Origin of the sequence: Streptomyces sp. NPDC127177, assembly GCF_042672475.1 — a bacterium.
GTDB lineage: Bacteria > Actinomycetota > Actinomycetes > Streptomycetales > Streptomycetaceae > Streptomyces.
The window spans coordinates 1-95,782 of the sequence record NZ_JBHXUW010000013.1; the positions used below are offsets into that span (position 1 = coordinate 1).

Below are 95,782 nucleotides of genomic sequence, written 5' to 3' on the forward strand. Positions count from 1 at the left end.
GCCGGGTGCCCGCCCCGGGGGGGGGGGGGGCGCCCCCCCCCCCCGGGCCGTGGCCGCTCAGAGCAGCCCGGTGACCGTGCCCGCGCCGATCGTGCGGCCGCCCTCACGGATGGCGAACCCGAGGCCGGTCTCCAGCGGTACGTCCCGTCCCAGCTCGACGGTCATGGTGACCGTCTCACCGGGGCGCGCCACCGCCGCCGCGCCGAGGTCGACGTCGCCGACGACGTCCGCGGTGCGGATGTAGAACTGCGGCCGGTAGCCGGTTGCGACCGGGGTGCTCCGGCCGCCCTCGCGCCCCGAGAGGACGTAGACCTGCGCGGTGAAGCGCCGGCTGGGTGTCACACTGCCCGGCGCCGCCACGACATGGCCGCGACGGACCCGGTCGCGCTCGACACCGCGCAGGAGCAGCGCGACGTTGTCGCCGGCCTCCGCGGACTCCATCGGCTTGCCGAAGGTCTCCAGACCGGTGACGACCGTCTCCATGCCCGCGCCCAGCACCGACACCCGGTCGCCGACGCGGACGGTGCCGCGCTCCACGGCGCCGGTGACGACCGTGCCCCGGCCGGTGATGGTCAGGACGTTCTCCACCGGCAGCAGGAACGGCGCGTCGGTGTAGCGCACGGGCATGGGCACGTACGTGTCGACCGCGTCGAGCAGCGCCTCGACCGTACCCGTCCAGTGCGGGTCGCCCTCCAGCGCCCGCAGGCCCGACACCCGCACCACGGGCACCGTGTCGCCGCCGTACCCGTGCGCGGACAGCAGCTCGCGCACCTCGAGCTCGACCAGGTCGGTCAGCTCGGGGTCGCCCGCGTCCGCCTTGTTCAGGGCGACGACGATGTGGTCGACGCCCACCTGGCGGGCGAGCAGCACGTGCTCCGCCGTCTGCGGCATGATCCCTTCGAGCGCGGAGACGACGAGGATCGCCCCGTCGAGCTGGGCGGCGCCGGTCACCATGTTCTTGATGTAGTCGGCGTGCCCGGGCATGTCGACGTGCGCGTAGTGCCGGGTGCCGGTCTCGTACTCGACGTGCGCGATGTTGATGGTGATGCCCCGCTGCGCCTCCTCCGGCGCCCGGTCGATGCGGTCGAACGGGACGAACGTGCCGGTGCCGCGGTCACTGAGGACCTTGGTGATGGCGGCGGTCAGGGTGGTCTTGCCGTGGTCGACGTGGCCCATGGTGCCGATGTTGAGGTGCGGCTTGGTGCGCACGTATGCCGTCTTGGGCATGGCTCATTCCTTGGAATTCGAAGCTGAGAAAAGAAGACCCCAGGGCCCCGCCGACCCTCCCCTCACGGGGTCCGCCGGACTGTCGGGGGAGGGTCAGCTTCGGGCGCCGCCGATGGGCGCTGCGGCAGCGGTGAACGCTGCTGCGACTGCAACTGCCGTTGCGGTGGTGGGCGCGACGTTCGCGGCAGCCTTCGGCGTGTCCGCGACTGCGGACTGCGCTGCGAGGAAGGCGTACCGGAACATGCTCCGATCATGTCCGACTGCCGCGCACCCGTCGAACTATTTACGGCGGACGGTACGGGAGTTGGGCCGCGGCTCCGCAGACGGTCTCGGGCGCCGCAGAGCTGCTTGGTGGCCTCGCCCACGGACGGGCCTACGGACAGGGGCGGGAGGCCGTCCCTGGCACCGTCGGCAACCTCCCGTACGGCCTGCGGACCGGTCTGGCGTACTCACGCAGGTACTCACGCAGGCACCGGCCGGTCGCCATGCGGACGAAGAACCCGGGATGGCCGGCGCGGCCCAGGCAGTGCGGGGTCGACGGCCGTCGGATGCAGCGCGGTGAGGTGCTCCACCACGGTGCCGGCCAGGGCACTGCGGGGGATGCGGGGGCCGGTGCGATGCCGTACCGGGCGGCTCCGACTCCGTCGCCCATAACGGTCACATTACGGCGATCACACATGCGGTCGGATATTCTCCCCGAATGTTCGACCCCCTCCCCGCCACCCGGCCCGCCAGTGGCCTCGCCGTGCGCTGCACGAGGGTGTTGCTCTCGCCCTGGTCCCGGCTCTCACTGCTGGTGGCGGTACTGCTCGCCGCCGCGACGACGATGCTGCTCCTCGAACCGCAGCGGCTGCTGGCCTCCGGCTGGCCGGCCCAGCTGAGCGGCGGGACCGTCGCCGTCCTGCTGTTCGGTCTCGCTTACGGCGTGTGCACGGTGGCATTCGTGCCCCGGCCACTGCTCAATCTCGCCGCGGGCGCACTGTTCGGCACGCAGGCCGGCCTGGCGGCGGCACTGGCGGGCACGGTGCTCGGCGCGGGCGTGTCGTTCTGGCTCGGCAGGGTGCTGGGGCAGGACGCGCTCCGAACGCTGCTGCGCGGACGCTGGATGCGTGCGGCGGACGGACAGCTGAGCCGGCACGGCTTCCGCTCGATGCTGGCCCTGCGGCTCTTCCCCGGTGTGCCCTTCGCCGCCGCCAACTACTGCGCCGCCGTTTCGCGCATGGGGTATCCCCCGTTCCTGGTGGCGACGGGTCTCGGCTCGATCCCCAACACGGCCGCGTACGTGGTGGCGGGGAGCGAGGCCTCGTCCCCGACGTCGCCCGCCTTCCTGGCCGCGATGGGCTTCATCGTGCTGACGGGGGCCGGAGCGGCGGTGGTCGCGTGGCGCAGGCGTCACCGGCTGGGGGCCGAGTGATGTGGCCGTGCGGCCGCCGGGGGTTGTCGTAACCGTGTTCACCTGAGGGCGATACGCTGCCCGCGACCGACAGACGATCTCCGGGCCCCGTGGCCCCGCCCTCACACGACCGCAATCCGCACGCTGCCGACGGCCCCAGGCCCGTCGGACGATGCATGATCACTTCAGGATGGCCCAAGCCCCATGAGCTGGTTCGAATCCTTCGTCCTCGGCCTCGTTCAGGGACTGACCGAGTTCCTGCCGATCTCCTCCAGCGCGCATCTGCGGCTCACCGCGGCGTTCGCGGGCTGGAACGATCCGGGGGCGGCGTTCACCGCCATCACCCAGATCGGCACGGAAGCCGCAGTCCTCATCTACTTCCGCAAGGACATCGTCCGGATCGTCGGGGCGTGGTTCAAGTCCCTTACGGACCGCTCGATGCGGAGCGACCACGACGCCCAGATGGGCTGGCTGGTCATCGTCGGCTCCATCCCCATCGGTGTGCTGGGCGTGACCTTCAAGGACCAGATCGAGGGCCCGTTCCGCGACCTGCGCCTCATCGCCACCACACTGATCGTGATGGGCATCGTCCTCGGCGTCGCCGACCGCCTGGCCGCCCGTGACGAGACCGGTGGCAAGCACCGGGCGATCAAGGAGCGCAAGTCCCTCAAGGAACTGGGCGTCAAGGACGGCCTGATCTTCGGCTTCTGCCAGGCGATGGCCCTGGTCCCGGGTGTCTCCCGGTCCGGCGCCACGATCAGCGGTGGGCTGCTGATGGGCTACACCCGCGAGGCGGCGGCACGTTACTCCTTCCTGCTCGCCGTCCCGGCCGTGCTCGCCTCCGGTGTCTTCGAACTCAAGGACGCGGGCGAGGGACATGTGGCCTGGGCGCCGACGATCTTCGCCACGTTCATCGCTTTCGGTGTGGGGTACGTCGTCATCGCGTGGTTCATGAAGTTCATTACGACGAAGAGCTTCATGCCGTTCGTGATCTACCGGATCGTGCTGGGGGTTGCGCTGTTCGCCCTGGTGGGGGCAGGTGCGCTGAGCCCGCACGCGGGCGAGTCCGCGGGCTGAACCAGGGCCGCACGGGTAGCGCCGTCCAAGACTTCCCAGCGACCGACCGCATCACCACGCCATGATCATCTCCCACTTGTCTCCCACCCAGGAGACCGGGAGACGATCAGTCAGACGTGCGCAGCTCTGAGGACCTGATCTTCCCGAAGGCACCCCGCACCGGTCCGCTGCTCGCCCACCGGGGGCCGTTCGCGACGCCGATGGACCCTCCTCGGTACCTGCACCTGTGGATGGCGCTCGACGACGTGCACGGGGAGAACGCCGGCCTCCACTTCTACCGCCGCAGCCACCGCCTCGGACCGGCACGCACGTGTACACCAAGGAGGGGGCGGGGCTTCCGTCCGTCGAGGAGTCCGTGCTGGACCGGCTCACGCCTACCGGGTGCAGCCGGACTTCCCGGCCGGGTCCGCTGCGCTCTTCGACGCATGACGGTCCGCTGGAGCAAGGCCAACGTCACCGACACGATGAGGATGGCGCTGGTCATCGCTGTGCGCGGCACGGCGACGAGGGTCTCCGACGACCAGCGGATCTTCGGCAGCATCGTGGCGCGGGTGCTCAAGCGGATCGAGACCGACTACCACGTCGGTCATGGGCGCCGAGAACTTCCGGGCGCACGACACCCCGCGCACGCCGGCGATGAAGCTGATCGACTCGAATGGGTGGGAGACGGTCGACTGCTGACCGCGGACCGAGGCCGTACACCCGCTGTGCGGGCGCCCCTGCCCCCCCGCACAGCGGGTGTGCCCACTGGCTCAGCGGTCGGCCCAGGCAGCCTGCAGCAGGCGACTGAGCCTCTGGTCGAGACCGCGGGTGAGCGAAGGGTAGGTGTGCCGGCCCAGGTGCCTGTGCTCGAACACCTGGCGGTAGTCGCGGGCGAACGCCGGCGCGGCCTCCCGGAACACCTCCGCCTCCCGCTCGCCCAGGGTCTGCAGCACGGGAACGTCGATCGGCCGGCTCTTCTCGAAGACCCCGGCCCGCTCGTGCGCGGGCGACCGCCACGCGGACATCGCGATGAAGAACCGCACGTCCCCCAGGCCCACGTCGTTCCCCAGTGCCTGCCGGTGCAGGGCCGCCGAGGCCATCGCGGCGCCCTCGCCGAATCCGGCGACGCCGACGATCGGCCCGTGCTCCTCCGCGATCGACCTGAGGTAGCGGAGGACCGTCTCCAAGCCCGCCGCGGGATCGGGACCCCCCGTGCCTGCCGGAGCGTCGTGGTACCGGTTCCACAGCTCCGGGAATCCGGCCTTCCACTCCCGGTAGGTGCCCGCGGGGTCGTACAGGCCCTCCTCGGCCAGGGCGTCCAGGCCCCTCATCTCCAGTTGCTCCGCTGTACTGAAGGCCGGCATCGCGTAGGGCGCGTCGGGAATGACGAACTCCAACTCCTCGCGCCTGGCCCAACCGGCCTTCTTCAGCATGGCCCGGGCAAGGCGCCCGTCGGTTCCCCGGCCCGGCAGGAACAGCACCCGGTGGCGGCGCGGCGCGTAGACGCTCACCGAGCCGAAGTCGCGGTCTCTGACGCGCCGCTCCACGGGAGCCGCGGGGTCGCGGCGGTGGAGCAGCGCCATGGTGGGGGGCATCATCGCCCACAGGCCCTCCGAGTGCTCCGCCGTTCCGCCCATCAGTTCGGAGTAGGCCCGCCACTCGGCTTCCCGCTCGCGCTGGAAGCGGTCGAACGGGCAGAGCTCCACGGTGCGCGAGGCGATGTTCCGCTTCGCCCGCTCGATGAAGTCCCACAGTTCCACGAGCAGCCGCTCGGTGGCCGACCTGCTCGAATCCCCGACGGATATCCTGCCGAACAGCGCTTCCAGTTCTTCCGGGTTGTCGCGGAAGTGCAGGTACGCCTCGGCGAAGGCCTGAAGGAAGAACACATAGCTGGAGCAGAGGAGGGACTTCGCCTTCCGGGGGATCTGCGCGCCGTCGTTGTAGGCGAGCAGGTTGGGGTCCCCGTCGATCCAGAGCCCCTCCACCGTGGCGCCCTCCCCGAAGATCCTCGTCAGCAGGGTCCGGTCGGTGGTCGATCCCAGGCACTTGACCAGGACGTCGGCCTCCACCTCCAGCCCGCTCGCGGTGACGACCGAGCGGGCCGTCACACGGTCGATCTCGCTCTCCACGACGGTCACCTTGCCGAGGGCCTGGGCCAGGAAGTACAGGTCCGAGGCGGCCGGAACCGTCGACTGGTCGAGCACGAAGCTGCCGTCCGCGTCCCGGGAGAGCGAGGGAAGGGACTCCACGTCCATGCCGCAGAGCTCGTAGAACGGCCGCATGATGTCGACCACGTCGCCGAGCGGTGTGGCTCCCTCGCTCGAATTGATCAGCCAGTTGCAGAAGGTGGACACCACCAGGTTGCGCCGCCGGCAGATGATCGTCACATGGCGGGCACCGTTCTCCAGGGCCGTTCGCATGTTCTCCAGGGCGAAGGCGCCGTGACCGACGACGACGGCCGACGCATCCGTGAACGCCTCGGGCGGCGTATCGTCGGCGACGCCCAGTCCGATGTGCCCGTTGAAGAGGTGCTCGTCACGGAAACGGTGATGCACGGGCTGGTGGAGCCCGCCAGTGAGCGCTGCCACGCCGGAGACGCGCACGGACCCGGTGACGCCGTCCTGGCGGTAGACGGCCTCGTACTCCCGGTCCCGGATCCTCCTGACGGAGACCACTTCGCAGTTGAAGCGGATCGGCTCCGCGAGCCCGCAGGACAGGGCGTCCGCGTCCTGGAGGACCTCGCCCCGGTCCGGGAACACCGATCGCCACCGGTGGTCCCCACCGGTCGTGGGCGAGGCGCTGTCGAAGCTGTACGCGGGCGAGTCGATCTGGACCCGGGAATCCTTGTTGGCCAGTGAGCTCCACACACCGCCGGCCCGGTCCCGCTTCTCCATCACGATCGCCGCTACGCCCATCTTCTCGAGGCGTCGCGCGAAGCCGATCCCGCCCAGCCCGGCCCCGATGACCAGGACCGGCAGGCGCGAAGGGGCGGGCTCGGGCGAAGCGGCGGCGGTGCGGTGCGCGGTGTCGCGCGCGGGCCCCTGCCGCCCCGGCGGCCGCCGCGAGGGCTCCCGCCTGGCGTGTACGCGCTCGTTCGACCTCTTCTGCATGTTCTCGAAGACGTAGTCCACCAGCGAGTGGACATCGGCCGACTCCACGGCGAATTCCATCGGAAGCACGACTTTCAGGTCGGACGCGATCCGGTTGCGCAGCAGCACGCCGCCCAGCGAGTCCAGGCCGGACTCCCCCAGGGTGGCGTGGTCGTCGGCCTTCCTTCCCAGGGCCGCCCCGGCCGCCGCGCGAACCACCTGCTCCACATGGCTCCGCACCGGCGGCGGCACGGGCACGTCGGCCGCCCGTCGGGGGGTGAAGCGTGAAACGAACCGGTTGCCCAGCGACACCGTGCCCCAGTCCAGCGGGGAGACGCAGGCCACGCCCCGCTCCTGTCCGGCGAGGAGCCGGTCCAGCGCCGCGACCCCGAGGTCGTCACCGATGACTCCCAGCCCCGCGCGGCGTGCACGCTCGGCCGCGCCGTGGCGCACCGCCATGCCCGCGTCCGACCACGCCCCCCACTGGATCGCGAGGGCGGCCTCGCCCCGCAGCGCCCAGGACTCGGCCAGCGCGTCCAGGGTGGCGTTGGCCGCCGCGTGGCTCGCCTGGCCGGCCGCGCCGAAGAGCGAGGACGCAGAGGAGAAGAGCACCAGGAAGTCCGGCGGAGCGAACACCGTCCGGAGGTTCTTCGCGCCCTCGACCCTGGCCCCGTACGCCTGGCTCAGCTTCGGCTCCGACTGGTTCGCCAGGACGCCGTCGGCCAGGACCCCCGCGGCGTGGATCACGCCCGCCACGGCCGGCATGCCGGCCTTCTCGATGGCCTCGCGCACCCGCCGGACGCTCCGCAGGTCGCTCACGTCGCACTCCAGGGACTCCACCCTCGCCGCTCCGCGCAGCCCCACGGCACCGAGCGGCACGGCGGATCCGGCGCCCGCCGACCGGGACAGCAGCACCACGTGCCGCGCACCCCGGTCGACCAGGAACCTGGCTGCCACCAGGCCCAAGGCTCCCGAACCGCCGCTGACCGCGTACGTCGCATCCGGTCGGGCGGCGAAGCCGCCACCGCCGACCGCCTGCCGCCGCAGGCGCGGCACCTGGAGGAGACCGGCGCCGGTGAAGCGGTACTCCTCCTCCAGCGATTCGGCGCGGCTCAGGGTCAGCGCCCGGAAGAGCTGCTCCCTCGACGCCTCGACGCAATGGACCGACAGACCGGTCCGCTCCATCCGGGCGGTGCGGCCCAGCCCCCGCAACCCGGCGTCGTCGACCGCGCCCGCGACCGGCAGGAACACGACCCTGCGCGGCGCGGGCGGCGTCGCGGCCAGGCAGGCCTGCAGCACCCGCAGCCCCGCCGCCACATCGGTCTCCCGCCCGTCGCTCAGCACCGCGACGCAGCCCCAGGAGCGCTCCCGAAGCACATCGCCGAGCGGATCCGAGGCGCGCACCACACGATGGACCCAGCCGTCCGGCAGCTCGGCGTCGACGGGTGAGGCGGACAGCAGCAGGTGGGGACCGGGCAGGGAGGCCCCCGAGGTCCCCTCGGCCTCGACCCAGACCGTCGAGTAGAAGCAGTCCGCGACTGCGGACGGTGGCACCGCTGCCGTCGGTACGCTCTTGGGCACACTGATCATGTCGGCACTACCTGTTCGTACGGTCGGCGAAGGCCTGCGGGTCCGGTCCGCGGCGGGCTACGGTGTCAGCCACGTTCGGTCTCGCTCCGCCCGAGGTCCCGGAATTTCTTGGTCGCGATGCTCACGCAGAGCGAGGGAGAGAGCCTGAACAGCCACCAGAACAGCTTCCAGACCTCGGGAACCACGACGATCCCCTTGTTCCTGGCGACCGCGTCGAGGGACTTCCTGGCGAACTCCTCCGCCGATATCGGCTTCTGCTCCTCCCACATCGCCCGGGTCATCTCGCGGGTCACTCCGGCGACGGTGCGGCCGTACACACCGCCCTCGATCAGGGGGGTCCGGATGACGCCCGGGCACAGCACGCTCACCCGGACTCCGAGCTGGGCCGCCTCGATGCGCAGGTTGTGCGAGAGGCCGACCACGGCGTGCTTGGTGGTCACGTAGGAGGTCGTTCCCGCACTCGGCACCAGGCCCGCTAGGGAGGCGGTGTTCACGATGTGGCCGAAACCCTGGTCGATCATGAGGTTGTAGGCGGCCTGGACGCCGTTGACGACCCCGCCGAGATTGACGTCGATCATGCGACGCCAGTCCTCGATGAGGTAGTGCCGGGCCCCCGCACCCATGCCGTGGCTGATGCCGGCGTTGTTGAAGAGGTAGTCCAGCCGCCCGGTCCGGGCGACGGTCTCCTTGACCAGCAGCTCGAACCTGGCGTGGTCGGTGACGTCGAGCAGCGCAGCGGTCGCCTTGCCGCCGGACTTCCGCAGGGCGGCGGCCACCTCCTCGGCCTGTTCGAGCTGGAGGTCGGCCAGGACGACCTCGCACCCCCGGGCCACCAGCTCCTCGGCCAACGCGCGCCCGATGCCCGAGGCGGCGCCCGTGATGATCGCGGTGGCGTCCCGGTAGATCCTGATTCCGCTCTGTGTCGGCATGACCGGATGTCCTTCCTGGATTCCGTGCCCTCAGGCACGTGGTTGGGCGGTCTGTTCCTGAAACTCGCGGAGCGATTTCAGGTCCTGCCCGAAACGGTTGATGGTGTGCGCCTGCGTGGAACCGCTGCCCGGCGGCAGGAGGTACTTCACGAAGTTCGCGAGTGTCCCGCTCGGTCCGAGGTCGATGAAGGTCGCGTCGCCGGCGGCGGCCAGCTTCTCGACGGTCAGCGCGAATTCCACCGGATGCCGCACGGCGGCCCAGATACCGTCTGCCGTCACCTCGGCGACCCGGTCCGCCGAGGCGGACGAGACGATCGGGATCCTCGGGGAAGCGAACGTCACGGTGTCGAGCATGCCGCGCACCTCGGCCTCGACGGGGTCGACGAGTTCCGTGTGCACGCCGTGGTTGACCGGGAGCCGCTGGCAGACGATGCCGGCTTCGCCCAGGGAGCGTTCGAGCCGTTCCACCGCCGCGACGCGGCCGCTGAACACGAAGTTGCCGTCGAAGTTGCGTCCGGTGACCCAACAGTCCTCGAACAGCCCGGCACGCTCGCGCACGAGCTCCTCGGTACCGAGGACCGCCAGCATCGCGGACGGCGGGGTCCGCTCGGCCAGCGTGCGTGCGAATTCCACGGCGAAGGAGATCCCGCGTTCCAGCGGGAACACCTCCGCGACCACGGCCGCGGTGATCTCCCCGAGGCTGTAGCCCACCAGGGCGTCAGGGCGGTACCCCATCTCCTGCACGAGCCGGGTGAGGCTGTACTCCACGCACAGCAGCGCGGCGTTGGAGTCCGCCATCGAGTCGAACGGATCGCTCTTCGTGCGGTCCTGGTCAAAGATCGTGTCCACCACCGACTTACCCAGGACAGGGAAGGCGATGTCGTCGCAGTACTCCAGCCACAGCCGGTAGCGCGGGTGGCTCTCGTAGAGTTCGCGGGTCATGTGGAAGTACTGGGAGCCCTGCCCCGAGTACATGAACACGGTCGACCTCGTCATCGCAGCCCCTCTTCCGGAGGTCTCGGCGCGGGACGGCGAGGCCGTCCCCATCAGCATTTCTCCAGGCAGACGGCCGCGCTGATCCCGCCGAAACCCATGCTCAGGCTCACTGCGGTCCGGACCTCGTGCTCCTCCGCCTTCTCGCGCACCCAGGGGAACGCCTCGTCCAACGGATCGGCCAGGTTGCGGGTGGGATGCAGCTTCCCCGCCCTCATCTGGAGAAGCGTGGCCACGATCTCCACCGCCCCCGCGGCCGTCAGCCCGTGCCCGGTGATCGACTTGGTGGCGTTGATCCGGGCGTGGGTCAGTCCGCAGCGCGCGAGCGCCTGGAGCTCGACCGCGTCCCCGGTCGGTGACCCGGTTCCGTGCGGGTTGACGTAGTCGATGTCCGACGCGGACAGGCCGGCCTCGCTCAGCGCCGCGCGGACGACGGCCGCCTCCCCCTCCACCGAAGGGTGCGGGTTGCGGGTGCCGTCCAGGGCCCTTCCGCCGCCGAGGAACCGCGCGTACGGCGCCGGTTGACGGCGTTCCCCCGCCCGCTCGACGACCACCGCGGCACATGCCTCGCCGAACACGAACCCGTCGTGACCCCGGTCGAAGGGGCGGCAGGCCGCGGCCGGGTCGTCGGCCCAGCGGGAGGAGCCCATGGCGCCCATCGACCGGAACGCGAGGCATTCCCAGTACGACAGGTCCATGAGCGCGCCCAGGGCGATGCAGACGTCGACCTCGCCGGACTGCACCGCCCGCACGGCCTGGAGGACCGCGAGCAGACCGCTGGCCGAAGCCCCACCGACCGTGTGGGCGAAGCCCCGGATCGGGAACTGCTCGGTGCAGAATCCGCACAGGTCGGTGTCCATGAAGCCCATGCCGTAGGTCGGGCGCAGGAATTCGGGGCGGTCCGCGTGGCGGGCGTGCAGCAGGGTCAGCTCCCGCTGCTGGACGTTGGATCCGCCGACCACGAGGCCGATCCGCGACGGGTCGGCCTCGTCCAGTCCCGCCTCGTCCCATGCCTCGGCCAGGGTGGCCAGGGCCGCCCTGGCCGAGAGCGACGCCGTGCGCACGGTGCGCGCGGAGATGCTCCCGGGCAGGGTCGGCTCGCTCATTTCCGCACCCGGGAAGGGCGTGGCCGCGCCGCCGGTGGCCGGGGGCGGAGGCACCCGGCCTGGACGCCGCATGAATCCGAAGGCGTGCCGCCCTTCGAGGAGTGCCGCGCGGAAGTCGTCCTTGCCCTGGCCCACCGCCGTGGTGATGCCGAGGCCGGTGACGACTACGTCGGGGCGGTCAGCTCGCGGACTTGGCATGGAGGAGGTCCGCCAGTTCGCTGATGTTCTTCGCGTCGGCCAGTTCGACCAGGGGGACGTTCAGCGACAGCGACTCCAGGGTCATCATGATGATCTCTGCGCGGTCTATGGAGTTGGCCCCCAGGTCGCGCAGCGAGTCGGAGGGGGTGAACCGGTGCCCTTCGAGCTCGGGGAGCACCTCGCGGGTGTGTTCCACGATCAGGTCGAAAACCTTTGTGTCCGGCATGTGGTCAGCCTCCTGCGTAGTGGGATGTGATGAGGGCCCGGACCTCGGGCTGGTGGAAGGTCTTGGCGTGCATGGCCACTTCGCGCTCGATGTAGCGCGGCAGCTCGGCGCGGAGCTCGGCCACCAGATGGCTCTTGAGCGTGACGAGCGAGACCCGGGGCTTCTCGGCCAGGGTCTCGGCCAGTTCGAGCGCGTGCCGCAGCACCTCGGCGCGCGGCAGGACCGGGAAGGGGACGCCCCGCTCCTTCAGCTCGTGGCCGTAGTAGGTGTTCGCCGAGAGCAGCATCTCCCCGGCCAGGCTCGCTCCGAGCTTTCTGGGCAGGATCAGGGTCGCCCCCATTCCCGGAGTGAACCCGTACTTCATGAAGTTCGTTGTGTAGATGCTCTCCTGGCTGAGAATCACGAAGTCGGCGAACATTCCCATGGCGAAGCCGCCGCCGATGCCGTGGCCCTGCATCGCCGCGATGACGGGCACGGGGCACTCCAGTGCGAGGCCGTAGATGTCGGCATCGGTGAAACTGATCCGGCGCTCCTGGATCAGCAGCAGACTCTCCTTAGTACCGCCGCTCGCAAAGTAGTTGCCGTAGCCGGTGAGGACGACGGCTTTGCACCGCTCGTCGGCGGCGACCTTCGCGAAGGCGTCCTGCAGACCCGTGATGAGCTCATCGGAGAAGGTGTTCTTGTGGAGCCGGTCCTGCATCGTGATCTGGACGACGGAGGGGGCGATCTCCCGGTACTCGACGGTCGGGCTCTGCATTCCTACTCTCCTTCCCAGGGGAACTGCCCTGTCTTCACGTAGCGCTCGATCTTGCGCAGGTTCTCCTCGTCGGAGAACACCTCCGCATTGGCCTCCACGGCCTTGTCCCGGGACGGGAGCAGGATGTCGTCGAGGTTCCGGAGGTACTTCTTGTAGCGAGCCACTCCCGTCTTCGGGAGGTAGCGCAGCCGCAGGAGGTGCCGGCGCAGCGGGTGGGCGCTGTTCTCCGCGCTGGCGTCGACGAGCCCCCAGTCCACCGCCTGCCGGGCGGTGAACGGCTGCGTCATCAGGGTGATGTAGTTGGACCGGGCCGGGCCCACCTTCCTGGTCAGGAAGGGCAGCACACAGGCCGGCATCAGCCCGAACAGCAGCTCGGACAGGCTGAAGGTCACCGTGTCGGCGCACACCACGATGTCGCAGGCGGCGACGAACCCCAGTCCTCCGGCGTTGACCTTGCCCTGGACGTGCGCCACGGACACGAAGGACCCGAGGGCCAGGGAGAGCCAGAGGTCGTAGAGGGCCGCCGCGGGTGACTCCCCGGTCCCGCCCGCGCCGTCGCCCGCGCCATCGCCCTCGGCGAGCTCCCCGAAGTCGGCGCCCCAGCAGAACACGTCCGGGAGCCCTTCCAGGACGAGGACGGTGGCGTGCTCCTCGGCGAGGCGCAGCACGTCGGCGCACTCCTGGACCAGCCGGTGGTTGATGGTGTTGCCCGCCTCGGGCCGGTGCATCTGGAGGAAGCAGATGCCGTTCTCGAAGCGGACCTTGACCGTCTCGTACTCCGCCGTGTTCAGGACACCCACTCGTACTCCCGGTGGAACTCGTCGATGCGCTTCAGGTAGAGCAGCTCCCGGCCGCTCCAGGTGCGGGCCCGCGGCAGGACATCGGAACTCAGGAGGGCGTTGCGGGTGCCGAACCGCACCGCGTGGTTGGCCTTGAGCAGCGAGTCGTACTCGGGCATCGACAGTTCGTACCGGCCGTCGAGGTGCTTGTCCATGCCGAGGGCGCGAGTGCGGTCCTGGCTCTCCTGGCGGGACACCCCGCTGAAGAACTCGGAGCAGCAGCCGGAGCCGTAGGAGAAGACGCCGATGCGCTGGGGCTCGGAGAGGTCCGCGTTGTCGATGGTGCTGGCCAGCGACAGCATCGTCGTGGCCCCCATGATGTTCCCGACGCGCTGGCAGTACGTCAGGCCCGGGTGCATGCGTCGCCGGAAGTCCTCCTCGATGGTCGCCGGGCGCGCCTTGGCGACCTTGCGCATCAGGTTGCGGTGGGCGCCCTTGATCATGCCCCCGAAGGGCGTGTGGAAGGCGAGGTAGCCGAAGGTGGAGACGAAGTCCACGTCGCCGACGCGGCGCTGGTACTCCAGGAAGGAGTTCTCGCAGCAGTCCAGGTAGGAGAGCAGGGACAAGTCCGCGTTGCCGGCTTCGCTGTCGGGCTGGGGGCGGCAGGTGTCCATCACCTCGTAGCCGTAGTAGCCGCTCGCGCCGACGTCGATCTGGAAGATGTGCGGGGTGTCGCTGATGACCATGGCCACGGCGCCGGCGCCGCCGCTGGGCTCGGCGAAGGACCAGTCCTCGGAGAGCGCGTCACCGCTCTCCGCGACCATGAAGCGGGTGATGTCGGTGGCGATGACCAGGGCCTTCGCGCCAGGCGAGGTGCCCGCCAGGATGAAGTTCGCGGCCGTCTGGAGCGCCGCGACCCCCGAGTAGCACGCGTTCTTGATCTCGAAGAGGCGGCAGTTCCGGTTCAGTCCCAGCAGGTCGTGGAAGTACGTGCTCATGGACTTGCCGAAGTCGAACGCCGACTCGGTGGCGGTGATGACCAGCTCTATGGAGTCCCGTTCCTCGGGCGACATCGCGTCGATGAGGGGCTTGGCCGCGTTGATGCCGAAGGTCACCGGGTCCTCGTACGGCAGTGCGACGGATTTCTCCTTCATGAGCAGGTTGTCGAACCTCGCGGTGTCGAGACTGCGGTGGATCGCCAGCTTCTCCACGTCGAGGTAGCAGGAGCCCGCGAAGAAGTTCATCGCTTCGATTCCGACGGCCGTCATGACTTCTCTCCCTGGGTTGTACGTTCGGTTTCGGTCCGATTCACTGTGCGGTCGGCACCGGATCCAGTTCCCGGAGATCGAAGTACCCTCGGTAGCCGCGCATGTAGACGGCCGCCCGGTGCCCGAAGAGTACGGTTGCCGCCGTGGCGGTCTCCAAGTCCCCGTAGTTTCCTGCGGTGGACCGGAACCGGGCCCCGACCGCATGGATTGCATTCCATTTCCGAACCATCTCTTCGGCGTTCTCGGGCGCCTTCACCACAGCCGGGGAAGGCACCTTTTCCGCATTTCTCGTCTCACGTCGAATCTTTTGCAGAAGCTTCGTCAGAACATTACCGTGCCCTATCTCATCGAATTCCATCCCAGGAATTTCGAGGAGGTGCTGCATCGAGTCGGACCAGCGCACCGCTTGCACCATCTGATCCGTCAGCCCCTCCTTGAGGAGGTGGTCTTCATAGGCCCTCGCCGTCACATTGGAGATCACCGGAATACGCGGCTTCGAAAAGGCGATCCCGGCCAGGAACTCCTCGAACTCGGCGCGAGCCGGTTCCATGTACCGTGAGTGGAACGCCCCGCTCGTCCGCAGCGCCATGAACAGGTGACTCCCGGTCTGGAACAGCGTCTTGGCCGCCTCGACGTCCTCGGCGCGCCCTGAAATCACGATCTGCGAGGGCGTGTTGAAATTCGCGAGATCGACGGAGTCGAGCCCGTTGTCTGCGAGGACCGTCCGGATCTCCGACTCCGAGGCGTTCAGGACGGCAGCCATCCCGCCACCCGAAGCGCGCCCCATCAGCTCTCCGCGCTTGCGCACCAGCCGCAGGCCGGTTTCGAAGTCGAACACCTCGGCGGCAAGCAGCGCGTTGTACTCACCAAGGCTGTGGCCTGCGACGAAGTCCGGAACCAGCCCGGTCTCGCGGATCCGCTGATAGTACGACAGGGCATTGACGACATACATCGCAGGCTGTGTGTACTGCGTCCGGTCAAGCAGCCCGTCGGGATCCTCCAGGCAGAGCTCCTGAATGGAGTAGCCGAGGACCGAATCGGCCGAGCGGGTCAGGTCCTTGAATTCGCCGAAGAGGGATGCACCCATTCCCTTGCGCTGCGCCCCCTGCCCGGGGAATACATAGGTCCTCATGAAAATTCCTCTCCTGCTGTGATCAAGTTCTACCCTCACCCTGCCAGAGAAGTTGCACCCACGGCTACCTCTATCTCGAGAGAATTGAGGACGCCGCGCACATCAACTCCTGTGCCATGCTCGCCGCATGACGGTTTCTCCACTTCTCCCACGGCGTACCGCGGGCCCATTGGTTGAACGCCCCGAGAGCCGGCCCCGTATGAATCTGAAGGTTGGCCGGATCGATATCGGTGTCCATGAAGGAGAGACGACTGCTGTAGCCGTAGTACCAGCGGAACATGAGGGCCATGCGCCGCTTCGGGGTGCGCTCGGCCCGCTCGATCTCCGAGGCTCGGCCCGTCCTCCGTAGATGCTCACAGGTCTCCAGCCAGACCTCGTCGGCGCTCTTCTTGAAGTAGGCGTCCTGGATCTGTCTGCGGGTCTCCTGCGGTATCTCCTCCCACGAGTTGTGGCTCTTGTACAGGGCATGCAGCCGGTTCGCCCTGGCGGGGAAAAGGACGCCCTTCCTCAGGACCTGGACCAGCGCGCCCATCTCGAACATGTCGCCCGCCGGGCAGTAGTCGGTGTCCTGCACGTCGATGGCCTGCAGGCGGTCCTTGACCGCGTCGCTGACGCCGGCCTCGACCGTGCACTGGTTGATGGATCCCGTCATGACGAAGTCGGCGCCCATGACGAAGGCCGCGGCGACCGCGGGCGGCGTTCCGATCCCGCCTGCGAGCCCCATGCGGATCTTTTCCCCGTACCCGAACTCCCGTGTCAGGCGATCCCGCAGGCTCTGCATCGACGGCAACAGCACGGTGGAGACCCCCCGGTCGGTATGGCCTCCCGAGTCCGCCTCGACGGTGAGGTCCTGCGCCACCGGCACCCGCCGGGCCAGTGCCGCCTGCTCGGGCGTGACCCGGCCCTCCGCCACCAGCCGCTCGACCATCAGCGTCGGCGCGGGCCGCATGAACTCGCGCGCCACCTCGGGCCTGGAGACCTTGGCGGTGATCCGCGTGCCGCGTTCGACGCCGCCCCCGGGCCCGTGCCGCAGCCCCGACACGTGGAACAGAACCAGGGCCGGAGTGACCTTGACGAACGCCGACGCCTCGATGATCCGCACCCCGTGGGCGAGGAGCCTCTCGACGTTGGCCATCTCCCGTTCCGGGTGCTGGAGGTCGCACAGCAGGTTGACCCCGAAGGGCCGGCCCGGCTCCAAGTGCCGCCGGATGTGCGCGATGTCGCTCGTCACCCGCTCGGGACTCAGGCCGGCGGCGCCCAAGAATCCCATGCAGCCCGCCCGCCCCATGGCGACCACCAGTTCCTTCGAGGCGATGCCCCGGTACATCGACCCCGCCAGATAGGCGTAGTCGATGCCGAAGTCCCGCCGGAAGGAGGCGCAGCCGAGCCGCCGAGCCGCGTCCTCACGGCGTTCCTCAGGCACGCTCACTTCGCCTCCCGCGCCTTCTGGTGGCGGGTGGCCCACGCCTTCGCCACGGGGAGGCGCCGACTCCGGCCGCCGGAGTAGAACAGCGAGCAGAAGGACCGCACCGTGGTGAGGGCCGCCGGGTCGCCCAGCATCACGAAGTGGTTCGCCGCGTCCACGTCGATCCGGTGGAAGTGCGGTAGCTGCCGCTGCCACTTCGTCCAGTAGACGGCGTGGTCCAGGACGACGCCCTCCTTCCCGGTGGAAAACAGCGGTTCCATCTCCCCGTAGAACAGGCCGCTGCCGTTGCGGAAGTAGAAGCAGGAGACCGAGTCGGGCCGGGGAAGCGGCGCGATGTCGTAGTCCAGCAGCCCGTAGGCGTCCTGGACCTCAAGATTGCGCAGCACAAGGGCGCGCAGCGGCTGCTCCTCCCCCTTCAGTCCCCGCTCCCGCGCGAGGGTGAGCATCTGGTCGAGCAGGCCGTCCTCGTCCTGGGTCCAGTCGATCTCGCCACCGGACACCAGGGTGGTGGCGAAGTCCTCCGGGGCGGGCTTGGAAGCCGCGAACAGCAGGGCGTTGACCTGCTGCAGCAGCATGTCGGTGCGCGACATGGTCACGTCCCCCACACTGTCGTCGTAGGTGTCCACCATGACGATGCTCCCGACCGTCATGCCCTGCTCCTGGAGCAGGCGCGTCACCTCGTAGGCCAGCAGGCCGCCGAAGGAGAAGCCACCGAGGTCGTACGGCCCTTCGGGCTGGACCGTGCGGATGATCTGCGCGTAGTGCGCCGCCAGGGCCGGGATGCCGTGCAGCGGCTCGCTGTCCGTCATCCAGCCGCGGGCCTGGATCCCGTAGAAGGGCCGCTCGATGCTGTCGGCCACCGAGGCGTACACCTCCACCCCGCCGAGCCCGCCGTGGAACCAGAACACCGGCCGGCCCTCCCGCCCGCCGTTGAGCGGAACGACCTCCGGGATGTGCACCGGAGCTGCGGACGCCGTACCGGCCCCGGCGGAACCGCCCGCCCCGGACCCGAAGCGGCGCAGCAAGTCCCGGGTCGACCGGCACTCGCCCAGCGCCCCGAGGTCGGCCTGGGGGTCGACCTCGGCCCGGAGCACCTGGAGCAGTTGGGTGGCCTGGATCGAGCTGAAGCCCAGGTCCTCCAGCGGCACGGAGAGGTCGAGTTCGTCCGCCCGCATCCCCAGCAGTTCGGCGACGGCGGTCGTGATCCGGTCCGCCGCGGCCGTGCCGGTCGGTCGAACCGCCGCGGGGGAAGCGGCCGGAGGCACCGCTGAAGGAGCGGCAGTCACGGCCGCGGCGTCCCGTCCGGGACGCGCGGGCACCCAGTGGCGCTTGCGGTCGAAGGGATAGCCCGGCAGGGACCGGAGGATCCGCGGGCTCCGGTCGCCGCGCCGCACCTGCTCCCAGGGCACCTTGCCGCCCCGCGTCCACACCAGCGCGAGCTTCTCCAGGTGGTTCTCGGCCAGCAGTTCGCGGACCAGGGCCTCCCCTGCCCGTCCGCCGAGCAGCAGGTCGAGGTCGGAACCGTCTCCACCGACATCGCCGGTGAACACGGGCACGGGGGCGGTGCCCCCCTCGTCGGCGAGGTAGTGGGTGACGCCCGCGACCAGCTCCCCGAGGTTCCCCGCCACCAGTGCCAGCCGGAACCGCATGGCCTCGCGCCCGTACCGGAGCGTGTGGGCGAGGTCCTCCAGGTCCAGGCCCTCCTGCGCGGGCAGGAACTCCAGCAGCCGGCCGGCGACGGCCCTCAACCGGTCCTCGGTGTGGGCGGAGAGGACCACGACCTGCGGCGCCGGCTCGGTGGCACCGGGGGCCGGCTCCGCGGCGTCATCGGCCGGGGGCCGCCCCGTGTACTCCTCCACGACCAGATGGGCGTTGGAACCGCCCGCCCCGAAGGAGTCGATGACCGCCCGCAGCGGGTACTCCCGGTCCTGCCCGTCGAGGTCCACGACGGGCCGGTGCCACGGCTCCGCCTCCTGCGGCAGGTAGAACGCGGTGCCCTCGAACTCCACCCCCGGATTCAGCGGGCCCTTCCCGGTGAAGGGAACCAGCCTGCGGTGCGTGAGCTGCAGGACCACCTTGCTCAGCTGGGCCACGCCCGAGGCCGCCTCCAGATTGCCCAGCGTGGACTTGACCGTGCCGACGGCACAGAACCGCTCGTCCCGGGTGTGCTCGGCGAAGGCCTCCCGCAGTGCCGCAAACTCGATGGCGTCGCCCATCTGGGAGCCGTTGGCCGACACCTCGGCGTAGCTGATCGTGCGCGGGTGGACCCCCGCCCTCCGTAGGTTCTCCGTGATCAGCTCCTTCTGACGGGCCGGACTGGGCACCATGGGGCCGCTGGTGCGGCCCTTGTGGTTGGTCGCGCTCGACCGGATGACGGCGAGGACCTCGTCCCCGTCGCGCACGGCGTCCGCCAGCGGCTTCAGCAGCACCGCGCCGACGCCCTCCGCGGGGATGAATCCGTCCCCGTCCAGCAGGGCCCGGCTCTCGGGGTCGCTCCCCGTGAGGCCGGTGAGGTCCAGCCCCGCGTACTTCTTGGGGTGCAGGGAGAGATTGACCCCGCCGGCGATCATCATGTCGCCGCCGCCGCGCCGCAGTTCCTCGCAGGCCATGTGGATGGCGACCAGGGACGAGGAGCAGGTGGTGTCGATCGCGAGACTCGGCCCCTGCAGGTCGAAGAAGTGCGAGACCCGGTTGGCGATGGCGCTGTGGCTCATCACCGAGGTGACGGACTCGTGCGCGGGGTCGGACGACAGCAGCTGGTAGTGCTGGTACATCGCGCCGACGTAGACGCCGACCCGGCCGCCGTGCGCGTCGCGCAGCCGGTCCCGGCTGTAGCCGGAGCTCTCCAGCAGGGTCCAGACACACTCCAGGAACAGGCGCGTCTGCGGATCCATGATCGCGGCCTCACGGGGTGAGACGTTGAAGAACGGTGCATCGAATCCGGCCACGTCGGAGAGGAACCCGCCCCACTGGGTGGGAGCCCCACCGGGCAGGTCCGGCGGAGTGCCGTCGGACGGCGCGTGCTCCCACCGGTCCCGGGGGACCTCAGTGACGCAGTCCCTTCCGGCGACCAGGTTCTCCCAGAACCCGGCCAGGTCCTCCGCACCGGGGTAGCGCCCGGCGAGTCCGATCACGGCGATCGCATCCTCGCGGGCCTCCGGCCGCTGCGCCGCGACCGGAGGCGGTGCCAGGGCCGCCGACGTCCGTACGACGGCGGCCGGGCACCCGCCCTCGGGCGCCGCGTACCCGGCGGGCTCCTCGCGGACCACGACGAGGCTCCGGACCACGTCCGGGTACGCCCGGAGGAGGTAGGAGCTCAGTTCGTGGAGGTTGCGGTACTCGAAGAAGAGCGTCTTCGACAGGGAGCCGAAGTCGGCCTCCAGCCGGTTGGTGACGGAGAGCGCGAGGACCGAGTCGATGCCGAACCCTTCGAAGGGCGCCTGCGCGTCGATCCGGTGGCCGGGCACCTGGATCACCTCGCTCAGGGTCTGCCGCAGCCGTGCGACCAGCGCGGTGCGGACCGGGTCGGCCGCATCGCCCGCGGCACGCGGGGGCCGGGCCTGCGCCGGGGCGGCCGGGGTCCGCGGCACGGGCCGGGGGGACGCCTCGGGCGCCACCGGCCGGCCGAGCACGGCCCGCCCGATCCGGTCGGCGTCGCCGGAGAGGACCAGGACCTGGCTGTGCGGCGCCGCCAGCGCGGCGTACAGGGCGGCGATGCCGTCGGCGGTCGGCAGCGGAGCCATACCCAGCCGCTCGTTCATCATCGCCTCGGTCCCGGAATCCACCCCCATCCCGCCCTCGGCCCACAGCGGCCAGTCGATCGACACGGAGGCGCCCGAGCGCTCCCCGCGGTCGACGAGCTCCCGCCGGTGGTGGGTGTAGGCATCCAGGAACGCGTTGGCCGCCGCGTAGTCGCTCTGCCCGGCGTTTCCGAACACCCCCGCCGCACCGGAGAACGACACCAGGAAGTCCAGCGGTACGTCCCTGGTGGCCTCGTCGAGGTTCACCAGGCCGGCCACCTTCGGGGCGAGGACCGCACGGCACTCCTGCGCGGTCTTGCCGCGGACGAGCCCGTCGCGGAGCACCCCGGCCGCGTGCACGATGCCGTGCAGCCGACCGTGCTCCCGCAGGATGTCGTCCACCAGGGAGCGCACCGCGCCGGGCCGGGCGACGTCGCCCCGGACATAGCGGACGTCGGCCCCCTGGCCGCGCAGGGCGGCCAGGACGGACTCCTGTTCAGGTCCGAGCGCCGAGCGGCCCGCCAGGACGATGCTCACATCGCTCGCGCCGGACGCCATGTCCTGGGCGACGAGCCTGCCGATGCCGCCCATTCCGCCCGTGACCAGGTAGACCCCGCCGTTGCGCCAGGGCACCGGAGCCGCGGCGGCCGGGTCGCCCGCGCGCCAGCCGAGGCTCTGCGCACGGCCGTCCCTGAACCGCAGGCAGGACGCCCCGGGATGCCGGAGGGCCTCGGAGAGCCGGGACGCCGTCTGCTCGGCGGTCCCACTCGGGTCGACGAGCACCACCTGCGGCAGCAGCCCCGGTTCCTCCGCCCGCGCCGACATGAGCAGCCCGCTCAGGCCACGGGTGGTGTCCAGGCCGGCCCCGTCGGGGACGACGAGTTGGACGCGGACCCCGTGCCGCACGCCCTCCGCCATCAGGGCCCGCAGGTGTTCCAGCGCCTGCACGGTGTAGTCGGTGAACCGCTCCGCCGGGCCGGCCTCGACCGAGGTCAGCCGCAGCAGGCGGGCCGCCGGATCCCGCTGCGCGAGGAGTGCTCCGAGGCCGGACAGACCTGGCAGGTCGGGCAGCTCGGGCACCAGCACGACGCGTTCCCGTGGTGCGGGGTCCGGGGCGCCGCCGGGTACGGCTTCCTGCCAGACCGGCAGGAAGCCGACGCAGGACACCGCGTCCGGCGCCGTCCCCCCGACCTCGCCGTCCAGGACGCGGTAGGACATGCCGCGGATCCGGACGCAGACCCGTCCCCGGTCGTCGCACAGGTCCATGTCGAGTTTGAAGACCGCCCCGTCCGCACGGGAGCCCTCGCTGAGGCGGATCCAGCCCCACAGCGACTCCGGGCCGGCGTCCAGCACTTCGAGTTCGTCCAGGGCGAAGGGCAGGGAGGGCTTCATGCCGGACACATCGAGCGCCACGGAGCCGCCGGTCGCGAGACCGATGCCGAGCGATGCCTGCAGGGTCGAGTCGAGCAGGCTCGGATGCAGGACGAACGCGTCGCGGCCCGCCCGGACCGACTCCGGGAGCACGAGCCGCGCCAGGACCTGGCCGCGGCCGACGTGCAGCCGCTCCAGACCCCGGTGGGAGGGGCCGTAGCGGAACCCGATCGCCTCGTACGCCCGGTACAGGTCCGCCGCGGTCAGCTCCGCCAGGTCGCAGGCCTCGCGGAGGGCGGACAGGTCGAGCACGGCCGGTGCCGCCGTCCTGCGCACCACCTGCCCCTGGCTGTGCACGACCGGTGCGGCGCCGGACGCGCCGGGCGGGCCGGCGATCTCGTAGTCGGCCTCGTCGGGGCCCCTGGGCGTGAGGGTCGTGACGAGGGTGACGGGCTCGGCGTCCACGGCCACCGGCCGCGCCCACACCACATTGCGCAGGGCGATGCCGTCGGTGCCGCTCACGGCCCCGGCTGTCCCCAGGGCGTGGGAGGCGGCGGCCCGCGCCATCTCCAGGCAGACGACGCCCGGCAGCACCTTCCGCCCCTTGACCACGTGGTCGGTGAGGAAGTGCTCCTCACCGGTGAACCGCGTGTGGTGCCGCCGCACGCCGAAGTCCGAGACGTCCTCGTGGAGCAGCGGGTGCGGCCCGGCCGCGCCGGGGCGGGCCGGGATGGGCGCCGGCTGCCCGGACGTCCAGTACCGGTCCCGGGCGAAGGGGTAAGTGGGCAGTGGCACGCGGGTGTGGTGACCGTCGGCGAAGAGGGCCGCGTAGTCCAGTTCGTACCCCTGGACGTACAGGTCCCGGACGGTGGCCAGCAGCTCCGCGCGGGCGGCCGGGTCGCCGCCCGCCTGCCTCAGGCAGTCGTTGCCGAGGCTGCGCAGCGCGGTGCGCTCCTCGATCCCCTGCGCGGGGACCTCGCCGATGCTGAGACGGGGGGCCTGCCCCGTGTCGAGCCAGATGCGCAGGGCCGCGGCCAGTTCGACGCCGTCCCGGACGACGCAGGCCAGCCGGTGCGCGAGGTGCCGGCGGCCGAGAAGGAGGGTGAAGGCGATGTCTCCGGCGTCCAGACCGGGCCGCCGCTCACAGTGCCCGATCAGGCGCTCGGCCTGCTCGGCGAGCTGTGCGGCGGTGGCCGCGGAGAGGGTGACCAGGTGCGTGGTGGGCGGGGTGCCGGAGGGGCGGGCGGCTTCGGGGCCCTCCTCGAACACGATGTGGGCATTGGTGCCGCTGACCCCGAAGGAGCTGACCGCGGCGCGTCGCGTGCCGTCCGTCCCGGCGTCCCAGGGCCGGCTCTCGGTGTTCACGTAGAAGGGGCTGTCCGTCATGTCGATGTGGACGTTCGGCCGCTCATAGTTGATCGAGGGAGGGATGGTCCGGTGCTCCAGCGAGAGCAGCACCTTGATGGCCCCGGCGACCCCGGCCGCGGTGATCGTGTGACCGAGGTTGGACTTGACGGACCCCAGCGCGCAGTACTCCGTGCGGTCGGTGTGGCGGCGGAAGGCGTTCTTCAGCGCCCGGTACTCGATCGGGTCGCCGAGCTTGGTGCCGGTGCCGTGCGCCTCCACCATCTGGATGCCGTCCGGGCGGATCCCGAAGGTGTCGTAGACCAAGGTCTCCAGACGCTCCTGGGACGCGGCGCTCGGCGCGGTGATCCCGTTCGACGCGCCGTCCTGGTTGATGCCTGAGCCGCGGATGACGCCGCGGATGTGGTCGCCGTCGGCGAGCGCGTCGGCGAGCCGCTTGAGGACGAGCACTCCGACGCCCTCTCCGGGGACGAAGCCGTCGGCGCGGTCGTCGAAGGTGTGGCACCGGCCGCTCGCCGAGAGCATGCCGGCACGGCCCGCCAGCACGTAGAACTGCGGGGTGCACTGCAGGGATACGCCGCCGGCCAGCGCCATCTCGGTCTCACCTCCCCACAACCCCTGACAGGCCAGGTGGACGGCGACGAGCGAACTGGAGCACGCCGTGTCGACCGCGATCGCCGGCCCCTGGAGGTCGAGGTGGTACGAGATACGCGCCGGCATCGCCGACAGTGCGTTGCCCCACATGGACTGCGGCGGCGCCTGGCCGCCGCAGAGCTGGGCGTAGCCGCTCTCCTGGCAGCCGACGTACACGCCCACGCGCCGCCCCCGGGTGCCGGAGCCGGCGTAGCCGGCGTCCTCCAGGGCCTTCCAGGACTCTTCGAGGAACAGCCGCTGCTGCGGGTCCATGTAGGTGGCCTCGACGCCCGAGATGTTGAAGAAGGCCGGGTCGAAGAGGTCGATCCCATCGATGAAGCTGCCGCGTTGGCCCGCGAGGTCCCACCGCGAGACGGGGTCCGTCAGGTCGTGTCCTTGGGCGAGGTGCTCCCAGAGCTCCTCGACGCCGGGTGAGCCGGCGAACCGGCCGCTCATGCCGACCACGGCGATGGGATCCCTGGACGTGCCGCCCGCAGTGGTCCGTTCCGCCTCCCGCCCTGCTCCGGTCCGGACGGCCCGTCGGGACGACGCGGTGGGCGGTGCCGGTGCGGCCTGCGTGGCAGGTGCGGGTGCGGACGGTGCCGGTGCGGACGGGAGGGCGTGGTCGACGATGTGCCGCGCCAGTCGGCTGACCGATCCGTGGTCGAAGAGGTCGGTCGTGGCGAGCTCGGTGCCGAGTGCGCGGTTGATCTCCTGGATCAGCCGCACGCCGATGATCGAGTCGACGCCGTAGTCCATGAAGGCGTCATCCGCGGCGATCTGGGACCGTTGGAGCTTCAGCGACCGCCGCAGCTGCTCGAAGATCGCGTCCCTGACCCGCGCTTCCTCCGCCTGCCCGGAGAGGGCGGCGGCCTCCCGGGCCTCGGGCCGGGCGGGGCCCTCTGCGGCCCGCTCCCCCGTCGGTGCCCCGGTCTCCCGGGCCTCCTGGCGGACGAGTCCGTCGCTCTCCGCGGCGATCACCTGGTAGCCCAACGCGTGCAGCCCCCGCGCCGGGAAGGACACCGAGCCGAACCCCTCGTCGTCGAGCACCTCCTCCCAGCCGTCCGGGGAGAGGCCGGGACCGCCCGGCATGCGCAGCGCGTCGTCCTCGTAGAGCCACCAGCCGTCGAGGAGGCCGAACGTCAGATGGGTGAAGAGCGGGTGCGTGGAGAGCTCGTTGGCGATGAGCACTCCGTGCCGCTTGAGCGCTCCCTTGGCGTTGCGCAGGGTCCGGCGGACGTCCTTCGTGGCGTGCAGCACGTTGGTCGCGAGGACGAGATCGTAGGAACCGAGGGCGATGCCCTGCGCCGCCAGCGGTTGCCCGACGTCGAACAACCGGTAGTCCAGATAGGGGTACCGCGGCCCGTACTGCTCCTCCGCGTGCATCAGGAAGGACTTCGACAGGTCGGTGTAGGCGTACGTCTCCACCTGCGCCGTGAAGGGCAGCAGCCCTTCGAGGACGGCGACGCTCCCGCCGCCGGTGCCCGCGCCGATCTCCAGGATGCGGACCCGGGCGGCCGGGTCGGCGCGCACGATCTCCCGCACCACGGCGACCGCGGCGTCCGCCAGGATCCCGTTGAAGCGGTCGGAGAGGGGGTTGTCCCGGTATATGGGCTCGACCAGTTCCATCGACGAGCCGGGGAACATCACGTCGGTGGCGAGCACCTCGCCGCGCAGGATTCCCGGCAGCGCGCGCAGGGTGGTGTCGAGGAGCGCCAGGCGGGCGCGCCGCGCCGCGTCCCCCTGTGCGGCGGCGACGTACTCCTCCCAACGCGACCACACCGCGGAGCCGTCCACCGGGACCGCAGGGACCGGGCCCGAGGCAGGGCCGCCGAGGAGGCCGCCTTCGCGCAGCCGCCGCACGGACTCGTCCAGCCAGCGCCGCAGCCCGCCCTCGGGGAGCGGCGGCGGGGTCGCCCCGGAGAACTGCCCCGCCTCGGTGAGTTGGAGCAGCAGCAGACGGCTCAGCAGCAGGTCCTCGTCCTGGGCGACGGCGTCGGCGGGCGAGGGGCCCGCCGCCGGGCCCCGCGCACCGTCCTGCTCCCGGCACAGGTGCCGCAGGGGGACCCGGGTGCCTTCGGGCACCATCGTGATGGCTTCGCGCCGAATGTTGTTCAGCATGTCAGGAATTACCCCCGTTGGCCTTGATCAGCCCGAGTTGGTCGAACTTGCCCGAAAGCAGGACGTCGAGAGCGGCCATACCGTCCGCGGGCTCGATCGAGCCCGCCCCTGCCCTCTGCATGCGCTCCCGGTACTCCGGTGCGGCGACGACGCCAACGGTGCCCCAGAAGCCCCAGTTCATGGTCTTGACGGGAATGTCCAGGTCGGCGCCGAGACGGTGGGCGTAGGCGTCCTCGAACACCGATCCCGCCACGTAGTTGGACTGTCCCGGACCCATCAGGAAGGAGTTCATCGACGAGAAGAAGAGGAGGAAGTCCAGGGGCTCGGCGCGGAACACCTGGGCCAGCCGGACGCTCACGTCGACCTTGGCCGCGACCGCGGCCCGGAAGCGCTGCTCGTCCATCCGCTCCAGGCTCCGGTCCAGTAGCACGATCGCCGAGTGGACCACCCCGTGGACCACCGGATGGATCTTCTTGATCTCCTCGTATGCCCTCTCCAGCGCCGCCCGGTCGGTGGCGTCGGCCCGCACGTAGCGCGGCCGGGGGCCGAGCTCGCCCAGGCGGTCGAGCTTCGCCCGGACCGTCTCGTCCTCCTCCCGCCGCCCGATCCACACGACCTGCGCCCCGCAGGTGCGGATCATCTGCTCGGTCCACGCCTCGCCGATGCCTCCGGCCCCTCCGATCACCACGTAGACGCCGTCCTGCCGGTACACCGTCCGCTGAGTACGCTCCGCGGCGGTGACCTGCACCGGTACGAGCGTCTGGCGGTACCAGCGGGATCGGCGGTACGCCCACACGCTGCCGGTCTCCGCCGCGGGCAGCGCGAACAGCTGCGCCGCCGGCCAGGCGTGGTCCGGGTCCAGGTCGGCGAGGCGCACCGTCCAGCCCGGGTACTCCTTCGCCACCGACCCGAGCAGTCCGTGCAGTCCGGCGTGGGCCGGGTGGACCACGTCGGTACGCCGGACCCGCAGGGCCCGCTCGGTGATGAGGGTGATATCGAGCGGGCGACGGTCGTACCCCAGCTCCAGCAGCGCCTTGAGCAGGCGGAAGCAGGCGTAGAGGCCGGTCTCCTGGGCGTCCACCAGCGCCTCGTCGTCGGCGGCCGTCTCCCGGGGGGCGATCCAGACCAGGTGCCCGAGGACGTCACCGGTGCCGTCCAGCTTCGCCGCGATGCTCTCGGCCGTGTCCGCCTGTTCCAGCAGCAGGTGTTCGGCACGGCCGTGGACGGCGCGGATCCGTTCGTGCTGTTGCGCGGTGCCGCCGATCACGACGGCCCGGCCGTGCGACACGGCGGGGTCCTGCGGCAGCCGCGCGGGGACGGCGTCCCAGACCGGTGCCAGCAGGATGCTCGTACCGCCCTGGTCCGCACCCTCGGGCGCGGCCGTCGGGTGCTCGCCCTCGGCCGCGGCGGGGGCGGAGGCCGGGACGTCCGCCACGGGCAGCCCGTCTCCCGGACCGTCGTCGAACCAGCAGCGCTCCCGCGCGAAGGGGTAGGTGGGCAGGGGGACCCGGCGGGGCCGTCCCGACCCGGTCAGCCGCGCCCAGTCGACAGGCGTTCCGCCGACCCAGGCCGCGGCGAGCCGCTCGGCCTCCGCGACGGTCGGCGGGCCGTCCGCGGCGTCGGGTCCGGCCGGCTCGCCGCGACCGGTCCGGCCCTTGCCGGCCAGCCCGGTGAGGACGCCCTCCGCCGCGCCGTCCTCGGCGTAGCCGGTCAGCTTCTCGCGCAGCTCCAACGGGGTGACGGCCACCACGGCCAGCCGTCGCGCCATGGCTTCCCGGCCCTGCTGCAGGGTATGGGCGACGTCCGCCAGGGCCACCGAGGGATGGGCGCGCAGGTGCTCGGCGAGACGGGCGGCCGAGGTCCTCAGCTGCTCCTCGCTCCTGGCCGACAGCACTATGACGTACGGCCCGTCGGCCGGCCGCTCGGCGTCGTGCCCGGTGAACTCCTCCACGACCAGGTGGGCGTTGGTGCCGCTGAAGCCGAAGCCGCTGACGGCCGCACGCCGCGGACGGTCCGCCTCGGCCTTCCACGGGGAGAGCTCGGTGTTGACGCGGAACGGCGAGCTCTCGAAGTCGAAGTGCTCGTTGGGCCGGTCGAAGTGCAGGGTCGGCACCAGCTGTTCGTTGCGCATGGACAGCAGCACCTTCTGGATGGAGGCGATGCCCGCGGCGGCGGAGGTGTGGCCGAGGTTGCTCTTGACCGAGCCGATGGCGCAGTACCCGGTCCGGTCCGTGTACTCCCGGTAGACCGAAGCCAGGGCGTCCAGCTCGATGGGGTCGCCCAGTTTGGTTCCCGTGCCGTGCAGTTCGGCGTAGCCGATCCCGGCCGGGTCGATGCCGTACCGCTCGTATACGTCGCGTTCCAGTTCCCGCTGGCTCACACCGCTCGGCGCGGTGATGCCGTTGGTCCTGCCGTCCTGGTTGATGCCCGATCCGATGACCACGCCGTGGATGTGGTCGCCGTCGCGGACGGCGTCGTCGAGGCGCTTGAGGACGAGCGCGCCCACACCCTCGGCCGGCACGAACCCGTTCGCACTGTTGTCGAAGGCCTTGCAGCGCCCGTCCGGGGACAGCATTCCCGCGCTGGACATGCCGAGGTACGCGTCGAGGCCCAGGTAGAGGGTGACGCCTCCGACGAGGGCCATGTCGATCTCGCCGCCGCGCAGGGCCTGCGTCGCCAGGTGGGTGGCCACCAGGGAGGAGGAGCAGGCCGTGTCCAGGGCGATGGCGGGGCCCTTGAGGTCCAGGAAGTAGGCGATGCGCGCGGCGGTGATGGCATTGCTGCCACTCGTGGCAGCCGCGCTCGTCCCCCGTCCCTGGCGCTGCATGAGCATGCCGTACTCGCTGCCCATGATCCCGAGGTAGACCCCGCACTTGCGGCCTCCCAGCGAACGCGGGTCGTAGCCCGCGTTCTCGAAGGCGTGGTACGCCTCCTGGAGGAACAGCCGCTGCTGCGGGTCCATCGACTCCGCTTCCGCGGGCGGGATGTTGAAGAACAGCGGGTCGAAGCTCTCGATGTCGTCGAGGTGCCCCATCCACTTGCAGTCGACCTTGCCGTCCTGGTGGGGGCGCGGGTCGTAGTGGTCGGCGACGCTCCACCGGGAAGCGGGGACCTCGCCCACGCAGTCACGGCCGTTCACCAGGTTGTCCCAGTACTCGTCCAGGGTCGTGGAACCGGGGTACCTGCCGGACATGCCCACCACGGCGATCGCTCCGGACGTCGGGGACCCGGCCGGCGGCTCGACCACGGACGGGGCCGGCGCCGGGGCGGCTGCCACCGACTCGGCCTCGGGCTCGGCCTCCGGCTCCGACTCGGCCTCGGCCTCGGGCTCGGCCTCCGGCTCCGGCTCGGACTCGGGCTCGGGCTCGGGCTCGGGCTCGGGCTCGGTCACTTCACGAAAGGGCCGCCCTTGAGGGGCGCCTCCTTTGGCCAGCTCCCGGACGATGTACGCCGACAGCTCCATGACGGTGGGGTGGTCGTAGAGCCGGGTCACCGGCAGATCCAGTCCGTACCGCTTGTTGATCGCGTTGATCCACTCGACGCCGACGATGGAGTCCAGGCCGAGGTCGATGAACTTCGTGTCCGGGTCGATCTCCTCGTCGTGCAGGTACAGGGCCTCGCCGAGGCTCGTCGACAACTCGGCCACCAGGACCTCCCGGTCAGGGGCGGCGGCTGCCGGTGGCGGCGTTTCCACCGGGGCCGGGCGCGGGGCGCTCACCGAGGTGGAGTCCTGACGGACGGGTCGTGCGGGAACCGGGCCGCCGCCGGCGCGGGGACCGGCACCGTCCAGGGGGACCAGACCGATGCCACGCGGCTTGGCGGTGCTCCGGGCTGCCGGCGCCTGGGCGGGGGCAGCCTTGGGCACAGCGGGCGCGGGGGCCGAGGCAGCCTTGGGCAGGGTGAGCGGCGCGGGGGCTGGCGTGCCGGCCGGTTCGGCCGGGGTGGCCGGGGTGGCCGGGGTGGCCGGGGTGGCCGCCTCGCGGGCGACCTGCCCGGTCACGGGCCGGGTGTCCTCGGCCGCCCAGAACCGCTTGCGGGCGAACGGGTAGGTCGGCAGCGAGATCCGGCGCGGCAGGCCGTCCGGGTAGTACCGGCGCCACGGCAGGTCCAGCCCGTTGGTCCACAGTTCGAGCAGCTTGCCGAACTTCCTCTTGTCCACCCAGGCCGCGATGGTGCGTTCCATGTCCTCGTCCTCGACCAGGACGGAGACGAGGTCCTGGGCGCGCCTGCCACGCCCCCGGTAGGCCTCGGTGTCGTCCTTGCCCGCGACATGGGCCTCCAGATGGGCCGTCAGCTCGGCCACCGAGCCGGCCGGGAACGCCAGCCGCTCGGCCATGTGCTCCCGGCCCACCTGGAGCGTGGCCGCGACGGCGGGCACGTCGGCGTCCCCGATCCGCTCCTCGCGGACCCAGTCCAGCAGGCGCCGGGCCTGCTCGCGCAGTTGGTCCTCGGTCCGCGCCGAGAGCACGATGAGCGAACCCAGCGGCCATTGCGTCGGACCGCCGGACGCCGCCGGCCCGTCCGGAACGTACTCGCCCACGATGACGTGGGCGTTCGACCCGCCCGCGCCGAATGACGAGATGCCGGCGAGGCGCGCGTACTCCCGCGGGCCCTCGGGCGTGTCGATCACCGGCCGCCGCCACTCCGCCGCCTCTTGCTGCACCCGGAAGGGGGTGTCGGCGAAGTCGATGTGGGGATTCAGCGTCTCCGAGTGGAGCGAGGGGACCAGATGGCCGTGCGCGAGCTGCAGCAGCACCTTGGTGAAGGCCGAGATGCCCGCGGCGCTCTCGGCGTGCCCGATGTTGCTCTTGACCGATCCGATCGCGCAGTACTGGCGGTCTGCGGTGTGGCGGGAGAACGCCTTGGCCAGGCCGGCGATCTCGATCGGGTCCCCGAGCGAGGTGCCCGTGCCGTGCGCCTCGACGTAGCTGATGGTGCGTGCGTCGACCCCGGCCCGGTCGAGGGCGCGGGTGATCACGTCGGCCTGGGCGTTCACGTTGGGGACGGTGTAGCCGTTCGTGCGACCGCCGTGGTTCACCGCCGTCGCCTTGATGACCCCGTAGATGCGGTCGTTGTCGGCGACGGCCCGGTCCAGGGGCTTGAGCATGACCGCGCCCACCCCTTCGGCGGGGACGTAGCCGTCGCCGCCCTCACCGAAGCTCTCGCAGCGGCCCTTGCTCGACGCGAAGCCGGCCTGGCCCAGCAGGAGGTACTTCGCGGGATGCAGGGAGAGGTTGACCCCGCCGGCGACCGCGACCTCGCAGTCGCCCGCCTGCAGGCTCAGGCAGGCGAGGTGGAGCGCCGACAGGGACGAGGAGCACATCGTCTTGACGGTGAGGCTCGGTCCCTGCCAGTCGCAGAAGTAGGAGACCCGGTTGGCGATGTTCGCGGCGTTGCCGGGAATCGCCCGGCCGGCCGCCAGCGCCTGCTCGGTGGCACCGTAGAGCTGGTACTCGTCGTACATCGAGCCCACGAACACCCCGACGTTGCCGCCGGCTCCGGCCGGAGAGGGCTCGGCCAGGTCCTGGCGCGTGTACCCGGCGTCCTGGAGCGTCTCGTAGACGCACTCCAGGAACAGGCGCTCCTGCGGATCGGTGAACTCGGCTTCGCGCGGGGACATGTTGAAGAACAACGGGTCGAACCGGTCGACGTCGTCGAGGAAGCCTCCCCACCGGGAGTTCGTCGTACCGGGTCGGGAGCGGTCCTCGTGGTAGTGGGCATCGGCGTCCCAGCGGTCCCGGGGGACCTCGGTGACGGAGTCCCGGCCCTCGGCGAGGTTGCGCCAGAAGGTCCGCAGGTCGGGTGCCTGCGGGTAGCGTCCGCCCATCCCGATGACGGCTATCTCCGTGACGCGCGGCGCGGACGGGTGCCCCTCCGGACGGCAGGCCGGCAGGGGGGCGGCGGGCGCGGCGGACGGCTCCGCCGCCTCCGGCACCGGGGGCGAGGGAACCGCGGCGGCCGGGACGGCCCCCCTCAGCTCCCGCAGCCGGTCCGCGTGGACCTCGATGAAGTAGCGGCTCAGCTCCGTGATGTCGCGGTGCTCGAAGAACAGCGTTTTCGGCAGGTTGCCGAACGAAGTCTCCAGCCGGGCGGTGAGGTTGACGGCCTGGATCGAGTCGATGCCGTAGCGCTCCAGGCGGCTGCCCGGATCGAGGCGCCGCGCGGGCACCTTCAGCACCTCCGCCAGGAGCGAGGTGATGTGCTCGACGGTCCACTCCCGCAGACCGTCGTCCCGGCCCGCCTCCACCGGCACGGCGGGGGTCCCGTTCGCGGGTTCTGCATGCGCTCTGGCCTGCTGCATCGTCAGCGTATTCCTGATCCGGTCCGTGTGCCCAGCGGCGACGAGTACCTGGTGGTGGTGGGTGTGGAGGCAGCGGGTGAACGCCTCGATTCCGGCGCCGCGCTCCAGCGGGGAGATCCCGAAGCGGTCGTGCAGCACCGTCCTGGTGTCGGCGTCGGTGCCCATGCCGCCCTCGGCCCACAGGGGCCAGTTGATCGAGAGCGTGCGGCCGGACCGCCGGCCGGAGGCGACGAGGCCCGCGCGGTACTCCGCGTACGCGTCCATGAACGCGTTCGCCGCCGCGTAGTCGGCCTGGCCGACGTTCCCGGTGACGGCGGCTCCGGACGAAAAGGCCACGAGGAAGTCCAGGTCCTGGTCCCCGATCGCCTCGTCGAGGTTCACCAGGCCGCTCACCTTGGGCGAGAGGACCCCGCGGAACTCCTGTGCGGACTTCCTCAGGATGAAGTCGTCCTCGATCACGCCGGCACTGTGGACGACCCCGTGGAGCGCCCCCGCCGTGCGGCGGATCCCGTCGACCAGCGCCTTGACCGCGGCCGGGTCGGCGATGTCCACCGTCTCGTACGACACCTCCGCGCCCGCGGCGCGGAGCCGGTCGAGGAACCCGCGCGACTCCCGTGTCACCGGGGAGCGTCCGACGAGGACGAGCCTGGCGTCCTTCACCTGCCGGGCGATCTCCATGGCGAAGACGCGCCCAAGGCCGCCCAGGCCGCCGGTGACGAGATAGACGCCCCCGGACCGCCACGGCACGCCGGGCGCCCCGGCCGGGAACTGCTCGGCCCAGGTGAGAACCTCGCGGCTGCCCCCGCGGTACCGCACGGTGGCGTCGACGGGGCCGCGCCGTTCCCGTTCGAGAAGGGCGAGCCGTGTCGCGACCGGTGTCCCGCCGTCCACGACGACGACCTGCCCGGTGATCCGCGGGTTCTCCAGGGCCGCCGTCCGCAGTAGCGCTCCCAGGCCGGTCAGCACGCCCGACTCCGGCCCGTCGGCCAGCAGCACCTGGAGGACGTACTTGGTCTGCGTGCCGTCCCGCAGCAGCCGCTGCGTCCTTTCGAGCACCTGGAGGGCGCAGTCCGTGTACCGGGCGTCGAGGGTGGAGGCCGCCGAATCGAACGTCACCACCTCGCAGTCCGGACCCTGGGCGGCACCGTCGCCGAGAGCGCCGCGCTCGGCGAACACCACGGCCCTCGTAGCGGCGGGGGCGGACGCGTCGGGCAGCGGGCTGGTCCGCCACCGCGGGGCGGCGAACACCTCGCCGTCGGAGGGCGCGTCGGCCGGCCCGGCCGACGTTCCCGGCTGGGCCCGGAACGTCAGGCCCCGGACCCGGACCAGGACGCGGCCGGTGTCGTCGCACAGATCGAGGTCGAAGGTGCGGGTGGTCCCGCCCACCGTGTCCCGGGCGACCCGCCGCCCCCAGACCCAGAGGGCTTCGCCCGGTGCGGCCAGCACCTCGACCCGGTCCACCCCGAACGGCACGAACGCCGTCCGCCCGGCGTCGGGCTCCCCGGCCATCACGCCCGCGCAGGTCTGGAAGGCCGCGTCCATCAGGCTCGGGGGCAGCCGAAGGCCCTCCGCGTCAGCGCGCGCCGCCTCGGGCAGCACCAGCCGGCCGAGCACCTCCGCATCCCCGAGGAGCAGGTGGTCGATGGCGCGGAACGTCACGCCGTACTCGAGTCCGGCGGCCCGGAACGCGGGGTAGATCTCGGCCGCGTCCCGGCGCCGCCCACCCCAGGCGGCCCGCAGCCGCGCGAGGTCGACGGATGCCGGTGCCGCCTCGCACGGCACCACCGAGCCCGTGCACAGGACGGCGGACCCGGCGTCCTCGCCGACGACAGACACCCGGAAGCCGACTGTGTCCGCGGAGTCCTGTCGGAGCGTCACCTCCAGCTCGCGCGGCCGGTCGTGGACCTGGAACGGCCGGATCCATACGACGTCCGCGAGGGCCACGCCGGCGCGGTGCCCCAGCGGCCCGCCGTCCGAGGCGGCTGCCGCCAGGGCCATCTCCAGGTACGCGGCGCCCGGCAGCGTCCGCACGCCGTGTACCAGGTGGTCCCGCAGGACCGGCTCGTCGCTGGCGAAGGCCGAACCGTGGCGGCTGCCCGACGGCCGGGCCGCGTCCGGGTGGGCCGGCGGGGGGAACCCGCCGGCCGGAGGGGGTACCGGAACGGGCTCGGGGCTCGCCGCCACCCAATAGCGCTCCTTGGCGAACGGATAGGTGGGAAGCGGAATGCGGAAGGGCTTGCGCGGGGCGTGGACCAGAGCCCAATCCACGGCACGGCCGCCGGCCCAGGCCGCCGCCACACCCGGCCAGGCACGGACGGAGATCAGGGACCGGACGAAGTCGCGGTCCTCCTCGCTCTGCTCGTCCCAGCTCGACGGCTCCGCGACCCGGCCGCGGAATATCTCGACGGTGCCGTCCTCTCCGAGATGGGTCCGCAGACCCCGGGCCACCGCGTCGAGGGAGTCAGCCGTGAAGGCCAGCCGGCACTCCAGCGCCGCCCGCCCCACCTGGAGCGAGAAGGACAGGTCGGACAGATCGAGGCGCGGCTGCTCCTCGACGAAGGCGAGCAGATCACGTGCCCGGGTGTCCAACTGCCCTTCCGACACGGCGGACAGGACGATCAGGACTGCCGATGATCCGGCGTGTTCGGTCGTGTCACGCATGGCGATATTCCTCCAGCACCACGTGGGCGTTCGTTCCGCTGAATCCGAAGGAGCTGACGGCTGCCCGCCTCAGCTCGTGGCCGTTCCCCGCTTCCCAGAACTGGAGGTCCCGGCTGATGGTCAGCGGGCAGTCATCGGAGTCGAGGAGCTCGTTGGGCGTCTCCACGTGGAGGGACGGGACGAGCAGGCCGTGGCCCAGGCCCAGCAGCACCTTGTGCACACCGGCGATGCCGGCGGCGGCGGAGGTGTGGCCGATGTTGCTCTTCACCGAGCCGATCGCGCACGCCCCGGGAGCGACGCCACGCTCACGGTAGACCGTGCTCAGTGCGTCGAGTTCGATCGCGTCCCCGAGGGTCGTGCCCGTGCCGTGCGTCTCGACGTAGCCGATGGACGCGGCATCGATGCCGTACCTGTCGTAGACCGAACGGAACAATTCCATTTGGCTGTTGGCACTGGGAGCGGTGATGCCGTTGGTCTTGCCGTCCTGGTTCGTACCCGAGGCCACGACCACTCCGCTGATGTGGTCGTGATCAGCCTCGGCGTCGCTCAGCCGCTTCAGCACGAGGGCACCGACGCCCTCGCCCGGCACGAACCCGTCGGCTCCCCGGTCGAACGACCGGCATCGGCCCTTGGCCGAGAGCATCCGCGCTCCCGACATCCTTACGTAGGTGCCCGGAAGCAGGTACAGCGAGACGCCTCCGACCAGTGCGATGTCGATCTCACCGCTGGCCAGTGCCTGTTGGGCGAGGTGCAGGGCGACGAGCGAGGACGCGCAGGCGGTGTCGAGGGCGATCGCCGGGCCCTTGAGGTTGAGGAAGTAGGCGATGCGCGCGGCGGCGATGGCATTGCTGCTGCTCGTCGCGACGGTGTCCTCGCCGCTGTCGTTCCCGGACACCAGGAAGCTGTACTCGTTGCCGCTGATACCCAGGTAGACACCGCACTTCATCCGGCTCAGCGATCCGGGGTCGTAGCCGGCGTCCTCGAACGCCCGGTACGCCTCCTGCAGGAACAGGCGGTGCTGCGGGTCGATTCCTTCCGCCTCGGCCGGCGAGATGTTGAAGAACAGCGGGTCGAAGCAGTCCGCGTCCTTCAGGTGGCCCATCGCGTTGCAGTAGGTCTTGCCCTTCTGGCCGGGGCGGGGGTCGTAGTAGCGGGACATGTCCCAGCGCTCCGCGGGCACTTCGCGCACGGAGTCACGGCCGTCGCGGAGATTTGCCCAGTACTCGCGGAGGTTCTCCGCGTCCGGATAGCGCCCGGACATCCCGACCACCGCCACGCGGTCGGTGCGGGGGGCGGCCGACGGGGTGTCCACGGGCACCGGCGGAGCACGCTCGGGCTCCGGCCCGATCACGAGGGCCGACTCGAATTCCGGCTCGGGCTCGGGCTCGGGCTCGGGCTCGGGTTCCGGTTCCGGTTCCGGTTCGGGTTCCGGTTCGGGTTCCGGTTCGGGTTCCGGCTCGGGTTCGGGTTCCGGCTGGGGCTCTGGTCCAGGATCCGGTTCGGGCTCCGACTCCCGCTCGGGGGCGGCCGCGTGGCCGGTCGGCAGCTGCTGCTCCACATGGGCCGCCAGCTCCACCACCGACGGGTAGTCGTACAGCCGCGTCGCCGTCAACGACGTGCCGTACGCCTTGTTGATCGCCTTCACCCACTCCACCCCGATGATGGAGTCAAGCCCCAACTCCACGAAATTGCGCCGCGGATCGACCTCACTCTCCGACAGAAACAGCACCGCCGCCAGCCCCGCCCGCAACTCCTCCCGCAGCACGCGCGAAGACCGGCCCGACGTGGCGGGAGGTACCGCGGAGGAACCCTCGCTCCGGGAAACAGCGGTCGGCTGCGGCACGACAGCGGGCTCCGGGACCGGCTCCCGTACCGGCACCGGCTCGGGGGCGGCCGCGTGGCCGGTCGGCAGCTGCTGCTCCACATGGGCCGCCAGCTCCACCACCGACGGATAGTCGTACAGCCGCGTCGCCGTCAACGACGTGCCGTACGCCTTGTTGATCGCCTTCACCCACTCCACCCCGATGATGGAGTCAAGCCCCAACTCCACGAAATTGCGCCGCGGATCGACCTCACTCTCCGACAGAAACAGCACCGCCGCCAGCCCCGCCCGCAACTCCTCCCGCAGCACGCGCGAAGACCGGCCCGGCCCGGTACCACGGGCCGGAGCGGGCGGCGGAGAGGACGGGGCAACCGGCCGCCCGGCCGCCTCGCCGGTGCCGGTGCCGGTCAGCACGATCTTGCGCGGCTTGCCCGCCGGAGCCGTCGTCCCGAGCGCAGGGGCGCCCGGGGCCGCGAGACGGATCCGGGGCTTTCCGGTGACGCTGCTCGGAGCCGCCGACACCGCGGGTTCCCGCACCGCGACGACCGGGGGTGCCGGGCGGAGCGAAGGAAGCGACGGAGCCGAAGGAACAGCGGGAGCCGGTGCGGAGGTACGCGCGGCCGGCCGTGCCGGGGCACCGCGCCCGTCGGTGACCCAGTGCGGCGGGCGCGCGAAGGGGTAGCCGGGGAGGGAGACGATGGCCGGAGTGTCGGGAGTGAACAGCGCCGGCCAGTCCGGCACGGCGCCCCGGCAGTAGAGCTCGCCCAGGGCGGCGCACACCTCCCGGTACCGCTCCGCCGTCACCCCGGGCACCCGGAGCACGTCCAGCAGCGCCCGTGCCTGGACGTCCGACAGCGAACGCTCCTGCTCGCAGGGGACCTCACCGCGCCCGACCATGGGGTGCTGCCGTCCGCTCCCGGCCGCGGACAGCGCGGCGAGGACGTCGTCGGGTCCACTGACGACGACGGAGCAGCGGTGGACGAAGTGCTGCCTGCCCTCCATGAGGGTGTAGGCGGTGTCCCGCAGCCGCCGGTGGTCCAGTTCGCCGTGCGCGAGCGCCGCCCGGAGGTCCTCGGCGCGGCGCCGCAGTGCCTCCGGAGTCTTGGCGGACAGCAGGAGCAGGACCGGGGTCTCGGCGGCCGGGGTCCGGCGGACGGGCTCGGGGACGCTCTCCACCACCATGTGGACGTTGGTCCCGCTCATGCCGAAGGAGCTGACCGCGCCGAGCCTTGTCCCCGTGGCGGGGTCGGCCGGCCACGGCTCGGTCGTCTTGTTGACGTAGAAGGGGCTGTCCTTCCAGCTGATGTAGTCGCTGTCCTGCTCACAGTGCAGGCTCGCCGGGACGACGCCGTGCCGGACCGACTGGACCAGCGCGATCAGGCTGACCAGCCCGGAGGCGGCCAGGCTGTGGCCGACACCGGATTTGGTAGAGGTCAGCGCACAGAAACCGGTCTTGCCCGTCCGCTCCCGGTACGCCTCGTTCAGGGCGTTCACCTCGACCGGGTCGCCGAGCCGGGTCCCCGTGCCGTGGGCCACCAGGTGTCCGATGCGCTCGGGGTCGATGGCGTGCCGCTCGTAGACCTGGCGGTAGAGCCGCGTCTGGGCCGCCCCGTTCGGAGCGGTGATGCCGTTGGAGCGGCCGTCGTAGTTCATTCCGCTGCCGCGGATGACCGCCAGGACGCGGTCGCCGTCGGCTTCCGCCCGGGACAGCCGCTTGAGGACGAGGGCGGGGACCGCCTCGCCTAGGACCATGCCGTCGGCCCGCTCGTCGAAGGCGCGGCAGACCCCGCTCTCCGAGAGCATCCCCGACCTGCCCATCTCGGCCAGGCCGCGCGCGGTGGTCGCCAGGTTGACGGCGGCGACCACCGCGGTGTCGCACTCGCCGGCGCGCAGGCTCGCGCACGCCTGGTGGGCGGCCGTCAGACCCGAGGAGCAGGCGGTGTTGACCGTCAGTACCGGGCCGGAGAAGTCGAGGAGGTAGGCCAGCCGTGCGGCCATGATCGCCTCGTGCTGGGCGGTTATGCCGCCCTCTCCCCCGGTCAGTTGGGCGTAGTCGCCCTGTTCGGCGCCGACGAACATGCCGATCGCTCCGGCGCGCAGCCTGCGTTCGCCGTAGCCCGCGTCCTCCAGGGCGCGCCAGGCCTCCTGGAGCAGCAGCCGCTGTCGGGGGTCCATGGTGCGCGCCTCGCGGGGCGATATCTCGAAGAACGCGGCGTCGAACTCCGCTACGCCCGGTACGAAGCCGCAGCGGACGGGGTCCGGCAGCCCGGCCTCGGGCCCCTCCCAGTCGGCCTGCCGGTCCGCGGGGACGGCTGTCAGCGCGTCCTTGCCCTGTGCGAGGTTCTCCCAGAACTCCTCGACGGTCCGGGCGGCGGGGAACCGGCCGCTCATGCCGATGACGGCGATGGGCTCCGGTTCGGTGTCGGCCGGGCGCCACGGCGCGGTATCCGGCGCGGCGCGGTCCTCGGGCGCGGTAAGGGGTACCGCTGCCTCCGGGCGGAGCCGCCGGCCCAATTCCGCTCCGTGGTCCGCGGTCAGACGGGCGACCAGTTTCTCCGGGGTGGGGTAGGAGAAGAAGATGGACGGCAGCACCTCGACCGCGAGGCTCTCGCCCAGGACCCCGGCCAGCTTGACCAGGCTCACCGAGTCGAACCCGAGCTCGGAGAGGTTCTCGTCGGCGTGGATCTGCTCGCGGGGCACCTTCAGGACGTCGACGATGGCCGTCCTGAGGGCCGAGAGGACCAGCGCCTCGACGTCCGCGGCACTGCTGCTGCCGGTGTCCTCGCTGGCTGACATGTCCTGCCTTTCCGCGGTGTGCGAAGTGACCGCCGCGCGGGGGGTGCCGGAGCGGTGTGGGGCTGGGGCAGGGCGGTCCTCGCTTCGCGGGACCGCCGGTGCGGGGTCGGTGGCGAGCATGCGCCGTATCCGCGGCGGATCGCCGGCCAGGACGATCTGCTGCGTCTCGTCCTGGCCGAGGAGGCGTTCGAAGAGCGCGAGGCCCTCGTCCTCCTCCAGCAGGCGCAGTCCGCTGGAGGACAGGTACAGCTCGATGCCGGCCGCGTCGTCGAATCCCATTCCGCCGCCGTTCCACAGAGGCCAGTTGACGGCGACCGTGGCTCCGGACGACGCTCCTCTGCGCACCTGCTCGTGGCGGTGGCGCGCGTAGGACGTCTGGAAGCGGTTGGCCACCGCGTAGGCGCAGCCGCCGAAATCGCCGAGGACCGCCGAGGTCGACGAGAAGTAGCAGAGGAAGTCGAGGGGTTCCGCCGCCAGCACCTCGTCGAGCACGCGCGTGCCGTCCACCTTGGCGGAGAGCACGTGCTGGAAGGACCGGGCGTCCGCAGTGGTCAGCGAACCGCCCTCGGGGACACCCGCGGCGTGGACGGCGCCGTGGATCGGGCCGAAGCGCTCGTACGCCGCTGCCACCACCTCCCGCATAGCCTGCGGATCGGCGACGTCGGCCTGTCGGTAGAGGACCTCGCCGCCCAGTGACTCGATCCGGGCGAGCGCACTCCGCTTGTGGGCGTCGAGGGGGGAGCGTCCGGTCAGCACCAGCCGGGCCGACCAGTTCCTGGCCAGATGCTCGGCGACCAGGAGGCCGAGTCCGCCGGTGCCCCCCGTGATGAGGTAGGTGCCGTGGGGCTTGAGGAGGTGCCGGCCGGGCCGGTCCGGACTCGGCAGGACCCGGCTGACGTGGCGGGCACCGGCACGGTAGAGCGCGCTGCCGGGCGTGCCTGCCGCCCACTCGTCCCACAGGCGGGCGAACCAGAGGTCGCGGGGCGTCCCGTCGGGCGTGTCCCGGGCGTCCTCCAGGATCGCGGCGAACCGCACGCCGGGAAGCGCCCTCCCGAGGGAGCGGTCGAAGCCGAGCCACGACTCCGCGTACGCCCGCTCGACGCCGTCGCGGAACTCTGCTGCCTGCAGCACGCTCCCCACCGGCAGCCCCGACCCGGCGATCGCCTTGAGGAGGTGCACGGTGTCGGTGTAGGAGCCGGGATCCGCCGCGTCGTCCAAAGTCCACAGGTTCAGGACGGCGTCGACGGCGCCGTACCGCGCCCGGATGTCCGCGAACACCCGCGCGAAGTCGTCCGGGTTGCGGCGAGCGGCTTGGTAGGAGTCCCCGGAGGTCCGGGCGAACCACTCCCCCGGCGTGACGAACAGCAGGGTGACCTCGGCGCCGGAGGGATCGACGGCTCCGGAGGCGCGGGCCGCCTCGGGCCGGAACGCCGGGTCGGGGCTGAGACAGACCACGGTGCGCGGCGCACCGGCGGCCACGCGGGCGTCGGGCAGCGCCTGCGGCTGCCAGGTCTCCGTGAAGAGGAGGGGGGCCGGATTCCGGTCGCCGCCCGCCGCCGCGGGGACGGACGATACCGCCGTGCTGCCCGAGGCGAGGGCCGCGGCCGAGCGCGCGGTGTCGATCCAGTACCGGTTCCTGGCGAACGGGTAGGAGGGCAGGGCGATCCGGGGCGGGCACCTGTCCCCGTGCAGGGCGTGCCAGTCGACCGGGCCTCCGTCGGCCCAGAGCACCAGCAGTGCCGGGAGGTCCCGCCCGGCCTGCCCGCCGGAGGCGCCCGGGCCGGCGGCCGATGTGCGGGCCCTGCCGCGAACCAGGCCCTCGGCGTCCTGGCGTCCCTCGGCGAAGTCGCGGAGGCGGACGACCAGGTCCGGCATCGCGGTCACGACGAGCCCGAGCCGCTCCCGCATGGCCTCGCGCCCCACCTGGAGCGTGTGGGCGAGTGCGGGCAGGTCTCCGGTCGAGAGGTCCTTCCGTTCGATCCAGTCGGCGAGTTGCGCCGCCTTCTCCGTCAGGCGCTCGGCGGTACGGGCCGACAGGACGACCGGCACGCCGGCGGGGGCCGCGTCGCGGTCCGGTGCGCCGCCCGGGGACGGTCGGTACTCCTCGACGACCAGGTGGGCATTGGTGCCGCCGGCGCCGAACGAGGAGACGCCGGCGGTCCGGTGGAGCTCGCGCTCCTCGCCGTTGACGGTGACGACCGGCCGCCTCCAGTCGGCGAGGGTCTGCTGGACGGTGAAGGGCGTTCCGGCGAAGTCGATGTTCGGGTTCGGTTCGGCGGAGTGGATCGAGGGGGCGATCTTGCCGTGCCTCATCTGGAGCAGCACCTTGGTGAGTCCGGAGATGCCGGCGGCGCTCTCGGCGTGGCCGATGTTGCTCTTGACCGAACCGATCGCGCAGCCCCGGTCGTCACGGGCGTGCGCGCGAAAGGCGCGGGTGAGTCCGGCGATCTCGATCGGGTCCCCGAGCGCGGTCCCGGTGCCGTGCGCCTCGATGTAGCCGACCGCGTTCGGGTCGATGCCGGCCTCCCGCCAGGCGTCGGCGACCACCCGGGCCTGGACGGCCGGGCTGGGGACGGAGTAGCCGTTCGTCCTCCCGCCGTGGTTGACGGCGATGCCCCGGATGACCCCGTGGATGTGGTCGCCGTCCCTTACGGCCCGGTCCAGGGGCTTGAGCAGGACGGCGCCCACGCCTTCGCCCGGCACGTATCCGTCGCCGCCTGCGCCAAAGCTCTCGCACCGGCCGGTGCTGGAGACGAAGCGGCTCCGGCCGAGGAGCAGGTACTTGTTGGGGTGCACCGAGACGTTGACCCCTCCGGCGACGGCCATGTCGCAGGCACCGGACCTGATGGCCTGGCACGCCAGGTGGAGAGCGGTCAGCGAGGAGGAGCACATGGTGTCGACGCTCAGGCTGGGGCCCTGGAAGTCGAAGAAGTACGAGACCCGGTTGGCGACGCCCGAGATGTTCCCGGGCACGGCCACCGGGTTGCCGAGGACCTGTTCCTGGGCTCCGTACAACTGGTATTCCGAGTACATGACACCGGCGTAGACGCCGACGACGGGCGGACGGCCGGAGTCCGTCGGCTCCTTCAGCCGGTCCGGGGTGTACCCGGCGTCCTCCACGGTCTCGTGGACGCACTGGAGGAACAGGCGCTCCTGCGGGTCCATCCGCTCCGCGTCGGCGGGTGAGACATTGAAGAACAGCGGGTCGAACTCGTCGACCCCATCCAGGAATCCGCCCCACTTGCTGTACGTCTTGCCGGGCGCGTCGGGATCCGGGTCGAAGTGCGGCCGGTGGTCCCACCGGTCGGCGGGTATCTCCGTGACGCAGTCACGGCCGGCGGCCAGGTTGGCCCAGAACTCGTCCAGTGTGCGGGCCTGGGGGTAGCGCCCGGCCAGTCCGATGACCGCGACGTCCAGGCCCTGCCGCTCGGAGGGGGCGGGAAGGGGCCGGGTGACGGCCTCGGGGGGCGTACCGGCCGCGCGTCCCGACCACCTCGTCGAGGTAAGGGGCTTGCGCCGCAGGAGGGCAGCAGGCCGTGCGGCGGTCCGGGCCGCCGCCGGGGGTACGGGGGCGGGTGCCGCCGCGGACGCGGCGGCTTCCCCGGGGAGGGCCGCGACCTCGGCCCGCCGGGTGGCGGCCAGGTGCCGGGCCAGCTCGCGGGGTGTGCCGAACTCGAAGAACAGGGTGGCGGGCAGCGGGCCGAGGTCCGCTGCCATCCGCTCCGTCATGGTCACCGACATGATCGAGTCGAGGCCGAACTCCTCGAAGGCCGACCGGGCGTCGACCCTGGCGAGGGGGAGCTTGGTGACCTCGGAGAGAAGGCGTGCGAGGTACCCGCTCGCCTTCTCCTCGAGGTCCTCGAGCAGGTCGCTGTCGTAGTCCGTCATGCGTCGGTCCCATCAGTGGAGAGGGCGGGGAACTGCCACTGCGTCGAGGCGGGGGTGCCGCTCGGGGTGCCGCCGCGGGGCCGGGCCGCGACCCTCACCTCGCCGTGCTCGGAGTGCAGGACCCGGTGGAGGTCGTCCACGGCCGGCTCCTCCGGCAGACCGCCTTCGTGCGACGGCCGCAGGACGGACTGGCTGTGCCCGGACCGCAGGCCGGCGGCGACGAGGCCCTGCCGGTACCGCGGGTAGGCGGCCAGGAAGGCGTTCGCGGCGGCGCCGGCGACCCGGCCGACAGCGCCGTCCGCCCCGGACGGAGCGGCGAGCGTCACGAAGAAGTCCAGCGGGACCGCCGCAGTCGCGGCGTCCAGGTTCACCGCGCCCTCGGTCTCCGCGGCCAGGGCGTCCAGGAACGCCTGGTCCGGGGTGTCGGCGATGAGCGCGCCGCCGGCCGTCCCGCCGACATGGATGACCCCGTCGATGCCCCCGTGGCGCTCCAGGATCCGCGTGACCAGCGCGCTCGCCTCGGAGGGGTCGCAGAGATCGGCCCGCTCGAAGAGCACCGTTCCCCGGTCCGCCTGCCCCGGCCGCCCCGGCGACGCGGCGGGGGCCGGAGCGGAGCTTCCGACGAGAATCACGGTCGCGTTCCCCGTCTGCGCGGCGGTCTCCCGCGCGACGGCGTGGGCGGGTCCGTCCGCTCCGCCCGCGACGAGATAGACCCCGTCCTCCTTCCACGGCAGCCCGTCGGCACCGGAGCGGGCCTCGTACTCGACCCAGACCGGCACCTCGCGGCGGCCGTCGGAGTACCGCACCAGCTGCTCCTCGGGGCATCCCAGGTTCTCCCTGACGCGCGCCGCGGCACGCTCGGGGGTGTGCGTCCGGTCCAGTACGACGACCTGGCCGGTGACGGCCGGGTTCTCCAGACCGGCCGTCCGTAGGACCGCTTCGAGCGCGGGGAGCAGCGCCGCGTCCGGCGTCCCGGGGACCACCAGCTGCACATGGTGCGGGCCGGTGGCTCCGCGCACCAGGGAGCGCAGGTGTGCCAGGACCTTCCGGGCGCAGTCGGTGTACCGGCCGTACGGGTCTTCGCCCGCTCCGCTCAGGAGGAAGACGTCGGCGTCGTCGCCGCGCAGGAGGGGCTCCAGCTCCGGGAGCCCCGCGAGCAGCACGGTCGAACGTGCGGCGGGCGGGCCGGACGGACGGGCGGGGGCGGGCCGGTGTCGCCATTGCCGCCTCAGCAGGGCCCTCCCCCCGTCGCTGTCCACCGTGCCACCGGCGGCGGCCGGGGCGGGGAGTTCCTCGGCGGGACCGGCTCCGAGGGCCGCGGGCCCGTCGGGGCCGGGCGCCGCCGGACCGAGGGAGAGCCCTCCGATCCGGACGCGGACCCGGCCCTGCTCGTCGGCCAGGTCGAGGTCGAAGCAGGGCACCCGCGCCTGGTGGTCGTGCCGGACGCAGGGCCGGATCCAGGCCCACATCGAGGGTGTGCAGGCGTCGAGGACGAGGACTTCCTCGATGGTGCCCGTCACCGCGGACGCGCCGTCGGCGGGCGCGCCCTCCCGCCCGGCCGGTTCGCCGAAGAGGTCGGCGCACGCCCGCACCGCGGAGTCGAGCAGGCCCGGGTGGAGGACGAGGGCGTCGTCCGCCTCCCGCACCGGATCCGTCAGTGCCAGCCGGACGAGGGACTGGCCGGACTGACGGCAGCTCATGCGCAGGTCGAGCACGGTCTCTTCGGCCCCTTCCGCGAAGAAGAGGACTCCCTCGGCGTGCTCGGCGGCTTCGAGGCCGCGGTCCCCGCCCGGCCGGGTGCCGGTGATCTTGAACCTGATGTCTCCGTCGTCCTGCGGGCGCAGCCCGATGTGCGCCTCGCGGGGTCCGCCGGTCGGATCGAGCGGCTGCGCGAACACGACGTCGCGCAGCACGGCGGGTGCCGAAGGGGTGACGGCGCTGTGGCTGCTCAGGCAGCCGGCTGCCAGGGCCATCTCCAGGAAGGCCGTGCCCGGCACGACTCGGGTGGTGCGCTCGCCCAGGAAGGGTTCCTCTCCGGTCACCAGGGAGGTGAAGCGCTGCTCGGTGAAGTCGGACGTGTTGACCTGCGCCAGCGGGTGCAGCGGGGCCGGCCCGGCGAGGGCGGCCGGCTCGGCGGCGAAGGGGCCGTCGAAGGCGTAGTACCGCTCGGACGCGAAGGGGTAGGCCGGCAGCGCGACCCTGCGCGCCCGCGCGGTGCCCGGGAGCGAGCCCCAGCGCACCGGGACGCCGCTGACCCACAGTTCGAGCAGCTTCTCGTACTTCCCCTTCTCGGCCCACGCCGCGATCATCACGTCCAGGTCGCTGTCCGGGGCGAACAGGTTCAGCGTCCGGGTGGCGCCGACGACCGAACCGCGGACGGTCTCGCCGTCCGCCGGGCCGTCCGCCAGGAAGCGTTCGAGCTTGCGGACCAGGTCGGGCACGGAGTGGGCGACGACGCCGAGGCGTTCCTCCCGCGCTTCGCGGCCGACCTGCAGGGTGTGTGCGATATCCCCGAGTGCGAGGTCCGCGTGCTCGGGGCGGCCCAGCCACTGTGCCAGCTGCTCGGCCCGCGCCCTCAACTGGTCGGCCGTGCGGGCCGACAGCGGTATGACGGCCCGCGGGTCGCCATCGGCCGGTGCGGGCCGCGGGGACTCCTGGGGGAGGTGCTCCGCCAGCACGACGTGCACGTTCGAACCGCCCGCTCCGAACGCGGACACGCCCGCGATCCTCGGGAGCGCCGCGCGCGTGCCGTCGTCCGAAAGCCGGGCCGGCCACTCCGCGGCCGAGCGCTGCACCACGAACGGGGTCTGCTCGAAGTCGATGTGCGGGTTGAGCGGCGAGGCGTGCAGGGACGGGGCCAGGCGGCCGTGCTGGAGCTGGAGCAGGACCTTGGTGACTCCGGCGATGCCGGACGCGCTCTCGGCATGCCCGATATTGCTCTTCACCGAGCCGATCGCGCAGAAGCCCCGGTCGTCGGTGTGGGGCTCGAACGCCTTGCAGAGGCCGGCGATCTCGACCGGATCGCCCAGAGCGGTACCGACGCTGTTGGCGTCGATGTAGCTGACGTCCCGCGCGTTCACGCCGGCCCGCCTCAGGGCCTCGCCGATGACCTCGGCCTGGCCCACGGGGTCCGGTACCGAGTAACCGCTGGTCCTGCCGCGGTGGTTGGCGGCGGTCCCCTTGATGACCCCGTAGATCCGGTCGCCGTCCGCGACGGCGCGCTCCAGCGGCTTGAGCAGGACCGCGCCCACGCCCTCTCCCGGAGCGTAGCCGTCGCCTCCGGCGCCGAAGCTGGCGCAGCGGCCGTCGCTCGACGCGAGCCGGCCCTGGCTGAGGAGCAGGTACTTGTTCGGGTGCAGTGAGAGATTGACCCCGCCGGCGACCGCCGTGTCGCAGTCGCCCGTCGCCAGGCTCCGGCAGGCCAGGTGCAGCGCCATCAGCGACGACGAGCACATCGTGTCGACGCTCATGCTGGGGCCGCGGAAGTTGAACACGTGGGAGACGCGGTTGGCCACGGAGGCGGAGCTGCCCGGCACCACGGGAGCCGCTTCGCCGTCGAGCGCCCGCCCGCCGTGGAGCTGGTACTCCTGGTACATGACTCCGGCGAAGACGCCCACCCGGCCGCCGAGCAGGTTGCCGGTGCGGTCCTTGCCGACGTCCCGGACGTATCCGGCGTCCTCCAGCGTGTCGTGGACGCACTGGAGGAACAGCCGCTCCTGCGGGTCCATGACCTCCGCCTCGCGCGGGGAGATGTTGAAGAACTGCGGGTCGAAGTCGTAGGCGCCGTCGAGGAATCCGCCCCATTTGCTGTAGGACTTGCCCGGCTCTCCCACGCGGGGGGCGAAGAAGCGGCCGTGGTCCCAGCGGTCACGCGGGATCTCGGTGACGCAGTCCTCGCCGGCGGCGAGGTTCTGCCAGAACTCCCGGACGTCGCGCGCCCGGGGGTAGCGGCCCGCCAGTCCGATGATCGCGATGTCGTCGGCGGCCTTGCGCGGGCCGGGATCGAGCGGGTGCCCGGCCGGAGCGGCGGCGGGCACCGGCCAGGTGCGTCCGGTCACCGCGGCGGGCAGATCGGGGGTGCCGGGAGGGGCGGCCGGCTTCCGCCGGTCCCCGCCGCCCGGGTGCACGAGTTCGGCGACCTGGCGGGGATGGGTGTCAAGGAGGTGACGGGTGAGGACGGTGATGGTCCGGTACTCGAAGAACAGGGTCTTCGGGAGCGGGCCGAAGACCTCTTCGAGGGTGCGGGTCATCTCCATGGTCATGACGGAGTCGACGCCGTACTCCTCCAGCGGCGCCTCGGCGTCGATCCGGTCGGCTGGCAGGTCGATGACCGAGGACAGGAGCCGCTTGAAGTAGCCCACCGCCCGCTGCTCGGCGGCCTCGTCCAGGCCGTCGGCGGGCGAGCCCGCGGCGGATCCGGCCGGGGTCCGAGCGACTCCGTCGGGAGTCCGCGTGCCGTCCCGGCGGCCCTGCGCGGGCGCGGAGTGCGGCGAGGTCATGGGCCGGGGTGCGGGACCGTCCACGAGGAGTCCGGCGAGGAGGGTCGTGGCGACCCGGCGAGGGTCGCCGGAGAGGACCATCACGTGGTCGGACGGCGAGGACAGGGACCGGTACAGAGCACGCACCCCGTCCTCGTCCCGCAGGGGCACTAGCCCGAAGCGCTCACGCAGCGACCGCTCGGTCGGCTTGTCGACGCCCATGCCGCCACCGCCCCACAGGGGCCAGGCGACCGACAGGCTCCTCCCCTGCCGCTCGCCCCGGGCCACCAGCGCGTTGCGGTGCGCCGCGAAGGCGTCCATGAAGGCGTTCGCCGTCGCGTAGTCGGCCTGCCCGACATTGCCCAGGGCGCCGGCCACCGAGGAGAAGGCGACCAGGAAGTCGAGGTCCTCGTTCCGGGTGGCCTCGTCCAGGTGCACCAGTCCGGCCACCTTCGGTGCCAGCACCCGGGAGAAGTCGTCCGCGTCCTTCTTGATGACGAAGGAGTCGCTGGTGATCCCGGCCGCGTGCAGGATCCCGTCGATCCGGCCGTACCGGTCCCGGGTCTCCCGCACGAGCCGGTCCACATCTTCCCGGACGGCCACGTCGGCCTGGAGGTAGACCGCCTCCGCGCCGCGCTCGCGCAGTCCTTCGAGCACCAGGTCCTTGCGGGCGTCGTGGGGAGCGCGGCCGACGACCACGATCCGGGCCCCGTGGACGCGCTCCGCGATGTCCTGGGCGAAGACCGTGCCCAGTCCGCCGGCGCCCCCGGTGATCAGGTAGACGCCGCCGTCCTTCCAGGGAGACTCCGCCGCACGGTGGAAGGCGTCGTCCGCACGCCACTTCAGGACCTGGCGAACGCCGTCGAGATAGCGCACCCCGGAGTCCGGGAGGACCGCGCGGTCCGCCGTCACGCGGGAGGCCGCGCGCTCCGGTGCTTCCCGCGGGTCCACCAGCACCATCTGCCCGAGCAGCCGCGGGTTCTCCAGTCCGGCCGACCGCAGCACGGCGGCCAGTCCCGTCCACAGCGGTGTGCCGGTGGCGGCGGCGACCAGCTGCACCCTGACCGGGTGGTGGGCGGGCTCGCCGAGCAGCTTCTTGACCTCGGCGAAAACCCTCAGCGCGTGGTCGGTGTAGCGGCGGCCGAGGTCCGCAGTGCCCGACTCCAGCCGGACCACGCGCGCGGTGTCCCGCGCTTCGAGGGCTTCGGCCACATCGGGGAGGTCCACGACCAGCACCAGCCCCTCGGGCGCCGCCGCGGTGGCGGGCGCGGCAGGGTCCGCGGTCACCCAGTGGGGTACGGCGAACAGCTCGCGGGGGCCCGCCGCCGCCGTCCGGGCGCGCAGGGCCACGCCCTTGAGGCGCAGGCAGATCCTCCCGTCGTCGTCGCAGACGTCGATGTCCACGCGGCGCGAGCCGTCTCCCGGCCGGCCCGCCTCCTCGCGCAGCCAGGCCCACGTCTGCGGCGGGCAGGGGCCGAGGATCTCGACCTCGTCCACCGCGAACGGCAGCAGCAGCGGTTCCTCTCCGGCCGTCACGGGAGACAGGCCGGCGCACGCCTGGAGGGCGGCGTCCACCGTCGTCGGGTGGAGACCGTAGGCGTCCCGGGTGTCCCGCACCGCCTGGGGCAGCGCGATCCGGGCCAGGACCTGTCCCGCGCCCGTCCACCACTGCCGCACGCCCCGATGGCCCGGTCCGTAGTCGATGCCACGCGCCGCGGCCGCCGCGTACAGCACGTCGGCATCGGGTCCGGGGACCCGGCACTCGTCGCGCAGGCGCGACAGGTCGATGCGGGCGCCGCCGTCGGCGTCGGCGGCCTCGGGTCGCGGGGTCACCTCGACCACGCCCTGGCCGTGCACCACGTCGGAGGTCCCGGCCTCCGGGGTCCCCGGGACGACGATCTCGAATCCCACCGCGCCGAGCTCCTCGGGCCGCAGCCGGACCTCGACGGTCAGCTGCGGGCCGTGCAGGGTGAGCGGCCGGGTCCAGACGACGTTGCGGATCCGCGTGACGCGGAAGGGGTCGTCGAGCGAGGCCGCCGCCGCGGCGCGCGCCAGCTCCAGACAGGCGGCACCGGACAGAACGGGGCTGCCCCCCACCCGGTGGTCCCGCAGGAAGAACTCCTCGCCGCTGTAGACCGAGGTGAACCGCTGCCCCTGGAGGGTGGAGGTGTTCGTGTGCAGGAGCGGGTGGAGCCGCCCCGGGGTCCCCGTCCGGTCCTGGTCGCCCGTGGCGGCGGCCAGCCAGTGGCGCTCGCCCTGGAAGGGGTAGGTCGGCATCGATATGCGGCGCGGTGCCGGCTCGGACTCCGCGCGGAGCTCCGTCCAGTCCACCGGGGCTCCGGTCGTCCAGAGCCTCACGACATCGCCGTGCGCCCGCCGGGCGAGCGCCGCGTCCGGCGTCCGGTCCGCTTCCGCGGCGGGGGCGGCCTGCCGCCGCTCCGCCCGGCCCCGGTGGACGTCAGCGGCCCCGGGCGCACCGTCCAGGAACGCCCGCAGCTTGGCGGCGAGTTCCGCGGGGGTCGCCACGACGAGCCCGAGGCGCTCCTCGTACTCCTCCCGGCCCGACTGGAGGGTGTGGGCGATGTCCGCGAGCTCGGCCGTAGCGCCCTCGTCCTCGGTCGTCCAGCGCAGCAGCTGTTCGGCCTGGGCGCGCAGGCCCGCGTCGGTCCGCGCGGAGAGCACGACGGCGGCCTGGCCGCCACTCGCCGGGGGGCCGTCCGCGGGGCGGGCGACCGGCCGGTACTCCTCGACCACGACATGGGCGTTGGAGCCCCCCGCCCCGAAGGACGAGACGCCGGCGGTCCGGGGGATCTCGGTGCCGTCGGGGCCGGTGAGGCGGCTCCACGGTGCGAGCTCCCGCGCCACGTAGAAGGGGCTGTTCTCGAAGTCGATGTGGGGGTTGAGCACCTCGGAGTGGAGGGAGGGAGCGATCCGGCCGTGCTTCATCTGCAGCAGCACTTTCGTCAGGGCCGCGACCCCGGCCGCGCTCTCGGCGTGCCCGATGTTGCTCTTCACCGAGCCGATGGCGCAGTACTGCCTGCGGTCGGTGTGTTCGCGGAAGGCGCTGGTCAGCCCGGAGATCTCGATGGGGTCTCCGAGGGAGGTCCCGGTTCCGTGCGCCTCGACGTAGCCGATCGTTCCCGCGTCGACCCCCGCCTCGCGGAGCGCGTGGCCGATGACGCCGTGCTGTGCCCGGGGGTTGGGGACGGCGTACCCGTTGGTCTTGCCCCCGTGGTTGACCGATGTCGCGCGGATGACTCCGTGGATGATGTCGCCGTCCTCGCGGGCCCGGGCGAGCGGCTTGAGGAGGACGGCGCCGACGCCCTCGCCGGGGACGTAGCCGTCACCGCCCTCGCCGAAGCTCTCGCACCGGCCCCTGCTCGACGCGTACTTGCCGCTGCCGAGCATCAGGAACTTGTTGGGGTGCAGCGACAGGTTCACGCCGCCCGCCACGGCCAGTTCGCAGCCTCCGGTCCGCAGGCTCTGGCAGGCCAGGTGGAGTGCGGTGAGCGAGGAGGAGCACATGGTGTCGACGGCCATGCTCGGGCCGTGCAGGTCGAAGGCGTACGACACCCGGTTGGCGATGGTGGACGCGCTGCCGGACAGCGTGACGTTGCGGCCCCGCGCCTGCTCCTGGGCGCCGTAGAGCTGGTACTCCTCGTACATCACGCCGACGAAGACGCCCACGTTGCCGGGCAGGCCCCGGTCGTCGCAGCGGCTCAGCATGCCGCGCGTGTACCCGGCGTCCTCCAGCGTCTCGTGCACGCATTCCAGGAACAGCCGCTCCTGCGGGTCCATGAACGCCGCCTCGCGCGGGGAGATGTTGAAGAAGAGCGCGTCGAAACGGTCGACGCCGTCCAGGAAGCCGCCCCACTTGGTGTACGTCCTGCCGGGCGCGTTCGGGTCCGGGTCGAAGTAAGGGCTGTGGTCCCAGCGGTCGGCGGGAACCTCGGTGACGCTGTCGCGCCCCTCGGCCAGATTGCGCCAGAACTCCCGGACGTTGCGCGCCTGGGGGTAGCGCCCGGCCAGTCCGACGACGGCGATCTCCGTGTCCCGGGGGGCCGGCTCCCCGCGGCCTCGCCGCGCGACCGTCCGGCGGACGGTCCCGGCTGCGGCCGGGCCGCGGGTGGCGGCGGGGCCACGGGTGGCGTCGGCCTCCGCCGCGAGCAGTTCGGCCAGGCGCGGCCGATGGGCGCCGAGGAAGTAGCCGGCCAGGGCGCTGATGCTCTGGTACTCGTAGAACAGCGTCTTCGACAGGGAGCCGAAGACCCCCTCCAGCCGGTTGGTCAGGTTCATCGTCATGATCGAGTCGATGCCGTACCGCTCGAGGGCGTCGTCGGGGTCGATGCGCTCGGCGGGCACGCGCAGCTCGGAGGCGAGGAGGCCTACCAGGTGGCGGCGGGCGCGCTCCTCCAGCGTGCCCGCCGGGCCGGGGCCGCCGTCTTCCGGGGCGACGACGGCCGGGAGTTCCGGCTCGGCGGCCGGGAGGGCGCCGCCGGCCGGCTCGGCCGCCCCGTTCGGGGCGTAGGACCGCGAGGTGAGCCCGCGCAGGCAGCAGCGCGGCATGCCGCCGTCGTCGAGGAGGTCGATGTCCAGCTTGCGGATGCCGAGGTCGGGCCGGTCGCCGTCGCCGTACCGCACCCAGGCCCACATCTGCGCGGTGCACGGCCCCAGCACGTCCAGCTCGTCGAGCGCGAAGGGGAGCTGGAGCATGGCGGGGGCGGCGTCCGTGTCGCCGCCCGCCCCGCCGAACAGTCCGACGGTGGACTGGAGGGCGGCGTCCAGCAGGCTCGGGTGCAGGACGTACCCGTCGGCCCCCTCCACCGTCCCGGACGGCAGGCACAGCCGTGCCAGGGCCTGCCCGTCGCCGATGGCCACGCTCTCGACGCCGCGGTGCGCGGGACCGTAGTCGAGGCCCATGGCGCGGTAGAGGCGGTAGCACTCCTCGGCGTCCAGTCGCGCGGCACCGCACGCCGCGCGCAGGGCGGCCAGGTCCACCGCCTCCTGCTCGGCGGCGTCGTCGTCGAGGGCCTGTACCGTCCCCTGGCTGTGGACGACGGCGTCTGCGCCGGAGCCGTCCCGCGCGGTGCCGGAGATCTCGAAGGCGACGTCCCGCGCCGACCCGTCCTGCGCGGTGTACAGCGTCGTGACCACGTGTGCCGCCGAGTCGTCGACCGTCAGGGGCCGGGCCCAGACCACGTTGCGGAGCACGGTCCGGCCGGTGTGCGCGTCGCGCGAGGACGCCAGCGCGGCCCGGGCCATCTCCAGGTACGCGGCGGCCGGCAGCACCTTGCGGCCGTCGACGACATGGTCGACGAGGAAGGGCTCCTCGCCCGAGAAGACCGAGCCGAAGCGCTGGGTTTCGAGGGTGGAGGTGTTGGTGTGGACGAGCGGGTGGATCCGCTCGGCGCCGGTGCCGCCGGGCGCGGGTTCCTCGGTCAGGTCGCCCACCCAGTAGCGCTCGCGGGCGAAGGGGTAGCCGGGAAGCGCGAGCATCCGGGGGCGCCGGGGGCCCTGCAGCCTGCTCCAGTCGACGTTCAGGCCCTTGACCCAGAGCCCGAGCAGTCGGTCGAACTTGCCCTTCTCGATCCACAGGTCGACGGTCGCGGCCATGTCGCCGTCGTCGCCGAGGGCGGTGAGCGCCTCCCGGTGCTCCTTGACGTTGCCGAGGTGCAGGTCCGCGACGTCTTCCTCGCCGGCGGCGAACGCGGCCAGGGCGCACGTGAGTTCGGTGTAAGAGTCGACGGGAACCGCGAGCCGCGCCTCCATCGCCTCGCGGCCGGACTGGAGGGTGTGGGCGACAGCCGCGAGGTCGACGGCATCCGGGTCCTGCCGGAGCAGCCAGTCGAGCAGGTCGCGGGCCCGCTCCCGCAGGCGCTCGCCGTCCTTCGCCGACAGGACGATCAGCCACGGGGCGCCCTCGGGCGCGGGGGTGGGGGTGGGGGCGGGATCGGCCCGGCGGTACTCCGCCACGACGACATGGGCGTTGGAACCGCCGGCACCGAAGGAAGAGACTCCGGCGACCCGGTCGCCCTCCGTCGTCTCGCCGTCGTCGCCCACGACCGCGGGCCGCGCCCACTCGGTGGTCCCCCGCTGGAGGCGGAACGGGGTCCGGGCGAAGTCGATGTTGGGGTTGGGCTCCTCCGCGTGCAGCCCTGCCGCGAGGCGCCCGTGCTCCATCTGGAGGACGACCTTGCACAGCCCGGCGATGCCGGCGGCGGCCTCCAGATGGCCGATGTTGCTCTTCAGGGAGCCGATGGCGCAGTGCTGCCCGGAACCGGAGTCCTGGGCGAACGCCTGGGTGAGTCCGGCGATCTCGATCGGATCGCCGAGTTCGGTGCCGGTGCCGTGGGCTTCGACGAAGCTCACCTCGGCGGCGGAGACGCCCGCGCGTGTGAGCGCCTCGCGCACGACCTCGGCCTGCGCGACCGGGCTGGGGACCGTGTAGCCGTTGGTCCGGCCGCCGTGGTTGATGCTGCTGCCCCGCAGGACGGCGCGGATGTTGTCGTTGTCCCGCTCGGCGTCCGCCAGCCGCTTGAGCAGGACGACGGCCACGCCCTCCCCCGGCACGAACCCGTTGCCGCCGGCGCCGAAACTGCGGCACCTGCCGTCGTCAGACAGCATCCGCTTGCCGGACATGAGGGTGTAGTTCGACGGGTGCAGGTAGAGGTTGACGCCACCCGCGACGGCCAGGTCGCACTCGCCGCGGCGCAGGTGCTGGATCGCCTCGTGGACGGCGCTCAGGGAGGACGAGCAGAGGGTGTCGACCGGCAGGCTGGGTCCCGTGAGGTCGAGGAGGTACGACACCCGGTTCGCCACCGAGGCGAACGAGGTCAGGGGGTGGAGCTTCTCGTTGCGCCGGCGCAGCTCGGGCCCGTACAGGTCGAAGCCGGTCTTCGAGACGCCGGCGAAGACGCCCACCCTCCGGCGGTGGGCGTCGGCCAGGCGCTGCCGGGTGTAGCCGGCGTCCTCCAGCGCGTTCCAGGACTCCTGGAGGAACAGGCGCTCCTGCGGGTCCATGTTCATCGCCTCCTGCGGGGAGACGGCGAAGAAGAGGGGGTCGAACTCGTCGAAGCCGTCGAGGAATCCACCCCACTTCCCGTAGCTGAGGCCGGCCGCAACCGCCTCTTCGCGGTCGGGGTGGTAGAAGCCCTCCAACGGCCAGCGGCCTTCCGGGATCTCCGTGACGCAGTCCCGTCCTGCGGCCAGGTTCTCCCAGAACTCCCGCAGGTCGCGGGCCATCGGGAACCGTCCGCTCATGCCGATGACGGCGATCGCGTCCTCGGTGGGCACGGCGGCGGGCGTGGACGCCTCGGGTGCCCCGGGCGCGACCGGCGCCGTGCGTCCGGTGGCGGGGGCCGGCGCCTGCCGCCGGGTGGCGGCGGCATCCGTCGGACGCGGTGCGGCGGCGGCCTGCCGCGGCTTCCCCGTCCCCGTCCAGCCCAGGCACTCCGGCCGGCGCGTCCGCAGGAGGTGGCGGGCCAGCGCGTCCAGGGAGTTGCACCCGTACAGGAGCGTACTGGGCAGGTCCGGGAACACCTCGGCGAGCTTGCGGTTGAGCCGGGTGACGACGATCGAGTCGATGCCGTAGGCCGCCAGATCCGCCTGCGGGTCGATCTTCGCGGCCGGGAGGCCGATGACGGCGCCGAGCGTCTGCCCGAGCCTGCGGATGGTCCTGTCGCGCAGCTCGTCGTCCGCCGGGTCTTCGCCCTCGGCGGCTGCCGGGACCGTCGCCGGGCCCGCGGCGGTCGCCTGCTGCCGGAGCAGCGTCCGCCGCAGGCGCGGGGCGTCGCCTTCGACGACCATCAGCTGGCGGTGGTCGGAGCCGAGGGACTCGTGGAAGGCCCCGACGCCGAGCTCGGTGCGCAGTGCGCGCATCCCCGTCTGCTCCCGCAGGACCCGCTCCGTGTCCGCGTCGACCCGCATTCCGCCCTCGGCCCACAGCGGCCAGTCGAGCGAGACGCTGCGTCCCGAGCGCAGCCCTCGGGCGACCAGCTCGCCCCGGTGGTGCGCGAACGCGTCCAGGAAGGCGTTGGCGGCGGCGTAGTCGGACTGGCCGACGTTGCCCGTGACCCCCGCCGTGGAGGAGAACAGGGCGAAGAAGTCGAGAGCGTCGTCCTTGCTGGCGGCGTCCAGGTTGAGGGCGCCGGCCGTCTTGGGGGCGAGGACCTCGCGCAGCTCCTCGTCGGTCTTGTGCACCACGTAGCCGTCCCTCAGCACACCGGCCGCGTGGATGATGCCGTGGACGGCACCGTGCTCACGGCGCGCGGCGGCCAGGTAGGCCTCCACGCCCTCCGGGTCGGCCACGTCGAGCCGGGCGTAGTCGACCCGCGCGCCGGGGCGGTTCAGGCCTTCCAACAGGCGGCGCCGGCCCTCGTCGAGTGCGGAGCGACCACTCAGCAGGACGGACGTGTTCCGTACGGATCCCAGCAGGTCCCGGGCGAAGACCAGGCCGAGGCCGCCGAGACCGCCAGTGATGACGTAGGTCCCGCCTTCCCGCCAGGGCAGGGCGGTGGGCCCGGGGCTCGGCAGCTCCTCCCAGTGCAGCACCTCGCGGACTCCGCCCCGGAAACGTACGGAGCGGTCATCGCCGCGGTCGCGGCAGGCCAGGATCCGGAGCGCGGTGGCATCCGGCTCGACGGCCGGGTCGACGAGGACCAGCTGGGGCACGATCCGGGGGTTCTCCAGGCCGGCGCTCCTGATCAGGCCGATCAGCCCGGACAGGAGGGCTTCCTCGCCGCTCAGGGGGCAGACGAGCTGCACCAGCGTGGCAGGCAGGTCCGGGTCTCCGGCCGGCCGGCGAAGTGCGGTGAGCACCTGGCCCGCGAGGTCGGCGTAGCGGTCCGCGAGTCCGGCGGCCCCGGACCGCAGCATCCGCACGTCGGTACCGGCCTCCTGCCGGAGCAGCGCGGACGCGAGGCCCGGCGTCCCGGCGAGGAGCACGATGTGTCCCGGGGTCCGCTCGGTCGCGACGCCGTCGGCCGCCCGCCAGACCGGGTGGCACCGCAGCAGCTCGGTCGGCCGCTCCGCGTCCGGGGTGTCCGCGGGTGACTCCGCCTGTTCCTGATGGTTCCTCAGGTACCGCTTGACCTCCTCCTTGGAGACGCGATCGGCCTTGAGATCCAGCAGGAGCCGTTCCAGCCGGCTGTCCATGATCAGCGCCCCTCGTTGTCAGTGTGCGCGCCGGTGCCGTCGAGGACGGACCGTCGGATGTGTTCGGCGGCGGCTTCGACACCGAGGGAACCCTTCACCACCTCGTCGAGGAGGTCGTCGATCAGCGGGTCCGGCGGGCCGTCCGCCGACTCTTCGCCGGAGGCCTCGGGAAGCCGGCCGTCGAGCGACCGTTCCGCGATCCAGTACCGCTCCTGGGCGAAGGGGTAGGCGGGCAGCCGGACGATACGCGCCGCACCCGCCGGGTGCAGGGCGCCCCAGTCCAGCTCGAAGCCGCTCACCCACAGGTCGAGCACCTTGGCGTAGGAGCCCTTGGCCAGCCACGTCCCGACGACCGCGCCCATCTCGGCATCGGCGGTCAGTGCGGTCAGCGCCCGGTCGGAGCGCGCCGCGCGACCGCGGTGCACTCCGGCGACGGTGCCGCCGGGATGCTTCAGGAAGGCGCGCAGCCGGTCCCCCAGCTCGTCGAACGAGCCGACGACCATGCCCAGCCGCTCGGCCATGGCCTCCCGGCCGACCTGCAGGGTGTACGCGACGTCGGCCGGCGTCGCCCCGGTCCGCTCGGCTTCCGGAAGTGCGTCCAGCAGAGCGGCCGCCCGCTCCCGCAGCCGTTCCTCGTCCTTGGCGGACAGGACGACCACGACCGGCTCGCCGGTCCGCTCCGGCCCGGGAGCCGTCCGGTCGCGGACGTACTCCTCGATCACCACGTGGGCGTTGGAGCCGCCCGCGCCGAAGGAGGAGACCCCCGCCCGGCGCGGCACCTCGGTGCTGACGCCCTCGACGGCGACGACCTGCCGCTTCCATTCCGCGCCCGCCCGCTGGACGACGAACGGGGTCGTGTCGAAGTCGATGTGCGGGTTGAGCTCGTCGGCGTGCAGGCTGGGGACGAGCTCGCCGTGGCGCATCTGCAGGAGGGTCTTGAACACCCCGGCGATCCCGGCGGCGGCCTCCGCGTGCCCGATGTTGCTCTTGACGGAGCCGATCGCGCAGTACCCCAGGTCCTGGGTGTCCTGGGAGAACGCCCGGGTCAGGCCGTTGATCTCGATGGGGTCTCCGAGCGCGGTCCCGGTACCGTGCGCCTCCACGTAGCCGATGGTGCGCGCGTCGACGCCGGCACGGTCGAGTGCGTCCCGCACGACCCGGCCCTGTGCGACCGGATTCGGCACGGTGTACCCGTTGGTGGTGCCACCGTGGTTGATGCTGGTGCCGAGGATGACGGCATGGATGTGGTCACCGTCCCGCTCGGCGTCCTCCAGCCGCTTGAGGACGAGCGCGCCGACGCCCTCGCCGGGGACGAAGCCGTTGCCGCCTGCGCCGAAGCTGCGGCACTCGTCCCCGTCGGCGAGCATCTGCAGGTTGCACAGGTTGACGAAGCTCGACGGGTGCAGATAGAGGTTCACGCCGCCCGCGACCGCCAGTTCGCAGTCACCGTGGAGCAGGTGTTCGCAGGCCTGGTGAAGCGCCGTCAGCGAGGAGGAGCACATCGTGTCGACCGGCATGCTCGGACCGTTCAGGTTCATCTTGAACGAGACGCGGTTGGCCGCCGACCCGAAGGAGGTGTAGGGCTGGGCGGTGTCGCCGTGGCGCCAGCGCTCGGGGCCGTAGAGGTTGTGCCCGGCGCGGGTGATGCCGACGAAGACGCCCACGCGGGAACCGTGTTCGCGCTCCAGGCGGCTCCGTGTGTAGCCGGCGTCCTCGAACGCCCGCCACGCTTCCTGGAGGAACAACCGCTCCTGCGGGTCGATCTCCAGGGCGTCGTTCGGCGTCATCTCGAAGAACAGCGGGTCGAAGTCGGCGAATCCGTCGAGGAAGGCTCCCCACTTGCTGTAGCTCCGGCCCTTCGCGAGGGCTTCCTCCTTGTCGGGCTCGTAGAAGCCGTCGAGCGGCCAACGGTCGGCGGGGACCTCCGTGACGGTGTTCCGGCCCTCGCGCAGTACCGACCAGAAGGCGTCGAGCGTCTCGGCCTGGGGGAAGCGTGCGCTCATGCCCACGATCGCGACGCCACCGGTGCGGCCGGGCCTCGGTGCCAGGCGGGCCTGCGGCCTGCCGGGGCCGGGCGCCGGAGCGGCCTCGGCCGGCACAGGCCCGGCCGCGACGGCGCTCCCCGCCACCCGTCCGGCGGCGGGGTCGGGTGCCACGCCGAGGGCACGGGCCGCTGCCTCGCCCCGCTCGGCGACGAAGTAGCCGGTCAGCGCCTCGATGGTGGGGTACTCGAAGAACAGGGTGCTGCTCGTCTCCCCCATGTCCTTCTTGAGGGCGGTCAGCAGCTGGAGGATGAGGATGGAGTCGATGCCGTAGGCGGAAAGCCGCTCACGCGCGTCGATGGATTCGGCCGGGACCAGGAGGGTCCGGGCGACGAGCTCCTTGAGGTAGCCGCGCACCGCGTCCGCGAGCACCGCGTCGTCCACCAGGGGCTCGGGGGGCGCCGCCGCCGGCCGTGCGCCGGCCGGTTCCGCCGCGGGGAGGGGGGCGGCCGGGCGGCCGGCGAGGTGCGCCTCCTCGGGACGGCCGGGTTCGCCGCAGGTCCGGCGGATGACCCCGTCGCTGAAACCCACCACCACCTGCTGGCCGAGCGGGTGCGCGTCCCGCGCGGGGAACTCGATGCCGCCGAATCCCTCCTGCTCCAGCACCGACTGCCACATCCCGGGCCGCAGGCCGGGCCCGCCGGGCTCGCGCAGCGCGGTGTCGGCCGGCCACCAGCCGTCCAGCAGCGCGAACGTCAGCATGCCGAAGACGGTGTAGCCGGCGATCTCGTTGACGACCAGAGCCCCTCCGGACCGCAGCAGCGCCTTGCTGTTACGCAGGGAGGTGCGGACGTCCTCGGTGGCGTGCAGCACGTTGGTCGCGATGACCAGGTCGTACCCGCCTTCGTCGAGCCCCTGCTCGGCGACCGGACGGGCGGCGTCGAAGATCTCGCAGCGCAGGAACGGACGGTCCGCGCCGAACTCCCGCCGGCCGTGGATGAGGAACGCCTTGGAGAGGTCGGTGTAGCAGTACTCGCCGACGTGCCGCTGGTAGGGCCGGAGCCGGGGCAGGACCGTGGCGGTGGTGCCGCCCGTTCCGGCGCCGATCTCCAGGATCCGTATCCGGGCTCCGGGATCCCGCGCCAGCCTGCTCTCGACGAAGGCGGCGACGCAGTCTCCGACGACGTCGTTGAAGTAGTCGGCGATCATGTTCCGCTTGTAGATCCCCTCGACCAGCTCCAGCGAGGAGCCGGGGAAGATCACGTCGACCGCGGGGACGGTGCCGGCGAGGATGTCCGGAAGCACGCGCAGGGTCGCGTCGACCAGGTCGACGGACGCGCGCAGTTCGGGGTCCGCGAGCCAGGCGCCCCGGCCGCGCTCCCACTCGGCGGCGGCTCCCGGATCGACGGCGCCGGGAACGGCGCGGTAGGAGCCCTCGGCCCCGGTCTCCGCGAGCCAGCCCCGCCGCGCGAACAGCTTCAGGGTCTCCGACGTCCAGCGGCCGTACTTCTCCAGGATCCCGCCGGCCCGCCGGAAGGAGTCCGTGTCGAAGGTGTCCGCCCCGATCCAGCCACGCCCGTGCAGTGCGTCCCACAGCAGCCGCAGGAGCAGCTCGTCCAAGGCCCGGAGCTTCGACTTGGCCCGTTCCTCCACGGTGCGCAGCTGCTCCCGGCGCTCGGGCGGCAGCGGGGCGAGCGGCTCGCTCCGGCGCTCGGCCGGCTCCAGCACACGGATCTCCTCACGGTCGCTATAGCCCTCGAATCGTTCGGGTGCGCTGGTGTTGAGGTAGGCCACCCGGTCGAGCGGAGCGGCCAGCAGCCGCTGGACCGCGTCCATCGCCAGGGCGGGGTCGATGTCGCCCAGGCCCTCTTGCCGGTAGATGCGCTCGCGGACGTGCGACGGCACGTCGAGTCCGCTGCCGACGGCCCCCCAGTAGCCCCAGTTGACCACCTTCACGGCGTACGGGCGCGTTCCGGAGAGGGAGCGGGCGAGGGCGTCCTCGAAGGCGTTGCCGGCCACGTAACTGCAGTAGCCCATGGACGGGTTGACCGAGGCGATCGAGGAGAAGAAGAGCATGAAGTCGAGCCCTTCGGCGTCGAAGACCTCGGCCATCCGCACGCTGGCGTCGATCTTGGCGCTCAGGCCCTGCCGGAACCGCTCCTCGGTCGTATTGAGCAGGCTCTGGTCCACCAGGCCGAAGACGGACTGCACCGCGCCGTGGACGGTGCCGAACCGCTCCCGGATCCGGGCGTGGGCGCTCCGCAGGGAGTCCCCGTCGGAGGCGTCGGCCCGGATGTACCACGGGGCCGGGCCGAACGCGGCCAGCCGGTCGATCTCGCCCTGGATGGTGCTGTCCTTCTCCCGGCGGCCGATCCATACGATCTGCGCCCGGTAGCGCCGGATCATGTCCTCGCTCCAGAGCCGGCCGAGGCCGCCGGCCCCGCCCAGGACGACGTACACCCCGCCCTCCTTGTACGGGGAGCGGGCCGGCGCCGGCAGCTCCACGCGGTACAGGCCCCGGCGGAACCACCGGCCGTCCCGGAACGCCCGCACGGTCGTCCCGCCGGCGGCGGACAGGAGCCGGGCGGGGAGCCGGTCGGACCCGCCGAGGTCGAAACAGGCCACCCCCCAGTGCGGCAGTTCCTTCGCCATGACCTCCGCCAGGCCGAGCACGGCCGCGTCGGCGGGCCGCACCGCCTCGCCCGGCAGCACGGCCTGCGTCTGGCGCGTCAGCACCGTCCACGTCAGCTCATCGGCGCCGTAGCCCAGCTCGAACAGTGCCTTGACCAGGCGGAAGAACGCCTCCACTCCGCCGGAGGCACGCCGCAGTTGCTCATCCGGGGTGGCGCTGCCGTCCGCCGGGGAGATCCACACGAGGTCGCGGACCCGGCCCGCACCCCGCAACTGCTCGACGAGCGAGGCCGTACCCGCCGAGCCGTCGGCGAGGAAGCGGGCGTCGGGGCACTCGGCCGCCAGGGCGGCCCGCTCCTCGGGGCTTCCGCCCACAACGACGACACCGCTCCGGACGGGGCCCCCGGGCCGGGGCGCGGAAGCCTGGTCCTCGACCCAGGTCGGCGCCAGCGCCAGATGGCCCGACTCGGCCCCGGGACCCGGTGCGGGAGTGCGGTCCGCGGAGGGCGCCGGCACGGCGGGACGGGGGCCGTCCACCGGGGGCAGCCAGTGGCGTTGCCGCTGGAACGGGTAGGTAGGCAGGGGGACGCTCCGGTGGGAACCGTTCTCGAAGAGCCGCTCGTAGCGGAGCCGGTAGCCCTGCAGGTAGAGGGCGGACACGGCTTCCAGGTGCTCCCGGCGGGCCGCCCCGGTGGCGCCCTCGGCGCAGTTGCGCAGGCAGCTCTCGCCGTACTGCTCCAGAGCGGGCTGGGGGCTCGCCGCGTTCTCCGTGAGGTCTGCGGTGCGCACGTCCGCTTCCCGTCCGTCCGCGAGCCACTGCGTCAGGAGCGCCACCAGGTGGGCGGTGTCCCGGGCCACGCACGCCAGCCGGACGGGGCAGTGCCGGCGGCCCCGCAGCAGGGCCAGGCCGATGTCGCCCAGCTCGGTGTCCGGGCGGCGGCGCAGGTGCTCCACCAGCCGTTCCGCCTGGGTCCGCAGCTGCTCGGCGGACAGGGCCGACAGCACCACGAGATGGTCCTCGACACGGGCGGCGCCGCGGCGCGCCGTTTCGGGGGCCTCCTCGACCACCACATGGGCGTTGGTGCCGCTGAACCCGAAGGAGCTGAGCGCCGCGCGCCGCGGCCGGCCCGGCTCGGCCGTCCAGGTGCGGTGGACCGTGTTGACGTAGAACGGGCTGCCCTCGAAATCGATGTGGGGGTTCCCCCGGTCGAAGTGAAGGCTGCGCGGCAGCTCGCGGTGGCGCAGAGCGAGCAGGACCTTGATGAGCCCCGCCATGCCCGAGGCCGGTGCGGCGTGCCCGACATTGGTCTTGACCGATCCGATGGCGCAGTACTGCCGCCTGTCGGTGTAGTGGTGGAAGGCACGGGTCAGCGCCTGGAACTCGATCGGGTCCCCGAGCTGGGTGCCGGTGCCATGGGCCTCGACGAGCTGGATGCCGGCCGGGTCGATGCCGAAGGTGTCGTACACCTGGCGCTCCAGCCGCTCCTGCGACTTGGCGCTCGGTGCCGTGATGCCGTTGGAGGTCCCGTCCTGGTTGATGCCGGAACCGCGGATCACACCGTGGATGTGGTCGCCGTCGGCGAGGGCGTCGCTCAGCCGCTTGAGCACGACCACGCCGGCGCCCTCGCCGGGGACGAATCCGTCCGCGGTCTCGGCGAAGGCGTGGCACTGGCCGGTCTCCGAGAGCATCCCGGCCTTGTGGGCGTTCAGGTAGTAGTCGGGTGCGCACTGCACGGACACGCCGCCGACCAGGGCCGCCTCGACCTCGCCCGCGCGCAGCGCCTGGCAGGCGAGATGGAGGGCGACGAGGGATCCGGAGCACGCGGTCTCGACGGCGATGGCGGGGCCGCGCAGGTCGAGGAGGTAGGAGAGGCGCGCCGGGATGATTGCCTCGGCGTTGCCCCACATGGCCTGGGCGGGGGCGTCCTCGCGGGAGCCGGGCAGGTAGTCGCTGACCTGGGTGCCGATGTAGACGCCGCAGGACCGGCCGCGCAGGGCGTCGCCCGCGTAGCCGGCGTCCTCCAGCGCCTTCCACGCCTCCTCCAGCACGATCCGCTGCTGGGGGTCCATGTAGGCGGCCTCGAGACCGGATATCTGGAAGAACAGCGGGTCGAACCGGTCGATGCCGTCCATCATCGAGGCGTACCGGGGGTGCGGCGCGCCGGGCGCCACGAAGGCGGACATGTCCCACCGGGAGATCTCCCCGACAAGGCTGCGCCCGTCGACGAGGTGCTCCCAGAGCTGTTCGGTGTCCTCGGCTGTGCCGAACCGCCCGCTCATGCCGATGACGGCGACGGGCTCGCCGGCCGGGGACTCGGCGTCGGCGCCGGCACGACCGGCCGCCGGCACGACCGGCCGCGGTGCGGCGGCCACCACGGGCACGGTCACCGGGGCGGGAGCCCGCGGCGGTTCGGGAACGGCCGTTGAGGCCGCCTCGGGCATCGGGACCGCCAGGAGCGGTGACGACGCGTCGAGGTGGTGCTCCACCACGTAGCCGGCGAGGGCACGCACCGAACTGTGGTCGAAGAGGTCCGTGACCGACAGCGAGACGCCCAGGTCGGTGCCGAGTTCCTGGGTGAGCTCGACGGCGAGGATGGAGTCCACCCCGTAGTCGGCGAAGGACTCCTCCTCGGATATCTCCCGGCGGTCCAGTCCCAGGGACGTCTGCAGCCGCTCGACGATCACGGACCGCACCCGGGCCTCCGCGTCGTCCGCGACCCGCGCCGCGGAGGCGGGGCCGGGGGCCGGCTCGGAGGCGGGGCGGGGGGCCAGCTCGGAGGCCGGGCGGGGGGCCGGCTCGGAGGCCGGGCGGGGGGCCGGCTCGGAGGCGGGGCCGGGGGCCGGCTCGCCCGTCCGTGCGACAACGATCTGGTGGCCGGCGTGGTGCACGGCTTCGGCGGGGAAGGAGGCGTCGGCGAGGCCCGACTCCCCGAGCACCTGCTGCCAGGTTTCGGGAGCCAGTCCCGGACAACCCGGTATTCGCAGGTCGGTGTCCTCGTAGCGCCACCAGCCTTCGAGCAGCCCGAAGGTCAGGTGCAGGAACACGGTGCGGGTCGCCAGCTCGTTGAGGATGACCGTGCCGTCCGCGCCCAGCAGGGCGCGGGCGTGCCGTGCTGCCGCACGGACGTCGCGGGTGGCGTGCAGGACGTTGGTGGCGAGGACGATGTCGTAGCCGCCCTCCTCCAGCCCCTGCTCGGCGGGAGCGCACTCCGCGTCGAACAGCTCGAACCTCAGATACGGATGGTCCGCGCCGAACTCCTGCCGTCCGTTGCGCAGGAAGTAGCGGGAAACGTCGGTGTAGCAGTACTCGGCCATGCTGTCGCGGTACGGCGCCAGCCGGCGCAGCACCTTCTCGGTGGTGCCCCCGGTGCCGGATCCGATCTCGAAAATACGGACGCGATGTGCCGGGTCGCGCGCGAGCAGGGCCTCGACGCGGGCCGCCACCGACTCCGCGACGAGCTCGTTCAGCGCCGTGGCGCTCCCGCAGTCGCGGTAGACGCCCCGTACCAGACTCATCGAGGAATCGGGGAAGATGACGTCGGTCGCGCGCCGCCGCCCCGAGAGGACCTCGGGCAGCGCGCGGATCGCCGGCGCGAGCAGGTTGACGTAGGCGTTGGCGCCGTCGGCCTCGCGGCACACCGCGTCCCAGCGCCGCCACGCGTCGGCGCCGTCGGGGCGCGCCTTGCCCGTGGGGGCGTAGCGCTCGGCGTTCACCTCCAGATGGCCGTGCTCGGCCAGGATGCGCAGGCTCTCGTCGAGCCAGCGCTCGTAGCCGCCCTCCGATGCCAGGGCTCCTCGCAGGTCGGCGACGGAGCCGCCGCCGGCGAGGTCCATCCCCAGCGTGCCCAGCTGCAGCAGGAGCAGTTCGCACAGCAGGTCGTCGTCGAAGCCCCGGGCGTCGCTGGAGTCCGCGAGCACGCGCTGGAGCAGCCGGTCGTCCGGGCCGGCGGAACCGGCGGGCGTGTGGTCGCCGGCCTGCCGCGGGACGGTGGTCTTGTCCACGGCGAGCTGGTGGTACGGACCGGAGAGCAGGCGGTCGAGGGCGGCCATGCCTTCGGCGGGCTCGATGGAGCCGATGCCGCTCCGCTCCATCCGCTGCTGGTACTCGGACGAGGCGACGACGCCGACGCTGCCCCAGTAGCCCCAGTTCACCACCTTCACGGCGGTGGGGCGGCTCTGCCGCCACAGCCGGGCGAACTCGTCCTTGAAGACACAGCCGGACACGTAGTTGCTCTGGCCCGCGGAACGCTGGAAGGAGTTGGTCGAGGAGAAGAACAGCACGAAGTCCAACGGCTCGTCCATGAAGACCTGTGCGATACGGACGCTGGTGTCCACCTTCGCGCGCACGGCGGCCCGGAACCGCTCCTCCGGCATCCTGGCCACGCTCTGGTCGAGCAGGACGAGCGCCGAGTGCACGACGCCGTGGATCGCGGGGAAGCGCTCCCTGATCCGCGTGAAGGCGGCCGTCAGGTCGTCCCGGTCCGTGGCGTCGGCCTGGACGTACCACGGTGCCGGTCCCATCTGGGAGACCGCGTCGATCCTGGCCCGGACGGACTCGTCCTCGGCACGGCGGCCGATCCAGACCACCTGCGCCCCGTAGGTGCGCACCACGTGCTCGGTCCACACCGCGCCGAGGCCTCCGGCACCGCCGATAACCACGTAGACCCGGTCGCTCCGGTACGGCAGCGCCCCGGTGGGGAACGAGTCGGATGCCACCGGCTCCAGGGTCTGCCGGAGCCAGCTCCCGCCCCGGTGGGCCCAGCTGTCACCGGACGGCTTCACCGGCAGGCGCAGCGCCTCCCTCAGCACCTCGTCCCGGACCGTCTCCACATCGGCGAGGCGCACCCGCCAGCGCGGGTTCTCCTTGGACAGCGACCCCAGCAGGCCGTGCACGCCCGCGTGCGTCGGGTCGACCCGGTCGGTATCGACGACGCCGAGGCTGCGGACGGTGAGGGCGGTCCACGCCAGATCGCGCTTGTCGTAGCCGAGTGCCAGCAGCGCCTTGGCCAGGCGGAAGCCTGCGTAGACGCCCTCCTCCTGGCGGGTGATCAGGTCCTCGCTCTGCGGGAGCGCCTCCGCTCCGCCACCGGCGACCCAGACGACGCCGTCGTAGGGCGCACCGCGGCCGAGCCGCTCCCGCAGACCGTCGACAGTGTCATCGGCCCGCAGCAGCAGGACGTCGACGTCCTCACCACTCCCGGTGAGGAGGGAGCCCAGCTCCTCCGGGTCGGTGCCGGCCAGCAGGATCCGCCCCAGGGGGCCGGCGTCGGCCGCCGGCGGGACGGGCCCGGCGGGCTCCCAGCGCGGCTGGAGCAGCTCCGGGCCGCCGGCGGCGGACCGCTCCGGCTCGGCCGGTGCCTCCGCGCCGGCGGACAGGGGCCGGGTGCGGAAGGCCGCGAACCGCACGCGGACCTCCCCGTCCGCGGCACAGATGTCGACGTCGAACTCGGCACCGTCCTCCGTGGTGCTCCTGAGCCATGCCCACATGACCGGCTCGCAGGGGCCCAGGACCTCCACGGCTCCGACAGCGTACGGAAGGTGGAGTCCGCCGGCGGTCCGCAGGCCCGCGGAGGCCTGGAGTGCCGAGTCGAGGAGCCCCGGGGGCAGTTCCGGGTCGCCCGGACCATACTCGGGCGCCTCGGGCAGCTCCAGTTCGGCGAGCACCTGTGCGTCTCCCACGAGGAGTCGTTTCACTCCCCTGCAGGAGGGGCCGTAGGCGATGCCCTGGCGCCGGTAGGCGAGGTACATCTCGCCCGCGGCCGTCTCGTAGCGTCCGCACTCGGTCCGCAGGGCCTCCAGGTCGAGGCGTGGCCGCGACACGGATCCGTTCCCCTGCTCCAGGCGCCCCTGGCTGTGCACGACCGGGCCGTCGGCTCCGGGCGCCAGGAGCCGGTAGCGGCTCCCCGCGGCTCCGTCCGGCTCCAGTTCGACCCGGAGGTCGACGGGGGTGCCGTCGACCCGCACCGGCCTCAGCCACACGACGTCGCGGAAGGTTACTGCGGTCGTCGGCGCGTTCCGCTGCGCGGCGTGGGCCGCCCGGACCAACTCCAGGTGGGCGACGCCCGGCAGGACCTTCTCGCCGGCCACGACGTGGTCGCGCAGGAACGACTCCGACCCGGTAAGCGTCGTGTCGAACCGGTGTCCGGTGCCGACGGCGCGGGAGGAACCGGCCGTGAGGGTCCCGCCCGGCGCCGTCCGCTGCGCGGGCCGGCGCCACAGACGCTTCTTCGCGAACGGGTAGCCGGGCAGCGCGACCGGCGCGGTGCGCCGGCCGCCGAACAGCCGGCGCCACTCCAGGTCGTACCCCTGGCAGTAGGCCTTTCCCGCGGCGCGCAGGGCGTCCCGGAGCACGACCCCGTCTGCCTGCCCGGCAGCCTCCTCCAGCAGCCGGTCCCCGGCCCGCCGGGCCTCGTCGTGCGGAGTGAATCCACGGGGCACCTGGCCGGTGAGGACATCGTGGTGCCCGGCCGCGGACCACGCGCGCAGCAGCCGGACCGCCTCGGCGGTGTCCCGGGCCACGACCGCGCAGCGGTGCCGGAAGTGCGGCCGGCCATCCAGCAGCGTCGCACTGACGTCCCGCAGTCCATGGGACTTCCGGGGGGCCTCCAGGAAGTCGACGAGGTCGGCGACGCGCTGCCGCAGCGACTCCTCGGACTTGGCCGACAGGGCCAGCAGATGGGCGGACATCTCCACGACCTCTTCCTCGCCACCCGCCGGACGGCTCTCCACCACCATGTGGGCGTTGGTACCGCTCATGCCGAAGGAGCTGATGGCGGCGAGGCTCCTGTGTCCGGGGACCTGGGTCCATGCCCGGTTCGTCCTGTTGACGAAGAACGGGCTGTCCTTCCAGTCGATGTATTCGTTCTCGTGCGCGCAGTGCAGGGATCCGGGGATCGTCTCGTGGCGCATGGCCTGCAGGACGCCGATGAGGCTGACGAGACCCGAGGCCGCGAGCGTGTGCCCGACGTTCGGCTTCACGGACGTCAGGGCGCAGTAGCCCCGCTTGCCGGTGAAGCTCCGGAAGACGTCGTTGAGCGCGTTGACCTCGACGGGGTCGCCGAGCCGCGTGCCGGTGCCGTGGGCGACCACGTACTCGATGTCCGCCGGGTCGATGCCGTGCCGCTGGTAGGTGTCGCGCAGCAGCGCGACCTGGGCGTCACCGTTCGGGGCGGTGATGCCGTTGGACCTGCCGTCGTAGTTGATGCCGCTGGCACGGATGACACCGTGGATCCGGTCGCCGTCGGCCACCGCCGCCGAGAGCCGCTTCAGCACCACGACGGCGACGGCTTCGCTGAGCACCATCCCGTTCGCACGGCTGTCGAAGGCGTAGGTGACACCGTCTTCGGACAGCATGCCCGCCTGCTTGGTCCGGGTCAGTAGCTGAGGGGTGGTGATCAGGCTGACGCCCGCGGCCAGGGCGACGTCGGACTCGCCGGAGCGGATGCTCGCGCAGGCCTGGTGGGCGGCGACCAGCCCGGAGGAGCAGGCGGTGTTGATGGCCATCACGGGGCCGCTCAGGTCGAGCAGGTACGAGAGGCGTGCTGCGAGGATGCCGTCGTGGTTGGCGGTGATGCTGCCCGCCTCGGGGTCCGGAATGTCGTAGTCACCCTGCTCGACCCCCACGAACATGCCGACCCGACGGGTCGACGCGGGCGTCCAGCCGGCGTCCTCCAGGGCGTGCCACGCTTCCTGGAGCAGCAGGCGCTGGCGCGGATCCAGGCTCCGCGCCTCGTTCGGGGAGATCTCGAAGAACAGCGGGTCGAACTCGTCCGGGTCGGACACCTGGCCGACCCGGACGGCCGCGAAGGGGCTGTCGTGCGGCTCGCCCCACAGGTCGAGGCGCTCGCGGGAGACGGGGGTGACGGTGTCGCGGCCCTCCGCGAGGACCGACCACAGTTCGGAAGGGTCGTCGGCGCCGGGGAACCGCCCGCTCATGCCGATGACCGCGATGGCGTCGTCGTCCCCGCAGGCCGGGTGCGGCTTCCGGCCTGCGGAGTCAGGGCCAGGGGTCCCGCCGGCGCCCTGGGCGGGCTCGGCGCTCGGGGCCGGCCGGCCGGCCGGGGGCATCACGTCCTCCGGGGGTGCGGACTCCGCTCCGACGGGCCCGGCAGCGGCGCCGCGGGTGGCCTGGGCGAGATAGAACGCCGCGAGGACCTCCCGGTGCTCCGTGGCGAAGTACTCGCGCAGCTTGCGCAGCGTGGAGCGGCTGTAGAAGAGGGCCGGTGTCACCGAGACGCCCCAGTACTCGCCCAGCCCGGCGGCCAGTCCGGCGAGGCTCACAGAGTCGAAGCCGTAGTCCGCGAGGTTGTCGTCCTCGTAGAGCCTGTCCGGGGACAGGCCCACCGCGCCGCTGACGATCCGGCGCAGATCGTGTGCCAGGCGTTCCTCCGCGACCGGGGCCTGTGCCGGGTCCGGGGCGCTCCCGTTCGCCGGGCCGGCCGGCCGGGCCGCGGCCTCGTCGGCCGTCGGCCGCGCCGGGGCGTCGGCGGTGGGCGTCAGCCCCAGGAACCGGGAGACCCGGCTCGGACTGCCGACCAGGATCATGTGCTGAGCGGCCGGCTGGGACAGCAGCTGCTCGAAGAGGGCGATGCCGTCCGCCGTCTCCAGGAAGTCCTGGCCACTGGACTTCAGCAGCATCGTGGTGGTGTCGCGGTCGAAGCCCATGCCGCCCTCGCGCCACAGCGGCCAGTTGACCACCAGGCTCCGTCCGGTCAGGCGGCCCGCGCGCACCTGCTCCTCGCGGTGCCGGGCGTAGGACATCTGGAAGCGGTTGCCGACCGCGTAGTCGCAGGTGCCGAAGTCACCGATGACGGCTGCTGTGGAGGAGAAGTAGCAGACGAAGTCCAGCTCTTCGCCGGCCAGCGCCTCGTCCAGTACCAGCGTCCCCCGGATCTTGGGGTCGAGGACCGCCTCGAAGGAGCGCAGGTCCTTCTCCAGGACGCTTCCCTGCCCCTGGACCCCGGCGGCGTGGATGACTCCGTGCAGGGCACCGAAGCTCTCGCGCGCCCGTGCCACGGCCCCCGTCATGGCGTCCGCGTCGCAGCTGTCCGCCTGGACGTACAGGACCCGGTCTCCGGCGCCGAGCCCGCGCAGGGTCTCCCGGCGTGCCTCGTCCAACGGGGAGCGGCCGGTCAGGACGACGTTGGCCGCGAAGTGCTCAACGAGGTGCCTGGCCGTGATCAGCCCGAGCCCGCCGCAGCCGCCGGTGATCAGATAGGTGCCGCCGTGCCGGAGCGCTCCGGCACGGTCCTCCTCCAACACGGCTTCACGGACACGGCTCACGAAGCGCCCGCCCGACCGGTACGACGCGCTGACCGCCGGTTCCTGGCGCAACTCGGCGACCAGCCTGGTCACCCAGGCCGCGGCGTCCGCCGGCCGCTGCGGATCGTCGGCGTCCTGGAGCACGGCCACCGTCGACAGCTTCGGCATCACCAGGCCCAGCGAGCGCTCGAAACCGAGGTGCGCCTCCAGTAGCGCGCGCTCCCGGCCGTCGCGGTACTGCCCGGCCACCAGGTGGCGCCGTACGTCGAGTCCGGCTTCGGCGATGGCCTGGAGCGTCAGCACGACATCGCCGAAGTCGCCGTCGACGGCTCCGGGTTCGAGCGCCTCCATGCTGACGACCGCGTCGACGGGACCGGGGCCGGCCACGATGGCGCGGAAGGCGTCCCGGTAGTCCTGGGCCGAGCCGCGCCGGACCTCGTAGCGGTCGGGACCCGTCGTGCGGAAGCCGTCCCCGCGTCCGACGAAGACCGTGCGGAGGCCGGGGCCGAGTTTTCGGGCCGCCCGGGCGACCTCCTCCTGACGCTCGGTGCCCGTGCACAGGAACACGATGCCGCGCGGCGCGGGGGCTGTGCCCGCGCCCAGCGGCGCCGGCTCCCAGGCCTCCACGAAGGCCAGCGGCCGGGTCCGTTCGCCGACGGGCCCTTCCGCGGGCACCCGGCCGGCCGCCGCCGGCTCGGCCGGAGCCGCCGGACGGGGCGGCTGGAGGGCGAGCGCGGGAGGGGCGTCGAGCCAGTGGCGTTCCTGGACGAACGGGTACGTCGGCAGGGGGATGCGGCGCGGCTCGACGTGGCGGGCCAAGGACGTCCAGTCGAGGGCCAGGCCCTTGACCCAGACGTTGGCCAGCTTGTCGTACCGGCCCTGTGCGAGCCACTGCCGCACCAGGGCCCGCATCTCTTCGTCGGCTTCGAGGAGGGCGACGGAGTCCTTGTTCTGCCGCACGCCGCCGCGGAAGACGTTCGCGTCGTCCTCCTGCTCACCGTCGAGGAACGCGCGCAGCCGCTCGCGCAGCGCGTCCCGCCCGTCGGCGACCAGGGCCAGGCGTTCCTCCATGGCCTCGCGGCCGACCTGAAGGGTGTAGGCGATGTCCGCGGGGTCGGCGTCGCGGCCGGCCCGGTCCAGCCACGCGAGCAGGTTCCGGGCCTTCGCCCGGAGCCGCTCGTCGTCCTTCGCCGACAGCACCAGCAGTTCCGGCAGGGGGTCGCGGGACGGGCGCGGCGGCCTCTCGGCCCCGGCCCGGTACTCCTCGATGATCACGTGCGCGATGGCGCCGTGCGCGCCGAACGACGAGACGCCGGCGATCCTTGGCAGGGTCTGCTGCACCCCGTCGACCGTCCAGGTGGGGCGCTCCCAGGGCTCCAGGCGGCGCTGCACGTGGAAGGGCGAGTTCGGGAAGTCGATGTGCCGGTTCAGCTGCTCGGAATGGAGGGAGGGCACGAGCATGCCGTGCCGCATCTGGAGCAGGACCTTGGTGACGGCGACGACACCGGCCGCGCCCTCCAGGTGGCCGATGTTCGACTTCACCGATCCGATCGGGCAGTACTGCTTCCGGTCGGTGTGCTTGCGGAACGCCCGTGTCAGACCGGTGATCTCGATGGGGTCGCCGAGGGAGGTGCCCGTGCCGTGGCCCTCGACGTAGCTGATGTCCTCGGCCGAGAGCCCGGCGTCCGCCAGCGCGGCGGAGACCATGTCCGCCTGCGCCAGGGGGTTGGGCACGGTCATGCCGTTGGTCTTGCCGCCGTGGACCGTGGCGACGCCGCGGATCACCCCGTGGATGTGGTCGCCGTCCTCGACCGCCTGGTCGTACGACTTGAGCAGGACGCAGCCGACGCCCTCGCCCGGTACGTAGCCCGTGCCGCCCTCACCGAAGGAGCGGCAGCGTCCGTCCTCGGAGAAGAAGTTCATCTGGCTGAGCGAGACGTACTTGTTGGGGTGCAGCGACAGGTTCACCCCGCCGGCGAACGCGAGGGACGAGGAGCCGTTGCGGATGCTCTCGACCGCCATGGCTATCGCGTAGAGCGACGAGGAGCAGGCGGTGTCGACGGTGAGGCTCTGCCCGTGCAGGTCGAAGAAGTAGGAGACGGCGTTGGAGGCGGCGGCGCGGTCGGACAGGACGACGTCGTCGCCGCTGTACAGCTGGTACTCGTTCCACATCATGCCCAGGTAGACGCCGACCTTGCGGGCCTTGTCGGGGCTCAGGGACCGGCGCGTGTGGCCCGCGTCCTCCATCGCCTCCCAGGCGGCCTGCAGAAACAGCCGGGTCTGGGGGTCGGTCAGCGCGGCCTGGTTCGCCGACATGTTGAAGAACAACGCGTCGAAGTCCTCGGCTCCGTCGATGAAGCCCCCCCACTTACTGGAGCTCTTGCCGGGTGTCTTCTCGGCCGCGTAGTACAGCTCCTTGTCCCATCGGCGCGACGGGATCTCCTCGATGCAGTCCTGGCCGCGCTCCAGCACCTTCCAGAACTCGTCGAGGTCGTACGCCTTCGGATACCTACCGCTCATGCCGATGATCGCCACGTCACGCGGGCGTCCCCCGGGCCGTCCGGCAGCCCGCCCGGCCGGCCGTGCCTCCTGGGGGGTCACGGAGCCGCTCCGGACCTCGGCGGACCGCATGTGCGCCGGGACCGGCGGGGAGGCCGGCGCAGCGGCCGCGGGCGCGCGCTTCGCAGGCGCCGGCGGCGCGGTGGCGGACCGCGACGGCCCCAGCAGCTCGGTCAGCCGCGCGGCCTGGTGCTCGGTGAAGTACTCGGCCAGTTCCTGGATCGTGCGGTACTCGAAGAACAGCGTCCCCGGGAGCGATGCGAAGTCCTTGGTCAGGAGCCTCATCAGCTCCATGATCTGGATGGACTCGATGCCGTACTCCCCCAGCTCCGCGGAGGCGTCGATCCGCCCCTGCGGAATACGGAAGACCTGCGACAGCCGGCCCTTCAGGTAGCCGACCGTCCGGGTGAACAGCTCGCCGGAGTCCCCGGCGGGCTCCGGTTCCGTGCTCTCCGCGACCACGGCGTCCACGGTCACCGGCGCGGCGCCGGCCGTGTCCGCGGTCCGGGCTCCGGCCGTTTCCGCACCGGCCCGCTCGGCTCCCGGGACCCGCAGGACCCGCTCGATCTTCTTGCGCTCCCCCTTCGTCACGACGACCTGGTTCTCGTCGGACTCCAGGATCGCCAGCAGCGCCCCGATGCCCTCCTCGGTCCGCAGTCCCCGCATGCCCGAGTGGTCGTGGTAGAGCGTCTTCGCGGGGCCGTCCTCGGCGAGCTCACCGAGCATGCCGCCCTCGGCCCAGTAGGGCCAGTTGACCGAGATGCACCGGCCGCGGCGCAGGCCCCGCGTCCGCAGTTCCTCCCGGTGCCGGATGTAACTGTCGAGGAACCGGTTGGCGGCGGCGTAACTGCCCCGTCCGAAATCTCCGACGTAGGCGGCGATGGACGAGAACACGACGAAGAAGTCGAGCGGTTCGCCGGCGGTCAGCTCGTCGAGATGAACGGTTCCCCGGGTCTTCGGCGCCAGGACCCTCTCGAAATCGGCCCAGTCGGCATCCATGACGCCCGTACCGCCCATGACGCCCGCGCCGTGGAAGACGCCGTCAACACCGCCGAAGCGCTCCTTCGCCGCGTCGAGTGCCCGGCTCACGCCGTCGCGGTCGGTCACGTCGCAGGGGACGTAGAAGACCTCGGCCCCGGCCTCCTCCAGGGCGGCGAACTGCGCCCGCAGCGAGACGTCCGGCTCCCGCCGGCCGAGCAGGACCAGCCTCGCCCGGCACTCCCTGGCCAGGTACCCGGCCAGGTGCAGCCCCAGGGCGCCGGCGCCCCCGCTGAGCAGGTAGACGCCGCGCTCCTTGAGGGGCAGCCCGCGGCCACCGCCGCGCTCTTCGGCGGTCCACGGCTGCAGCACCCGCTCCGAGCGCGCCCCGTCGGTGTGCCGGATCTCGCGCCAGCCCCGTTCCGCGGGCCCCTCCGGCCGGTCGAGCTCGCGCAGCACACTGTCCGCAACGGCGTCCGGCGCCGCCGCGTCCGCGACCTGGAGACTACCCACCCGGAACAGGTGGTCGACCGTCGTCATGGCGCGGCCGAAGCCCGTGAGCGCCTCCGCCGCGGCCTGCTGGGGGCCGGTCCGGTCCGAGTGCACGGACAGGTACTGGACCTCCTGCCCGTTCCCGGTGCGGTGCACGGCACGGAAGAGGTGCAGCAGCCCCTCCAAGCCGATCGTGAGATCGGACTGGTCCGGGGTGAGCGGCCAGCAGTCCACGATCGCCCGCGGCGCCGAGTCCCCTTCCTCCAGGGCCCGCAGGAGCCGTTCGAAGTCCTCGGGGCTTCGGCGGTCCACGGTGAACAGGTCCGGTCCCGACTCCCGGAACGAGCTCCCGCTCCGCACGCGCACCACGCGGCCGGCGTACCCCGCGCCCAGCGGAGCACGGCGCGTGTCCTCGTCGTCGAGGAGCAGCAGCGTGTCTCCCGCCAGAGAGGACTCCGCCCCGCGGCCGGTGTCGCTGTCGCTGTCGCTGTCGCTGTCGCTGTCGGTCCAGCGCGGCACGTAGTAGTGCAGTTGCTCGCTCTTGTCCGCCACGACCTCCTTGAACACCAGGCCGGTGAGCCTGACGCACTCGGTGCCGCTGTCGTCGCAGAGCGAGAGATCGACGCTCAGTGTCCCGTCCCGGGCGATCCGGTGGATGGTCGCATGGGTGTAGGACTGCCGGGGGATCGGTGCGAAGACCACGAGCTCTTCGAGGCTGAATGGGATCCGCAGGACGCCGTCCTGCTCCCCGATGCCGCGCAGCGCGTTGAGCGCGGCGTCGAACAGCGAGGGGTGCAGGGTGAAGCGGGGGTACTCCTCGTCGAGGCCGTCGCCGAGCACGATCCGGGCCAGTGCCTCCTCCTCGCCGCAGTACAGCTCCTGCATGGCCTGAAAGGTCTCGCCGTAGCCGAACCCCAGTTCCCGAAGGCTCGCGAAGATCTCGCCGTTCTCACGGCGGGCGCCGCACCGCGCCTTGATCGCGGCGATGTCGATCGCGCCGCGCGGACGCGTGGGCCCGTCGGCGGCGCACTCGGCCCGGCCCTGGGAGAAGACCGTGCGCTCGCCGCCGGTCTCGTCGTGGATGACGAACTCCAGCGAGTCGTGTTCGAGCGGGGTCAGCTCGATGTGGACGGTCCGGGACGGGCTGTCCATGACGATCGGACGGCCCCAGATGATGCCCCGCAGGGTGACCGAATCGGCGCCGGTGGCCAGCCGGGAGGCGGCGTACGCCATCTCCATGTGGGCGACTCCGGGCAGCAAAATCCTCCCGTCCACGATGTGGTCGCGCAGGAAGAACTCGCTCGACGAGAGGCACTTGGTGTAGCGCTGTGACCGGAAGGTGGAGACGTTCCCGTCCAGCAGCGGGTGCAGTGCGGCGGACGCGGGAAGCGCCTGCGGCACCGCCTCTCGGCGGGACCCCGCCGGATCGGTCCAGTAGGTCTCACGGGCGAAGGGGTAGCCGGGCAGCGAGACGCACGGCAGCGGCCCCTCCCCGAAGAGGTTCTCCCAGGCCAACTCGTAGCCCTGGCAGTAGAGGTCGGCCAGGGCCCGGACCGCGTCCCGGTACCGGGCGTCCCGCTTCCCCGCACGGACGCGTCCGACCAGCTCGTTCCCGTACTCGGCGAGCGCGATCTGCGGGCGGAAGTCCCGGCCGGTCAGCCCGCGGAACACCTGGGGGTCCTTCTTGCCGTCGAGGACCTGCCGCAGCAGCAGCTCGGCGTCCTCGGGGGTCTCCGCGACCAGCGCACAGCGGTGCGCGAAGTGGTGCCGACCCGCGAGCAGGGTGCTGCTGATCCTCCCGAGACCGACGTCCTTCGCCCCGCCGGTCCGGAGGAAGTCGAGCAGGTCCGCCACCCGCTCCCGGAGCGCCTCTTCGGTCTTCGCCGACAGCGCGAGCAGGTAAGAGGGCCGGGAGACGGCCGGAAGCGCGGCCGATCCGTCGCCGTGGCTCTCCACCACGACGTGGACGTTCGTCCCGCTGATACCGAAGGAGCTGACGGCACCGGTCCGTTCCCGCCCCTGCCGGACCGGCCAGGGGCGGGCCTCCTTGTTGACGCGGAACGGGCTGCGCGTCCAGTCGATGTACTCGCTCTCCTGCTCGGAGTGCAGGCTCGCGGGGACCGTCCGATGCCGCAGCGCCTGCACCAGGGCGATCAGGCTGACCACGCCCGAGGCGGCCAGGGTGTGCCCGACGTTCGTCTTGACCGAGGTCAGCGCGCAGTACCGGGTCTTGTCGGTGTGCCGGCCGAACGCCTCGGTCAGCGCGTTCACCTCGATGGGGTCGCCGAGCCTGGTGCCCGTGCCGTGGGCGATCACGTGTTCGATGCCGGCCGGCTCGACTCCGAACCGCCGGTACACGGAGTCGAGCAGGGCGACCTGGGCGGTCTGGCTGGGAGCCGTGATCCCGTTGGTCCGGCCGTCGTGGTTGAGGCCGCTCGCCGTGATGACGGCGTGCACCCGGTCACCGTCGGCAAGCGCCTTGGCCAGCGGCTTCAGTACGACGGCGGCGATCGCCTCGCCCATGACCATGCCGTTGGCACGCTTGTCGAACGCGTAGCAGACCCCGTCGGGTGACAGCATCCCGGCCTGGGTGGCGTGCTCGTGGAACCTGGGTCCGGCCATGAGGCTGACGCCCGCGGCGACCGCGGTGTCGCACTCGCCGCTGCGCAGGCTCAGGCATGCCTGGTGCACGGCCGCCAGGCCGGCCGAGCAGGCCGTGTTGACGGTCAGCACCGGCCCGGAGAAATCGAGGAAGTAGCTGAGTCGGGCAGCCAGGATTCCGTCATGGCCGGAGGTCAGCGTCTCCTCGTCCCCGTCCAGACCCGGGTAGTCGCTCTGCTCGGCACCGACGAACATGCCCATGACGTTGTCGCCGAGCTGCTTCGCCCCGTATCCGGCGTCCTCCAGGGCCCGCCACGACTCCTGCAGCAGCAGACGCTGCCGCGGGTCCATGTGCTCCGCCTCCTTGGGGGAGATCTCGAAGAACAGCGGGTCGAACTCCGCTTCGCCGGGCAGCCATCCGCCCCGGACCTCCGAGGCGCCCGCCACACCGGCCCAGTTGCCCAGCCGGTGCGCGGGGATCGGGGTCACCGCGTCCCTGCCTTCGGCGAGCAGCTGCCAGAACTCCTCGACCGTGCGGGCCTGCGGGAATCGGCCGCTCATTCCGATGACAGCGATGCGGTGGTCGCTGTCATCGGCTCCGTGGCCTGGCTGGGGCCGGGCCCCTGGGACGGCCTCCTCCCCTGCCTCCGTCGCGGCCTCCGCTTCGGCAGAGGCCGTCCCGCCGACGGTCGCCCCGTCGGTCCGGCCGTCGGTCCGGCCGTCGGTCGCCGTGTACTTCCCCGCCACGGCTCCGGCGTACCGCTCCTCCAGCAGATGGTCCGCGAGCATCGCCACGGTGAAGTACGTGTAGAAGAGCGCCGGCTCGACGTCGATGCCGTAGTGCTCGTTCAGCCGCAGGGCGAGCTCGGTGTTGCCGACCGAGTCGCAGCCGAGGTCGGACAGCCGGGCCTGCGGACGGATCTCGTCGACCTCGAGCCGCAGGACCTCGCCGACGATGCCCAGGAGATCCGCCTCGACGGCCTCCCGGGTGTCGGTGCCCGTCCACTCCCTGGGATGTGTCTGCCCGACCATGTTCGGCACGAGTCCTTCCTGCTTGGTTGCGGGATCCAACTCTTCGTCCTGCACGGCCGCCGGACTCCCGACGGGTACGGCCCCGTCGGCCGCGTCCCGGCTGATCCAGAAGCGGTGGCGGTCGAACGCGTAGGTCGGCAGTCGGAGCCGCCGGGGCGCCGACGCGAACAGGTCCGTCCACGCGTGGTCGCGTCCTGCGGCGAAGGACTCCGCCAGGTCCAGCAGCCGGTCCCGGTACTCGGCAGCCGGGAGATCGGCCCCGGTGTCGGCCACGGGTTCGACGGCCGGCCGAGGCGCTCCGGCCTCCTCACCGTCCGACGGTGCGCCCTGCGGCTCGTGGAAGCAGTCGTCGGCCCGGCCCGTCTCCGACAGGAGCGCCAGCTTCGTCCGGAGCTCGTCGCGGTCGCGCACGACCAACGCGGTCCGGCAGCCGAAGTGGTCACGCCCCAGCAGCAGGGTGGCGCTGAGGCTGGTCAGATCCGCCTCGGAGCCGTCGCCGTCGAGCCAGTCCCGCAGGTCGCGGAGCCGCCGCTGGAGCGCGGTGCCGGTTCGCGCGGACAGGCACACGAGGTAGGCCGGGCGGTCCTCCGGAAGGACCGGTGCCGTGGTGGGAGCCTCTTCGAGGACCACGTGGGCGTTGGTGCCGCCGATGCCGAACGAGCTGACGCTCGCCCGGCGGGGCAGGGTTTCACCGGTCCGCGACCGCAGGGGCTTCCAGTCGCGCAGCCGGTCCACGATGTGAAAGGGGGTGCCGTCCAGGTCGATGCGCGGGTTCAGCCGCTGGAAGCCCCGCAGGCGGGGCAGCTGCCGGTGCTCCATCGCGAGGAGCACCTTGAGCAGGCCGGCGATCCCGGCGGCGGCTTCGAGGTGGCCGATGTTGGCCTTGACCGACCCCAGTCCGCAGAAGTTCTGCTGTTGCGGGTCCGCGTCGTCGCCGCGCGCCCTACGGAAGCCCTCCACCAGGCCCTCGAATTCGACCGGGTCCCCGGTCGGTGTCCCGGTGCCGTGTGCCTCGACGTACCCGATGGTGTCGGAGGAGACGCCCGCCCGGAGGATGGCGTCCGCCACGACCCGCGCCTGCGCCTGGTCGCTGGGGTAGGTCAGTGTGCGTGTCCGGCCGTTGTGGTTCGCGGCGCTGCCCTTGATGACACCGTAGACGTTGTCCCCGTCGCGCACGGCGTCCGCGAGGGGCTTCAGCAGGACAACGCCCCCGCCCTCGCCCCGGACGTAGCCGTCGGCCCGCTCGTCGAAGGGGCGGCACGAGCCGGTGGGCGACAGCATGCCGGTCTTGGCGAACGAGGTGTGCCGGGCCGGCGTCAGCACGAGGTTGATCCCCCCGGCGAACGCGAGTCCGCACTCGCCGTGTTGAAGGGACTGGACCGCGAGGTGGAGGGCCTGCAAGGAGGCCGACGACGCCGTGTCGACGACCACACTGGGGCCGCGCAGATCGAGGAAGTGGGAGACCCGGTTCGCGATGACCGCCCCGATCGTGCCCGTGGAGTGGTGCGCCGCGACTTCGCCTGAGCGGCTCTCCTGAAGCTCCTTGTAGTCCAGGCCGAACGAGCCCAGGAACACCCCGGCATCGCGGCCGGACAGCCGGCCGGGAGCGATGGCCGCGTCCTCGACGCAGGACCACACGAGTTCCAGCATGATGCGCTGCTGCGGGTCGGCGCTCTCGGCCTCCAGCGGGGAGAAGCGGAAGAACTGCGCGTCGAAGGCGTCGACGTCGTCGATCAGCCCGGCCCACCTGCTGACGCCCGGGCGCCCGGCCCCTCCACCGGAGGCGATCGCCGCCTCCGCCCTCCCCATGTCCCAACGGGTCTGTGGTACTTCGCCCACCGGCGACCGGGCGTTCTTGAGGAGGTCCCAGAACCGGCGGTGGTTGTCCGCACCGGGAAACCTGCACGCCATTCCAATGACGGCGATGGGGACATGCTGCGACACTGCTGGAGACCCCCTTGTCGTTCGCGGTGTTTTCGGCGCAGCACGACGGCCGCCCGTGACCGAACCCGGGCGCGCCGAACCAGGACCTTCTCCTGACGAGCCGCTCCCGCGGTGAATGTTGTCTGGACGCACCGGCAGCGGGCTGTCGTCCTCCGCGGCGGGCGTGCTGCCATCAGATAGCGCGAACTCGTGCGCGATGAGCAGGGGTGTTGGGTTCTCCGAAGGGCGCGCTTCAACCCTCGGAACCGATTGCCGACGTGCCGTGCATCACGTCGGGCACGCAGGCATCACACCTTTGCGCCTGTTCCCCTCAGACGCGCGTCGAGCGCCTCGACATCGGGAAGGAACCAAATGTGGCTCGCTGTGTTGGATTCATGGACGAGAGCACGCAGTGCCGTGCTGGATTCCAAGTGACGCGAGATATCACCGATGATGGCAAGCCGCATCCGGTAGTTCACAAACTTCTGCATGATTTCACCGGCGATACGCGTGCCGAGCGAGAAGAACTCGTCATCCAGGCGGCTGACAGGGAGCGCCACGATCTCAGCGTCGAACAATGCCGCGCCAATCAGGTCCAGCGCATCCTGCTCGGTGACCACTGTCGGGCCTTCCGGATCGCACATCAAGACCTGAACGCCATGTCGTTCCTGCATCGAGTCCACGATTCCCCCGTTAGCACAACAAAGAAATAATCACCAATCAATGTTTCGGAAAATTACCACACGCATGATCACCGGTCAATACGCCATCTACCCCGGTATGCGTTTCGGCCAGTTTTCACACTGAGGGTTTAGAACCTGCCGAGCCTGGCGAACACCCATCAGCCGCTCTGCCCCCACCGAGCCAAATGGACCATGCTTTCCCAGTTCAGAGCGGCAATGAACGAGTCGGTGGCGCCCTACCGACGAGAGAGGGGCGAGCGGGTTCAGACCAGCATCGATCGACGATATCCAGCCACCGAGGCAAGGGATCAAGCCAGCAGAAGTCGCCGGAAACTGCCCTTCTTACCTCTCGGTCCAGCCATTCTGCCGCTTATGGGCATGGCGAACGACAAATCGATCCCGCCCATCCCGCCGAGCCCATGGGCCGAGCGGCCTCCAGCCGGAAGCATTGCGCGCCATTTCCCGAGCGGTTGCGCTCGCAGGGAAAGCCTTGCCGGGACGCGGAGTCTCGTGATCCACTGCAGGGCACCGCCCCCTCTCTACCACTCGTTCGCAATTAACACGCCAAAGTCACCAGTCATTGTTGTCACTTAGTTGACATACGGGAGGAAACATGTCTAGCGGCCCAGGCGATGCGGCCCCGCTCGAGATCGACGAGAAGGCGTTCGAGCAGAATCCGCACGCTCTGTACGACGTCCTGCGTTCCGAGGCACGGGTCCGGGAGATCATCGCCCCGGGCGGGACCAAGGTCTGGCTCGTCACGCGCTACGAAGACGCGAAGTCCGTGCTGACCGACAACCGCCTGTCCAAGAACATCGAGGTCGGCCAGAAGGTCATCGAGCGGCACACCGAGGGCAACGCGGGAATGGTGTTCGCCAGCGAATTGGCGGCGCACATGATGAACATGGACCCGCCGGACCACACCCGGCTGCGCAAGCAGGTCAACAAGGTGTTCACGCAGCGGGCGGTCGAGAAACTGGGTCCCCGGATCGAAGAGATCACCGCGGAACTGCTCGATGCCATGGAAGGCCAGGATCAGGTGGACCTGATGCGCGCCTTCGCCTGTCCGCTGCCCATGGCGGTGATCTGCGAACTGCTGGGCGTGCCCGCCGTCGACCAGGAGCGGTTCAAGGGCTGGGTCCCGACCCAACTCTCCGGCGGGGACGCGGAGAGCCTGGCGCAGGCCACGACGGCCCTGCTCGAGTACCTGCACGAGCTGATCGAGAGCAAGCGGTCCGAACCGGCCGACGACCTGCTCACCGGGCTGGTGCGCTCCAGCGACGACGGCAAGCTGAACACGCAGGAACTGGTCTCGATGGCGTTCCTGCTACTGGTCGCCGGCAACGAGACGACGGTCAACCTCATCGGCAACGGCGCGTTCGCGCTGCTCCGCCACCCCGACCAGCTCGCCGCGCTGCGCGCCGACCGGTCCCTGCTGCCGGGAGCGGTCGACGAGCTCCTCCGCTACGAGAGCCCCGTCAACACCTCGTCCCTGCGGTTCACGACCGAGCCGATCGACGTGGGCGGGGTCGTGATCCCGGAGGGCGAACTGGTGGTTGTCGCTCTCACGTCGGCCAACCGGGACGAGTCCCAGTTCGAGGACGCGGGCAGCCTCGACATCCATCGCCAGGGGAACGCCAACCTGTCCTTCGGGCACGGCATCCACTACTGCGTCGGTGCCCAGCTGGCCCGGCTGGAGGCCCAGATAGCCTTCGACCGGCTCATCGAGCGGTTCCCGGACATCCAGCTGGCGGCCGACCCGGACGACCTGCGCTGGCAGCCGGGGACCGCGCTGCGCGGACTGCGGTCCCTGCCGGTGTCGCTCGGCGCTCCCCGAGGCTGACCCTTTCGGTACGGGCACCGCCGCCATGCGGAACCGGACCGCGGGACGCGGGCCGGCACTCACCTGCCGGCCCGCACGACCCGGCCTCAAAGGACCTTCAGGAACTTCCCGGGTGCCCCCGGTACCGCAGACTTCACGGGAGTGGTCGGCGGCCGGGCGGCATCCCTGGCCGCACGGAACGACACGGCAGGGCACCGCCCGGGAATCACACGCAGAGCGCACGGACCGAACACATGGGAACGGGGCCGCGATGAGCCATGAATCAGCACTGCACCGGGTGGCCGCGGCTCCGATGGTCGACTTGCCCGCCCGAGAGATCCGGCTGCGGGACACCAGGGCACGATGACGGACTGGAAGGCCGAGGTCGCCGCCTTCCGGCTGGCACTGCTCCCGGTCACCCGCGAGCAGTACGCCGCTGTGCTGGGCGAGGCTCCGGTGAGCTCCGCCGGCCCTCGCGCACCGGTCACCGGGAACTGCGGGGGCGACGTGCAGGACGTCGCGACGCGGGAGCCGAACGCCCGGTGCCTCCACGACATGATCGGCAACGTCTGGGAGTGGTGCTGGGACGTCCACGACCTCCGGGTCTACGGCCCCTACCGCGTCTTCCGCGGCGGCGGCTTCTTCGACGAGCCCCGCGGGTGCCGGGCGTCGTGCCGCCGCAGGAGCCACCCGACCCTCACCGTCGAGGGCCTCGGGTTCGGACTCGCCCCATCGCTGTGAGCGGGGCCCGTGGATCCGGAGCGCTGCCGTGATGGACCGACTGCTGCCCCCTCAGGTCGGCACGGGCAGCACGTTCGTCGACTACGACGCGGCGCTGACGGCTCTGTATCCGCAGGAGGCCGCCGCCGTCGCGAACGCCCGGCCCAAGCGCCGCCGGGAGTACGCGAACGCCCGTCTGTGCGCACGCCGCGCCATGCGCGAACTGGGGGCGCCGCCTGCGCCCGTTCTGTCGGGCGAGCGCGGTGAGCCGCTGTGGCCCGCCGGCCTCGTCGGAAGCATGACCCACTGCCCCGGATTCCGGGCCGCCGCAATCGGCCACTCCGCCGCCTTCGCGGGGCTGGGCATCGACGCCGAACCGGACCTTCCCCTGCCGCAGAACCTGCTGGAGTTCATCGCGCTGCCGCAGGAGCGCGAGCAGACGCACGCGTTCACGCGTGCCGCCCCCGGAGTCTGCTGGGACCGGTTGCTGTTCAGCGCCAAGGAAGCGGTGTTCAAGGTCTGGTTCCCGCTCACCGGGCGCCCGCTCGACTTCACCGAGGCGGACATCCGGATCGACCCCGGCTCGGAGTCCTTCTCCGCGCGGCTGCTCGTCCCGGGACCCCACGTCGACGGCGAACGCGTCGAGGAGTTCAACGGCCGGTGGCTCTCCCACCGGGGTGTCCTGCTCACCGCGATCGCCCTGCGGCGGACGACGCGAGGGTGACCGTCGCACCCGACACCGGTACCTCCGGCGGATCCGGCACCTCCGGCGGGTCCGGTACCTCCGGTGGCTCGGGTTCGGACGGGGGCACCGACTCGGCGTACTACGCCAACTGCGCCGCCGTTCGCGCGGCCAACGCCGCACCGATCCACGCCGGTGACGCCGGCTACGGGCGCCATCTCGACCGTGACGGCGACGGGGTGGCCTGCGAATAGGCATGCCGCCGCCGCAAGGCGACCGGTACGCGGCGAGGTCCTCGCGGGGCGGCCGCACGGTGGGCGGTCCGCCCGTGGCCACGGGGTCCCGTCTGCCCGGCTCGGGCACGGGCTCCCCCATCAGCCGGGCGCGGCCACGAACTCCCTTATTTGCAGGGCGAGTTGTTCGGGCTGATCCAGCGGGACGAGCGTACGGCTGTCGGCGATCTCCGCCAGCCGCCCCTGCGGGAACAGTTCCGCGAGCCGCCGGCCGTGGGCGGCCGGCATCACCCGGTCCCCCGCCGCCCAGACCACGAGGGCCGGCCGGTCGAAGGCCCGCAGGCTTCCGGCCGCCCCGGCCAGCCTGCGGGCGTCCGCGTCCGCCGCTCTCAGCGTTCGGACCGCGTCGCGACGGATGCCGGGCCGGGTCATGACGGGTCGCGTCCACCGCCGGGTGGCCGCGTCGCCCCGCTCGGTCAGCAGGCCGAACGCGATCGGGAGGCGGCGTACCGCCCGTAGCCGCATCTGTTGCATGAAGAGCCCGAAGAGACGGGGTGACAGCCTTCCAGCGAGTGCGAGCGTCGTACCCGTCACCCGTGCCGGATAGTTGTCGAACGCCTCGCAGGAGACGAGCACGACGCGTCCCACCCGGTCCACGCCGCCGCCATGGTCACCATCACCGTCCTCGCCTTCGGCATCGCCGATGAGCAGTTGGACGAGGGCCCCGCCGGTGTCGTTGCCGACGAGGGTGACGTTTCGCAGATCCAGGCGGTCGATGAACTCCGCGACCAGCCGGGCGGCCCCGAGCAGCGACGGATCCGCGGCCTCGCGCACCGCGTGCCGGTGCGCACCGAGGGGCAGCGTCGGGGCCACGCACCGGTGGTCGGCGGAGAGTCCGGCGACCGTCGCCTCCCACAGGGACGCATCCATCATCAGTCCGTGCAGCAGGACCACCACGGGCCCGTCGCCGCCGGTGTCCTCGTAGGCGAGCGTCCCGGCGGACAGCTCGATCTCCTTCATGACCGATCCGACCGACCCGGACCACCCGACTGACCCGACCGATCGGGCCGACCCGACCGACCCGATCCGTCCGACGCCCCCGCCGACGGCACAGCAGCGGCAGCGGCAGCGGCAGCGGCAGCGGCAGCGGGCCGGCCTACTGGCGCCGGGCCGGGAAGGTGCCGGTGCAGGAAGGCCAGCTCGGCCCGGACCACCCGTTCGTGCTCGTCCAGGAACGGGGCGTAGTGCCCGCCGGGGAGGCGGACCAGCTCGGCGCGGGGGGCGCGTCCGGCCACCCTGACGCCCGGTTCGCTCAGGGCTGTCAGATCCTGGTCGCAGACGAGCACGAGCAGCGGCACGCTGATCCGTGGCGCGTCGCGGCCGGGCCGGTTCAGAGCGATGCCGAACACCGAGCGTGCGGCCACCGCCTGCTGCCACTCCGGATACCGGTTTCCCGGATTGAGGGCCCTGTCGCCGTCGAGGCTGTCCGGCGTCGCGAGCATCGTGACGGTGCCCGGCTCACCCGCCAGTGGCACCAGCAGAGGGCGCCTGCCGAGGAGCCCGCCCGCCATGTCCCGCAGGGCCCTGCCGGTGAGCCGCATTGTGGCGAGCGGCTTCTGATGGCGCGTCGCGTTACGGGAGGCGGCCGGGCCGTCGGCGTTGGGCGTCTGGGCGATGACGGCCGCCAGTTGCGGATTGCGGGCCGCCACGCGCAGGACGTGTCCGCCCGACAGGGAGAAGCCCCAGATCGCGATCCGGGCCGGATCGACGTCCGGGAGGGTCTCGGCGAAGGCGATCGCCGCCTGCCAGTCGGCCAGCTGGTCCTTGATGCGTACGACCTGGCGCGGCAGGCCGCCGCTCTCGCCGAGGCGCCGGTAGTCGAAGGCGAGGACCCCGAACCCCGCCGCGTGGAACCGCGCGGCGAACGGGTCGGTGCCCGGCTCCTTGGTCACCCCGCCGCCGCCGGCCATGACCACGCAGCCGCCGCTCGTCCCCGGGTAGTACCAGGCGGCGCACTCGGTGCCGCCCACCGCGAATCGGACCTTCTGGCGTTCTGTGGACGTACTCATGACGACCTCCGGGTGGGCGGGATTCATCCCTCCCAAAAAGTGAACCATGTGGTTCACATCCTGTCCATCGACATCCCCTCCGTCTCGCGTCGCGGCCCCGGGCACACACGATCAGTCCTCGGCGGCCTCCTCGCGCTCCAGCGCCCTGACCAGCGCGTCGAAGCCGGCCGCGACCCCCGCGGTGTCGCCGCTGGTCCGGGCGTCCACCAGGAAACCGCGCAGCGCCGCGAGGACCATCTCGGCGACCTCCAGCTTCCGGCGCCCGGACCAGTGCTCCGGACAGACGGACAGCAGAGTGGGCAGGTACTGCTGGGACGCCTCGCGGCCGAGTGCGGCGTAGCGTTCGGGGTCGTACATCGCCAGGCCGATGGCCTGGTCGAGGACCCGCGCCTCCTCACTCACCAGGATCGGCCAGATGGCCCGTACCCAGTCCCCCAGTGACCGGCGGACGTCCCCTTCGGTGGTGGCGGCGTCCAGCGCCCTGCCGATGCGCCGCCCGCGCAGTTGGACGACGGCCTGCACGAGGAGGTCGTCGGCTCCGTCGAAGTGGTAGAGGAGCACCTTGTGGGTGGTGCCGGCCGCCCGCGCCGCGCGCCGTAGCGAGAAATCGACGAGCCCGTTGGCCGAGAGGTCCTCGGTGACCCGGTCGAGCAGTTCACGGCGGCGTGCCTCACCGCGCGGCGACCCCGCAGATCGCCGGTAGCCCGCTCGTTCCGGTGAGCCTTCGTCGGCAGAGATGTTCATTCCGACAGCCTGCACGATGGGGCGCGCACGGACGGCCGGAGGCTCGGACACCGCGCTGCCCCCGTGCCCGCCGGAGCGGGAACGGGGGCAGCGCGGAGCCCGGTACGGGTGTCGTCACTCGGTCTCGACGAAGGGCGGAAGATCGGGTTCGACGAACAGCCCCTGGTAGCGCGGTGTCGATACGGCCTCGACACGGCCCGGGGCCTCGGCCGCCGAGCCCGCAGCGCTCTCGTCCGAGCGGTGCTGGGCCTGGCGGGGCGGGGTATCAGCCATCGGGTCTCCTGTTACATCGCAGTTGCTGTGAGAGCCCCGCGGCCGACCGGTCCGTGGACAGCGGCGGCGACGGGGGTGTGGCATCGTCCCGGTCCCACACCCACCAGGGCACCGGTATCCGACGAGGCTTGCAGAGACTATCCGTTGCCGCCGGTCCGGCAGTCGGCACCGTCACCGGTGCGCCCCCCGTGTTCGCCTCCACGGCCGCGTCCCGGCGGCGCCGACCACCTGCGCCGGAGCCGCCGCGCGGCAGCGGACGGCAGCCCGCGCCGCGAACGAGCGGGTGTGTGCGCCCCACGATGTCACGACCGGGCGGCGGACCGGTACCGGAAACGGCCGGACGGCGTGGAGAGCGCCGCCGTGCGGGGGCTCGGGCGATGCCGTGGGGGCGTACCGGACCAACTGGTGCCCGGTGCGGGGCCGGTGGATGCCCCGCGCCCCTCAGGGCGTCCCCGCCCCGGGGCGGTCCGGGTGTCGTTCCTGCGGCGTGTTCAGGAAGTCCCGATTGTCCCGGGGCGGACGGCGCTACGTCCGAAACACGCCCTAAACCTCCGTCTCCCCCGGTCCCTCGGTGCCGAACTGCTCGGCCCGCAGCGCCAGGTCCTGCAGTACGTCCGCGGACGACACGTCGGTCTGTCCCGAGTCGTGCACCTGCGCCAGCATCGCGAACGCCAGGGTGAACGCTCCGACCAACTGCTCCACCGCACCCCCGACCTCGCTGCCGACCAGGCCCACCACATCCTCGATCGTGGCATCCTCGGGGATCGCGATCCGCGGCATCGTCTCGTTCAGAAGGGCGGTCACCACGGTCGAGTCGTTGCTCGGGTCGCCGCGGTCCGGGTCCTCCTCCAAGAGCCTGCGCATCTCGCCCGCCTCGGTGAGGATGCCGATCACACGCTTCACGACTTCGCTCTGCTCCATCCCGCGAGCATAGGCGCAGGCACGTCGGCCGACGAGGACAACAGCGTTCGGCGGTCCGACGTGCCGGACACGACGCACCGAGGAGCGCGCCGCCCGGCCCGGGCCGGCCCCCGCAGGTGCACGGCCCTTGGCCCCCCGGTCCTGCGGGCACAGACTGACCCGATGACGCAGCGCGTGGATCTCTCGACCGTGATGGACCGGCTCTCCATCGATGCAGTGATCACCGGCTACGCGGTGGCCGTGGACGACGGCGAATGGACGGACTACCGAGCACTGTTCACCCCTGACGGCCGTGCGGACTACCGCACCGCGGGCGGCGTCGAAGGGACCGCCGCCGAGGTCGCGCAGTGGCTCTCGCGGACGATGCTGCTCTTTCCCGTACGGCAGCATCTGATCGTCAACCGCCGCCTCGACCTACAGGATCTCGGCGGCTACCCGGGCGACGGCGCCCGGATGCAGGCCGACTACATGAACCCGATGCGGTGGGAGAACGACGACGATGCGGCCGCAGGGGGTGGGGACGAAGCCCGGCCGACCGCACCGAACTTCGTCTCCGGCGGGCGCTACACCTTCGAACTGCTCCGAACGGAGAGCGGCTGGCGGATCCGGCGCGTGACCGTCCACGAGAAGTGGCGGAGCCTCTCCGGCGCCCTCGCCACCGGCTGATCCGCCCCGGTCCGCTTCCGCTGCCCCACACTGGGGGAGAAGAGGGGAACGGGTCCCGAAGGACCCGGCGATCCGGGCAGCACGAGGAGGCGCGGCATGCGGAGCGAGGCCGGGCAGCGGCGCGAGCGGGGCGAACGGATACTCGGCTCCCGACTGTGGCGTGGCACAGCCGCGCTCCTCGCCGGTGCGCTGCCGGCGCTCGCGTTCCCCGCCCCCGCGCTGTGGTGGTTCGCCTATGTCGCCCTGGTGCCCCTGCTGCTGCTGATCCGCTCGGCCGGTACGAACCGCCGGGCGGCGCTGGACGGGTGGCTCGGCGGCACCGGTTACATGCTGGCCGTGCACCACTGGCTGATGCCGAGTCTCCATGTGTTCATCGTGGTGCTGGCGGCCCTGCTGGGGCTGCTGTGGGCCCCGTGGGGACTGCTGGTCTCCCGGCTGCTGGGCGGATCGCTGTCGGGCGGCACGGTGGCGGCGGCGGTGGTCGTGGTGCCGTGCGGCTGGCTGATGATCGAGCTGGCCCGTTCCTGGGAGGCACTGGGCGGCCCCTGGGGGCTGCTGGGCGCGAGCCAGTGGCAGGTGACGCCTGCGCTGCGGCTGGCCTCGGTCGGCGGGGTCTGGCTGGTGAGCCTGCTGGTTGTGGCGGTGAACACCGCGTTCACCGTGCTGCTGGTGGCGTCGGCCGCCCGCACGGCGGCGGTCGTCTCGCTCATGGTGGGTGCCGTGGCGGTGGGCGCGGTGTGGATGTGGGCGCCGCAGCCCGAGCGGTCGGGGGTGGCGCGCATCGCCGTGGTGCAGCCAGGGGTGATCGAGGGCTCCGGCAGCGTCGAGCGCCGCTTCGCCCGCAGTGAGGAGCTGACGCGCTCGCTGGCGGGCCGCGACCTCGATCTGGTCGTGTGGGGCGAGAGCAGCGTCGGGGTGGATCCGGTGCGGCGGCCCGATGTCACCGCCCGGATCGCGGCGCTGTCGCGTCTGGTGGGCGCGGACGTACTGGTCAACGTGGACGCCCGGCAGACCGACGCGTCGGGCCGTACCGGCATCTTCAAGAGCGCCGTCCTGGTGGGGCCGCAGGGGCTGACCGGGGATCGTTACGACAAGATGCGGCTCGTTCCCTTCGGCGAGTACGTCCCGGCCCGTTCGGCGCTCGGCTGGGCCACGTCCATGGGCCGGGCGGCGGGCGAGGACCGGCTGCGCGGTACCCGCCAGGTCACGATGGCCCTGCCCGGTGCGAACGCGCCGCGTGTCGGCCCGCTGGTCTGTTTCGAATCGGCGTTCCCCGACATGAGCCGGCAGCTCACCCGGGACGGTGCCCAGCTGCTGATCGCACAGTCCTCCACCTCGTCCTTCCAGCACGGCTGGGCGCCCGCCCAGCACGCCTCGCTCGGCGCCCTGCGGGCCGCCGAGAACGGCCGCCCGATGGTGCACGCCACGCTCACCGGTGTCAGTGCGGTGTACGGCCCGCAGGGCGAGCCGGTCGGCGCTCCGCTCGGTACGGACACGAGCGCGGCGGCCGTCTTCGGCGTGCCGATGGCCAGTGGCACGACGCTGTACGTGCGGCTGGGCGACTGGCCGTTGTACGGCGCACTCGGCATCCTGGCCGCCTTCTGCGCCTTCGAGGGGGTGCGGTCCGTGCGCCGGCCCGCACCGGCGGTGCCGGCCGGTGCGGCCACCGCGGGCGCTCCCGGAGAGGCGACGGCAGCGGTACGACCCGCCGTCCGGGCGGCGAAGACCCCGACGGGGCCCCCGCACTGACCTGTGTCCGCGCGGTGACTCGTGAGTGGCGCGGGGACTGGTGGGTGGCGCGGGGACTGGTGGGTGGCGCGGGGACTGGTGGGTGGCGCGGGGACTGGTGGGTGGCGCGGGGACTGGTGGGTGGCGCGGGGTTCGTGGGCGGCGCGGGTTCAGAACGTGCTCCGGCCCGGACCGTTCACGACGACGATGTCGCCCAGGGCGTCGACGGTGAGCGCGATCCGTTCGACCTTGTTGGTGACGCCCAGCACCAGCCACACCACGCCCCAGAGGAAACAGCTGAACACCGTCAGGACGGCGTGCAGCACATGGTTCAGGGGGCGGCCGCGGACCATGACGACCTGGGTCTCGGAGCGTGACTCCATGCGCCAGCCGCTCGCGATCCGCTGACTGACCGCCCAGTCGAGGATCAGGGCACGCTGCATGGCATCGGGCGGGCGGCCGTCCGCCGAGTAGTAGCCGGGCGGTGGCTGGAGCGCACTCCACCCCCCGGGCTCGTGGCGGGGTTTCACGAGGTCACCTCCACGGGCCGACGGTCCATCTCCTCAGCCTGCATCGGGCCCGGTCCGCACGCATCCGGAGGAACGGCGGCACGGCCCGGGGGCCGCTGGCCGGCCGGCCCGCCCGGCCCGCCCGAAGGTCCTACGCCGAGTCGAGGTCGCGCAGGACGCGCTCGCACACCTCGTGCGTCTCCAGGGCGTCCCGCGCGCTGAGCAGCTGCCCGGCCCGCACGGCGTCCAGAAACGTCAGCACGCTCTGCTCGATGCCGCGCTGGCGGGCCACCGGCACCCAGTCGCCACGCCGCCGGACGGTCGGCTGGCCCTTGTGGTCGATCACCTCGGCGAGGTTGACGACTTCGCGCTTGGAGTCCTGGCCGGAGACCTCCAGACGTTCCTCGGTCGATCCGCTGAGCCGGTTCATCGAGCCGATGGCGGTGAAGCCGTCCCCGGACAGCTGGAGCACGACGTGGTGCATGAGGCCGTCGCGGATCCTGGCCCGTACGACGGTGTGCTCGACCGGCCCGGGAGCGAGGAAGCGCAGGGTGTCGACCACGTGGATGAAGTCGTCGAGGACCATGGTCCTCGGCTCCTCCGGCAGCCCGACCCGGTTCTTCTGCATGAGGATCAGCTCGCGCGGGTGCTCGACGCACTGCGCGTAACCGGGCGCCAGGCGGCGGTTGAAACCGACGGCGAGGCTGACGCCGCGTGCCTCGGCCAGCTCCACCAGCCGCTCGGAATCCGCGAGCCGGTACGCGAGCGGCTTGTCGACGTACGTGGGTACGCCCGCCTCGATCAGCCGGCCGGCGATCTCCGGATGTGCGGCGGTCGGGGCGTGCACGAATGCGGCGTCCAGCCCCACGGCGAGCAGCGAGTCGAGGTCGCGGTGGCACTGTCCGGACGGAATCCGGTGGGTCGCCGCGACCGCGTCCAGGGTGGCGGGGGTTCGGGTCTGCAGATGCGGTTCGACCCCCGGCAGGGTGGTGAGTACCGGCAGATACGCCTTCTGCGCGATGTCGCCGAGCCCGATGCAGCCGACCTTCACAGGGTTTCCTCTCGCTGGTCAGCGCCGTACGTCGCGGCCCTCGTCCGTGTGGGGCCGCTGCGGTGCCGCCGGCGCGTCCGTCGTCCGGGCAGCATACGTGTGCTGCGGGGGCTGCCAGTCGGCGATCCCGTCGAAGGTGCGCAGGACGATTCCGGGCCCGAGCCGGGAGACGGTGGACATCACGAAGTCGCGTACGGCGACGGCCGAGGGGCTGGTCAGGCGCATGAGCCGGGACACCTGCCCGGCCTTGCGGACGATGGCGGAGGTACGCGGCAGCCGGTCGGCGGTGTACGCCGCAAGGCCCGCGCCCAGGTCGACGCCCGGTGTCACGTGGTGGGCGAGCACGATCCCGTCCTCGATCGCCTGGTTGCCGCCCTGGCCGAGGGTGGGTGCCATGGCATGGGCGGCGTCCCCGAGGAGCACCGTGCGGCCCCGGTGGAAGGCGGGCAGTGGTTCGGTCATCTGGTGGACGTCGTTGCGCAGGACTCCTGCGGCTTCGGCGGCCGAGATGATCCCGGGGACCGGCCGGTGCCAGTCGCCGAACCGGCGCAGCAGCTCCGCCCGCTCGTCGTCTGCGGCCCGCTCACCGGCCGGTGCGACGGCTGCCGCGTACGCGTAGATCCGGCCGTCGTTGAGCGGCTGGGTGCCCCAGAGGGCGCCGCGGCCCCAGGTCTCGTGCGGGGCGAACGGCTCGGCGGGTGCGGGTGCGAGCACGCGCCAGGTGGTGAAACCGGCGTACGCGGGCCCCGGGTGGTCCGGGAAGAGCGTGCCGCGCACGGCCGAGTGGATGCCGTCCGCGCCGACCACGAGCTCGGCCTCGACGGTGGAGCCCGGAGTGCCGATCACGGCGGGCCGCCCGCCCACGACCCCCGCGTCCACCAGGGCGGCCGGGCAGCCGGTGCGGATGGCCGTCGCGGGGAGCCGGGCGGCGATGCGGTCGATCAGGGCGGCCCGGTGCAGCAGGACGAGCGGGCCGCCGAAGCGCTCGGCCGCGGCTGCGCTGTCGGTGCGGGAGAGCCAGCGGCCGTCCGGGGAGCGCATGCCGCCCTCCCCCTGCCAGGCGGCCAGGGACCTGATCTCGTCACCGAGCCCGATGACGTCCAGGGCGCGCTGGGCGTTGGGGGCGAGACTGATTCCGGCGCCGACCGGTTCCAGGGACCCGGCCCGTTCCAGGACGGTGACCTGCCAGCCCGACCTGTGCAGGGCCACCGCGGCCGTGAGACCACCGATTCCGCTGCCGATGACGACCGCGCGCGGTGTGTCCATGACTCCTCCTCGATCCCGGCTCCCCTAGCACTACACCTGTAGTGGCACCACCAACGTACTACAGCTGTAGTTCCGACGGTAGGTTGATCCCATGGCCACACGCACCACGACCGGCTCCGCCCGCGGGGACCTGATCACCGACGCCGCTCTCGACCTGCTGGCGGAGCGCGGAATGCGCGGGCTGACCCACCGGGCGGTGGACGAACGGGCCGCACTCCCCCAGGGGTCGACGTCCAACTACGCCCGCACCCGGCAGTCCCTGCTGGAGGCGACGGTGCGTCGACTGGCCGAACGCGAGGCCCGGGTCCTCGCACCCGGCGAGCTCCCGGCTCCGGGCCCGGCGGCATGCGGGACGGGCGGCGCCCCCGGCCCGTCCGCCGGCCTGTCCGCCCGGTCCGGCCGGGACGCCCTCATCGCCGGCCTCGCCCTGGCTCTGCACCGCTATCTGACCCGCCATCGCGAGCTGCTTCTCTGTCGTTACGAACTCGCCCTGGAAGCCACCCGCCGCCCCGAGCTACGGGCGTTCTTCGACGCGACGGGACGGCAGTTCCGCGAACCGCTGGTCGCGCTGATGACGGCGGCCGGTTCGTCCGAGCCCGAACGGCACGCCCTGTCCCTGGTGGCCTGGTGCGAGGGGCTGATGTTCTCGTGCGCGGCCGGCTCCTACAGCCGGTCCGTGCCCTCCGAGGAGGAACTGCGCACCGGCTTCGCGGAGCTGTTGCGCGGGATGCTCGGGCACTGACGCGCGGATGCCGAGCGGCGGCCGGGGCACGACACGCGGCGCGTCGCGCTGACCGGGTCACTCGTGCGGGCCAATCCGGGGTTTCCGGCGCACTCAAGGACCCGTACGCCCAGCAGAGTTGATCACGTGCATCGAACCAGAACCATCGTGAAGCTCCTGGCGTGCGTGGCGGTCACGGCCCTGTCCGGGTGCGTGTCAGTGCAGCCGCACCCCGCCACCCCGCCCCGTCCGGCGACCGGCCGGCCGGCCGGCGATCTGGCCCCGCAGATCGGCCGGCCACCGGTCCGCGACACCCTGGAAGCCCTGCCGGACCCGAAACCGTCCCACTCGGCCGCCGACGGCCGGACGCCCGCCGCCTCCCCGGCCGCGCCGCAGACCGGACCCCGTGTCCCGCCGGCACACGACCACGCCGCCACGCCGCGCCCGCGCCGGGCCGTGCCGGCCACACCCCCCGTCCCCGTGCCCGTCCTGCCCGCTCCGGTCGACGGACGGAACGTCTGCGCGCTCGGGCGGGGATACGGGCACTGGCCCGCGGGAAGTCCGCAGTCGCGGATCTGCGATCACACCTACACCCGCTGACCACACAGGACGAACGGGGAGCGGGGCGCCGCCGAACCCCCCACCCCCCGCAATCAAAGCCCCGACACCCCGCGCACAAAAACCCCCCCCCCCCCGCCCACCCCCCCCAGGCACCCCCGACCCCCCCCCCCGAG

The 95,782-nt window shown here is 72.2% G+C and carries 34 protein-coding genes and 2 pseudogenes; 11 read left to right on the plus strand and 25 right to left on the minus strand.

The window, feature by feature from the left end:
- Positions 1 to 57: 57 nt before the first annotated feature.
- On the minus strand, positions 58 to 1,227 hold the full coding sequence (gene tuf, locus ACFVJX_RS10760) for an elongation factor Tu (protein ID WP_384128387.1): 1,170 nt from the start codon (positions 1,225 to 1,227) through the stop codon (positions 58 to 60).
- Positions 1,228 to 1,927: 700 nt separating this feature from the next.
- Here tuf and ACFVJX_RS10765 point away from each other — a divergent pair.
- The 3 genes and pseudogenes from ACFVJX_RS10765 to ACFVJX_RS10775 form a co-directional block, all read left to right on the plus strand.
- The gene (locus ACFVJX_RS10765; RefSeq protein ID WP_384128389.1) at positions 1,928 to 2,641 is read left to right on the plus strand and encodes a TVP38/TMEM64 family protein; all 714 of its coding nucleotides are present in this window, start codon (positions 1,928 to 1,930) and stop codon (positions 2,639 to 2,641) included.
- Between the two features lie 183 nt (positions 2,642 to 2,824).
- Complete coding sequence (locus tag ACFVJX_RS10770; protein WP_384128391.1) at positions 2,825 to 3,697, plus strand: undecaprenyl-diphosphate phosphatase; 873 nt, start codon at positions 2,825 to 2,827, stop codon at positions 3,695 to 3,697.
- 116 nt (positions 3,698 to 3,813) lie between these two features.
- Positions 3,814 to 3,990: pseudogene (locus ACFVJX_RS10775) on the plus strand (phytanoyl-CoA dioxygenase family protein); the annotation flags it as partial.
- A gap of 459 nt (positions 3,991 to 4,449) precedes the next feature.
- Here the strand turns inward: ACFVJX_RS10775 and ACFVJX_RS10780 are convergent.
- The 16 genes from ACFVJX_RS10780 to ACFVJX_RS10855 form a co-directional block, all read right to left on the minus strand.
- Positions 4,450 to 8,358 carry a KR domain-containing protein gene (locus ACFVJX_RS10780; RefSeq protein ID WP_384128393.1) on the minus strand — a complete coding sequence of 1,303 codons (3,909 nt, stop codon included), beginning with the start codon at positions 8,356 to 8,358 and terminating at the stop codon, positions 4,450 to 4,452.
- 65 nt (positions 8,359 to 8,423) lie between these two features.
- Entirely contained in the window at positions 8,424 to 9,287 is an 864-nt protein-coding gene (locus ACFVJX_RS10785) for an SDR family NAD(P)-dependent oxidoreductase (RefSeq protein WP_384128394.1), read from the minus strand.
- Positions 9,288 to 9,317: 30 nt separating this feature from the next.
- Entirely contained in the window at positions 9,318 to 10,283 is a 966-nt protein-coding gene (locus ACFVJX_RS10790; protein ID WP_384128396.1) for an acyltransferase domain-containing protein, read from the minus strand.
- A 50-nt stretch (positions 10,284 to 10,333) separates the two neighbouring features.
- Positions 10,334 to 11,584 (minus strand): beta-ketoacyl synthase N-terminal-like domain-containing protein, encoded by a 1,251-nt coding sequence (locus ACFVJX_RS10795; protein ID WP_384128397.1) that lies wholly within the window; start codon positions 11,582 to 11,584, stop codon positions 10,334 to 10,336.
- Positions 11,565 to 11,810 (minus strand): acyl carrier protein, encoded by a 246-nt coding sequence (locus ACFVJX_RS10800; RefSeq protein ID WP_384128399.1) that lies wholly within the window; start codon positions 11,808 to 11,810, stop codon positions 11,565 to 11,567. The genes ACFVJX_RS10795 and ACFVJX_RS10800 overlap by 20 nt, the downstream gene beginning before the upstream one ends.
- A 4-nt stretch (positions 11,811 to 11,814) precedes the next feature.
- Positions 11,815 to 12,567, minus strand: a complete 753-nt coding sequence (locus tag ACFVJX_RS10805; protein WP_384128401.1) for a polyketide synthase — start codon at positions 12,565 to 12,567, stop codon at positions 11,815 to 11,817.
- A 2-nt stretch (positions 12,568 to 12,569) separates the two neighbouring features.
- A complete protein-coding gene (locus tag ACFVJX_RS10810) occupies positions 12,570 to 13,367 on the minus strand; it encodes an enoyl-CoA hydratase/isomerase (RefSeq protein ID WP_384128403.1) in 798 nt (265 codons plus the stop codon).
- Positions 13,355 to 14,614 (minus strand): hydroxymethylglutaryl-CoA synthase family protein, encoded by a 1,260-nt coding sequence (locus ACFVJX_RS10815; protein ID WP_384128405.1) that lies wholly within the window; start codon positions 14,612 to 14,614, stop codon positions 13,355 to 13,357. Before ACFVJX_RS10815 ends, ACFVJX_RS10810 begins: the two co-directional genes overlap by 13 nt.
- 40 nt (positions 14,615 to 14,654) lie before the next feature.
- Positions 14,655 to 15,746, minus strand: a complete 1,092-nt coding sequence (gene fabD / locus ACFVJX_RS10820; RefSeq protein WP_384128407.1) for an ACP S-malonyltransferase — start codon at positions 15,744 to 15,746, stop codon at positions 14,655 to 14,657.
- A 70-nt stretch (positions 15,747 to 15,816) separates the two neighbouring features.
- Positions 15,817 to 17,175, minus strand: coding sequence for a PfaD family polyunsaturated fatty acid/polyketide biosynthesis protein (locus ACFVJX_RS10825; RefSeq protein ID WP_384128409.1), 1,359 nt, complete (start codon positions 17,173 to 17,175; stop codon positions 15,817 to 15,819).
- Complete coding sequence (locus ACFVJX_RS10830) at positions 17,172 to 26,402, minus strand: SDR family NAD(P)-dependent oxidoreductase (protein WP_384128411.1); 9,231 nt, start codon at positions 26,400 to 26,402, stop codon at positions 17,172 to 17,174. Before ACFVJX_RS10830 ends, ACFVJX_RS10825 begins: the two co-directional genes overlap by 4 nt.
- A 1-nt stretch (position 26,403) precedes the next feature.
- Positions 26,404 to 35,364: an SDR family NAD(P)-dependent oxidoreductase gene (locus tag ACFVJX_RS10835; RefSeq protein ID WP_384128413.1), complete on the minus strand. Its 8,961-nt coding sequence runs from the start codon at positions 35,362 to 35,364 to the stop codon at positions 26,404 to 26,406.
- Positions 35,357 to 43,870 carry an SDR family NAD(P)-dependent oxidoreductase gene (locus tag ACFVJX_RS10840; RefSeq protein WP_384128415.1) on the minus strand — a complete coding sequence of 2,838 codons (8,514 nt, stop codon included), beginning with the start codon at positions 43,868 to 43,870 and terminating at the stop codon, positions 35,357 to 35,359. The genes ACFVJX_RS10835 and ACFVJX_RS10840 overlap by 8 nt, the downstream gene beginning before the upstream one ends.
- The gene (locus ACFVJX_RS10845) at positions 43,867 to 57,501 is read right to left on the minus strand and encodes an SDR family NAD(P)-dependent oxidoreductase (RefSeq protein ID WP_384128417.1); all 13,635 of its coding nucleotides are present in this window, start codon (positions 57,499 to 57,501) and stop codon (positions 43,867 to 43,869) included. The genes ACFVJX_RS10840 and ACFVJX_RS10845 overlap by 4 nt, the downstream gene beginning before the upstream one ends.
- Before the next feature lie 2 nt (positions 57,502 to 57,503).
- On the minus strand, positions 57,504 to 81,113 hold the full coding sequence (locus ACFVJX_RS10850) for an SDR family NAD(P)-dependent oxidoreductase (protein WP_385744357.1): 23,610 nt from the start codon (positions 81,111 to 81,113) through the stop codon (positions 57,504 to 57,506).
- Between the two features lie 155 nt (positions 81,114 to 81,268).
- A complete protein-coding gene (locus ACFVJX_RS10855) occupies positions 81,269 to 81,634 on the minus strand; it encodes a DUF4180 domain-containing protein (protein ID WP_384128431.1) in 366 nt (121 codons plus the stop codon).
- Positions 81,635 to 82,256: 622 nt separating this feature from the next.
- On the opposite strand from ACFVJX_RS10855, the gene ACFVJX_RS10860 reads away from it, so the two are divergent.
- The 4 genes and pseudogenes from ACFVJX_RS10860 (at position 82,257) to ACFVJX_RS10875 (ending at position 85,121) form a co-directional block, all read left to right on the plus strand.
- Positions 82,257 to 83,486 (plus strand): cytochrome P450, encoded by a 1,230-nt coding sequence (locus ACFVJX_RS10860; protein ID WP_384128422.1) that lies wholly within the window; start codon positions 82,257 to 82,259, stop codon positions 83,484 to 83,486.
- 292 nt (positions 83,487 to 83,778) lie between these two features.
- Positions 83,779 to 84,206, plus strand: a pseudogene (locus tag ACFVJX_RS10865) (formylglycine-generating enzyme family protein).
- Between the two features lie 31 nt (positions 84,207 to 84,237).
- Positions 84,238 to 84,909: a 4'-phosphopantetheinyl transferase gene (locus ACFVJX_RS10870; protein WP_384128433.1), complete on the plus strand. Its 672-nt coding sequence runs from the start codon at positions 84,238 to 84,240 to the stop codon at positions 84,907 to 84,909.
- Positions 84,906 to 85,121, plus strand: coding sequence for an excalibur calcium-binding domain-containing protein (locus ACFVJX_RS10875; protein ID WP_384128424.1), 216 nt, complete (start codon positions 84,906 to 84,908; stop codon positions 85,119 to 85,121). The genes ACFVJX_RS10870 and ACFVJX_RS10875 overlap by 4 nt, the downstream gene beginning before the upstream one ends.
- Before the next feature lie 120 nt (positions 85,122 to 85,241).
- Here the strand turns inward: ACFVJX_RS10875 and ACFVJX_RS10880 are convergent, their stop codons facing one another.
- The 5 genes from ACFVJX_RS10880 to ACFVJX_RS10900 form a co-directional block, all read right to left on the minus strand.
- Positions 85,242 to 86,120 carry an alpha/beta fold hydrolase gene (locus tag ACFVJX_RS10880; protein WP_384128426.1) on the minus strand — a complete coding sequence of 293 codons (879 nt, stop codon included), beginning with the start codon at positions 86,118 to 86,120 and terminating at the stop codon, positions 85,242 to 85,244.
- Positions 86,117 to 87,169: an alpha/beta hydrolase gene (locus ACFVJX_RS10885; RefSeq protein WP_384128428.1), complete on the minus strand. Its 1,053-nt coding sequence runs from the start codon at positions 87,167 to 87,169 to the stop codon at positions 86,117 to 86,119. The genes ACFVJX_RS10880 and ACFVJX_RS10885 overlap by 4 nt, the downstream gene beginning before the upstream one ends.
- Positions 87,170 to 87,280: 111 nt before the next feature.
- Positions 87,281 to 87,913: a TetR/AcrR family transcriptional regulator gene (locus ACFVJX_RS10890; RefSeq protein WP_384196063.1), complete on the minus strand. Its 633-nt coding sequence runs from the start codon at positions 87,911 to 87,913 to the stop codon at positions 87,281 to 87,283.
- A 114-nt stretch (positions 87,914 to 88,027) separates the two neighbouring features.
- Entirely contained in the window at positions 88,028 to 88,186 is a 159-nt protein-coding gene (locus tag ACFVJX_RS10895) for a hypothetical protein (RefSeq protein WP_384136773.1), read from the minus strand.
- Between the two features lie 543 nt (positions 88,187 to 88,729).
- On the minus strand, positions 88,730 to 89,107 hold the full coding sequence (locus ACFVJX_RS10900; protein ID WP_384136774.1) for a hypothetical protein: 378 nt from the start codon (positions 89,105 to 89,107) through the stop codon (positions 88,730 to 88,732).
- Positions 89,108 to 89,269: 162 nt separating this feature from the next.
- Between ACFVJX_RS10900 and ACFVJX_RS10905 the strand changes: the two genes are divergently transcribed.
- Positions 89,270 to 89,773 carry a nuclear transport factor 2 family protein gene (locus tag ACFVJX_RS10905; protein WP_384136776.1) on the plus strand — a complete coding sequence of 168 codons (504 nt, stop codon included), beginning with the start codon at positions 89,270 to 89,272 and terminating at the stop codon, positions 89,771 to 89,773.
- A 96-nt stretch (positions 89,774 to 89,869) separates the two neighbouring features.
- Positions 89,870 to 91,522 (plus strand): apolipoprotein N-acyltransferase, encoded by a 1,653-nt coding sequence (gene lnt, locus ACFVJX_RS10910; protein ID WP_384136778.1) that lies wholly within the window; start codon positions 89,870 to 89,872, stop codon positions 91,520 to 91,522.
- A gap of 149 nt (positions 91,523 to 91,671) precedes the next feature.
- Here the strand turns inward: lnt and ACFVJX_RS10915 are convergent, their stop codons facing one another.
- The 3 genes from ACFVJX_RS10915 to ACFVJX_RS10925 form a co-directional block, all read right to left on the minus strand.
- The gene (locus tag ACFVJX_RS10915) at positions 91,672 to 92,031 is read right to left on the minus strand and encodes a hypothetical protein (protein WP_384136780.1); all 360 of its coding nucleotides are present in this window, start codon (positions 92,029 to 92,031) and stop codon (positions 91,672 to 91,674) included.
- Positions 92,032 to 92,161: 130 nt separating this feature from the next.
- Positions 92,162 to 93,061 (minus strand): Gfo/Idh/MocA family protein, encoded by a 900-nt coding sequence (locus ACFVJX_RS10920; protein ID WP_384136782.1) that lies wholly within the window; start codon positions 93,059 to 93,061, stop codon positions 92,162 to 92,164.
- An 18-nt stretch (positions 93,062 to 93,079) separates the two neighbouring features.
- The gene (locus tag ACFVJX_RS10925) at positions 93,080 to 94,327 is read right to left on the minus strand and encodes an FAD-dependent monooxygenase (protein ID WP_384136784.1); all 1,248 of its coding nucleotides are present in this window, start codon (positions 94,325 to 94,327) and stop codon (positions 93,080 to 93,082) included.
- A 91-nt stretch (positions 94,328 to 94,418) separates the two neighbouring features.
- Between ACFVJX_RS10925 and ACFVJX_RS10930 the strand changes: the two genes are divergently transcribed.
- The gene (locus ACFVJX_RS10930; RefSeq protein ID WP_384136786.1) at positions 94,419 to 95,069 is read left to right on the plus strand and encodes a TetR/AcrR family transcriptional regulator; all 651 of its coding nucleotides are present in this window, start codon (positions 94,419 to 94,421) and stop codon (positions 95,067 to 95,069) included.
- Positions 95,070 to 95,195: 126 nt separating this feature from the next.
- Positions 95,196 to 95,648, plus strand: a complete 453-nt coding sequence (locus ACFVJX_RS10935) for a hypothetical protein (protein WP_384136788.1) — start codon at positions 95,196 to 95,198, stop codon at positions 95,646 to 95,648.
- Positions 95,649 to 95,782: the final 134 nt, after the last annotated feature.

Coding starts and splice junctions, on each gene's coding strand:
- tuf (WP_384128387.1), bottom strand. CDS start 1,227: ATGCCCAAGACGGCATACGTGCGCACCAAGCCGCACCTCAACATCGGC.
- ACFVJX_RS10765 (WP_384128389.1), top strand. CDS start 1,928: ATGTTCGACCCCCTCCCCGCCACCCGGCCCGCCAGTGGCCTCGCCGTG.
- ACFVJX_RS10770 (WP_384128391.1), top strand. CDS start 2,825: ATGAGCTGGTTCGAATCCTTCGTCCTCGGCCTCGTTCAGGGACTGACC.
- ACFVJX_RS10780 (WP_384128393.1), bottom strand. CDS start 8,358: ATGATCAGTGTGCCCAAGAGCGTACCGACGGCAGCGGTGCCACCGTCC.
- ACFVJX_RS10785 (WP_384128394.1), bottom strand. CDS start 9,287: ATGCCGACACAGAGCGGAATCAGGATCTACCGGGACGCCACCGCGATC.
- ACFVJX_RS10790 (WP_384128396.1), bottom strand. CDS start 10,283: ATGACGAGGTCGACCGTGTTCATGTACTCGGGGCAGGGCTCCCAGTAC.
- ACFVJX_RS10795 (WP_384128397.1), bottom strand. CDS start 11,584: ATGCCAAGTCCGCGAGCTGACCGCCCCGACGTAGTCGTCACCGGCCTC.
- ACFVJX_RS10800 (WP_384128399.1), bottom strand. CDS start 11,810: ATGCCGGACACAAAGGTTTTCGACCTGATCGTGGAACACACCCGCGAG.
- ACFVJX_RS10805 (WP_384128401.1), bottom strand. CDS start 12,567: ATGCAGAGCCCGACCGTCGAGTACCGGGAGATCGCCCCCTCCGTCGTC.
- ACFVJX_RS10815 (WP_384128405.1), bottom strand. CDS start 14,614: ATGACGGCCGTCGGAATCGAAGCGATGAACTTCTTCGCGGGCTCCTGC.
- fabD (WP_384128407.1), bottom strand. CDS start 15,746: ATGAGGACCTATGTATTCCCCGGGCAGGGGGCGCAGCGCAAGGGAATG.
- ACFVJX_RS10830 (WP_384128411.1), bottom strand. CDS start 26,402: ATGCTGAACAACATTCGGCGCGAAGCCATCACGATGGTGCCCGAAGGC.
- ACFVJX_RS10835 (WP_384128413.1), bottom strand. CDS start 35,364: ATGCGTGACACGACCGAACACGCCGGATCATCGGCAGTCCTGATCGTC.
- ACFVJX_RS10840 (WP_384128415.1), bottom strand. CDS start 43,870: ATGACGGACTACGACAGCGACCTGCTCGAGGACCTCGAGGAGAAGGCG.
- ACFVJX_RS10845 (WP_384128417.1), bottom strand. CDS start 57,501: ATGGACAGCCGGCTGGAACGGCTCCTGCTGGATCTCAAGGCCGATCGC.
- ACFVJX_RS10855 (WP_384128431.1), bottom strand. CDS start 81,634: ATGCAGGAACGACATGGCGTTCAGGTCTTGATGTGCGATCCGGAAGGC.
- ACFVJX_RS10860 (WP_384128422.1), top strand. CDS start 82,257: ATGTCTAGCGGCCCAGGCGATGCGGCCCCGCTCGAGATCGACGAGAAG.
- ACFVJX_RS10870 (WP_384128433.1), top strand. CDS start 84,238: ATGGACCGACTGCTGCCCCCTCAGGTCGGCACGGGCAGCACGTTCGTC.
- ACFVJX_RS10880 (WP_384128426.1), bottom strand. CDS start 86,120: ATGAAGGAGATCGAGCTGTCCGCCGGGACGCTCGCCTACGAGGACACC.
- ACFVJX_RS10885 (WP_384128428.1), bottom strand. CDS start 87,169: ATGAGTACGTCCACAGAACGCCAGAAGGTCCGATTCGCGGTGGGCGGC.
- ACFVJX_RS10890 (WP_384196063.1), bottom strand. CDS start 87,913: ATGAACATCTCTGCCGACGAAGGCTCACCGGAACGAGCGGGCTACCGG.
- ACFVJX_RS10895 (WP_384136773.1), bottom strand. CDS start 88,186: ATGGCTGATACCCCGCCCCGCCAGGCCCAGCACCGCTCGGACGAGAGC.
- ACFVJX_RS10900 (WP_384136774.1), bottom strand. CDS start 89,107: ATGGAGCAGAGCGAAGTCGTGAAGCGTGTGATCGGCATCCTCACCGAG.
- ACFVJX_RS10905 (WP_384136776.1), top strand. CDS start 89,270: ATGACGCAGCGCGTGGATCTCTCGACCGTGATGGACCGGCTCTCCATC.
- lnt (WP_384136778.1), top strand. CDS start 89,870: ATGCGGAGCGAGGCCGGGCAGCGGCGCGAGCGGGGCGAACGGATACTC.
- ACFVJX_RS10925 (WP_384136784.1), bottom strand. CDS start 94,327: ATGGACACACCGCGCGCGGTCGTCATCGGCAGCGGAATCGGTGGTCTC.
- ACFVJX_RS10930 (WP_384136786.1), top strand. CDS start 94,419: ATGGCCACACGCACCACGACCGGCTCCGCCCGCGGGGACCTGATCACC.